Origin of the sequence: Myroides sp. C15-4 (assembly GCF_050522745.1) — a bacterium.
In the GTDB taxonomy this organism is placed as follows: Bacteria; Bacteroidota; Bacteroidia; order Flavobacteriales; family Flavobacteriaceae; genus Flavobacterium.
Genome location: NZ_JBMVQX010000001.1, coordinates 1 through 115,343, shown reverse-complemented (window position 1 = coordinate 115,343; position 115,343 = coordinate 1). Strand labels below are relative to the sequence as shown.

The 115,343-nt window shown below is 37.1% G+C and carries 112 protein-coding genes and 4 tRNA genes (1 of these 116 running past the window's edge); 103 read left to right on the top strand and 13 right to left on the bottom strand.

Features of this window, described 5'->3' with window-relative positions; translation table 11 throughout:
* The 3 genes in view from alaS to ACPDHL_RS00570 are tightly spaced (at most 60 nt apart) and all read left to right on the top strand, a layout consistent with a single transcriptional unit that may run on beyond the window.
* A protein-coding gene (gene alaS / locus ACPDHL_RS00580; protein WP_430530869.1) for an alanine--tRNA ligase crosses the window boundary here: on the top strand, positions 1–202 show its 3' portion. The gene continues 2,435 nt to the left of window position 1, outside the view; only the last 202 of its 2,637 coding nucleotides appear in the window; the start codon falls outside the window, past its left edge; its stop codon occupies positions 200–202.
* Positions 203–262: 60 nt separating this feature from the next.
* Complete coding sequence (locus ACPDHL_RS00575) at positions 263–1,219, top strand: GSCFA domain-containing protein (protein WP_430530868.1); 957 nt, start codon at positions 263–265, stop codon at positions 1,217–1,219.
* Between the two features lie 12 nt (positions 1,220–1,231).
* Positions 1,232–1,864, top strand: a complete 633-nt coding sequence (locus ACPDHL_RS00570; protein ID WP_430530867.1) for a DUF4230 domain-containing protein — start codon at positions 1,232–1,234, stop codon at positions 1,862–1,864.
* 16 nt (positions 1,865–1,880) lie between these two features.
* Here ACPDHL_RS00570 and ACPDHL_RS00565 read toward each other — a convergent pair whose 3' ends face one another.
* Positions 1,881–3,629, bottom strand: a complete 1,749-nt coding sequence (locus ACPDHL_RS00565; protein WP_430530866.1) for an aromatic amino acid hydroxylase — start codon at positions 3,627–3,629, stop codon at positions 1,881–1,883.
* A gap of 345 nt (positions 3,630–3,974) precedes the next feature.
* Here ACPDHL_RS00565 and ACPDHL_RS00560 point away from each other — a divergent pair, with 345 nt between their 5' ends.
* Positions 3,975–5,363: a hypothetical protein gene (locus ACPDHL_RS00560; RefSeq protein ID WP_430530865.1), complete on the top strand. Its 1,389-nt coding sequence runs from the start codon at positions 3,975–3,977 to the stop codon at positions 5,361–5,363.
* A gap of 313 nt (positions 5,364–5,676) precedes the next feature.
* Here ACPDHL_RS00560 and ACPDHL_RS00555 read toward each other — a convergent pair whose 3' ends face one another.
* Together ACPDHL_RS00555 and ACPDHL_RS00550 are read right to left on the bottom strand one after the other, a co-directional pair.
* On the bottom strand, positions 5,677–6,237 hold the full coding sequence (locus tag ACPDHL_RS00555) for a DUF4136 domain-containing protein (protein ID WP_430530864.1): 561 nt from the start codon (positions 6,235–6,237) through the stop codon (positions 5,677–5,679).
* A gap of 20 nt (positions 6,238–6,257) precedes the next feature.
* Entirely contained in the window at positions 6,258–8,246 is a 1,989-nt protein-coding gene (locus ACPDHL_RS00550) for a urocanate hydratase (RefSeq protein WP_430530863.1), read from the bottom strand.
* 217 nt (positions 8,247–8,463) lie between these two features.
* Here ACPDHL_RS00550 and ACPDHL_RS00545 point away from each other — a divergent pair, with 217 nt between their 5' ends.
* Genes ACPDHL_RS00545 through hemL form a run of 3 tightly spaced genes read left to right on the top strand, consistent with a single transcriptional unit; the run spans position 8,464 to position 11,554 of the window.
* Positions 8,464–9,348 (top strand): 1-aminocyclopropane-1-carboxylate deaminase/D-cysteine desulfhydrase, encoded by an 885-nt coding sequence (locus tag ACPDHL_RS00545; protein ID WP_430530862.1) that lies wholly within the window; start codon positions 8,464–8,466, stop codon positions 9,346–9,348.
* Between the two features lie 7 nt (positions 9,349–9,355).
* Positions 9,356–10,267: a glucosaminidase domain-containing protein gene (locus ACPDHL_RS00540; protein WP_430530861.1), complete on the top strand. Its 912-nt coding sequence runs from the start codon at positions 9,356–9,358 to the stop codon at positions 10,265–10,267.
* 6 nt (positions 10,268–10,273) lie between these two features.
* Positions 10,274–11,554 carry a glutamate-1-semialdehyde 2,1-aminomutase gene (hemL, locus tag ACPDHL_RS00535; protein ID WP_430530860.1) on the top strand — a complete coding sequence of 427 codons (1,281 nt, stop codon included), beginning with the start codon at positions 10,274–10,276 and terminating at the stop codon, positions 11,552–11,554.
* Positions 11,555–11,597: 43 nt separating this feature from the next.
* On the opposite strand, the gene ACPDHL_RS00530 is transcribed toward hemL, so the two are convergent.
* A complete protein-coding gene (locus ACPDHL_RS00530; RefSeq protein WP_430530859.1) occupies positions 11,598–12,197 on the bottom strand; it encodes a ribonuclease HII in 600 nt (199 codons plus the stop codon).
* Positions 12,198–12,644: 447 nt separating this feature from the next.
* Here ACPDHL_RS00530 and ACPDHL_RS00525 point away from each other — a divergent pair, with 447 nt between their 5' ends.
* The 9 genes from ACPDHL_RS00525 (at position 12,645) to ACPDHL_RS00485 (ending at position 28,505) form a co-directional block, all read left to right on the top strand.
* Positions 12,645–15,698 (top strand): SusC/RagA family TonB-linked outer membrane protein, encoded by a 3,054-nt coding sequence (locus ACPDHL_RS00525; RefSeq protein WP_430530858.1) that lies wholly within the window; start codon positions 12,645–12,647, stop codon positions 15,696–15,698.
* A gap of 6 nt (positions 15,699–15,704) precedes the next feature.
* A complete protein-coding gene (locus tag ACPDHL_RS00520; protein ID WP_430530857.1) occupies positions 15,705–17,225 on the top strand; it encodes a RagB/SusD family nutrient uptake outer membrane protein in 1,521 nt (506 codons plus the stop codon).
* A 631-nt stretch (positions 17,226–17,856) separates the two neighbouring features.
* Complete coding sequence (locus ACPDHL_RS00515; protein ID WP_430530856.1) at positions 17,857–21,090, top strand: SusC/RagA family TonB-linked outer membrane protein; 3,234 nt, start codon at positions 17,857–17,859, stop codon at positions 21,088–21,090.
* A gap of 18 nt (positions 21,091–21,108) precedes the next feature.
* Positions 21,109–22,629, top strand: a complete 1,521-nt coding sequence (locus tag ACPDHL_RS00510; RefSeq protein WP_430530855.1) for a RagB/SusD family nutrient uptake outer membrane protein — start codon at positions 21,109–21,111, stop codon at positions 22,627–22,629.
* A gap of 102 nt (positions 22,630–22,731) precedes the next feature.
* The gene (locus ACPDHL_RS00505) at positions 22,732–24,765 is read left to right on the top strand and encodes a putative porin (protein WP_430530854.1); all 2,034 of its coding nucleotides are present in this window, start codon (positions 22,732–22,734) and stop codon (positions 24,763–24,765) included.
* Positions 24,766–24,863: 98 nt separating this feature from the next.
* Positions 24,864–26,150, top strand: coding sequence for a DUF2851 family protein (locus tag ACPDHL_RS00500; RefSeq protein WP_430530853.1), 1,287 nt, complete (start codon positions 24,864–24,866; stop codon positions 26,148–26,150).
* 22 nt (positions 26,151–26,172) lie between these two features.
* Positions 26,173–26,394, top strand: coding sequence for a PspC domain-containing protein (locus ACPDHL_RS00495; RefSeq protein WP_430530852.1), 222 nt, complete (start codon positions 26,173–26,175; stop codon positions 26,392–26,394).
* A gap of 42 nt (positions 26,395–26,436) precedes the next feature.
* Positions 26,437–27,351, top strand: coding sequence for a ComEA family DNA-binding protein (locus ACPDHL_RS00490; RefSeq protein ID WP_430530851.1), 915 nt, complete (start codon positions 26,437–26,439; stop codon positions 27,349–27,351).
* Between the two features lie 11 nt (positions 27,352–27,362).
* Complete coding sequence (locus ACPDHL_RS00485) at positions 27,363–28,505, top strand: acyl-CoA dehydrogenase family protein (RefSeq protein WP_430530850.1); 1,143 nt, start codon at positions 27,363–27,365, stop codon at positions 28,503–28,505.
* Positions 28,506–28,556: 51 nt separating this feature from the next.
* Here ACPDHL_RS00485 and ACPDHL_RS00480 read toward each other — a convergent pair whose 3' ends face one another.
* Complete coding sequence (locus ACPDHL_RS00480) at positions 28,557–29,738, bottom strand: dicarboxylate/amino acid:cation symporter (RefSeq protein WP_430530849.1); 1,182 nt, start codon at positions 29,736–29,738, stop codon at positions 28,557–28,559.
* Positions 29,739–30,072: 334 nt separating this feature from the next.
* On the opposite strand from ACPDHL_RS00480, the gene ACPDHL_RS00475 reads away from it, so the two are divergent.
* The 29 genes from ACPDHL_RS00475 to ACPDHL_RS00335 all read left to right on the top strand — a co-directional run bounded on the left by ACPDHL_RS00475 (position 30,073) and on the right by ACPDHL_RS00335 (position 59,823).
* The gene (locus ACPDHL_RS00475) at positions 30,073–30,339 is read left to right on the top strand and encodes a histidine kinase (RefSeq protein WP_430530848.1); all 267 of its coding nucleotides are present in this window, start codon (positions 30,073–30,075) and stop codon (positions 30,337–30,339) included.
* A 2-nt stretch (positions 30,340–30,341) separates the two neighbouring features.
* Complete coding sequence (locus tag ACPDHL_RS00470) at positions 30,342–30,881, top strand: LytR/AlgR family response regulator transcription factor (protein WP_430530847.1); 540 nt, start codon at positions 30,342–30,344, stop codon at positions 30,879–30,881.
* Between the two features lie 143 nt (positions 30,882–31,024).
* Positions 31,025–31,219: a 30S ribosomal protein S21 gene (gene rpsU / locus ACPDHL_RS00465; RefSeq protein WP_430530846.1), complete on the top strand. Its 195-nt coding sequence runs from the start codon at positions 31,025–31,027 to the stop codon at positions 31,217–31,219.
* 68 nt (positions 31,220–31,287) lie between these two features.
* Positions 31,288–32,187, top strand: coding sequence for a tyrosine-type recombinase/integrase (locus ACPDHL_RS00460; RefSeq protein ID WP_430530845.1), 900 nt, complete (start codon positions 31,288–31,290; stop codon positions 32,185–32,187).
* A 23-nt stretch (positions 32,188–32,210) separates the two neighbouring features.
* Positions 32,211–32,510, top strand: a complete 300-nt coding sequence (gene hpf / locus ACPDHL_RS00455) for a ribosome hibernation-promoting factor, HPF/YfiA family (RefSeq protein WP_430530844.1) — start codon at positions 32,211–32,213, stop codon at positions 32,508–32,510.
* A 93-nt stretch (positions 32,511–32,603) separates the two neighbouring features.
* Positions 32,604–32,677 (top strand) — tRNA-Thr (locus ACPDHL_RS00450).
* 31 nt (positions 32,678–32,708) lie between these two features.
* Positions 32,709–32,789: transfer RNA gene (locus ACPDHL_RS00445), tRNA-Tyr, on the top strand.
* 23 nt (positions 32,790–32,812) lie between these two features.
* Positions 32,813–32,884, top strand: a tRNA-Thr gene (locus tag ACPDHL_RS00440).
* 58 nt (positions 32,885–32,942) lie between these two features.
* Positions 32,943–34,130: an elongation factor Tu gene (tuf, locus tag ACPDHL_RS00435; protein ID WP_430530843.1), complete on the top strand. Its 1,188-nt coding sequence runs from the start codon at positions 32,943–32,945 to the stop codon at positions 34,128–34,130.
* 56 nt (positions 34,131–34,186) lie between these two features.
* Positions 34,187–34,257: transfer RNA gene (locus ACPDHL_RS00430), tRNA-Trp, on the top strand.
* Between the two features lie 15 nt (positions 34,258–34,272).
* On the top strand, positions 34,273–34,470 hold the full coding sequence (secE, locus tag ACPDHL_RS00425) for a preprotein translocase subunit SecE (protein ID WP_430530842.1): 198 nt from the start codon (positions 34,273–34,275) through the stop codon (positions 34,468–34,470).
* A 13-nt stretch (positions 34,471–34,483) separates the two neighbouring features.
* Positions 34,484–35,038 (top strand): transcription termination/antitermination protein NusG, encoded by a 555-nt coding sequence (gene nusG / locus ACPDHL_RS00420; protein ID WP_002987569.1) that lies wholly within the window; start codon positions 34,484–34,486, stop codon positions 35,036–35,038.
* 54 nt (positions 35,039–35,092) lie between these two features.
* On the top strand, positions 35,093–35,530 hold the full coding sequence (gene rplK / locus ACPDHL_RS00415) for a 50S ribosomal protein L11 (protein WP_410878957.1): 438 nt from the start codon (positions 35,093–35,095) through the stop codon (positions 35,528–35,530).
* 18 nt (positions 35,531–35,548) lie between these two features.
* Positions 35,549–36,238, top strand: coding sequence for a 50S ribosomal protein L1 (gene rplA, locus ACPDHL_RS00410; protein WP_002987567.1), 690 nt, complete (start codon positions 35,549–35,551; stop codon positions 36,236–36,238).
* Between the two features lie 22 nt (positions 36,239–36,260).
* Positions 36,261–36,749 (top strand): 50S ribosomal protein L10, encoded by a 489-nt coding sequence (gene rplJ / locus ACPDHL_RS00405; RefSeq protein WP_286467107.1) that lies wholly within the window; start codon positions 36,261–36,263, stop codon positions 36,747–36,749.
* 85 nt (positions 36,750–36,834) lie between these two features.
* Positions 36,835–37,203: a 50S ribosomal protein L7/L12 gene (gene rplL, locus ACPDHL_RS00400; protein ID WP_430530841.1), complete on the top strand. Its 369-nt coding sequence runs from the start codon at positions 36,835–36,837 to the stop codon at positions 37,201–37,203.
* Positions 37,204–37,330: 127 nt separating this feature from the next.
* A complete protein-coding gene (gene rpoB / locus ACPDHL_RS00395) occupies positions 37,331–41,143 on the top strand; it encodes a DNA-directed RNA polymerase subunit beta (RefSeq protein WP_430530840.1) in 3,813 nt (1,270 codons plus the stop codon).
* A 70-nt stretch (positions 41,144–41,213) separates the two neighbouring features.
* Positions 41,214–45,509 (top strand): DNA-directed RNA polymerase subunit beta', encoded by a 4,296-nt coding sequence (rpoC, locus tag ACPDHL_RS00390; RefSeq protein WP_430530839.1) that lies wholly within the window; start codon positions 41,214–41,216, stop codon positions 45,507–45,509.
* Between the two features lie 3 nt (positions 45,510–45,512).
* Positions 45,513–45,827, top strand: a complete 315-nt coding sequence (locus ACPDHL_RS00385) for a DUF3467 domain-containing protein (RefSeq protein WP_430530838.1) — start codon at positions 45,513–45,515, stop codon at positions 45,825–45,827.
* Positions 45,828–46,267: 440 nt separating this feature from the next.
* Positions 46,268–49,501, top strand: a complete 3,234-nt coding sequence (locus tag ACPDHL_RS00380; protein ID WP_430530837.1) for a SusC/RagA family TonB-linked outer membrane protein — start codon at positions 46,268–46,270, stop codon at positions 49,499–49,501.
* A 2-nt stretch (positions 49,502–49,503) separates the two neighbouring features.
* On the top strand, positions 49,504–50,958 hold the full coding sequence (locus ACPDHL_RS00375; protein WP_430530836.1) for a SusD/RagB family nutrient-binding outer membrane lipoprotein: 1,455 nt from the start codon (positions 49,504–49,506) through the stop codon (positions 50,956–50,958).
* Positions 50,959–50,968: 10 nt separating this feature from the next.
* A complete protein-coding gene (locus tag ACPDHL_RS00370; protein WP_430530835.1) occupies positions 50,969–52,477 on the top strand; it encodes a calcineurin-like phosphoesterase C-terminal domain-containing protein in 1,509 nt (502 codons plus the stop codon).
* Positions 52,478–52,906: 429 nt separating this feature from the next.
* Positions 52,907–53,905 carry a pyruvate dehydrogenase (acetyl-transferring) E1 component subunit alpha gene (gene pdhA / locus ACPDHL_RS00365; RefSeq protein ID WP_430530834.1) on the top strand — a complete coding sequence of 333 codons (999 nt, stop codon included), beginning with the start codon at positions 52,907–52,909 and terminating at the stop codon, positions 53,903–53,905.
* A gap of 9 nt (positions 53,906–53,914) precedes the next feature.
* On the top strand, positions 53,915–55,564 hold the full coding sequence (locus ACPDHL_RS00360; protein WP_430530833.1) for a pyruvate dehydrogenase complex dihydrolipoamide acetyltransferase: 1,650 nt from the start codon (positions 53,915–53,917) through the stop codon (positions 55,562–55,564).
* A 117-nt stretch (positions 55,565–55,681) separates the two neighbouring features.
* Complete coding sequence (locus ACPDHL_RS00355) at positions 55,682–56,629, top strand: M28 family metallopeptidase (RefSeq protein WP_430530832.1); 948 nt, start codon at positions 55,682–55,684, stop codon at positions 56,627–56,629.
* Positions 56,630–56,631: 2 nt separating this feature from the next.
* Positions 56,632–57,309 carry an SDR family NAD(P)-dependent oxidoreductase gene (locus tag ACPDHL_RS00350; RefSeq protein WP_430530831.1) on the top strand — a complete coding sequence of 226 codons (678 nt, stop codon included), beginning with the start codon at positions 56,632–56,634 and terminating at the stop codon, positions 57,307–57,309.
* Between the two features lie 12 nt (positions 57,310–57,321).
* Positions 57,322–57,945 carry a SprT-like domain-containing protein gene (locus ACPDHL_RS00345; protein ID WP_430530830.1) on the top strand — a complete coding sequence of 208 codons (624 nt, stop codon included), beginning with the start codon at positions 57,322–57,324 and terminating at the stop codon, positions 57,943–57,945.
* A 10-nt stretch (positions 57,946–57,955) separates the two neighbouring features.
* Positions 57,956–59,026 carry a mannose-1-phosphate guanylyltransferase gene (locus ACPDHL_RS00340; RefSeq protein WP_430530829.1) on the top strand — a complete coding sequence of 357 codons (1,071 nt, stop codon included), beginning with the start codon at positions 57,956–57,958 and terminating at the stop codon, positions 59,024–59,026.
* 56 nt (positions 59,027–59,082) lie between these two features.
* On the top strand, positions 59,083–59,823 hold the full coding sequence (locus ACPDHL_RS00335) for a sterol desaturase family protein (protein WP_430530828.1): 741 nt from the start codon (positions 59,083–59,085) through the stop codon (positions 59,821–59,823).
* A 48-nt stretch (positions 59,824–59,871) separates the two neighbouring features.
* On the opposite strand, the gene purE is transcribed toward ACPDHL_RS00335, so the two are convergent.
* Both purE and ACPDHL_RS00325 read right to left on the bottom strand, forming a co-directional pair.
* Positions 59,872–60,354, bottom strand: a complete 483-nt coding sequence (gene purE, locus ACPDHL_RS00330; RefSeq protein WP_430530827.1) for a 5-(carboxyamino)imidazole ribonucleotide mutase — start codon at positions 60,352–60,354, stop codon at positions 59,872–59,874.
* Positions 60,355–60,357: 3 nt separating this feature from the next.
* Positions 60,358–61,512: a 5-(carboxyamino)imidazole ribonucleotide synthase gene (locus ACPDHL_RS00325; protein WP_430530826.1), complete on the bottom strand. Its 1,155-nt coding sequence runs from the start codon at positions 61,510–61,512 to the stop codon at positions 60,358–60,360.
* 553 nt (positions 61,513–62,065) lie between these two features.
* Here ACPDHL_RS00325 and hpt point away from each other — a divergent pair.
* The 11 genes from hpt (at position 62,066) to ACPDHL_RS00270 (ending at position 72,423) form a co-directional block, all read left to right on the top strand.
* Positions 62,066–62,599: a hypoxanthine phosphoribosyltransferase gene (gene hpt / locus ACPDHL_RS00320; protein WP_430530825.1), complete on the top strand. Its 534-nt coding sequence runs from the start codon at positions 62,066–62,068 to the stop codon at positions 62,597–62,599.
* A gap of 33 nt (positions 62,600–62,632) precedes the next feature.
* Positions 62,633–63,208 carry an adenylate kinase gene (locus tag ACPDHL_RS00315; RefSeq protein ID WP_430530824.1) on the top strand — a complete coding sequence of 192 codons (576 nt, stop codon included), beginning with the start codon at positions 62,633–62,635 and terminating at the stop codon, positions 63,206–63,208.
* 53 nt (positions 63,209–63,261) lie between these two features.
* Positions 63,262–64,263: a GTPase ObgE gene (gene obgE / locus ACPDHL_RS00310; protein ID WP_430530823.1), complete on the top strand. Its 1,002-nt coding sequence runs from the start codon at positions 63,262–63,264 to the stop codon at positions 64,261–64,263.
* 173 nt (positions 64,264–64,436) lie between these two features.
* A complete protein-coding gene (locus ACPDHL_RS00305) occupies positions 64,437–66,755 on the top strand; it encodes a putative monovalent cation/H+ antiporter subunit A (protein WP_430530822.1) in 2,319 nt (772 codons plus the stop codon).
* Positions 66,736–67,176, top strand: coding sequence for a Na+/H+ antiporter subunit B (locus tag ACPDHL_RS00300; protein ID WP_430530821.1), 441 nt, complete (start codon positions 66,736–66,738; stop codon positions 67,174–67,176). The genes ACPDHL_RS00305 and ACPDHL_RS00300 overlap by 20 nt, the downstream gene beginning before the upstream one ends.
* Positions 67,177–67,194: 18 nt before the next feature.
* Entirely contained in the window at positions 67,195–67,548 is a 354-nt protein-coding gene (locus ACPDHL_RS00295) for a Na+/H+ antiporter subunit C (protein WP_158962459.1), read from the top strand.
* Positions 67,545–69,056 carry a proton-conducting transporter membrane subunit gene (locus ACPDHL_RS00290; RefSeq protein ID WP_430530820.1) on the top strand — a complete coding sequence of 504 codons (1,512 nt, stop codon included), beginning with the start codon at positions 67,545–67,547 and terminating at the stop codon, positions 69,054–69,056. Before ACPDHL_RS00295 ends, ACPDHL_RS00290 begins: the two co-directional genes overlap by 4 nt.
* A gap of 7 nt (positions 69,057–69,063) precedes the next feature.
* On the top strand, positions 69,064–69,549 hold the full coding sequence (locus ACPDHL_RS00285; protein WP_430530819.1) for a Na+/H+ antiporter subunit E: 486 nt from the start codon (positions 69,064–69,066) through the stop codon (positions 69,547–69,549).
* A complete protein-coding gene (locus ACPDHL_RS00280; protein WP_182626756.1) occupies positions 69,546–69,821 on the top strand; it encodes a monovalent cation/H+ antiporter complex subunit F in 276 nt (91 codons plus the stop codon). The genes ACPDHL_RS00285 and ACPDHL_RS00280 overlap by 4 nt, the downstream gene beginning before the upstream one ends.
* The gene (gene mnhG / locus ACPDHL_RS00275) at positions 69,814–70,215 is read left to right on the top strand and encodes a monovalent cation/H(+) antiporter subunit G (RefSeq protein ID WP_430530818.1); all 402 of its coding nucleotides are present in this window, start codon (positions 69,814–69,816) and stop codon (positions 70,213–70,215) included. Before ACPDHL_RS00280 ends, mnhG begins: the two co-directional genes overlap by 8 nt.
* 54 nt (positions 70,216–70,269) lie before the next feature.
* The gene (locus ACPDHL_RS00270) at positions 70,270–72,423 is read left to right on the top strand and encodes a S46 family peptidase (RefSeq protein WP_430530817.1); all 2,154 of its coding nucleotides are present in this window, start codon (positions 70,270–70,272) and stop codon (positions 72,421–72,423) included.
* 104 nt (positions 72,424–72,527) lie between these two features.
* On the opposite strand, the gene ACPDHL_RS00265 is transcribed toward ACPDHL_RS00270, so the two are convergent.
* Both ACPDHL_RS00265 and ACPDHL_RS00260 read right to left on the bottom strand, forming a co-directional pair.
* On the bottom strand, positions 72,528–72,731 hold the full coding sequence (locus ACPDHL_RS00265) for a hypothetical protein (RefSeq protein ID WP_430530816.1): 204 nt from the start codon (positions 72,729–72,731) through the stop codon (positions 72,528–72,530).
* 170 nt (positions 72,732–72,901) lie between these two features.
* Positions 72,902–73,354 (bottom strand): DUF4190 domain-containing protein, encoded by a 453-nt coding sequence (locus ACPDHL_RS00260; protein ID WP_430530815.1) that lies wholly within the window; start codon positions 73,352–73,354, stop codon positions 72,902–72,904.
* A gap of 292 nt (positions 73,355–73,646) precedes the next feature.
* On the opposite strand from ACPDHL_RS00260, the gene ACPDHL_RS00255 reads away from it, so the two are divergent.
* The 3 genes from ACPDHL_RS00255 to ACPDHL_RS00245 all read left to right on the top strand — a co-directional run bounded on the left by ACPDHL_RS00255 (position 73,647) and on the right by ACPDHL_RS00245 (position 76,622).
* A complete protein-coding gene (locus ACPDHL_RS00255; protein ID WP_430530814.1) occupies positions 73,647–74,999 on the top strand; it encodes a UDP-N-acetylmuramate--L-alanine ligase in 1,353 nt (450 codons plus the stop codon).
* 127 nt (positions 75,000–75,126) lie between these two features.
* A complete protein-coding gene (locus ACPDHL_RS00250; RefSeq protein ID WP_430530813.1) occupies positions 75,127–75,867 on the top strand; it encodes a JAB domain-containing protein in 741 nt (246 codons plus the stop codon).
* A 56-nt stretch (positions 75,868–75,923) separates the two neighbouring features.
* A complete protein-coding gene (locus ACPDHL_RS00245; RefSeq protein ID WP_430530812.1) occupies positions 75,924–76,622 on the top strand; it encodes a YjjG family noncanonical pyrimidine nucleotidase in 699 nt (232 codons plus the stop codon).
* A 14-nt stretch (positions 76,623–76,636) separates the two neighbouring features.
* Here ACPDHL_RS00245 and ACPDHL_RS00240 read toward each other — a convergent pair whose 3' ends face one another.
* Positions 76,637–77,914: a replication-associated recombination protein A gene (locus ACPDHL_RS00240; RefSeq protein ID WP_430530811.1), complete on the bottom strand. Its 1,278-nt coding sequence runs from the start codon at positions 77,912–77,914 to the stop codon at positions 76,637–76,639.
* 152 nt (positions 77,915–78,066) lie between these two features.
* On the opposite strand from ACPDHL_RS00240, the gene ACPDHL_RS00235 reads away from it, so the two are divergent.
* Positions 78,067–78,846, top strand: a complete 780-nt coding sequence (locus ACPDHL_RS00235) for a rhomboid family intramembrane serine protease (protein WP_430530810.1) — start codon at positions 78,067–78,069, stop codon at positions 78,844–78,846.
* A 334-nt stretch (positions 78,847–79,180) separates the two neighbouring features.
* On the opposite strand, the gene rlmB is transcribed toward ACPDHL_RS00235, so the two are convergent.
* Entirely contained in the window at positions 79,181–79,915 is a 735-nt protein-coding gene (rlmB, locus tag ACPDHL_RS00230; protein ID WP_430530809.1) for a 23S rRNA (guanosine(2251)-2'-O)-methyltransferase RlmB, read from the bottom strand.
* Between the two features lie 108 nt (positions 79,916–80,023).
* Entirely contained in the window at positions 80,024–81,685 is a 1,662-nt protein-coding gene (locus tag ACPDHL_RS00225) for a hypothetical protein (protein WP_430530808.1), read from the bottom strand.
* A 183-nt stretch (positions 81,686–81,868) separates the two neighbouring features.
* Here ACPDHL_RS00225 and rpsL point away from each other — a divergent pair, with 183 nt between their 5' ends.
* The 43 genes from rpsL to ACPDHL_RS00010 all read left to right on the top strand — a co-directional run bounded on the left by rpsL (position 81,869) and on the right by ACPDHL_RS00010 (position 112,236).
* Positions 81,869–82,249: a 30S ribosomal protein S12 gene (rpsL, locus tag ACPDHL_RS00220; RefSeq protein ID WP_002987523.1), complete on the top strand. Its 381-nt coding sequence runs from the start codon at positions 81,869–81,871 to the stop codon at positions 82,247–82,249.
* A 25-nt stretch (positions 82,250–82,274) separates the two neighbouring features.
* Positions 82,275–82,751, top strand: a complete 477-nt coding sequence (rpsG, locus tag ACPDHL_RS00215; protein WP_002987522.1) for a 30S ribosomal protein S7 — start codon at positions 82,275–82,277, stop codon at positions 82,749–82,751.
* Between the two features lie 21 nt (positions 82,752–82,772).
* Positions 82,773–84,908, top strand: coding sequence for an elongation factor G (gene fusA / locus ACPDHL_RS00210; protein WP_430530807.1), 2,136 nt, complete (start codon positions 82,773–82,775; stop codon positions 84,906–84,908).
* Positions 84,909–84,919: 11 nt separating this feature from the next.
* Positions 84,920–85,225, top strand: a complete 306-nt coding sequence (gene rpsJ, locus ACPDHL_RS00205) for a 30S ribosomal protein S10 (protein WP_026710316.1) — start codon at positions 84,920–84,922, stop codon at positions 85,223–85,225.
* A 111-nt stretch (positions 85,226–85,336) separates the two neighbouring features.
* A complete protein-coding gene (rplC, locus tag ACPDHL_RS00200; protein WP_430530806.1) occupies positions 85,337–85,954 on the top strand; it encodes a 50S ribosomal protein L3 in 618 nt (205 codons plus the stop codon).
* A complete protein-coding gene (gene rplD / locus ACPDHL_RS00195; protein WP_158962476.1) occupies positions 85,954–86,583 on the top strand; it encodes a 50S ribosomal protein L4 in 630 nt (209 codons plus the stop codon). The genes rplC and rplD overlap by 1 nt, the downstream gene beginning before the upstream one ends.
* Positions 86,584–86,590: 7 nt before the next feature.
* Positions 86,591–86,881: a 50S ribosomal protein L23 gene (gene rplW / locus ACPDHL_RS00190; RefSeq protein WP_158962477.1), complete on the top strand. Its 291-nt coding sequence runs from the start codon at positions 86,591–86,593 to the stop codon at positions 86,879–86,881.
* A 6-nt stretch (positions 86,882–86,887) separates the two neighbouring features.
* Positions 86,888–87,712 carry a 50S ribosomal protein L2 gene (gene rplB, locus ACPDHL_RS00185; protein WP_002987516.1) on the top strand — a complete coding sequence of 275 codons (825 nt, stop codon included), beginning with the start codon at positions 86,888–86,890 and terminating at the stop codon, positions 87,710–87,712.
* Between the two features lie 11 nt (positions 87,713–87,723).
* A complete protein-coding gene (gene rpsS / locus ACPDHL_RS00180) occupies positions 87,724–88,002 on the top strand; it encodes a 30S ribosomal protein S19 (protein WP_002987514.1) in 279 nt (92 codons plus the stop codon).
* A 9-nt stretch (positions 88,003–88,011) separates the two neighbouring features.
* Positions 88,012–88,422 (top strand): 50S ribosomal protein L22, encoded by a 411-nt coding sequence (rplV, locus tag ACPDHL_RS00175; RefSeq protein ID WP_182626741.1) that lies wholly within the window; start codon positions 88,012–88,014, stop codon positions 88,420–88,422.
* Between the two features lie 8 nt (positions 88,423–88,430).
* A complete protein-coding gene (rpsC, locus tag ACPDHL_RS00170) occupies positions 88,431–89,150 on the top strand; it encodes a 30S ribosomal protein S3 (RefSeq protein ID WP_182626740.1) in 720 nt (239 codons plus the stop codon).
* Between the two features lie 18 nt (positions 89,151–89,168).
* On the top strand, positions 89,169–89,588 hold the full coding sequence (gene rplP / locus ACPDHL_RS00165; RefSeq protein ID WP_002987510.1) for a 50S ribosomal protein L16: 420 nt from the start codon (positions 89,169–89,171) through the stop codon (positions 89,586–89,588).
* A 12-nt stretch (positions 89,589–89,600) separates the two neighbouring features.
* Complete coding sequence (rpmC, locus tag ACPDHL_RS00160) at positions 89,601–89,792, top strand: 50S ribosomal protein L29 (protein ID WP_002987509.1); 192 nt, start codon at positions 89,601–89,603, stop codon at positions 89,790–89,792.
* A 17-nt stretch (positions 89,793–89,809) separates the two neighbouring features.
* Positions 89,810–90,067, top strand: coding sequence for a 30S ribosomal protein S17 (rpsQ, locus tag ACPDHL_RS00155; RefSeq protein WP_002987508.1), 258 nt, complete (start codon positions 89,810–89,812; stop codon positions 90,065–90,067).
* A 2-nt stretch (positions 90,068–90,069) separates the two neighbouring features.
* On the top strand, positions 90,070–90,438 hold the full coding sequence (gene rplN, locus ACPDHL_RS00150) for a 50S ribosomal protein L14 (RefSeq protein ID WP_002987507.1): 369 nt from the start codon (positions 90,070–90,072) through the stop codon (positions 90,436–90,438).
* 12 nt (positions 90,439–90,450) lie between these two features.
* Positions 90,451–90,768, top strand: a complete 318-nt coding sequence (gene rplX, locus ACPDHL_RS00145) for a 50S ribosomal protein L24 (protein WP_430530805.1) — start codon at positions 90,451–90,453, stop codon at positions 90,766–90,768.
* A 2-nt stretch (positions 90,769–90,770) separates the two neighbouring features.
* Positions 90,771–91,322, top strand: coding sequence for a 50S ribosomal protein L5 (rplE, locus tag ACPDHL_RS00140; protein WP_430530804.1), 552 nt, complete (start codon positions 90,771–90,773; stop codon positions 91,320–91,322).
* Between the two features lie 4 nt (positions 91,323–91,326).
* The gene (gene rpsN, locus ACPDHL_RS00135; RefSeq protein WP_002987503.1) at positions 91,327–91,596 is read left to right on the top strand and encodes a 30S ribosomal protein S14; all 270 of its coding nucleotides are present in this window, start codon (positions 91,327–91,329) and stop codon (positions 91,594–91,596) included.
* Positions 91,597–91,618: 22 nt separating this feature from the next.
* On the top strand, positions 91,619–92,017 hold the full coding sequence (gene rpsH / locus ACPDHL_RS00130; RefSeq protein ID WP_002987500.1) for a 30S ribosomal protein S8: 399 nt from the start codon (positions 91,619–91,621) through the stop codon (positions 92,015–92,017).
* Between the two features lie 17 nt (positions 92,018–92,034).
* Positions 92,035–92,577, top strand: coding sequence for a 50S ribosomal protein L6 (rplF, locus tag ACPDHL_RS00125; protein WP_430530803.1), 543 nt, complete (start codon positions 92,035–92,037; stop codon positions 92,575–92,577).
* A gap of 11 nt (positions 92,578–92,588) precedes the next feature.
* The gene (gene rplR / locus ACPDHL_RS00120; RefSeq protein ID WP_430530802.1) at positions 92,589–92,939 is read left to right on the top strand and encodes a 50S ribosomal protein L18; all 351 of its coding nucleotides are present in this window, start codon (positions 92,589–92,591) and stop codon (positions 92,937–92,939) included.
* A gap of 6 nt (positions 92,940–92,945) precedes the next feature.
* The gene (gene rpsE / locus ACPDHL_RS00115; protein WP_002987497.1) at positions 92,946–93,470 is read left to right on the top strand and encodes a 30S ribosomal protein S5; all 525 of its coding nucleotides are present in this window, start codon (positions 92,946–92,948) and stop codon (positions 93,468–93,470) included.
* 11 nt (positions 93,471–93,481) lie between these two features.
* On the top strand, positions 93,482–93,664 hold the full coding sequence (gene rpmD / locus ACPDHL_RS00110; RefSeq protein WP_182626735.1) for a 50S ribosomal protein L30: 183 nt from the start codon (positions 93,482–93,484) through the stop codon (positions 93,662–93,664).
* Positions 93,665–93,676: 12 nt separating this feature from the next.
* Positions 93,677–94,129 carry a 50S ribosomal protein L15 gene (gene rplO / locus ACPDHL_RS00105; protein ID WP_182626734.1) on the top strand — a complete coding sequence of 151 codons (453 nt, stop codon included), beginning with the start codon at positions 93,677–93,679 and terminating at the stop codon, positions 94,127–94,129.
* 16 nt (positions 94,130–94,145) lie between these two features.
* Complete coding sequence (gene secY / locus ACPDHL_RS00100) at positions 94,146–95,492, top strand: preprotein translocase subunit SecY (protein WP_430530801.1); 1,347 nt, start codon at positions 94,146–94,148, stop codon at positions 95,490–95,492.
* 5 nt (positions 95,493–95,497) lie between these two features.
* Positions 95,498–95,713: a translation initiation factor IF-1 gene (gene infA / locus ACPDHL_RS00095; RefSeq protein ID WP_002987492.1), complete on the top strand. Its 216-nt coding sequence runs from the start codon at positions 95,498–95,500 to the stop codon at positions 95,711–95,713.
* A 13-nt stretch (positions 95,714–95,726) separates the two neighbouring features.
* Positions 95,727–95,843, top strand: a complete 117-nt coding sequence (gene ykgO / locus ACPDHL_RS00090; RefSeq protein WP_002987490.1) for a type B 50S ribosomal protein L36 — start codon at positions 95,727–95,729, stop codon at positions 95,841–95,843.
* 2 nt (positions 95,844–95,845) lie between these two features.
* Positions 95,846–96,220 carry a 30S ribosomal protein S13 gene (gene rpsM / locus ACPDHL_RS00085; protein WP_182626733.1) on the top strand — a complete coding sequence of 125 codons (375 nt, stop codon included), beginning with the start codon at positions 95,846–95,848 and terminating at the stop codon, positions 96,218–96,220.
* Positions 96,221–96,231: 11 nt separating this feature from the next.
* Positions 96,232–96,615: a 30S ribosomal protein S11 gene (gene rpsK / locus ACPDHL_RS00080; RefSeq protein ID WP_158962485.1), complete on the top strand. Its 384-nt coding sequence runs from the start codon at positions 96,232–96,234 to the stop codon at positions 96,613–96,615.
* An 84-nt stretch (positions 96,616–96,699) separates the two neighbouring features.
* Complete coding sequence (gene rpsD / locus ACPDHL_RS00075) at positions 96,700–97,305, top strand: 30S ribosomal protein S4 (RefSeq protein WP_002987483.1); 606 nt, start codon at positions 96,700–96,702, stop codon at positions 97,303–97,305.
* Between the two features lie 25 nt (positions 97,306–97,330).
* On the top strand, positions 97,331–98,323 hold the full coding sequence (locus tag ACPDHL_RS00070; RefSeq protein WP_430530800.1) for a DNA-directed RNA polymerase subunit alpha: 993 nt from the start codon (positions 97,331–97,333) through the stop codon (positions 98,321–98,323).
* 33 nt (positions 98,324–98,356) lie between these two features.
* On the top strand, positions 98,357–98,836 hold the full coding sequence (gene rplQ / locus ACPDHL_RS00065; protein WP_286467084.1) for a 50S ribosomal protein L17: 480 nt from the start codon (positions 98,357–98,359) through the stop codon (positions 98,834–98,836).
* A 101-nt stretch (positions 98,837–98,937) separates the two neighbouring features.
* Complete coding sequence (gene carA / locus ACPDHL_RS00060; RefSeq protein ID WP_430530799.1) at positions 98,938–100,047, top strand: glutamine-hydrolyzing carbamoyl-phosphate synthase small subunit; 1,110 nt, start codon at positions 98,938–98,940, stop codon at positions 100,045–100,047.
* Between the two features lie 117 nt (positions 100,048–100,164).
* Positions 100,165–101,454 (top strand): phosphopyruvate hydratase, encoded by a 1,290-nt coding sequence (eno, locus tag ACPDHL_RS00055; protein ID WP_430530798.1) that lies wholly within the window; start codon positions 100,165–100,167, stop codon positions 101,452–101,454.
* A 288-nt stretch (positions 101,455–101,742) separates the two neighbouring features.
* Positions 101,743–103,029, top strand: coding sequence for a citrate synthase (locus ACPDHL_RS00050; protein ID WP_182626728.1), 1,287 nt, complete (start codon positions 101,743–101,745; stop codon positions 103,027–103,029).
* Positions 103,030–103,279: 250 nt separating this feature from the next.
* Positions 103,280–104,194, top strand: coding sequence for a dimethylarginine dimethylaminohydrolase family protein (locus ACPDHL_RS00045; protein WP_430530797.1), 915 nt, complete (start codon positions 103,280–103,282; stop codon positions 104,192–104,194).
* Between the two features lie 10 nt (positions 104,195–104,204).
* A complete protein-coding gene (ctlX, locus tag ACPDHL_RS00040) occupies positions 104,205–105,140 on the top strand; it encodes a citrulline utilization hydrolase CtlX (RefSeq protein WP_430530796.1) in 936 nt (311 codons plus the stop codon).
* Between the two features lie 141 nt (positions 105,141–105,281).
* The gene (locus tag ACPDHL_RS00035) at positions 105,282–107,405 is read left to right on the top strand and encodes a TonB-dependent receptor plug domain-containing protein (RefSeq protein ID WP_430530795.1); all 2,124 of its coding nucleotides are present in this window, start codon (positions 105,282–105,284) and stop codon (positions 107,403–107,405) included.
* Between the two features lie 2 nt (positions 107,406–107,407).
* Complete coding sequence (locus ACPDHL_RS00030) at positions 107,408–108,856, top strand: HmuY family protein (RefSeq protein WP_430530794.1); 1,449 nt, start codon at positions 107,408–107,410, stop codon at positions 108,854–108,856.
* A gap of 247 nt (positions 108,857–109,103) precedes the next feature.
* Positions 109,104–109,760 carry a class I SAM-dependent methyltransferase gene (locus ACPDHL_RS00025; protein ID WP_430530793.1) on the top strand — a complete coding sequence of 219 codons (657 nt, stop codon included), beginning with the start codon at positions 109,104–109,106 and terminating at the stop codon, positions 109,758–109,760.
* A gap of 153 nt (positions 109,761–109,913) precedes the next feature.
* Positions 109,914–110,480 (top strand): xanthine phosphoribosyltransferase, encoded by a 567-nt coding sequence (gene xpt, locus ACPDHL_RS00020; RefSeq protein WP_430530792.1) that lies wholly within the window; start codon positions 109,914–109,916, stop codon positions 110,478–110,480.
* Between the two features lie 156 nt (positions 110,481–110,636).
* The gene (locus tag ACPDHL_RS00015) at positions 110,637–111,644 is read left to right on the top strand and encodes an LLM class flavin-dependent oxidoreductase (protein WP_430530791.1); all 1,008 of its coding nucleotides are present in this window, start codon (positions 110,637–110,639) and stop codon (positions 111,642–111,644) included.
* Between the two features lie 37 nt (positions 111,645–111,681).
* Complete coding sequence (locus ACPDHL_RS00010; RefSeq protein WP_430530790.1) at positions 111,682–112,236, top strand: hypothetical protein; 555 nt, start codon at positions 111,682–111,684, stop codon at positions 112,234–112,236.
* Positions 112,237–112,274: 38 nt separating this feature from the next.
* Here ACPDHL_RS00010 and ACPDHL_RS00005 read toward each other — a convergent pair whose 3' ends face one another.
* Complete coding sequence (locus ACPDHL_RS00005; protein ID WP_430530789.1) at positions 112,275–114,440, bottom strand: M3 family metallopeptidase; 2,166 nt, start codon at positions 114,438–114,440, stop codon at positions 112,275–112,277.
* Between the last annotated feature and the right edge of the window lie 903 nt (positions 114,441–115,343).

Sequence of the window (115,343 nt, the reverse complement as noted above, 5' to 3'; positions counted from 1 at the left end):
TAATGACAAACCCATGTTGACTTGTTATGTGTCAAAAGAAATAGTGGAAACAAAAGGATTGAATGCTGGACAAATTGTTCGAGAATTGGGTAAATATATCCAAGGTGGTGGTGGTGGACAAGCGTTCTTCGCTACAGCAGGAGGTAAAAATCCTGAGGGCATGAAAGAGGCAATCAGCCATGCTATTGATTATTTAAACTAATAACCCTGACATAAAAGATTCCTATTCGTAGGAATCTTTTTTTCTTAATTGCTATTGCTTATGAATTTTAGTACCGTTGTTCCTTTGTCGTATACAGGTAAAAAGATCACGTATGAAGATAAAATTTTATGTTTAGGATCTTGTTTTGCCGTGAACATAGGAGAAAAATTTAAGATGTATCAGTTCCAACAAACAATTAATCCTTTTGGTATTTTATTTCATCCCAAAGCGATTGAGAAATTGATTGAATATGCTGTTAAAGGATATGTGTTTACAGCTTCAGATGTTTTTGAACACCAAGAAATATGGAGCTCTTTTGTAGCACATTCCGATCTGAATGAATTGGAACAAGAGGATATTGTTACGAAACTAAATGTCAAACTGTTTGATTTGCAAGTAGCTTTGCGAGAAAGTGCGTTTATTACCCTTACATTTGGTACGGCTTGGGTATATGAATTAAAAGAAACAGGAGAGCTTGTTGCCAATTGTCACAAAATACCCAATACCCAATTTACTAAGCGTTTACTTTCCTATGACGAGGTTGCGAAGAGTTACCACACTATATTGACATTGATTCGCAGTATCAATAATGATGCACAAGTGTTGTGCTCTATTTCGCCTGTACGTCATATCAAAGATGGTTTTGTGGAGAATCAACGCAGTAAGAGTATTTTACATGCAGCCTTACACGAGACATTAGAGGGATTAGAAGATACGAAAATGTACTATATTCCCGTTTATGAAATACTGATGGATGAATTGCGCGACTACCGTTTCTATACAGAAGATTTAATTCACCCCAATGCGATGGCAATTCAGTATATTTGGGAACGATTTGTTAATCAGTATGTTGATGAAGAAATGTATGGCGTGATGAAAAAAGTAGAGGAGGTACAGAAAGGACTCAATCACCGTCCTTTTAACCCAACAGCTGAGCAACATCTCAAGTTCTTAGATACGTTGATTGAAAAAATTGACGATTTATTAGAACGTTATCCTTTTATGAGTTTTAGATAATACAAGTAGGCTATGAGGCAAGTATTCAAGGTTGTATTTTTATTTTTTATCATGCTATTCTTCATGTTTATGGGGGTAGTGGTCTATCAGTATTTCGCTGGTAAATCAACAAGTAAGATCGAATATAATTCGGATTTGATTCAAGAGCAACTGAAGAATGTTAGTAAATTAATAGTAACGGAAGCAAATTATACCCAAGTGATGACGTATGAAGATCAACAGAAATATTTGTTGAATCTCGTTTCCTTTACTAAAAAAGCGGTTGTTATTGTCAATGCAAAGGCAACAGTTGAATACGATCTTTCTCAATTACAGTACCAAATTGACGAAGAGCACAAGGTGGTTCAATTACTGCATATTCCAGAACCCGAAGTACACATCTATCCAGATTATAAATTGTACGATGTAGAAACGAGTACATTTAATCCCTTTACAGGTTCTGATTACAATAAGATTAACGCTAAGATTAAAGAGGATTTACAGCGTAAGATTGAGCAATCGAGTTTAAAGTCAAATGCTGAAAATCGCTTGACCAGTGAATTGGGTAAATTATTGGTTGTGACCAATATGATGGGATGGCGATTGGAGTATCAAGGAAATACCATAAAAAAAGAAAGTGACTTATCAGCCACTTTCCTTCCTTAATTCTTTTTATATTTTTTTACGCTTGTTCGATAATGCTTACTCCATCAACGATTAAGTGAGCTACTTTTGGTCGTTCTACTTTTAGTTGCTCTAAGCGGTGCATGGCTTTTTGAAAAAGCGTTTGGTCCTTATTCTTTTTTGCTAGTTCTAAAATTTCAACCGTCAACAACCAATCGGTTGGGTAGGATTGAATTAAAGTTTCAAGTGTAGCATTTAAATCAATAGCTTTGTTTTCTTCGCGCATCTGGCGAACGGCCTGATAGATTCCCTCTAATTTTATGCGATTTTCATCTCTTTTCGCTTTAATTGTTTTTGATGAGGGAACGTGATTCACTAAATCGAAGCTTTTGTAATCCGCAGGTCCAGAGAAAGCAGAAATAACGTCTGCCCCTACAGCCATGTCATAAGTTCCCCATTCCGGTTGGAAGAGTACGGTATCCTTATGCTTTACTGTACAGTCTTTAAAGCTGATTAAGATAATTTTACCATGAATGTTTCGAATACCAGTGATATTCGTTCCCGAAACCGTAATATCTCCTTCAAACTCCAAGGTAACAGGTAGTCCTTCAAATAAATTGTACGCTTTTAAATCACGTGGACTCATGTCTTCAATGGCTAGGTTGATGCCTTTTAAACGACCTAGTGCTGTACCAAAACCATGTGGATGTGTTTCTGTGCCGTGTCCAACTAGTTCCTTCTCTCTGTAGCACAAAGCTGTAGCTCCTGTTGTTTGTACATACACCGGTTTTCCTTCGTGTTCAATTACATTTGTAAAGTGTCCTGAAATCTGGATGCCCGTATTGAGTTCTATTGTTCCCAGTGCTTTAGACTCGATTAATTTTTGAATTCCTTCGAGTCCGCCTTTGCGTAAAGCCATTTTGTTGGCGAAATTTTCCAATACTTCACTTAAGTAAGCAAAATCGGGTGTTACATAGAGTTGAGGTTGTGGTTTGGTAATATCAAAACCTTGTGTAGCTGCTTCAATAGTATAAGGGAGCTTTTCAACATTGTCTGTCATACACCATGCACTTTCTCCAATAGAAGAGAGTAAACCAGCACCATAGATCTTTGGATTGTCAACTGTACCAATTAATCCGTACTCGACAGTCCACCAGTGTAAATTTCGAATTAATGCCATTTCAGAAGGAGCAGTTGTAATCGCTTGTAGGCGATCTACTTCGTCTTCTGCTTTTTTGATATCCGCAGCGTCAACATCTTCTGCTTCTTTTAAAATAGAAAGTAGACGGATTGCTTCGTATATTTCGTAATCATGAGCAGAAGAAATGGCTTTACAACCAATTTCACCGAATCGTCTGAGGTATTCTGCGTATTCTGGGTTGGCAATAATAGGAGCATGTCCAGCACCTTCGTGAATAATGTCTGGTGCAGGAGTGTATTCAATATTTTCTAATTGTCTAATGTCAGAGGCGATAACAAGTACCTTGTAGGCTTGGAATTCCATAAAAGCATTGGGAGGAATAAAACCATCTACTGCCACGGCAGCCCAACCAATTTCTTTTAGAATTCGATTCATTCCGTACATACTTGGTATAGATTCAATCGAGATTCCAGTCTTGTTTAATCCTTCTAAATAGGTGTCATGTGCTACTTTCGATAAATAATCGACGTTTTTTCGCATTACATAGCGCCATACCGCTTGGTTAATTGGCGTATAGTCCTCATAGTCTTGAGGCTTAATAAACTGCTTTAAATGTGGCGGTAATCGATCTATTAATTCGTTGCTTTCGTATTCTTTTGCGTCCATAGTATTCAAATAGTAGTTTGGTTGCGGTAAATATAAGGAAAAAGATGAATGTATTAAAAGCCCTTATTTTTTAGCTAGACGCATGAAGAATAATGAAATCTAAGTTGAAGATAAGGTTTCTGAAAATGTTAAAATATCTTTTTGGTGCTTTAGTAGTTAAAGATTGTTACATATTTTATTTATTTAGTTAAATATTTTAGTCATTTAATAGGTATATTATATAAGATTTATTTTTTAGCGTAGATTCTTTAGGAACATTAAAGATAATATTAACTATTTTTTTTTTTAGTTTCAAAAATGTTTTTATATTGCAACACAATTATTAACTAATTAAAGCAAATATTTATGAAAAAATTATTTATGTTTTTGGCTGTAGCGGGCTTAGCTACATTCGGAGCTTCTTGTAGCAGTAGCGACGATAATGCACCAGAACAAAAGCAATTGACTCTTTCGTCTGATGCAAAAGACAATACAGTAGTTGAAGGAACTACAGTTAAGTTCTCTGCTAAAGTTGATGGTAAAGAAGAGGCAGGAGCTGAATTCTACGTAAACGATACTAAAGTTTCAAATCCTTACAAATTTGATACGGAAGGATCTTACAAAGTAGTAGCTAAAAAAGACAAGTTCAAGCCTAGTGCTGTTATGACAATTACAGTTACTAAAGATGGACAACCACCAGTAGAAAAAAGAACATTAGTTTTAACAGCTGATAAAGAAGCAGTATTCGTTGGAGGTAAAGTTAAATTTACTGTTAAGGATGATCTAGGTGCTGCAGTAGCTGGTTTTAAAATTAAACAAGTAGGTGGTGCTGAAATCACAGGAGACGAGTGGACAGCTACAGCTGCTGGAGATTTCAAATTCGTTGCTTCTAAAGACAATTATGAAGGAAGTAATGAAGTATCTGTTGCTGTAACAGTTGATCCAAACGCTTTAGTATTAGCTCTTGTGACTAATCCTGATGAAGTTTTTGCTGGAAGCGCAATGACTGTGTCTTTGAAAGATGCAAGTGGTGCTAAAGTTGCTGAGGCTGAGTTATTCTTAAACGGAACTGCAACTGGAATTAAATCAAATGCAGAAGGATTATACGTAATTACACCAAATATTGCTGGTGATTACGATTTACAAGCTAAAAAAGGAAGTTCTGTTAGTAACAGTCTTTTAGTAATTGTTAATGAAGCTCCACTACCTGATACTGAAATTGATGGAACTTTTGTATATAAAGGAGCTACATCTAATGTAGAAGAAGGTGCTATCCTTTTAGACGGTATATATTATACTAATGAAGCTAGAACTGAAGTAGAGGCAGTTTGGAATTTAGTTGCTGTTGGAGATGATGGTAAAGTAAGTATAGTAATATTCTCTACTCCTGCTTCAGGAAATGAGGAAGACGGATATGCTCCAGCTCTACCAACTCCTACTAATGCATCTATTGATGTAATTGCTGTTGTTGATGCACAAACTGGAGAACCATTAGATACTGCAGAAGAAGGAACATTATCTTTTGGAGCAACTCCTAACGAGAATGGTACTGTTTTCACAGGAATTGTTACTGCAGGTGCTACATTAGGAGGACAACCGTTTACTCTTAATTTAGATGGTGATTTAATCTTCGGACGTACACAAAGAAGTGAAGGATTCGCTGCATCTAAAAAATCACTTACTTCTAAAGCTTCTAAAGCTAAAGGAGTTAAAAGAGGATTTAACTTAGCTAAAATCGCTAAATCTGTTAGATAATTAAAGAAAGAGTTTATAACTTTTTAGTTAGTAAATGAATTTCATTAGTAATAGAATGAGTCTGATTTATATCAGACTCATTTTTTTTACCTGCATTCGTTTTGGATTTTAGAATTAGACCTGATTCGCTTATTGTTAGGTTTGGTTTTAGGTAAAAGTATCTAGGACAAAATAAAGATCAAGTTTTCTAAAATGCTAAGTAGTATGAATATATGTTTTTATCATAGAGAAAGAGTTATAGGTAAGTGATATAAAAAAAGACCGTAGTGAACTTCACTACGGTCTTTTTTATGCTTACGGATTGGTTTTTATCCTACTTCTTCACCTCAGGTGGATATGTACTCAATATCTTTTGAACGAAGTTTTGAATCTTAGCCTCTTTCTTTTCTGGTGTGTTGGCATTGTCAATATAGCCTGTTCCAATTCCTTGCCAGATTAAAGCTTTCTTGTTCGTATCGATGAAATCAATGTATAATTTCCCTTCAATTGACGTTGATACTGTAGTTGTAGGTGCTCCATAGTAAGGCGCATATCCCCAACCATAGTAGCCGTATCTCGAGTAGAAGTAGTCGTTATTTGTTGTAACATTTACTTGCTGTTGTGATTTAGTGAAGATGTTCACTAATAGTTGAGGGTGGCTATCCGTTTTAGTAAAACCTTTCGCAGCCATCTCTTGGTCAATTGCATTGAGAATGCGTTTCTTGTCTAAATCATTTAATTTGACGTTGTCAATCCCCTCTTTAAAAAAAGCATAGGTTTGATACGATTCAAAAGCGGTGTTTTTGTCGTAATCAGCAGAAACACGCACACTACTACAAGAGGCTGAAAATACAGTAACAGCCGCAAGAATCAGAAATTTTGATACAGTTTTCATCGCTTACTATTTTTTGTGAATTAATTCAATAAACTTTCGTCAACGATATTGGGAAGGGTAACTTTCAATAAAGGCTCCATTTCCATGGCGCGTTTAATTGCAAATGTAGCTTCTTTGTTGCGCGCCCAGTTGCGTCGTGCAATACCGTTGTTTACATCCCAGAATAACATGGATTTTAATTTGTCATCTGCTTCTTTCGTACCATCTAAAAGCATACCAAAACCACCGTTGATTACTTCTCCCCAGCCAACACCACCACCATTGTGGATGGATACCCAGGTAGCACCTCTAAAGCTATCACCAATGACATTGTGAATGGCCATATCTGCTGTAAATCTTGAGCCGTCGTATATGTTTGACGTTTCGCGGTAAGGAGAATCTGTTCCTGATACATCGTGGTGATCGCGACCCAATACTACTGGGCCTATAATTCCTTCTTTAATTGCTTGATTAAAGGCTGCTGCAATTTTAATTCTTCCTTCTGCATCAGCATATAAAATACGCGCTTGTGATCCAACGACAAGTTTGTTTTCTTGTGCACCTTTAATCCAACGGATGTTATCGGCCATTTGTTGTTGAATCTCTACAGGAGAATTTTGCATGATTTCCTCCAATACGCGACAAGCAATCGCATCTGTTTTTGCTAGATCTTCTGGTTTTCCTGATGCACATACCCAACGGAATGGGCCAAATCCATAGTCAAAACACATAGGTCCCATGATGTCTTGGACATAACTTGGGTATTTGAAGTCAATTCCATTGCTCGCCATGACATCAGCTCCTGCTCTTGATGCTTCTAATAAGAATGCATTTCCATAGTCAAAGAAGTAGGTTCCTTTGGCTGTGTGTTTATTAATCGCTGCGGCTTGTCTGCGCAGGGATTCTTGTACTTTTTCTTTAAATAATACGGGATTATTCGCCATCATGTCATTCGCTTCTTCGAAAGACAAGCCAACTGGATAATATCCGCCTGCCCATGGATTGTGTAAAGACGTTTGATCAGATCCCAAGTGAACGAAAACGTTTTCTTCAGCGAATTTTTCCCAAACTTCAACAACATTTCCTTGATAAGCAATAGAAACGATTTCTTTGTTTGCTTGGGCTTGTTGTACGCGAGTTACTAATTGATCTAGATCCGTAATCACTTCATCTACCCAGCCTTGTGAGTGTCTTGTGTGTACTGCTTTTGGGTTTACTTCCGCACAGATAGTAATGCAACCTGCGATATTTCCCGCTTTAGGCTGAGCACCACTCATTCCTCCCAAACCTGAGGTAATAAATAACTTTCCGGTTAGGTCTTCACCGTTTTTTGCAATTTTTCGACCTCCATTTAATACGGTAATGGTTGTTCCATGTACAATACCTTGTGGACCAATATACATATAACTACCTGCTGTCATCTGCCCATATTGTGTAACACCTAAAGCATTGAATTTTTCCCAATCATCTGGTTTAGAGTAGTTCGGTATCATCATTCCATTCGTCACTACAACACGGGGAGCTTTCGCATGCGAAGGGAATAATCCCATAGGGTGACCCGAATACATAACAAGGGTTTGTTCATCCGTCATTTCGCTCAAATACTTCATCGTTAGTAAGTATTGTGCCCAATTAGAAAATACAGCTCCATTGCCTCCATAAGTGATTAATTCATGTGGATGTTGTGCTACTGCATAGTCCAAATTGTTTTGGATCATCAACATAATAGCCTTCGCTTGTGTCGAATGGCCTGGATATTCTTCTATAGGTCTTGCGTACATGGTGTAGTCCGGTCTGAATCGGTACATGTAAATACGCCCATAGGTTTCTAATTCTTCTTTAAATTCTTGGATTAACTCAGGATGATGCTTAGCATCGAAATAACGTAAAGCATTTTTCAAGGCAAGTTTCTTCTCTTCTTCTGTCAGTATTTCTTTGCGTTTAGGGGCGTGATTAATTGCCGGATCATACGCTTTTTTTGCCGGTAGCTCATTTGGAATTCCTTGTGAAATTTGTTCCTTAAAAGTCATTGTATGAGTTTTTTTTGATTAATTATTATGTGTTTTTTAAGTCAAAACATAAAAACTATTGCCTAGTTTTGCCAACAAGTATAGCTTTCGTTTTTGAATTGATTTTTCCGTAGGTAAGTTACTAAAAACTCTTGTATTATTTGTTTTAATATTTATACAAATAAATGCGGAATTCGCTTAAACTATTGTGAATAAAAACCCCGAAATGTGATTTAAAATGCTACGTGTGTTTACTCAAGATAATGTGCCTACAGTTAAAGTTGAACTTCCGTTTGCCAATGGGATTGAACTCTTTATACGCAGAGAAGACCTTTTACATCCTGAAATTTCAGGTAATAAATTTAGAAAGTTAAAATACAATATAGAGGCGGCTTTGGCTGCAAATCATAAGCAGTTACTGACTTTTGGCGGGGCGTATTCCAATCATATTGCTGCAACTGCAGCAGCAGGACGATTGTTTGGTATAGAAACCATAGGAGTAATTCGCGGAGAAGAAATTGAACAAGTGTATCAAGAGAACCCTACACTTCGAAAAGCAGAAGAGGATGGAATGCGCTTTAAATTTGTCACGCGAACAGCTTATCGTACCAAAGAATCACCAGCCTTTTTAGCAGACTTACAACGAGAATTTGGCGACTTTTATTTGGTTCCCGAAGGGGGGACAAATAGAGAAGCGGTGAGAGGAACGGAGGAAATTATCCAGCACGGTGATGAACAATACGATTATATCTGTTGTGCTGTGGGAACAGGAGGAACAATTGCAGGTATTATTAATCGGTCATTCCCCCATCAGAAAGTGATTGGATTCCCAGCTCTAAAAGGGGATTTCTTAACGGAAGCCATTGCCCAACACACACAAAAAGAGAATTGGACGTTAGCTTTAGCTTATCATTTCGGAGGGTACGCGAAATATAATGCTGATTTGTTGCGTTTTATAAGTGAATTTAAACGCAATACGGGAATTCTTTTAGATCCAATTTATACAGGTAAACTACTTTTTGGTATCTTTGATTGGATTGAACTACATCAATTCACAAAAAATAGTAAGGTTCTCGCTATTCACACTGGAGGTTTACAAGGTTGGAATGAAAAAATAAAGTAGCTAGTATATGAGTAAAAAAATCCTTTTAATGTTTTGCCTGCTTACACTTGTAAGTTGTGGGGTGAAGAATAATTCGAAGCTGACGGGTAAAAAGATCAAGTCGAGAGAATTAGTCTCCAAAGAGAAGTACAGAGCACAGCAACAAACTGCTGAAGAGCAACGTCGCATGCATGATGAAGCTAAAAAAGACAAAGAAAAGAAAGCAGCGGCGAAATCTAATGAAACATTAGTGGCAACTTCCCGTATTTCTGTGACCGCAGATATGATACAGGATTATATTCTACAATATAAGGACATTGCGAAAGATAATATGGGGCAATTTGGAATTCCTGCTAGTATTACATTGGCACAAGGGGTTTTAGAATCAGGATCTGGACAAGGAACACTGAGTAAAAATGCGAATAATCACTTTGGAATAAAATGTCACAAAGAATGGGATGGTCCGTCAGTTCGTCATACAGATGATGCGCCTGATGAGTGTTTTAGAAAATATGAGGCTCCAGAAGAGTCGTATCGCGATCATTCACAATTTTTAGTTTCCCGTAGTCGTTATAGCGACCTGTTTTCTTTAGATCAGGATGATTATGAAGGCTGGGCTCATGGGTTGAAAAAAGCGGGATATGCTACGGATCCCAAGTATGCGTCAAAATTGATCAGTTTGATTGAACGCTATTCGCTTGATCAGTACGACAGAGAAGTATTAGGGGATAAACCAGCGAAAGTAAAAAAAGAAATCAAGAAGGAAGTGGAAAATAAAAAAACGGAAACGCGCGTAGCTTCGTCTAAAACGCATACCGTTCAAAAAGGAGATACACTTTATTCTATATCAAAAAAATACAATACAACTGTAGCGAAGTTACAGAAAACAAATAATCTTAATGGAACCAATCTATCGATCGGTCAACGCTTAAAATTATAAAACACTATGTTATATCAAAGAAGTAGTCAGCTTTTTGCAGAAGCTGAGAAAGTTATTCCTGGAGGAGTAAACTCTCCAGTACGCGCATTTAAGTCAGTAGGAGGAACTCCTATTTTCGTCAAAGAAGCAAAGGGAGCTTATTTGTATGATGTAGACGGGAATCGCTTAGTGGATTATATCAATTCTTGGGGACCTATGTTATTGGGACATGCGTATCCACCTGTAGTGGAAGCTGTAATTGAAAAAGCAAAGAAAGGTACTTCGTTTGGGATGCCGACGGAAATAGAAACAGAAATAGCTGAATTGGCAGTGTCTATGGTACCTCATATTGATAAAATACGCTTTGTAAATTCGGGAACAGAGGCTTGTATGAGTGCTATTCGCTTGGCTCGTGGCTATACTGGACGAGAGAAAATTATTAAGTTCAAAGGATGTTACCACGGTCATTCTGATTCCTTTCTGATTCAGGCTGGAAGTGGAGCAGTTACTTTTGGATCGCCAAATAGCCCTGGAGTAACACAGGGAACTGCAAAAGATACCTTATTGGCTACTTATAATGATTTAGTTAATGTAGCGTCGATCTTTGAAGCAAATCAAGGTGAAATTGCTGCAATTATTATTGAGCCTGTAGCGGGTAATATGGGCTGTGTTCCTCCAAAAGAGGGATTCTTAGCTGGATTGCGTCAGTTGTGTGATGACCACGGAGCACTGTTGATTTTTGACGAAGTGATGACGGGATTCCGTTTGGCACGCGGTGGAGCACAAGAATTGTTTGGCGTACGTGCAGATTTAGTTACGTTTGGAAAAGTAATCGGTGGAGGATTACCTGTTGGTGCTTTTGCAGGTGCGGCTAAAGTAATGGATTATTTAGCTCCTGTAGGACCTGTTTATCAAGCGGGAACTCTGTCAGGCAATCCATTGGCAATGGCTGCTGGATTAGCAATGTTACAAGCGATCAATAGCGATTTAGCTGTATTCAAACGCTTGGAAGAAAAAACAGCCTACTTAGAGAAAGGGATGCGCCTTGTGTTGGACGCAAAACAAATAAAATATACGATCAATCGCGTTGGATCTATGATTTCTGTGTTCTTTGACGAACGCGAAGTAGTGGATTTTGAAACAGCAGGCTATGGAAATAATGAAATGTTCAAAACATTTTTTCACGGCTTGTTAAAAGAAGGGGTGTATATCGCACCATCGTCTTATGAAACCTGGTTTATTACGGATGCTCTAACCTATGAGGATTTAGACTATACCATCCAGGCTGTCGATAAAGTATTTGAATAATAGTCAATAAAAAAAATCTCTTCTTGTACAGAAGAGATTTTTTTTATAGTTCTAATTTTAATTGATCTGGTAGAAGTTTAAACGACTTGCGGTGGTATTTACAAGGTCCGTATTCCAAAATAGCTGCTCGGTGTTCTTGCGTGGGATATCCCTTATTTTTTTTCCAATTGTACATCGGAAATTCCTCGTGTATGCGATTCATATAATCATCGCGATACGTTTTCGCCAATACAGAAGCGGCAGCTAAACTCAAGTATTTGGCATCTCCTTTTACAATGCATTGATGCGGAATAGTGGGGATAGCAGTAAATTTATTTCCATCCACAAGCAAGAAATCAGGTGTTGGATTAAGTTTATATACACTTTCTTGCATGGCTTTGATAGCTGCATGTAGAATATTTAGTTCCTCAATAACGTCTTCGTGTAGATGTGTTACGCCATAGCTCAACGCTTGTTCTTCTATCAGTGTACGCAAAGTATATCGATTCTTGGCAGACAACTGTTTGGAGTCATTCAAGATCTCATTAGAAAAATCGGGAGGAAGAATAACAGCCGCTGCAGTTACAGGTCCTGCAATACAACCTCTGCCCGCTTCATCTGTTCCTGCTTCATATAGCGCTTCTGAAAAATGATGTAGTAACATAGTTAAAAATAATAGTGAACAAAGGTAAGATTCTCCAAGTGAACTTGTATCGGTATAAGGTAATATTAACTAATAAATCCATTAAAGAAATCATAACAACGTCCATTTTAACAAGAAATAAAAACACAGGCCGTTTTTGTTAGTTTTGAAGCTATCGGTTGATCCTTAGAATGTTGTGTTTTTTCTGGTGTTTAAGCGTTTTATTTTGTGTGTTAAATGTTAGGAATTGAATAAGTCTTTGTTAAGGTTTTGGGTTATAGGGGTGGTGTTTTTTATTTGTTTTTTTAGCTGATTTTTTTATTGATTTATTATTTTTTATATAATTTACTTGATTAAATTCTTGTTTGTTAGTAATTGCTTGATTTGTTTCTAGTTAATGATGAAGAAAGTGAACTGCGTTTTAGTTTAGTTTTTTATGTTTGCGCACTAACTAATTCAATTTAAGTAATGAGATCAAAGTTAAAATGGGCAATTGGACTATTTATGGTTCTAGTTGTGCAATTTTCATTCGCTCAAGAGAAGACACTAAAGGGGGTGGTTTCTGAAGAAGGATTCCCTTTGCCTGGGGCGACAGTTGTTATTAAAGGAACAACAATGGGGACACAAACTGATTTGGATGGAAATTATTCTATCAAAGTAAAAGAAGGGGATGTTGTCTCGTTTTCTTTTATTGGTTTACAAGATGTTACATATAAAGTAGGTGTAGCTAATACACATAATGTAACGATGAAAGCAGTAGAAGATATGTTAGAAGAGGTTGTTGTTTTAGCTTATGGACAAGTTAAAACAAAGAATCAGGTAACTGGAAATGCTGTGGCTATTAAGGGGGAAGCAGTTGCTGCAACACCGATGGCTTCTGCAGATCAAGCGCTACAAGGACGTGTTGCAGGTTTGCAAATGTCAGCTTCTTCAGGTTCACCAGGAGCAAAACAAAATATCCGTATCCGCGGGCGTAACTCGATGACGGCTACCAATGAACCTTTATACGTTATTGATGGTATTCCGATGTATGATGGAGATTTCTCTGGAGGTAACCAAGGAAAAGATTCACCTTCAACATCGCTGTCTTTGTTGGCAACAATTAACCCAGCAGATATTGAATCCATGACGGTGTTGAAAGATGCAGGTGCTACAGCCGTATATGGTGCACGTGGTACGAATGGTGTAATCTTGATTACAACAAAACGCGGAAAATCTGGAGCGACTAAATTCAATTTCAGTACGCGTGTTGGTTTCCAAAATAATGCCGTTCGCGGACCGCGTTTATTATCGTCAAATCAAAAAGAAGAAATCTTTTTAGACGGGTTGTACAATACCTTTGGAGATACAGAAGGATTTACACGTGAAGAGGCTGGAAATTACGCTTTAGCTAATTATTCTAAATCTGGAAATTATGGAAATTGGGTGGCTGCAGGTCGTCCAGACAATAATTGGAGTGACTATGTGAAAAATGAAGATGCTCCTTTAACAAGCATCAACTTTTCCGCAACAGGAGGTAGTGAACGACACAACTTCTATGCGTCTATTTCACATGATAAAATTGAAAGTACTGTAATTGGTTCGGATTTTAGACGTATTGGAGCTTCTTTGAGCTTTATGCAAAAAATTACGGATAAAGTTGAATTCAATACCAGTATTAAAGTGACAAATACCAAACAAAATGGTATTTCTGAAGGAGGAGCTTACTTCTCTAATCCAAACTATACACGCTTGGTTATGAATCCTTGGAACCCTTTGTACAATGCAGATGGTTCTTACTTTTTACCGAATTCAGGGTATCACAACGTAGTGTATACAACGAAACACAATCAAACCTTAAATGATGTAACGCGTGTAATTAATTCTAATTCGATTAGTTATTCCATTACAGATGACTTGAAGTTCACTTCATCTATGGCTATTGATTATACATTAGCAGATTATTCTGAAACTAGAAATGCGGTACACGGGGATGGTAAAAACTACGGAGGTACTGCAGGAAAAGCGGTTCGTAATAATTTCAACTACGTGGCTCAAAATGGATTGGATTACAAATTTTATTTAGGCGATAGCCACCAGTTCAACGCAAAAGTGTTGATGGAGTATCAAAAATCGAAGCGCCGTTTCTTGGAGGGGTCTGGACAAATTCTTTTGGATGGATTTAATTCCTTAGCTGCGGCAGCTGCAAATAAAGATGCTAACTATGAATTTTTGGATGACGCTAACTTAGGCTATGTCGGAATTATCAACTATAACTATCAAAATAGATTCTTAGTGGATGTAACAGGAAGACGTGAAGGTTCTTCTAAGTTTACGGATCGTATTGGATTATTCTATTCAGTAGGAGGAGCTTGGAATATGCACTTAGAAAATTGGATGGCGAATCAACAAACGATTTCAACTTTGCGTTTCAGAGGATCGTATGGTACAAATGGTAACTCGCAAATTAACCCGAATCAATATGTGCGTCAAGTAGATGTTGTTTCTTATGATGGTGAGGCAGCTTTAATACCTGTTCAAATTGGTGGTCCAATTGGATGGGAAAAACAACAAAAAATGGATTTTGGTTTTATGTTGGGGATGTTGGATGACCGCTTTACTTTAGGAGCTACTTATTTTGAAAGCAAAACAAGTGATTTATTGTATAAGCGAACACTGTCTAAAATGTCTGGTTTCGAGTCTCAAATGATGAATATGGGAGCGATGAATAACCGAGGTATTGAGTTAGAAGTAAATGCAGATATTGTTCGTTCAAAAGATTTCAACATTTCTGTAGGAGCAAACTTTGGTACGGTTCGCAATAGAATTACCGAAATGCCTGTTTTGGACGGTGTTGAAATCAAAGATTTTAAATCATATACGGCTGATGTTAAAGGTCACGCAGTTTCGGAATGGTATATGCCAACTTGGGCAGGTGTTGATCCGCAAACAGGACAACCGATGTGGTATGATGCAAATAATGAGAAGACATCAAACTATTCCGATGCAGAATCGAGATTCCAAGGAGCAAGTGCATTGCCTAAGTTTACAGGAGGAGCAAATCTACACATAGACTATAAAGGATTTTATTTAGATGGAATGTTCACTTTTGCCGGTGGTCATAAAGTATATGAACAATATGCATTCAAAACAGCTGGAACAACAAGTGCATTGATTTCTTCTAATGCCTCTTCAGATGTAATGGATAGATGGCAAAAACCTGGTGATATCACCAATGTGCCGATTGTTCAATATGAAGCGACGGGAGGTAATGAAGATTATACAAGTCCATCTACGCGATTTTTATACGATGGTGATTATATCCGATTGAGAAATGTAACCTTGGGATACAACTTTAATGCTGCTATCACCAAAGCATTAAATGTAGATGGATTGACACTGTCTGTTATTGGTACAAACTTGTGGACTTGGGTAAAAGATAAAGGGTTGAATTACGATCCTGAAGTAGATGCTTTAGGTTATGTAAATCTTGCAACTCCACCAGTTAAATCAATTGTATTCTCTGTTAATGTTAAGTTTTAAAACGATATGAAAAAGATACTATTTTCAATTTTAGCTCTAGGATTGGTGTCATCTGGATTAACAAGTTGTTCCGATGATCGCTTAGACGCTACTTTAGAAGGGGCTCGCGATATTGAGGCGAGACCAATCGAAACGGCAACGGATTTACGTGCAACGGTTTCAGGTGCCTACTATAGAATGGTTGAAGCACCGTATTATGGCCGTGATATCATTATATACAGTGAAGTACGTGGAGATAATGCTTATGCAGCTGCCGGTTTTTCTAACCGTTTCCAAAATGTGTCAAGCTATAGTTTAACGCCTACACATGCGTATCCATCAGATACATGGAAGAAAATTTACGAAGTAATTAGTTCAGCTAACTTAGCGATTGGCGCTACAATCAAAACGGGAAGCGAAAAGGAAATCAACCAAGCAAAAGCAGAAGCGTTGGCTATTCGCGCTTTAGCTCATTTTGACTTGTTGCGTATTTACGGTCAACAATACGTAGATGACAGTGGATTAGATGGATTGGGAATCCCCTACATCAAGCAATTTGGTGAATTAGATGCAAAGAACTACAAGCGTTTGTCTGTACGTGAAGTGCGCGATAATATCTATAAAGATTTAGATGAAGCTTTGACGTTGGTAGATAAAAATGCAGCCAATAAAAAACGTTTCACGCAACAAGCTATTTATGGTGTAAAATCTAGAGTAGCCTTGTTCTTCGGAGCTTTTCAAGAGAGTGATTATGCCATTGCTTTGACAAGTGCTCAAAAAGCGATGGAATTAGGAGGAGGGATTATTCAACAAAGTGCTTATACTTCATCATTTAGCGCAGAAGAACCTCAAAGTAATTCTGTGTTTGAATTAGCGCAGGATAATGTCAATAATCTTGGTAACAACTCCTTATATAATATCTATGCGTATAGAGGATATGGTGATGTGGTTGGATTAGAGGAAAACTTACAAGATCTATTTGAAGATCAAACGGATATTCGCTCTTCTTTAGACATGCAAGGGTATAATAATTTGGCTCAAAATGACGAAGGAAACTACAAAAAAGTAGGGCCAAATAAATTCGTTCGATTGACTGAGAAAGAATTAGATGGTACAGTTCCTGTAGATCCAGCAATTCGTTATACGTTTGAATACTACCGAAATTTTGGTAAATACACGAAGATTAGTTCAAATATTAAAGTGATGCGTTACGAAGAATTAGCGTTTAACTTTATAGAGGCGGCAGTGCGTTCAAAAACAGAAGAAGCGGCAGCGTTAAATCTACTGAATAAAATTGCAGCAGAGCGCTATGAAGATAAACCAACAGCGAAGTATGATGCACTTACGTTAGAGGTTGTATTAAACGAAAGACGCAAGGAGCTAATTTTTGAAGGATTCCGTTTTGAAGATCAAATGAGAAACAAAGAAAACTTAGCAGGTACTCCTCAATCAAAAGCAGGAATGCTATACGGAGCAGCTAAATTAGCGTTTCCTATTCCTCGTAATGAGATCAATGCAAGTAAAATTGATCAAAATAAAGGATATTAAGCTAGGGTATAGCTAAAAGAATATAAAAAGAACACAGGTTCTTTTGAAGTAAAACCCCGTCAATTCGACGGGGTTTTTTATTGACTTCTAGCTTTCTAGTGTAAATAGCGGAAATTCACCGCGTTACTATTCTACTAGATGAGTAAGTGGGAAATGTGTTTTACTGAGTTTAATGTGTTGTTTATTAGTTGTTTACTGTGTTTGTTTGGCTGTTTTTAACTAGGTAAATACATTTGAGAATTATATTTTTTTAACAATTGTTTCGCTTGTGTAGTAAATTAGCAGGCTAGGTTGTTTTTTTGTGTTTTAAAAGGGGCTTTTATTTATTTTAAATAAAGGTTTTGGTATATATTATGATGGAAAGTGTAAGGGGAAATAGTTAATTAAAAATAGTCTCTTATGCTAAAAATATATTAAATAATTGATTAGTCTAATATTTAGAGTCTTACATATCCTATTTGTTTTATTGGAATAGACTTGAGGTAATCCTTTTAAATTAGCAATAAAACTACTGATTTTTTATATATTATCTTTTTGTGGTTGGTTTTTTATCTCGATTTAGTGAAAATGGTTTAGGAGGTGTGGGAAAAAATGTTTAGATTTGTTTAACTAACTAATCAATTTTTTAAGAATGAGATCGAAGATTAAGTGGATTTATGCGTGCATAATGATCCTACTTGTACAAGTGGGGTTTGCACAGGAAAAAACACTTTCTGGGGTGGTAATGGAAGACGGTATGCCACTACCAGGAGTAACGGTTGTGATTCAAGGGACTCAATTGGGTACACAAACCGATTTAGATGGAAAGTATTCCATGAAAGCTAAACCAGGACAAGTGCTTGTGTTTTCTTTTATCGGAATGCAAGACGTTAAGTATACTGTAGGGAATGCAGCGATACACAATGTAACGATGTCTGGCGAGGACAATGTACTTGACGAAGTTATCGTTGTAGGATACGGTACAGCTAAAAAAGAATCGTTTACAGGTTCGGCTACTCAAATTGATAGCAAAAGAATCGAAAACAAAAACGTATCCAATGCGGTTGCTGCCTTGTCAGGTGAGGCTGCTGGGGTTCGCGTAATTACAACAAGTGGTCAGCCAGGTTCTGAACCAACAGTTCGTATTCGTGGATTTGGTTCAGTAAACGGAAATAGAAATCCATTGTATATTGTGGATGGCGTTCCTTTTATGGGAAGTATCAGTTCGATTAATCCTTCTGATATTGGATCAATGACAGTATTGAAAGATGCAACTGCAACTGCAATCTACGGTTCTCGTGGAGCGAATGGAGTTGTAATCATTAATACAAAAACAGGTAAAGGATCTGATTCTTTTATCGAAGTTGAAACTAAAACAGGAGTGAACTGGAGAGCATTGCCTCGTTATAATGTAATCAAATCTCCAGAGCGTTATGCTGAGCTTTCGTATGAATCTATGAAAGGATTCGGAAGATATCATCCAAGTTTACAGTATGATGAACAAGGTGCTATTGATTGGGCTAATGAAACTTTATTTGATGCAGATTATGGAATTCACCCACGTTACAATATGTGGAATGTTGCTAATGGCGGAGAGTTAATCGACCCTGCTACAGGAAGAGTACGTCCAGGAGTAACAAGAAAGTACAATCCAGAAAACTGGGAAGATCACGCATTTAAAGCGTCTATTCGTACAGAAGCAAACTTGACAATGGGAGGATCTACTGAGAAAACATCGTATTTCTCCTCTTTAGGTTACTTGAAAGACGAAGGTTATTCAGTTAATTCAGATTATGAGCGTTTAACAGGACGTTTAAATTTACAACATAAACCAAAAGAATGGTTGGATGCGAAGATGAATTTGGGATATACGCATGCGGAAACAAATAGCCCAGGACAAACAACGGATTCAGGAAGTATTTTCTGGTTTACAGATAATATTCCTTCCATCTATCCTTTATTTACAAGAGATGCTAATGGAAATAAAATTCCAGATATCTATGGTGGAAATCAGTATGATTATGGTTCAGGACGTGGATTTGGTGCGTTAACAAATGCTATTGGTGATGCAAATTACGGAAAAGACAAGAGCACAAAAGATGAAGTTACTGCAAATGCTTCATTTACAGTTGATCTTTACGATGGATTGACATTTGAAACGAATATTGGAGGACAGTTCTACAGTAATACAAGAGATGTATTAAACAGTGTTTTCTACGGTTCAGCTGCATCTATGGGTGGTTCGATTTACAAAGTAAAATCGGAATTGTTTACCTACAACTGGACAAAAATGTTGCGTTATAAAAACGTATTTGGTGATCACGGATTAGAAGTGTTAGCTGCTCATGAAAATAGCTCATACGAGTTTAGAATGAATGAAATGAGTAAAAATGCGTTAGCTGATCCAAGTTCTACACAATTGAATAATGCTGCTATTAGTAGCCCAAGTGGAGGATGGTTAGATCAATATAATCTTGAAAGTTATTTCGCGAAAATTGATTATGATTATCAAGGGAAATACTTCCTAGGTGGTATCATTCGTCGTGATGGATCTTCTAAATTCAAAAATGACAAATGGGGAACATTTGGATCTGTTGGAGCTGCTTGGGTAGTAACAAGAGAAGAGTTTATGATGAACCAAAATGTTTTCAGTAATTTGAAATTGAAAGCGAGTTATGGTTTAACAGGAGATCAAACATCATATACAGTGATTAACGGTAGAAACGTTGAAGCCTACCACCCTGGAGATAACTTATGGCAAGTTTGGAACTACGATGGAGGTTTAGCTATTTACGAAGATAAAGTGGGTAATCCGGATTTAACTTGGGAGAAATCGAAAATGTTCCAAGTTGGACTTGAGTTTAGTTTAGGAAAATACATCGATGCGAATGTAGATTATTACTTAAAGAAAACAGATGACTTGATCTTTAACCGTAAGATAGGACCTTCTGTAGGTTACGAGGGAATTACTGTTAATGACGGGCGTTTAACTAACCAAGGTATTGAGTTCAATGTAGTAGGGCATTTATTGAAAACCAAAGATGCTTTTATCGATTTGTCAATCAATGGTGAACATTTGAAAAATAAATTGAACAATATGCCAATTGATCCAATGACAGGTAGAGAAAAACCTGTGGATATTAGTGGTGTAATGGGACGTGCTGCTGGACATTCTATCGGAGATTTCTACTTGAGAGAATGGGCTGGAGTTGATGCTCAAACTGGTCAGGCACAATGGTATTTGTATACTTATAAAGATGCAAATGGCGACAGACAAAAGATCGCATCAATGACTGATTTCATGGCCAAAAACCCTGAGTTAGCTGGAACGATTGAAAAAGAAACAACAACGAGCTATGGTGAGGCAACTCAAAAGTTTGTTGGAAAATCAGCTATTCCTAAATTAAGAGGAGGAATCAACTTAAATGCAGGATACAAAGGATGGGAATTAAGCGTTCAAGCTTTGTATAGTATTGGAGGTTATGCTTATGATGATACTTATGCAGGATTGATGGATAATAGATCGATTGGTGGAAATAACTGGCACAAAGACATTGAAAATCGTTGGCAAAAACCAGGAGACATCACTGATGTTCCTCGTTTATCAAGTGGAGTGGATCCAAACTATGCATCGCCTTCAACACGTTATTTGACGAAAGCTGATTATTTGAGTATTAACAATATTCGCTTGGGGTATACGCTTCCTAAGAATATAGTTAAAAATATGGGCTTAGCTGATTTGAGCTTCTATGTTTCAGGTGATAATTTATTCTTGTTTACAAAACGCGATGGATTTAACCCAGCTACTAACGAGTTCGGTACTTCTGACACATATAGATACTCGCCTTTAACTACTATTACAGGTGGTGTAAGAGTTAAGTTTTAATCCAAAAGAAAAAGATAAATGAAAAAAATATTGATGGTTGCTCTTGGAGCAGGATTGCTTTTGGGGGCATGTTCTAAAGATTATTTAGACATTAGTTCAACAAGATATATATCAAAAAGTGATATTGATGAAATTTCAAAAACATCACCACACTTAAAAGATGGAACGTTAAACGGTCTATATGCCTATAATATGTTAGCCTTTGGTGGTGGAACAGAAGGGCATGATGACTTTGGTCAAAAAGGGTATGATATCTATACGGATATGTTAAGTGGAGATATGAACTTGAATAGTGCAATCTACGGTTGGTATAGAGGTATAGCTGATTTTGCAGATATGAACAACTATGCTGCAAATCCAAACTTCAAACCTTGGCGTTTTTACTATTTCATGATTCGCGGTACAAATCAAATTATTACTGATCTAGCGGGTGTAGATGGAAAGGAAACTCCTAAAACGGATAAGGATAAAGCGGTTGTAGCGGAAGCAAAAGCACTTCGTGCCTATATGTATTACAATTTAGTTAATATGTATACCTTAGGTTATGATGCCAATGAAAAGGTTTTACCAATTTATACAGCACCTATTTCTTATAACACTCCTGCAAAACACACGCAAGAAGTGTATGCTTTGATGATTGATGATTTAACAGAATCATTAGCATTGTATGAAGCTGCAGGTCGCAATGTTACAGGTCAAAGAAAAACGATTGATTACAATGTAGCACAAGCAATCTTGGCTTATGTTTATGCAAGTAAAGGAACTCCAGATGCTTTAACTGAGGCAGCGCGACTATCAGCTGATGTTATGACAAAATATCCTTTGGCTTCAAAAGATGTATTATTAAAAGGTTTTAATAAAGTTAATGATAATCAAAACTGGATGTGGTCTGGGGTAATTGATCTTCAAACGAATTTAGACTTAGTTTCATGGTGGGGTCAAGTGGATATCTTTACCTATAGCTATGCTGCAGTAGGAGATTCTAAAGGAATTAATAAAGATTTATATGATGCAATTCCAGCTAACGATGTTCGTAAAGCTCAATTTAAAGAAGGTCCTAAATTTGATGATATCAATGGAGATGAAATGGATTTTGGTAAACGTGCGATTCTTCCTGTTGGAAAGTTCTTTGCTTCGGATGGAAAAATCTTAATGGGTGCTCGTATCATTCAATCTGATTACGTTTATATGCGTGTTGAAGAAATGTATTTATTAAACGCAGAAGTTAACGCGAGACTGAGTAATGAGAGTGTAGCTCAAACAACATTGAAAAAACTCATGGAAATTCGTTTGGATGATGTCGCTTATATCGATGGATTAAGTGGATCAGCATTATTGGATGAAATCCTTTTACAAACGCGAATAGAGCTATGGGGAGAAGGAAAAACTTACGCAGCTATTAAGCGTAATAAAAAAGAGTTTAAATATGGATCGAATCACTTGTATTACTCAGGTACTGTGTTCCCATATGACGATGCTAGAATTACTTTTAAAGTACCTCAAGCAGAAATCTTAAATAACCCAGTTTATAACAACTAAATATAGAAAGCCATCTTCGGATGGCTTTTTTTATTGCCTTAAATTGACTCGGTATCACCATTATAATAAAAATAAAATTAACTTTGCTTAAATTTATTTTTTATGCGAAAGTGTCTTTACTTGGTATTTTGTTTGCTGGGCTTTTGTGTGGTTGCACATGCTCAGTTACAACCAGCAAGATTAGATCGAGGTAATACAACAAATTTTGGCGATCCAAACGACCCCTATAATATCAATTATGGTGATCCCAATGGTCAACGCCCAGAAGAAGGGAATAAAGAAAAAAGAAGTTTAAGAGACAAGGTAAAGAAAGATTCAATTGCCCCAATCAAAGACTATAAAATTATCACGATTCTTCGTGATACAGTTGCTGTGGATACTGCCTTGGCACTCAAGAGTTACTACAAGTTTAATTATTTGAGAAAAGACAATTTTGGACTTTTGCCTTTTGCCAATGAAGGGCAAACTTATGCAACCTTAAAGTACAATATAAAGTCCAATGCTGTTTTACCTGATTTTGGTTTTGAAGCTAAACAGTTTAATTACCTCAAGGCAGAAGATATTACCTATCATTCAAGTCCAACGCCTCGTACCGAACTATACTATAAAACAGTAATGAAACAAGGGCAGAGTTTGGATGCTTTTATTACCCTTAATACAAGTGAGCACCTTAATCTATTCCTAGCTTATAAAGGAATGCGTTCCTTGGGGAAATACATGAGTCAGCTGTCTTCTACAGGAAACTTCCGAATGGGAGGAAGTTATTATTCACCCAATAAGCGTTATGTGCTATTCACCCACTTCGTTGCTCAAGATATCTTGAATCAAGAGAATGGAGGGATTGTCGATTTAGATTTATTTGAGTCTAGCGAGAAACCCTATAATAAACGCGAACGTCTCAATGTGTATTTCCGAGATGGCGAAACACTTTTAAAAGGGAAACGCTTGTTTTTACACCACGAATATCAGTTGAATAGTTCACTAGCCAATGGCATTTTACTAACACATGAATTTACTTATGAGGATAAGTTTTTTGAATATACCCAAAAAGACTTGAACAACAGTTATACGGACAAAGATCGTTTTGGAGCCTCTTTTCAAACGTCTATATCCAATAAGACAAGATACTATACGTTGTCAAATAAAGTAGGTGCTGCTTTTCAATCGGGATTACTCGGGAGAATCGAAGTGTATGCAGACTTTTATAAGTACAATTATAACTACAAAAGTTTTGCCAACATAAACAGTACACTGATCCCAAATGTACTTGAGAAAAACATTACGTTGATTGGTGGAAAATACACCTACAAAAAAGAGAATTGGAATGCCTTCCTTTTGGTGTATAATTCGTTAGGAAATGACAATACAAGTAATATACAAGCCAATATTGATTATTCCTTAGCAGACAACATCGGTTTGCAAGCAGGCTATCAGAAATTAAGCCGTATGGGTAATTTAAACTATTACTTATACCAAAGTGATTACTTGCATTACAATTGGAATAATAATTTTAATAACGAAAAGATTAATCAATTCGATGCGAAGTTAACAACCCCTTGGGTCACCTTGGAAGGATCGTATCAGGTGATCAAGGATAAGTTGTACTTCTCTAATGATAATCCGGAATACAATGAATTTGGTATTGCGAAACAATTGTTGATTACACCAAAGCAATATGGTAATACCATTAATTATCTATCCCTACAAGCTTCAAAAGACATCACCTTTGGAAGGTTTGGGTTAGATAATACGATTTTGTACCAAGAAGTGGACCAAGCAGATGCCATTATCAACGTGCCAAAATTATTGACGCGCAATACGTTTTATTACAAAGGAGCGATGTTTAAAAAAGCGTTGAAATTCCAAACAGGTATTACATTTACGTACTTCAGTAAGTTTTATGGTAATGATTACAATCCTGTTATTGGAGACTTTTATGTACAAGACAAAGTGAAAATAGGCGATTATCCCGTTTTTGACTTTTTTATCGATATGAAAGTGCGTACGGCTCGTATCTACTTTATTCTTGAACACTTTAATAGTAGTATGTCGGGATACAAATACTATACGGCACCTAATTACCCTTATAAGGATTTTACCTTTAGATTTGGGTTGGTTTGGAACTTCTTTAGTTAAGATATACTAGGTTAGCATTGCGCTAACCTTTTTTTGTGCATTGCGATTTTTTTGGTCAGATTTTTGTTCTGTTGACAAACAGTACTAAAACCAAGATGATGAAAGAAGCCTTTGTACAGTATGTATGGTATAAGCAATTGTTTACAACGTTGTCCTTGTATACAGCGCAACATCATACCCTTGTTGTTTTGCATCCAGGACAATGGTCTACTTTAGCAGGACCAGACTTTTTTAATGCTAAGGTTGTTATTGATGGATTGCTTTGGGTAGGAAATGTAGAGGTGCACCTACAATCTTCTGATTGGTATCGACACCACCACGAAAAAGATTCGCGCTATGACAATGTGATCTTACATGTCGTTTGGGACTATGATATCCCCGTATTCAATTCAAAAGGAGGCGAAATACCAACATTGGTCGTGGCACACTATGTGCAAAAAGAAGCCATTCAACAGAGCGAAAAACTATTTGCACCCAAGTCAACCATTAATTGTCAAACCCTCTTAAAAGATACGCTTTCTCCTATTGAATGGTATAAATGGAAAGAAGTGCTCTACATGGAGCGACTAGAAAATAAAGGGAAACAAATTAAACAGCTTTTAGATGAAACAACTTACAATTGGAATCAGGTTTTGTTTTGTTTAGTTGCCAAGAGTTTCGGAATGAATATCAATGGAGATGCTTTTTTTGAAATGGCAAAAGCGCTACCCATACCAATTTTACTGAAGGAAGGAACCGAATTGATGAATATCGAGGCTTTGTTTTTTGGCATGGCGGGCTTTCTTCAGAATGAAGAAGAAATACTAGATCGTTACTATTGGAACCTTGTTGACCGATGGAATTTTTATCAGCACAAATACCAACTCCATCCGAAGAGTAGTACTTCCATGCACTTCTTTAAACTTCGTCCACCTAATTTTCCAACGATTCGGCTAGCTCAACTCGCCTGGTGGTTCTTCAATCAACAGTATGAGTTTACTCAATTGCTGTATACCAAAGAACGGTCGAATTTACTGCTTTTACTACAAGCTGAAGTCAGTCCGTATTGGGAAACCCATTATACCTTTTACAAAGAAAGTAAACCAAGAAAAAAAGTACTTTCCCCTGTCTTTCAAGAGCTCCTTCTTGTCAATACCATTATTCCCATGCAATACGTATGGGCGTGTTCTAAAGATTTGGAAGAGGAAGTGGAGCGCATTACGGCGTTGAGTGTAGAACTAAAAGCGGAGACTAATGGGGTAGTTAGCCTATTCGAACAAGAAGGTGTGACAGTAGAGAATGCTTTCGATAGCCAAGCACTTATTCAGTTGAAAAAGACCTATTGTAATACAAATAAATGTTTGTCTTGTGCGGTTGGTCGTTCCATTTTAAATAAAAAGAACTAAATTTGTACTATAAAAAGAAAAGATGATAAACAATTTGCGCTATTTTTTGGAGAAACACGGTTTTAAAGTTTCTACCCGTTTGGGAGATCGCTTAGGTATTCGTGTATCGAATATTCGCTTGTTCTTTATCTACCTCTCCTTTTTTACTTTAGGATTAGCTTTTGCACTGTATTTGACTTTAGCCTTTTTTGTGCGCTTAAAGGATTTAGTGTATACCAAACGAAGTTCTGTTTTTGATCTGTAGTTGACCTAAAGTTTAGTCGTAGTACACAAGCATAACCTGTGTATGAAATCAAACCCCTATTTTTATCATTGGTATTACTATACCCAAGCACAAAAACGAGGATTTATTTTCGTTATATTTGGTGTCGTACTGATCCAGATAACCTTGTGTTTTGTAGTTTACTATCAACTACAAGCACAAGCCCCTGATGTGATTCCAACAAAGATTCAAGTCGCGCTCCAAGCACAATTGGATAGCCTGAGGAATGTGGACTCAAAAAAGAAGGATACCATTTATCCTTTCAATCCCAACTATATGAGCGATTATAAAGGGTATTTCTTGGAGTTGTCCACGGCAGAAATCGATCGACTGTTGGCGTTTCGAGCTAGTAAGCAAATGATCAATTCGACACAAGATTTCCAAAAGGTAACGGGCGTTTCGAATGAATGGATGCAAAAATACAGCCCGTATTTTGTATTTGATACGCGATCGAGAGCACAAGCCACCACACAACATACCCAAGGAACAACGGATAGGGCCGTTAAAAAGCACCTAGTGGACAAACAGCTTCTTCCCCTACAAGATATTAATCAGGCTACCGCAGAAAGTTTACAGTTGATTCACGGAATAGGTCCCGCGTTATCGAAACGGATTATTGAGGATCGAAACAAATGGGGCGGTTATGTTCATTTGGATCAACTGAAATTTGTATATGGCTTGTCTGAAGAAGTGATAGAAGCGCTTTTTCAACAGTTTGCCGTTCTTAGTACACCTACAATTGACCCTTTAGATCTCAATGAAGCTGGAGTAAATGAATTGAAAAATATCCCGTATTTGAACTATTATCTCGCAAGAGAGATTGTTAAATATAGAAGTTTGAATGGGGATTTTGTTAATAAAAGACAATTAAGAGAAATTGAAAAAATTCCACTTGACAGGATTCATATAATTAGTTTATATTTGAAAATTAGGAATTAAATTAAACAACCATGAATTTTGAATACAATGAAACTCAAGCAATGATTGCTGAGTCTATTAGAGATTTTGCAGAACAAAATATACGTCCATACATTATGGAGTGGGATGAAGCACAGATTTTTCCAGTTGATTTATTTAAGAAATTAGGAGAAATGGGGTATATGGGTGTACTGGTTCCAGAAGAATACGGAGGATCAGGATTAAACTATCATGAATACATTACGATTGTAGAAGAAATATCAAAAGTAGATTCATCGATTGGTTTATCTGTAGCAGCTCATAATTCATTATGTACAAATCATATTTTGACATTCGGAAATGAAGAACAAAAGAAAAAATGGTTGCCAAAATTAGCCACTGCGGAGTGGATTGGTGCTTGGGGATTAACAGAGCACAATACAGGATCTGATGCAGGTGGGATGAATACAACAGCTGTAAAAGACGGAGATCACTGGGTGTTGAACGGAGCCAAAAACTTTATCACACACGCTATTTCTGGAAACGTTGCCGTTGTAATTGCACGTACAGGTGAAAAAGGTGATTCTCGTGGAATGACTGCTTTCGTGATCGAAAAAGGAACACCAGGGTTTTCAAGTGGAAGAAAAGAAAATAAATTGGGAATGCGCGCTTCTGAAACTGCAGAATTGATTTTTGATAACTGCCGTGTATCAGATGCAAACCGTTTAGGCGAAGTAGGCGAAGGGTTTATCCAAGCGATGAAAGTTTTAGATGGTGGTCGTATTTCAATTGGAGCTTTGTCTTTGGGAATTGCAAAAGGAGCGTACGAAGCAGCCTTGAAATATTCAAAAGAAAGAGTACAGTTTGGAAAGCCAATTAGCGAGTTCCAAGCGATTGGATTTAAGTTAGCTGATATGGCAACTGAAATTGAAGCTTCTGAATTGTTATTACACAAAGCAGCGTTTTTGAAAAACAACAACAAACCAATGACTAAATTAGGAGCAATGGCAAAAATGTACGCTTCTGAAGTATGTGTGAAGGTTTCTACAGATGCAATCCAAATCCATGGAGGTTACGGATATACCAAAGATTTTCCAGTAGAAAAATTCTTCCGTGACTCTAAATTATGTACAATTGGAGAAGGAACAACAGAGATTCAAAAATTAGTAATCTCTCGTCAAATTTTAAAAGACTAAGTAAGTTTATAACTACCATAAAAAAAAGCCAACCGTACGGTTGGCTTTTTTTTATGTAATCTCAGTTGTGGTATTTTCTTTTTGTTCACTGAATTTGGTAACCATCATACTCAAAGCGCCATCTCCAGCTATGTTACAGGCTGTACCAAAGCTGTCTTGCAAAGCAAAAATCGTTAATGTCAAGGCAATTCCCGCATCATCGAAGCCCAAGACCGAGGTGATAATTCCCAAGGATGCCATAACGGTACCTCCTGGTACTCCGGGTGCTCCAATAGCAAAAATGCCCAGTAATAGAATGAAGACAACAAGCGTTCCTACCTCGGGAATAGATCCATATAATACACGGGAAACCGTCATAACAAAAAATACTTCGGTCAACACAGAACCACAGAGGTGAATATTCGAAAAGAAAGGAATTGTAAAATTGGTGATTTCGGGTTTTAATACTTTACTCTTATGTGCTGATTGAAGAGCGACTCCCAAAGTTGCTGCGGAAGACATGGTACCAACGGCTGTTAGATATGCTGGGCCATAGTGTTTGAGAACCTCCCACGGATTTTTTTTGGAGTAAATACCTGCTAGAGTAAATAAAATCGCCAACCAAACAAAATGAGCGACAAGGACAATCAAAATAACCTGAAGAAAAACAGGAAGTTGAGATTGGATGGATCCTTCATAACTCAAGATGGCAAAATTACTCATAATGTAAAAAGGCAAAATGGGAATCAGAATGCGATTGACCAGCAGTAAAACAATGTCTTTGAATTGGTCAAAGACGTTTTCTAAGGGTTTAGATTGAATCCACAAAATACCTATGCCAATCATCAAAGCAAGTGTTAGTGCGGTCATAACTCCAAATACAGGAGGGATATCTAACTTAAATAGCATCTCAGGAAGTTCTTTGAGTTCCGAGGTTGTGTCGGCAATATTCAGTCTTGGGATAAGTTCAAATCCCAATGATGCACTAAAGAAACCAGCACCTATACTCGATAGATAGGCTATGATCACAGAAAAACTAATGATTCGAAGAGAATCTCGTTGTAGTTTAGTGATGGAGGATACCACAAAGCCTAAAATAATTAAAGGGACTAGAAAGAGAATGAGCTGACCTAAAATATGCCTTGTTGATAAAATAATTTGCAAGAGCGCATCATTTAAATAACGCCCAATGAGTAGCCCGACTACTACACCCAGTAATAAGCGGAACATTGTATTGTTTCGTATTTTTTGCATGGTTGCTTTTTGAATTGAATGTAAAAGTAAAAACCAAAGGGTGTTTTTAGGGAAGAAAATAGAAAATATACCATATAGATGGTAGCAGTAATCAAGAGGGATAGTACATCTTCTTACGCTAATCAAATAATAGTTTGTGAGTGTTTTAAAAATCAAAAAAGAGTTTCCTTTAGCAAGGAAATTTTGAATTTAAAGCAGATACATCCAAGGAGATTTTATCCTTTTACACCTCTATATTTACCGTTCGCACAGCTAAATTAACCGTTCACGCACCTTGTTTTTTCGAAGCGACAGACATGCCTTAGGTTTGTGGAGTAATTTAGATCAAAGACGAATGAAAATACTGGTTTGCTTGCTGTTGTTTGTGGGATGGAGTATGTTAGTTGCTCAAGAGATACAGCTATCGCCTCATTTTTTGTTCAACAACCTCAATGTGTTGATTAGTACCATTCAGGAAGACCCTGAAAAATCTGAACAATTTGCGCGTAGCTTTTCAAAAATATACCGCTATGTCTTAGCGCGATTGGATGAATCGTCATGTGTCTTATCAGATGAGTTGGCGTTTATTCAGGATTATCTCTGGAAATTTTTGAAAAAGTAGAATTGAAAAACAGTTTTATTATTTTTGTTACCAGTTTTGATCACTATGCAATTAAGGCTTTTAAATTAAATAGCAGTGACTATTTATTAAAACCTATTGAACCTTCGGAATTGTTAGGAGCGATTAATAAGTTTAAAACGCAAGTTGTACAGGCCAAACAAAAAGTTGATGCCCTGCGACATTCCTTACTAGAACCAAGCTATCCCAAGCGATTGATGATTAAGTTTGGTATGCAGATCAAAATGATTTTGGTAGAAGATGTGGTTTGTTTTTACAGAGAAGATCGTGGGCTGTATATTGCAACGTGTGAAGGGAAGCGCTATCTGTTGGATGAACCTTCCATCGATGCAATTTTGAAAATAATTGACCCCGCCAAGTTCTTTCGCGTGAATCGCTTTCAGGTGATTGCTATTGAATATATTGAACAAATGACACAAATATCCATCTCTCGATTGAGATTAACCTTATTCAATTATCAAGGGGAAGTTATTGTCAGTCGCGAACGCGTGCAAGCGTTTAAAATGTGGTTGGGGAGTAATTGACAGTTGACGATTTACAGCTGACAGTAAATCACACAGCTTCAAAAGAACACAGGAGTAAAAACAAAATAAAAAACTTTTTTTGTTGTGTTGTATAAAAAAAGTTTTACTTTTGCATCACCAAATGAGAGGAGGTGTATGAAAACATGTTGATCATTCCAATTAAAGACGGAGAAAATATTGATAGAGCACTAAAGCGCTACAAGAGAAAATTTGACAGAACAGGTACGTTACGTCAATTAAGATCTCGTCAAGCTTTCCACAAACCGTCTGTTGTCAAAAGAGACAAAATGCAAAAAGCACAGTATATCCAACACTTAAGAGATTCAGTAGAAATCTAGACTTAAACGTAGGATTAAAGTATAAGGCCGTTGTAATAAAGTATTATCTTTGTTACAACGGTTTTTTTATGGATAAAAATTTAGCAAAATTTCTGGAGTACTTGGCGAAGGAGAAGAATTATTCCTCCCATACGATTGCGGCATATCAACGTGATATTGCTGCTTTTTTAGTCGAGGTAGGAGAACGTGAGGAGGATTATTTGACCATCAAATACGATGTGGTGCGTTTGTGGATTGTAGCGTTGATGGAAACGGGAATCAGCAAGCGATCGATCAACCGAAAGATGAGTGCGCTGAAAGCTTTTTATAAATTTTTGATGAAAATTGGCGTGGTGGAGGTAAGTCCGCTACAACAACATAAAACCTTAAAGGTTGAAAAGAAGTTGCAGTTGCCTTTTTCCGTAGCAGAAGTAGCGGAAGTTCGTGCTACATTAGAAAGCCAAGAGGGGTTTGATGCGCTTCGCGATTTAGTTATTGTGGAGATGTTGTACTGTTTGGGGTTGCGTCGAAGCGAGCTCTGTGGAGTACAGGTAGCGGATGTCGACTTTTATACGCGGATGATTCGTATTACAGGTAAGGGAAATAAGGTGCGTTATGTACCTATGATTGATAGTTTACAAGTGCTGTTAAAACGTTATCTCGTTGAGCGTGCGGATGTTTTGCGGGGGCTCCAAGAAATTAACTATTTTTTAATAGAGGAAAGGGGGACTAAAGTTGATGAAATATTTGTTTATCGGGTGATTAATTCCTATTTTAGTAAGACAACAACAAAGGAGAAAAATAGTCCGCATATGTTGAGGCATGCATTTGCTACTCATCTTTTAGAAAACGGGGCGGATATCAATTCAATCAAAGAGTTGATGGGGCATCAAAGTCTAGCATCAACGGAGGTATACGCACATGTTAATCTAAAGGAATTGAAAGATACTTATATGAAGACTCATCCTAGGTTGAGGAAAAAAAAATAGAAGAACCTTAAAAACAGAGCGTTATGAAAGTAAACATTCAAGCAGTTAATTTTAATGCGGATCGCAAGTTGGTCGATTTTATCAACGAGAGAATGCTTAAAGTGAGTAAATTTTACGATAAAGTGATTTCAGCAGACGTATTTTTAAAAGTTGAAAATACCAATGACAAAGAAAACAAAACAGTTGAGGTTAAATTATTAGTTCCCGGAGATGATATCATTGCTAAAAAAACGTGCAAAACGTTTGAGGAAGGAGTTGATCTTGGTGTAGATGCAATCGAACGCATGGTTGTGAAGTATAAAGAGAAAATGAAAGCACATTAATGTAAAAAAATCAGTAAATTGTTTTTTTTAATCAATAAAATATATACATTTGCAGTCCGTTAGAAATAGCGGACTTTTTCTATTGAGTCAAATGCCGGTGTAGCTCAGTTGGCTAGAGCAGCTGATTTGTAATCAGCAGGTCGTGGGTTCGAGTCCCTCCATCGGCTCAAAGAAAGAGATTAAAAACCAAAGGTTTGAGGGGAGATACTCAAGCGGCCAACGAGGACGGACTGTAAATCCGTTGGGAAACCTTCGCAGGTTCGAATCCTGCTCTCCCCACGACTAAATATAAAAATGCATAAGCCGGTGTAGCTCAGGGGTAGAGTGCTTCCTTGGTAAGGAAGAGGTCACGGGTTCAAATCCCGTCATTGGCTCAGGTTTTTTTATTATATTTGAACACTAATTATATAACTAAGATTAAATTATTAGATCATGGCAAAGGAAACTTTTGATCGTTCGAAACCGCACTTAAACATCGGTACTATCGGACACGTTGACCACGGTAAAACTACTACTACTGCTGCTATTACTAAAGTTTTAGCTGACGCAGGATTCTCAGAAGCTCGTTCATTTGATTCAATTGATAATGCTCCAGAAGAAAAAGAGCGTGGTATTACAATTAATACTTCTCACGTAGAGTACCAAACTAGAAACCGTCACTATGCGCACGTTGACTGTCCAGGTCACGCGGATTACGTGAAAAACATGGTTACTGGTGCTGCTCAGATGGATGGTGCTATCTTAGTAGTTGCTGCTACTGATGGACCAATGCCACAAACTCGTGAGCACATCTTATTAGGACGCCAAGTAGGTATTCCTAGAATTGTTGTTTTCTTAAACAAAGTTGACTTAGTAGATGACGCTGAGTTATTAGAGCTTGTTGAAATGGAAGTTAGAGATTTATTATCTTTCTACCAATATGACGGTGATAATGGACCAGTTGTTCAAGGATCTGCTTTAGGAGCTTTAAACGGAGAGCAAAAATGGGTTGATGCATTGTTACAATTAATGGATGAAGTTGACGCTTGGATCGAAGAGCCAGTACGTGACAACGAAAAACCATTCTTAATGCCAGTTGAAGACGTATTTACAATTACAGGACGTGGAACTGTTGCTACAGGACGTATCGAAACTGGAGTTGCTAATACTGGAGATCCAGTTGAAATCATCGGTATGGGAGCTGACAAATTAACTTCTACAATTACAGGAGTTGAGATGTTCCGTAAAATCTTAGACCGTGGAGAGGCTGGAGATAACGTAGGTTTATTATTGAGAGGTATTGACAAAACTGATATCCGTCGTGGTATGGTTATTTGTAAGCCAGGTTCAGTAAAACCACACGCTAAATTCAAAGCTGAGGTTTATATCTTGAAAAAAGAAGAAGGTGGACGTCACACTCCATTCCACAACAACTACCGTCCTCAATTCTACGTTCGTACAACTGACGTAACTGGAACAATCCAATTACCAGAAGGAACTGAGATGGTTATGCCTGGGGATAACTTAACGATCACTGTTGAGTTGTTAAGCCCAATCGCTTTATCAGTAGGTTTACGTTTCGCTATCCGTGAAGGTGGTAGAACAGTAGGTGCTGGTCAGGTAACTGAAATTATCGACTAATTATTTAGTTTAAATACATTTTAAAGTCAGCGGGAAACCGCTGACTTTTATAACAAACGGGTGTAGTTCAAGGGTAGAATAGCGGTCTCCAAAACCGTTGATGGGGGTTCGAATCCCTCCACCCGTGCAAAAACAATAGAACATGGCAAAGGTATTTAATTACATATCAGAAGCTTTTACAGAACTTAAGTCAAATGTAACTTGGTCACCTTGGGCTGAAGTGCAAAAATACACAATCGTTATTGCGATCTTCGCAATTGTGTTGTCACTTGCTACTTGGGGAGTAGATAGTTTGTTTGGAGACCTATTAGGTAAGTTTTATAATTGGATAAGATCATAAGGAGAAAAATATTATGGCTGATACAAATGTCAAAAAATGGTATGTGGTTCGTGCGGTAAGTGGACAAGAGAACAAAGTGAAGAATTATATCGAAACTGAGATTTCTCGTTTAGGATTGTCAGATTATCTTTCACAAGTTTTAGTGCCAACTGAAAAAGTGGTATCTGAAGACAAGAACGGTAAGAAGAAAACAACCGAACGCGTTTACTTTCCAGGCTATGTGATGATTGAGGCTAACTTGACAGGAGAGGTTCCGCATGCTATTAAATCAATAACTGGAGTTATTGGTTTTCTTGGAGAAACAAGAGGAGGTGATCCTGTGCCTTTAAGAGAATCAGAGGTTAATCGCATGTTAGGAAAAGTCGATGAATTAGCTGTTAAAGTTGATTCAGGTGCAATTCCATATGAAGTTGGTGAATCAGTAAAAGTAACTGATGGACCGTTTAAAGGTTTCGATGCAACCATCGAGAACATTAATGAAGATAAGCGTAAGTTAGAGGTAATGGTGAAGATTTTTGGAAGAAAGACACCTTTGGAATTAAGCTTTACACAAGTAGAAAAAATATAATGTTACATAGACGCATCTTTGCTTCCAAAAGAGATGTGCTAAATTTTTTTAGAAATGGCAAAAGAAATTAGTAAAGTAGTTAAACTACAAGTTAAGGGAGGTGCTGCGAATCCTTCGCCACCGGTTGGACCTGCTTTGGGGGCTGCTGGAGTTAATATCATGGAGTTCTGTAAGCAATTTAATGCTAGAACACAAGATAAACCCGGTAAAGTTTTACCAGTACAAATTACTGTGTACAAAGACAAATCTTTCGAGTTTGTTGTTAAAACGCCACCTGCTGCTGTTCAATTATTAGAGGCTGCAAAAGCAAAATCTGGATCTGGAGAGCCTAATAGAAAAAAAGTAGCTAGCGTAACTTGGGAACAAGTTCGTGCTATCGCAGAGGACAAAATGCCGGATTTAAACGCATTTACTGTTGAATCAGCGATGTCAATGATCGCGGGTACTGCAAGATCTATGGGTATATCAGTAACAGGAACAGCTCCTTTTTAATTGTAAAAGAAAAAAGAAATGGCAAAATTAACAAAAAAGCAAAAGGAAGCTGCTGCTAAAATTGAAAAAGGTAGATTTTATTCTTTGAAAGAAGGATCTGCTTTAATTAAAGAAGTTGCTTCTGCAAAATTTGACGAATCTGTTGATATCGCTGTGCGTTTGGGTGTAGATCCACGTAAAGCAAATCAAATGGTGCGTGGGGTAGTTACTTTACCACACGGAACTGGAAAAGATGTTAGAGTATTAGCATTAGTTACTCCGGATAAAGAAGCTGAAGCTACAGCTGCAGGAGCAGACTATGTTGGATTAGATGAGTACCTACAAAAAATCAAAGACGGTTGGACAGATGTTGATGTAATCATCACAATGCCTGCTGTTATGGGTAAATTAGGACCATTAGGACGTATTTTAGGTCCTAGAGGATTAATGCCAAACCCTAAAACTGGTACTGTAACTATGGACGTAGCGAAAGCAGTTCAAGAAGTGAAAGCTGGTAAAATCGATTTTAAAGTTGATAAAACGGGAATCGTTCACGCAGGTATTGGAAAAGTATCGTTTAGTGCTGATATGATTCAAGAAAACGCAGCTGAATTGATTCAAACATTAATCAAATTAAAACCAACAGCAGCTAAAGGTACGTATGTTAAGTCTATTCATATATCTAGTACTATGAGCCCTGCTATTGCTTTAGATCCTAAAGCAGTATAATTGGTAGAAAAAATTTTTACGTATGACTAGAGAACAAAAAGCAGTAGCGATAGAAGAAATAAAAGGTCAATTAGCAGATGCTAATATCTTTTATATTGCTGATATTTCAGGATTAAATGCAGAGGTTACTACGAACTTGAGAAGAGCTTGTAACAAAGCGGGAATCAAAGTAGAAGTAGTTAAGAATACGTTGCTTGCTAAAGCAATGGAAGCTTCTGAGAGAAATTATGAGGATTTAGCTTCAGTTTTAAAAGGAAACAGCGCTATCTTTATTTCGGACGTTGCTAACGGACCGGCTAAAATCATCAAAGACTTTAGAAAGAAAAGCGATAAACCTGCATTAAAAGGAGCTTATATTAACGAAGAAGTTTACATTGGCGATAACCAATTAGACGCGTTAGTAGCTATTAAATCTAAAGAGGAAGTTATTGGAGAAATCATCGGATTACTACAATCACCTGCTCAAAGAGTTATCTCAGCTCTACAAAATCAATTCAAAGACGAAGAATAAAAAAAGATTCTTGTGTTTGAATGTTCCATAAACGAACGCACATTAATAAATTATATTTTTACAAATCATTTAAAGGATAGAAAAAATGGCAGATTTGAAACAATTCGCAGAACAATTAGTTAACTTAACAGTTAAAGAAGTTAACGAATTAGCAACTATATTAAAAGATGAATACGGAATTGAGCCTGCAGCTGCTGCTGTAGTTGTAGCTGCTGGTGGAGACGCTGGAGCTGCTGAAGAGCAAACTGAATTCACTGTAGTATTAAAAGAAGCTGGTGCTTCTAAATTAGCAGTAGTTAAAGCAGTTAAAGAATTAACTGGTTTAGGTCTTAAAGAAGCTAAAGATATCGTTGATTCAGTTCCTGCAAACATCAAAGAAGGTGTTTCTAAAGATGAGGCTGAAGGTCTTAAAAAAGCATTGGAAGAAGCTGGAGCTGTTGTTGAGCTTAAATAAGCTTTTTAACCAAAATATTTTAGGTTTAGGTCTTGGGAGCAATCCCAAAGGCCTAAACCATTTTGCGTATAAAGTGATTTGTGCGTAAATCCTATTAAACATTATAAACAAAATTTATTGTCCATTGATGATCACAAATCAGAATGAAAGATTAAATTTTGCCTCTACAAAGAATATTCCTGCATATCCAGACTTTTTGGATATCCAGGTTAAGTCTTTTAAGGATTTCTTTCAGTTAGAAACGAAATCAGAAGAAAGAGGTAATGAAGGTTTATATAATACCTTCATGGAGAACTTCCCGATCACTGATACGAGAAATCAGTTTGTATTGGAGTTTCTTGATTACTTTGTTGATCCTCCTCGCTATTCAATTGAAGAATGTATTGATAGAGGACTAACGTATAGCGTTCCGTTAAAAGCGCGTTTAAAACTGTACTGTACTGATCCTGAACACGAGGATTTTGAAACGATCGTTCAAGATGTGTATTTAGGAACAATACCGTATATGACGCCTAGCGGTACATTCGTAATCAATGGAGCTGAGCGTGTGGTAGTGTCTCAATTACACCGTTCACCTGGTGTGTTCTTTGGACAGTCTTTCCACGCTAACGGTACTAAATTGTATTCGGCGCGAGTTATTCCTTTCAAGGGGTCATGGATTGAGTTTGCTACTGATATCAATAGCGTGATGTACGCCTATATTGATAGAAAGAAAAAATTACCTGTTACTACCTTATTCCGTGCTATTGGATTCGAAAGAGACAAGGATATCCTAGAGATTTTCGACTTAGCTGAAGAGGTAAAAGTATCAAAAACAGGGTTAAAAAAATACATCGGTCGTCGTCTTGCTGCACGTGTGTTAAATACATGGCATGAGGACTTCGTAGATGAAGATACAGGAGAAGTAGTTTCAATTGAACGAAATGAGATTATCTTAGACCGTGATACAGTCCTAGATAAAGATAATGTCGAAGAAATCATTGAGGCGAACGTTAAGAATATCCTCCTACATAAAGAAGACAATAATCAGGCAGATTATGCCATCATTCATAATACATTACAGAAGGACCCTACAAACTCTGAAAAAGAGGCTGTAGAGCACATCTACCGTCAGTTGCGTAATGCAGAACCGCCTGATGAGGAAACTGCACGTGGTATTATTGATAAATTATTCTTCTCCGATCAACGTTACAATCTAGGTGAGGTAGGTCGTTACAGAATGAATAAAAAACTTAATCTTGATACCCCAATTGACAAACAGGTATTAACAAAAGAGGATATTATCACGATTGTTAAATACTTGATTGAATTGATTAACTCAAAAGCTGAGATTGATGATATTGACCACTTATCAAACCGTCGTGTACGTACAGTAGGTGAACAATTATCTGCTCAATTTGGTGTTGGTTTAGCGCGTATGGCTAGAACAATTCGCGAGCGTATGAACGTACGTGATAACGAAGTGTTTACTCCAATCGACTTAATTAACGCGAAGACCTTATCTTCAGTTATTAATTCATTTTTCGGAACAAACCAGCTGTCTCAGTTTATGGACCAAACGAATCCATTAGCAGAGATTACACACAAACGTCGTTTATCCGCTTTAGGACCTGGAGGTTTATCTAGAGAAAGAGCAGGATTCGAGGTACGTGACGTTCACTATACACACTACGGACGTTTATGTCCAATTGAAACGCCAGAGGGACCAAACATTGGTTTGATTTCATCTCTTGCGGTGTATGCAAAAGTGAATAATATGGGATTCATCGAAACCCCTTACCGTCCAGTAGTGGAAGGAAAAGTGGATATCGTAAATGCACCTGTATATTTAAGTGCTGAAGAAGAAGAAGGAATGTTAATCGCACAAGCGAACGTTCCAATGGATAACGAAGGAAACATTACAGAAGAACGTGTAGTTGTAAAAGAAGAAGGGGATTTCCCAGTGGTTGAACCTAAAGATTTACACTATACTGACGTTTCTCCGAACCAGATCGCTTCGATTTCAGCGTCATTGATTCCATTCTTAGAGCACGATGATGCGAACCGTGCGTTGATGGGATCGAACATGATGCGTCAGGCTGTGCCTTTATTACGTGCGGATTCTCCAATCGTAGGTACAGGTTTAGAGAGACAAGTAGCTTCAGATTCACGTGTTTTAATTAATGCTGAAGGTGAAGGAGTTGTTGAGTATGTAGACGCTCAGAAAATTATTATTAAATATGATCGTACGGATGAAGAGCGTTTAATTAGCTTTGATCCAGACGAAAAAGCATATAATCTAATTAAATTTAGAAAAACCAACCAAAGTACTTGTATCAACTTGAAACCAATTGTTCGCAAAGGGGATAGAGTAACAAGAGGACAAGTATTATGTGAGGGATATGCCACACAAAAAGGAGAGTTAGCTCTTGGACGTAACTTACAAGTGGCATTTATGCCATGGAAAGGGTACAACTTCGAGGATGCTATCGTAATTTCAGAAAAAGTAGTGCGTGAAGATATCTTTACCTCTATCCATATTGATGACTACACACTAGAAGTGAGAGATACAAAATTAGGAAACGAAGAGTTGACTAATGATATCCCGAACGTAAGTGAGGAAGCAACAAAAGACTTGGATGAGAACGGTATGATCCGCATCGGTGCTGAAGTGAAACCTGGTGATATCCTTATTGGTAAAATTACACCGAAAGGTGAATCTGATCCAACACCTGAAGAGAAGTTATTACGCGCAATCTTCGGTGATAAAGCTGGAGATGTTAAAGATGCATCGTTAAAAGCTTCCCCTTCATTAAGAGGAGTTGTATTAGATAAAAAATTATTTGCAAGAGCAGTAAAAGACAAACGTAAACGTTCAAAAGATAAAGACGATTTAGCTTTACTAGAAACAAGATTCGAAGTGAAGTTTAATGAGTTGAAAGATCGTTTAGTAGAGAAATTGTTCTTCATCGTGAATGGTAAAACATCACAAGGAGTATTGAATGATTTAGGAGAGGAAATCTTGCCAAAAGGAAAGAAATTTACTCAAAAAATGCTTCATGCTGTTGATGATTTTGCTCACTTAACAAAAGGACAATGGACAGTAGATGAGGAAACAAACAGTATGATTACTGATTTGATCCACAACTACAAAATCAAATTAAACGATTTACAAGGTGCGTTGCGTAGAGAGAAATTTATGATTACCGTTGGGGATGAATTACCATCTGGAATCTTAAAGCTTGCAAAAGTATATATCGCTAAGAAACGTAAGTTAAAAGTTGGGGATAAGATGGCTGGACGTCACGGTAACAAAGGTATTGTGGCTAGAATCGTTCGCGATGAAGACATGCCATTCTTAGAAGACGGTACACCAGTTGATATCGTGTTAAACCCGCTAGGGGTACCTTCTCGTATGAACATTGGTCAGATCTATGAAACTGTTTTAGGATGGGCTGGACAAAAATTGGGTAAAAAATATGCTACTCCAATTTTTGACGGTGCGGAATTAGATCAAATCAATGCGCTTACAGATGAGGCAGGTATTCCAAGATTTGGACATACTTATTTGTACGATGGAGGAACTGGAGAGCGTTTCCACCAAAGAGCAACAGTAGGGGTTATTTACATGTTGAAATTAGGACACATGGTTGATGATAAGATGCACGCGCGTTCAATCGGACCATACTCATTAATTACGCAACAACCGTTAGGAGGTAAAGCTCAATTCGGAGGTCAGCGTTTTGGAGAGATGGAGGTTTGGGCTCTAGAAGCATACGGAGCATCAAGTACATTACGTGAGATTTTGACGGTAAAATCGGATGACGTTATTGGTAGAGCGAAAACTTACGAAGCAATCGTTAAAGGTGAAACTATGCCAGAACCAGGATTACCTGAATCATTCAATGTATTAATGCATGAATTAAAAGGTCTTGGATTAGACATCAGATTAGAAGAATAAACTATAGATTTTAGAGTAAGCAGTTTCTGCTGCTTACTCTTTATCATACACTTTAACAAGTAAGTTTACCATGAATAGAAATAAAGAGAAAAATACCGTAAAAAGGTTTAATAAAATCTCAATTGGTTTGGCTTCACCTGAATCGATTCTTGCAGAATCAAGAGGGGAAGTTTTAAAGCCAGAAACAATTAACTATCGTACGCATAAACCTGAACGTGACGGTTTATTCTGCGAGCGTATTTTTGGTCCTGTAAAAGATTACGAGTGTGCTTGTGGTAAGTATAAAAGAATTCGCTACAAAGGAATCGTTTGTGACCGTTGTGGTGTTGAAGTTACTGAAAAGAAAGTACGTAGAGATAGAGTTGGGCATATCAATTTAGTCGTGCCTATTGCACATATTTGGTATTTCCGTTCTTTACCTAATAAAATTGGTTACATCTTAGGGCTTCCTTCAAAGAAGCTTGACATGATTATTTACTACGAGCGATATGTAGTAATTCAACCAGGTATTGCTAAAAATGCCGAGGGTGATGCATTAAATCGCTTAGATTTCTTAACAGAAGAAGAGTATTTGAATATTGCAGATTCTCTTCCAATGGAAAATCAATTCTTAGATGATACAGATCCAAATAAATTCATCGCTAAAATGGGGGCTGAATGTATTATGGATTTATTAGCAACAACAGATTTAGACCAATTGTCTTATACTTTGCGTCATGCTGCTAATAACGAAACATCAAAACAAAGAAAAACAGAAGCATTAAAACGCCTTCAAGTGGTTGAGGCTTTCCGTGAATCAAATGAGAATCGCGAGAATAAACCTGAGTGGATGATCTTAAAAGTGATTCCAGTAATTCCACCTGAATTGCGTCCATTAGTGCCATTAGATGGTGGTCGTTTTGCAACGTCAGATTTGAATGACTTGTATCGTCGTGTAATTATCCGTAATAATCGTTTAAAACGATTAATGGAGATCAAAGCTCCAGAGGTAATTTTGCGTAACGAAAAACGTATGCTTCAAGAAGCGGTGGATTCACTTTTCGATAACACTAGAAAATCTTCTGCTGTTAAGACAGAGTCTAACCGTCCGTTGAAATCACTTTCTGATTCATTAAAAGGTAAACAAGGACGTTTCCGTCAAAACTTATTAGGTAAACGTGTGGATTATTCTGCTCGTTCGGTAATTGTCGTTGGACCTGAATTGAAATTATACGAATGTGGATTGCCAAAAGATATGGCAGCTGAGCTTTACAAACCGTTTGTGATCCGTAAATTGATCGAAAGAGGAATTGTAAAAACAGTTAAATCTGCGAAGAAAATTATAGATAAAAGAGAACCTGTGGTTTGGGATATCTTGGAAAATGTAATTAAAGGACACCCAGTATTACTGAACCGTGCCCCTACGTTACACCGTTTAGGTATTCAGGCCTTCCAACCAAAATTGATTGAAGGTAAAGCGATTCAGCTACACCCATTAGTGTGTACGGCGTTTAACGCGGATTTCGATGGTGACCAGATGGCAGTTCACTTGCCATTAGGGCCAGAGGCTATCTTAGAAGCTCAATTGTTAATGTTGGCTTCGCACAATATCTTGAACCCAGCGAATGGTGCACCGATTACCGTACCTTCTCAAGACATGGTACTTGGTCTTTACTATATGACCAAGTTGCGTAAGTCTACACCAGAAGAAATTGTAAAAGGAGAAGGATTGACATTCTACTCTGTAGAGGAAGTACACATTGCGATCAATGAAGGGAAACTTGATTTGAATGCTGGTGTGAAAGTTCGTGCAAAAGATTACAATGAAAAAGGTGAGTTAGCCTATAGAATCATTGAAACAACTGCTGGACGTATCTTGTTTAACGAGGTAGTACCTGAAAAAGCAGGATACATCAATGAGGTATTGACTAAAAAATCACTACGTGATATTATCGGTGGTATTTTAGCTACTACTGACGTACCTACAACAGCTGCATTCTTAGATGATATCAAAGGAATGGGGTATGGATACGCTTTCCGCGGAGGATTGTCATTCAGTTTGGGTGATATTATCGTTCCAGAGAAAAAACAAGATTTGATTGATGAAGCAAACCAACAAGTAGATCACATTACGATGAACTATAATATGGGGCTTATCACAAATAACGAGCGTTACAACCAGGTAATTGACGTTTGGACTTCAACAAACGCGATGTTAACCGAGTTGGCAATGAAGAATATTCGCGAAGATAAACAAGGATTTAACTCAGTATACATGATGTTGGATTCTGGAGCGAGGGGTTCTAAAGAGCAGATTCGTCAGTTAACAGGTATGCGTGGTTTGATGGCTAAGCCGAAAAAATCAACTGCAGGTGGTGGTGAAATTATTGAAAACCCGATTCTTTCTAACTTTAAGGAAGGTCTATCGATTTTAGAGTATTTCATTTCTACCCACGGTGCTCGTAAAGGTCTTGCGGATACGGCGTTAAAAACAGCGGATGCTGGATATTTAACTCGTCGTTTGCATGACGTTGCACAAGATGTTATTGTTAACTCTGTAGACTGTGGTACTTTAAGAGGTATTGATGTAATGCCATTAAAGAAAAACGAAGAAGTTATCGAAACATTAGGAGAAAGAGTATTAGGACGTGTTGCGTTAAACAACGTAATCAACCCATTAAACTCTGAAGTAATTGTTGGTGCTGGTGAGGAAATCACTGAAGCTATCGCTAAAGCAATCAACGCTTCTCCTATCGAATCGGTTGAAGTTCGTTCACCATTGACATGTGAGGCTAAAGTAGGTATCTGTTCAAAATGTTACGGACGTAACCTTGCTACAGCAAGAATGGTTCAAAAAGGGGAAGCTGTGGGTGTTGTTGCTGCTCAATCAATTGGGGAGCCTGGTACACAGTTAACGTTGAGAACGTTCCACGTAGGGGGTACTGCAGGAAATATTTCTGAAGTTTCTACTATCAACGCTAAGTTTAAAGGTCGTTTAGAGATCGAAGAGCTTAGAACAGTTGAAGGTGAAGATAATGAAGGTAAGAAAATCAACATCGTAATCTCTCGTTCTACAGAGGTGAAATTGTACGATCCAAATACTGGAATCTTGTTAACAACAAACAATATCCCTTATGGATCTACGATCTATGTAAATGATGGCGATGTTGTGGAAGAAGGAGCTACGATCTGTAAGTGGGACCCTTATAACGGTGTAATCGTTTCTGAATTCACTGGTAAGGTTGCTTATGAAGATATCGAACAAGGACAAACGTTCATGGTTGAAATCGATGAGCAAACAGGTTTCCAAGAAAAGGTTATTAGCGAATCAAGAAACAAAAAATTAATTCCTACTTTATTAATTTACGGTAAAGATGGTGAGTTAATTCGTTCATACAACTTACCAGTAGGTTCTCACTTAATGGTAAATGATGGAGAGAAAATTAAAGCAGGTAAAGTTTTAGTTAAGATTCCTCGTCATACCTCAAAAGCAGGGGATATTACAGGAGGTTTACCTCGTATTACAGAGCTTTTAGAAGCACGTAATCCGTCGAATCCAGCTGTAGTTTCTGAAATTGATGGGGTTGTATCTTTCGGTAAAGTGAAGAGAGGTAACAGAGAGATCGTGGTTGAATCAAGAACAGGTGATGTTAGAAAGTATTTAGTTAAACTTTCAAACCAAATCTTAGTTCAAGAGAATGACTTCGTTAGAGCTGGTTTACCCTTGTCTGATGGAGCAATTACACCAGACGATATTTTACGTATCCAAGGACCATCTGCTGTACAGCAGTACTTAGTAAACGAGATTCAAGAAGTTTACCGTTTACAAGGGGTGAAAATTAATGACAAACACTTTGAGGTTGTTATTAGACAAATGATGCGTAAAGTTCAAATTCAAGATCCAGGAGATACGCTATTCTTAGAAGATCAATTGGTTCACACAAGTGATTTCATCGTTGAAAACGACCGTTTATTCGGAATGAAAGTAGTGGTGGATGCAGGTGAATCTGAGAACTTGAAAGAAGGACAAATTGTTTCTATGCGTGAACTACGCGATGAGAACTCATTGCTAAAACGCGAGGATAAAAACGTAGTAATCTCTAGAGATGTTATGCCAGCTACTGGTACACCAATTCTACAAGGTATTACAAGAGCTTCGTTACAAACGAAGTCGTTTATCTCTGCAGCATCGTTCCAGGAAACAACAAAAGTGTTAAACGAAGCAGCAGTTGCTGGTAAGATTGACACCCTAATGGGATTAAAAGAAAACGTAATTGTTGGACATAGAATCCCTGCAGGTACAGGTATGCGTGAGTATGAAAGTATCCTTGTTTCTTCTAACGAAAATGGCGATCTCTTAACTCAAGAACAAGAATTAAATTTCTAAGACATGGCTGAAGAACAAAATAACTTCAACATTGAATTGGATGAAGTAACGGCAGAAGGAACGTATTCAAATCTGGCAATAATCAATCATTCAAACACTGAATTTGTTGTCGATTTTGTGAACATTATGCCAGGTGTACCAAAAGCAAGAGTGAAGTCGAGAATTATCTTAACTCCACAACATGCAAAACGACTTTTACAAGCACTAGAGGATAATATCGCTAGGTTTGAACAGTCAAATGGAGAAATTAAGGATTATGAATCAACTAGTAATCCAATGATGCCACCCATTAATTTTGGTCCCAAAGGAGATGCTTAATTAGCGTTATATAGTGAAAAGCCTCGTACGAAAGTACGAGGCTTTTTTTTGTATCTATCCCTTCCGAAGCGCTTTTGTTCCCTGTAGAAATTAACCATTTCTTGATGTTATCTTACTACAGAAGCTTGTTTATGTGATTTGTTAGCTTACTGTTATATTCTTCTGCTTCCAAATGAACAGAGGATTGCTGTGTTTTTTATTCTTTAGTTACAAGTAAGGTGTTTTTATAGGCTGATTTGTAGTCGTTTTAAGGTGATTTTGATAATTAATTCCCCTGGTTGATTCTTTCTTTAAGAGCATATCGTAGTCAGTTATAGGCATCGAATTTCATAACTAAAAGTTTACATCAGTTAACCATAGCTTAATTGTGTTTTATTGTGCTTGCGAGAAGAATTGATTTGTTTTGTCTGCATAAAATTAATTAATTACTCAACCTTAGTATGAAAAAAAATCAGCGCAATACAAGAAGCCTCATTTTTTTACTTAGCACCCTGCTATTCTCTTCTACTGCTACGTTGTATGCAAATGAAAATAAGGTACAAGGGCATACGCTTACTGCGTCGGATAATCAACAAAACACCATTCGAGGAAAAGTTGTAGATCAACAAAATATCGCTTTGCCTGGTGCGGTGATCCGCAATACGACTACTGGAAAAGCGGTGCAGTCCAATTTAGATGGAGAGTTTAGTATATCGTATGAGCAGTTGAAAACGACAGTTTTGGAAATATCCTTTTTGGGTTTCGAAACGCAAACAATAACCGTGGGTGATCTTACCTTTTTGACGGTACAATTAAAAGAATCTACCAGTGTGCTGAACGAAGTAGTCGTGACGGCTTTGGGGATTAAAAGAGAGGAGAAACAATTAGGATATTCACAGCAAACCCTTAATGGGGAAGAGCTCAATCACGCGCGTTCCAATAACTGGTCTGATGAATTGAAGGGAAAAGTAGCGGGGATGACGATGTTGTCTTCTAATTCAGGACCAATGAACTCCACGCAGATTAAATTGAGAGGAGATCGTTCGGTTAATTTAGGTGCAAATGGTGCCTTAATTGTTGTGGATGGTGTGATTGTTGGAGGTGATTTATGGTCCAATGGAGCAGAAACAGCTTATATTGGCGATGATGCTCCAGTTGATTATGGAAATGGAATCGCAGATCTTAATCCGGATGATATCGAGAGTATAACCGTATTAAAAGGACCTGGAGCAGCAGCTTTATACGGATCTCGAGCAGGAAATGGCGTGTTGATGATTACTACTAAATCTGGTAGTAAAAAGAATAAAGGATTGGGAATTAGTATCAACTCTAATATCAGCTTTGATGTTATCCAGCATTGGCCCGATTATCAGTACCAATATGGACAAGGAACAGGAAAGAGTTTTAATAAAGCAGGGGATCCTTTTTATTCCTATGGGGTATCAGCCGATGGGTCTAATACGGGGAGTACCAGTAGTGCATTTGGACCTAAATTTGAGGGACAATCGTATTTTCAGTACGATCCCACTACAGAGACACAAGGAGCTGAACGAACACTGTGGAGACCGTATAAAAACAACATCAAGGATTTCTGGAGAACGGGTATGACCACCACGAATACCTTAGGCCTTTCAGGAGGAAATGATAAAGGGAGTATTCGCGCGACAATTACCCACTCCAATAACGAATGGATTATGCCTAATACGGGATTTGATCGCACGACGCTTGCTACAAAAGCAAAATACGAAATTGCAAAAGGCGTAACCGTAAACTCAACAGTTAGCTACAGCAATAGAAGTAGTGATAATTTACCTGGAACTGGATACGGTAACCATACCATCGGTTATTTTATGATCTTCCAAAATCCTAATGTCGACCTAGAGTGGTACAGACCTATTTGGAAGAAAGACAAAAATCAATTGGAACAAATTCACCCTTTTAGTTCTTATATCGAAAACCCTTATTTGATAGCCTACGAAACGACCAATGCGGTAAATGCAAATACCATGGTAGGAAGTTTATCTACTGATATTGATCTAGCACCTAAACTAAAGTTAATGTTGAGAGGGGCAATTAATTCGCGAGCAGATAAACGAGAAGAACGTCGACCTTTTAATACGACGAAGTTTGGCGAGGGGTATTTTAAAACGCAACAAATTAATTTTACCGAAATAAATACAGATTTCTTATTGAGCTATACAGAGGATAAAGGCGATGTCTTTACTTATGGTTTATCTGTAGGAGGAAATATGCGCGATTCCAAGTGGCATAGTAATGCGAGTTGGGTCAAAGGATTGGTCACACCAGGGGTGTATATGATTGCCAATGGAAAAGATAAGCCCAGTACAAAAATAGCAGACGAGAATCTAAAAGTTAACTCGCTCTATGGAATGGCTTCTGTGGGGTATAAAAATATGGTGTTCTTAGATGGAACAGTGAGAAATGATTGGTCGAGTAGTTTACCTGCAGCCAACTGGTCCTTCATGTACGCATCGCTAAATGCGAGTCTAGTCTTGAGCGATATCTTCGTTTTACCAAGCACTATTGACTATTCAAAGCTGCGTTTTTCCTATGCAGATGTAGGAAATGGTACTTCACCCTACAAAACAAAATTATACTATGAAAATAGCGAATTTCCGAGTTCAGCTACTGCGCCAACAACGTTACACAATATTGACCTAAAGCCAGAAGCAACTAAGAGTTTTGAAATCGGATATGAACACAAAATGTTTAAAAACCGATTGGGCTTTGATGTAACGGTATATGAAACGAAAACAAAGAATCAATTAATTACTGTACCCCTTAATTTGGTGACAGGATATTCTAAAGCCCATGTGAATGCTGGAACTGTTCGAAATCGAGGTATTGAAGTTGTCTTACATGCAACGCCAATCAAAACCAACTCTTTTTCTTGGAATACCACGTTGAACTGGGCGAAAAACGACAATAAAATTCTATCGCTTTCTCCAGATTTAGAAGGAGGAGATCAACAAGTGTTAGCCGAATCTGGAACCGCTCAGATTATTGGTAAAGTAGGAGGAACAACTGGAGATTTGTATGGGTATAAATTTGTGCGAAATGATGAAGGACAAATTATTTATACCGATAAAGGGCTGCCTGAACAATCCAAAGAAATTGAGTATATCGGTAGTGCTTATGCCGATTGGACTGCTGGTTGGGTGAATACGTTTAAGTATAAAAACGTTACGTTGAGCTTTACTTTAGATGGTTCGTATGGTGGAAAAGTATATTCGCAAACTCACCACAAAATGTCTGAACAAGGAAAGTTAGGACATACCCTATACGGTCGTGAAGAAGGTTTTATCATTGGTGATGGGGTAGTGCGCAATGGTGATGGTACATTCTCTCCCAATACGACCAAGGTCAACCCTGCCGATTATTATGGCGAATATTACCGAAGAGCTAATTTGGAATCCAACAGTTTTGATGCGTCTTATTTGAAAGTACGCGATGTGAGTATTGAATACAACTTTCCTAAAAAAGTATTGGATAAGCTAAAAATGACGCGATTGTCTGTGTCTGTGTTTGGACGAAACCTAGCTACCTTAACGAGCTTCCCAATCTTTGACCCAGAAACGGCAGCCTTGAATGGGGGGTCGATGATGCCTGGAGTTGAGATGGGGCAATTACCCTCACCTGCTACTTACGGGTTTAACCTTAAATTAGAATTTTAATCATGCGAAAAGATAAACTAATATTCTTACTGTACTTGGGTTTCTTAGCTTGCTTTACCCTACAGTTTACCAGTTGTACTACTAATTTTGAAGAGACGAATACTGATCCCAACCGACTACAAGAAATTAGCCCGGGAACTTTATTGAATCCTTTAATTTACGAAGTAGCTACAAGTAATATGTATCGCAGTTGGTCACACAATAGTGAGTTAATGCAGGATATTGTAACTTTTCCGCAAACCTCTTATGGGATTCAACACTATAATTTAACGGATAATATTGGGGCAGCTCCATGGAACACCTATTACCGTTGGATGAAAACGGCAAAAGATATCGAACAAGCGTCTGTTCGCATTAAAGATAGCAATTACGAAGCCATAGGAATAACCTTGCGCGTGTGGATGGCTTCAAATCTCGTGGATTTATTCGGTGATGTGCCGTATTTTGATGCAGGTAAAGGAGGAGAGGGGTTAATTTATCCCGCTTTTGATGAGCAAGAAAAAATATATGACAGCCTTTTAGCCGATTTAGAACGCGCCAATACGCTGTATGATGCTAAAAGAGGGATGGTGTACTATCAAGATATTTTATTCAACAATGATTTGACAAAATGGCAAAAATTCACCAATAGTTTACACTTGCGTTTGTTGTTGCGCATATCCAATAAAACCAATAAAGAGGCCTATCCTAAAATGGTCGCTATGTTAAATGACCCAGTCAAATATCCTATTATTTCGAAGGTGGAAGAAGAGGCTACATTTGTCATTACAGGGGTAACGCCAAATGTATCTCCTTGGAGTCGTATTCAAGACTTTACGTTAAGTAGAAAAATGGCGGGTTTTTTTATTGATAATTTGAATGAATTTAAGGATCCACGTCTGCCTGTTTTTGCAACACAAGCCACGAGAATGGAAGGCGAAAAGAGAGTAAGTATCGGATATAAAGGAATTCCAAGTGCGTTTGAAGGATCGGATGGTCAATTTGATTATGAGGCTTCTACATTGAATAATACGATGGCAGCTAACCCAACCAAGACACCTATTTTGACCTATGCAGAGATTTTATTTCTACAAGCTGAATTGGCGCAAAAAGGATATTTGACAGGAGCAGAAGAGTACTATAAACACGGGGTAGAAGCTGCAATGAAATTTCACGAAATTGACGTTCCAATTGATTATTTTACTAATCCTGCAACGGAATACGATGGGACTTTAGCGCGAATTATGATGCAAAAGTACTATGCACTGTATATGAATGATTACCAGCAGTGGTTTGAATACAAGCGAACAGGTTTGCCAAAGTTACCTCAAACTAAGGCCATGATGAACAACGGTATAATGCCTTCGCGTTTTCCATATCCTTTAGATATTCGCACGAAAAATAAAACGAATTATCAGCTACAAGTACAAAAGATGGGTGGAGATGATATTAATGTAAAAATTTGGTGGCAAAATTAAACGGTAGATCATGAATTCAAGACGAAATTTTATAAAAAATGTAGCACTAACAGCTGGAGCCGCTTCTATACTTCCCTTCCAACAAACTACTGCAGGAGTCTTAGCTACATCATCAGTGGCAGGAGAAAGTACTGATGAACTTAAAAGTGTAGGTGTCACGGGAAGAGTCACAAGCCGTGGTAAGGGATTGTCTCATGTTGTAGTGTCAGACGGATATCAAGTAGTTCAAACAGATGCCACTGGAAGTTACAGCTTTCAAAGTGCCTTTCAATCCCGGTTTGTGTTTATATCGATTCCAGCAGGATATGTCATCGAACAACAAACCAATGGTTCGGCCTTGTTTTTCCAAAAAATAAACAAACACCAAAATTCCAGTAGGCATGATTTTGTGCTCGAGCCTGTAAAAGAGTCTGACCACAAGCACCATTTTATTGTATGGGCCGATCCTCAAATTCAAAAAGAAGAAGAAGCAGAACAGCTATTGAATGAAACAGTACCCGATACACTAGCTACAATCAAACAATTGAATAGTCCTCACGTGTTTGGCGTAGGGTGTGGAGATTTAATTTGGGATCAACATCAATTATCAGCCAAATACAATCAAGCTGTTCAACAAACGACAATTCCTTTCTTTCAAGTGTTTGGCAATCACGATGCAGACTTAGAACAGCGCAGTGATGAAAAATCCGCTACGACCTTTACGGAGCTTTATGGACCACAGTATTATTCATTTAACCGTGGACTTGTTCACTATGTTGTGCTTAATGATGTGTTTTTTATCGGTAAAGAGAAAGAGTATATCGGTTATATTACCGAAAATCAGTTGGCGTGGTTGGAGCAAGATTTAGCTGTTGTTCCACATGGGACAACCGTAGTGGTGTTTCAACATATCCCTTCTTTTACTAGGCATTTTGAACGTTATCCTGAGGAGAAATCACTCGGTGCCATGGTGAGTAATCGCAAGTATTTATACAAATTATTAGAACCTTATCACGCGCATTTAATGTCAGGACATACTCACTTCAACGAGAATGTTGTCCTAACTGATAATCTATATGAACACTGTCATGGTACGGTTTGTGGTGCTTGGTGGAGTGGTCCGATTTGTCAAGATGGTACACCAAGTGGTTATGGCGTATATGAAGTGAACGGAAAAGAACTCAGCTGGTACTATAAAGGAACAGGACTTTCCAAAGAAACTCAGTTTAGAGTTTACAAAAAAGGAGAACATCCAGATTTTCCTGCCAATTGGAGTGTAAATATCTGGAATTGGGATGAAGAATGGAAAGCCATTTGGCTAGAAGACGGTGTGGAAAAAGGAGCATTAGTCCAAGTAAGAGCGAAGGATCCTTTGAGTATTCAGCTACATCAAGGACCTAAGCTCCCAGTGAAGCGAAAATGGGTAGAGCCAGGATTAACAGACCATATGTTTTTATTTTGTCCATCAGACCAAGCGAAAAATATTACCATTATGGTAACCGACCGCTTTGGAAATAGCTATACCGAAGTAATTACCTAATTTATATTTTATTTTAAGCGTGAATTGAGCCCTTTGACGAGAAAATCTCCAGAAGGGCTTAATTTTTTTAAGTATTACAACAGAAGAAAGAAACGGTGCGAAAAAGGAGAGATAAAGAAGAAAATTCGAAAAAAGAGCACAGATTTTACTCCTGATACATCTTTGTTATTAAAAGTTCGAATCTACTGTGAATAATTGGTCTAACCTGAAGTTGATGGACTAAATTAATAGTATTGTTAAGAGGCGATGTTCAAGGATAATTAAATATTTTCTTAAAAAAAATAAAGAATAGTTGCCGTAATTTAAAATACTTCAAATAAATTTTTCAATCTAAAGTAGATGTGCTATTTTTGCCTATCCACAGTATGGTGGGTATTTAGCAAAGTCTGTATTTAGAGTAGGTTTTCTACTCATGAAAAGTAAAGTCATATGAAAGAAATTACAAAAGAAGTTTATCTAAAGTGGTATGAAGACATGCTATTTTGGAGAAAGTTTGAAGACAAGCTTGCAGCTTTATATATTCAACAAAAAGTAAGAGGATTCTTACATTTATATAATGGGCAAGAAGCGGTTTTGGCTGGAGCTTTACACGCAATGGATTTGTCAAAAGACAAAATGATTACAGCATACAGAAATCACGTACAACCAATTGGACTGGGTGTTGATCCACGAAGAATTATGGCGGAGTTATTAGGAAAAGGTACAGGGACATCTCAAGGTTTGGGGGGTTCAATGCACATCTTTTCTAAAGAACACAATTTCTATGGAGGACATGGTATTGTAGGTGGACAAATTCCTCTAGGAGCTGGATTGGCATTCGGAGATAAATATTTTGATAGAAAAGCAGTAACGATGTGTTACTTTGGAGACGGTGCTGCACGTCAAGGATCATTGCATGAGACTTTCAATATGGCAATGAACTGGAAGTTACCTGTAGTATTTATTATTGAAAATAATGGATATGCAATGGGGACCTCTGTTGAGCGTACAGCTAATCACTCTGAAATCTGGAAATTGGGATTGGGATATGAAATGCCTAGTGGACCAGTAGACGGAATGAATCCTGTAAAAGTAGCAGAAGCGATGTACGAAGCGATCGAAAGAGCGCGTCGTGGTGATGGACCTACTTTATTAGAGATGAAAACATACAGATATAGAGGTCACTCAATGTCTGATGCACAACACTATCGTACAAAAGAAGAGGTAGAAGAGTACAAAAAAATTGACCCAATTACACAAGTGTTAGATGTGATCAAAGCAAATGGTTACGCAACAGAAAGTGAAATTGAAGCAATGGATCAACGTGTAAAAGATCTCGTATCAGAATGTGAGAAGTTCGCAGAAGAATCTCCATTCCCAGATCTTAATGTGATGTACGACGTCGTGTACGAACAAGAAAATTACCCTTTTTTACCTCATAGATTATAATAAAATAATATGGCAGAAGTAATTACAATGCCTCGCTTAAGCGACACCATGACAGAAGGTGTTGTTGCGGCTTGGTTAAAGAAAGTTGGAGATAAGATTTCAGAAGGTGACATCCTTGCTGAGATTGAAACAGACAAAGCAACAATGGAATTTGAATCTTTTTATGAAGGTACATTGTTATACATTGGATTACAAGAAGGAGAAGCTGCTCCAGTTGACTCGCTTCTTGCTATTATTGGAAAAGAAGGTGAAGATATCACTGCATTAATTGGAGGTGGATCGGCTCCAGCTGCTGAAAAAGCAGTGGAAACAGAAGCGCCAAAAGCAGTTGACAATACGACTACACCAGCGCCAGCAGCTATTCCTGCTGGAGTAAAAGTGATTACAATGCCTCGTTTGAGTGATACCATGACGGAAGGTACGGTGGCAAGCTGGATTAAAAAAGTTGGAGATAAAGTAGAAGAAGGCGATATCTTAGCAGAAATCGAAACGGATAAAGCGACAATGGAATTTGAAGCTTTTGAAGCGGGGACACTTTTATACGTAGGAATTCAAGAAGGTGAATCAGCGCCTATCGATAGTGTTTTAGCTATCTTAGGACCTGCAGGAACTGACGTTACAGCCTTGGTAGAAGGAGCTAAAAATGGTGGAGTTGTTACAACTTCAACAGAAACAGCAATTCCTACTGAAACACCAAAAACAACGGAAGCTGCTACAGCAGTAGCAGTTGCAACAACGGCTGTGGAATCACAAAATGGAGGACGTGTATTCGTTTCTCCTTTAGCTAAAAAAATAGCAGAAGAGAAAGGAATTAACCTTGCACAAGTAAAAGGAACTGGAGAAAACGGACGTATTATTAAACGCGACGTTGAAAACTTTGTGCCAACTACTGCGCAAGCGCCTGTACAAACAGCTGCTCCAGTTGCCCAAGCAACGGCAACGGCACCAGAAGTAAAACCATTTGTTCCTGCTGGAGAAGTAAGCTTCGAAGAAGTGAAAAACTCGCAAATGCGCAAAACAATTGCACGTCGTTTAGCGGAATCTAAATTTACAGCCCCTCACTATTACCTGACGATCGAGATCGATATGGATAATGCCATGACTTCTCGTAAGTTGATCAATGAAATGCCTGATACAAAAGTGTCTTTCAACGATATGGTAGTGAAAGCTTGTGCAATGGCCTTGCGTAAACACCCACAAGTGAATACACAATGGACAGATAATGCAACGATTTTCAACAACCACATTAACGTGGGCGTAGCTGTAGCCGTAGAAGATGGATTAGTTGTACCAGTATTGCCTTTTACAGATCAAATGTCTTTAACACACATTGGAGCTAAAGTAAAAGAATTGGCTGGTAAGGCTAAAACAAAAAAACTGACACCTGCTGAAATGGACGGAAGCACATTTACAGTTTCTAACCTTGGAATGTTTGGTATTCAGTCTTTTACATCCATTATCAATCAACCAAACTCTGCGATTTTATCTGTAGGGGCTATTGTTGAAAAACCAGTAGTAAAAAATGGACAGATTGTAGTTGGAAACACAATGACTGTTACATTGGCTTGTGACCATAGAACAGTAGATGGTGCTACCGGAGCACAATTCTTACAAACACTGAAAAGTTATATTGAGAATCCAGTTACTATGCTGGCCTAGTCAATTCGTCGAGAATAAAATGAAAAAGCTTGCAATTTGCAAGCTTTTTTTTGTTTTTTAATACAAACTAATGCAAAAATGCTGTAAAATAAGAAGTGTATTTTGTATTTTTGAAGCATGTTAAAAGTGAAATATTTAGGTTTTTTAGGAGCAATTTTAGTTGCTTCTTGTACCGCGACATCGAGTATACCTGAAGCGCAACAAGATCAAGTATCTGCTTTGAATATAAGCAAGACACTAAATTATTTAGCGTCGGATGAATTGCTAGGGAGAGACTCAGGAAAAGAGGGGAATATCAAAGCAGCTGCTTATTTGACTAAGGAGTTGGAGGCGTATGGAATAGAACCGTATTACGAGCGCTATGAAGATGAATTGATCAAGTTGAAAAATACGTGGAATGTTGTGGGAGTAATTCCAGGAAAAGACCCTCAATTGAAGCATGAAATTGTTGTGCTCGGTGCTCATTATGATCATATTGGTATTCAAGAACCCGTAGCAGGTGACTCTATTGCCAATGGAGCAAATGACAATGCTTCTGGGGTAAGTATTTTACTTGAATTGGCGAGAAACCTCGCAAAGAAAGAGGTGAAACGCACCGTATTGGTGTGCTTTTTTACTGCTGAAGAATTGGGACTTTTCGGATCAGAGCATTTAGCGAGTCGCCTAAAAAAAGAAGATGCAAATGTTGTACTCATGCTTAATTTTGAAATGTTAGGTGTGCCAATGACACGAGAGTATACTACCTTTATTACGGGTTATGACCAAAGCAATTTAGCTGATAAGATTAACGAAATAGCAGGTGAAAATTTAGCGGGAAGATTTGAAGAGGCAGAAAAAATGCAATTGTTTATGCGCTCAGATAATTATCCCTTTTATTTAGCCTATAAAATACCAAGTCAGACGTTTAGTTCTTCCGATTTTGAGAACTTTACCTATTACCATCACGTCAAGGACGAAGCGCATCTAATGAATGTGCCTTTTATGACAGAACTTACAACAAAATTTGTTCCTGTGGTAGAAAAATTGATTAACTTACCTTCTGGTGAAATTAGATTGAAAAACTAAAGATGAAACATATTATTGTTACGGGAACAAGCCGTGGTATTGGATTAGAAACAGTGAAAATACTCGCTAGCAGAGGGCATAAGATTTTAGCCGTTTCCCGAAAAAAATCGACTGAATTAGCCGCGCTACCCAATGTAACTTGTTTGGAAAAAGACCTTACAGTAGAGGCGGATTTACAACAAGTAGTAGCGTATGTTGCTACGCAATGGGGGCATGTTGATATTTTAATCAACAATGCAGGTGCCTTAGTAAATAAACCCTTTGAGGAAATCACACAAGAGGAATTTGAATGGGTTTATAAAGTAAACGTATTTGGATTGGCTCGTTTAGTTCAGTTGTGTATCCCGTATTTTATGGTGAATAGCCATGTAGTGACTATCAGTAGCATGGGGGGCGTGCAAGGCACTATGAAATTTGGTGGATTAGCCGCTTATAGTTCCAGTAAAGGGGCTGTTATTATCTTGAGTGAGCTCCTAGCGGAAGAATATAAAGAGAAGGGAATTGCTTTTAATGTCATTGCTTTAGGAGCGGTTCAAACTGAAATGTTAGAAGAAGCCTTTCCAGGCTATCAAGCACCTTTGATGCCAGAAGAAATTGGTGAATACATCAGTGATTTTGCACTTACAGGGAATAAATATTTTAATGGTAAAGTACTTCAAGCATCAAGTACTACCCCTTAAAAAACAAATAGATTGATTACGATACTCAAACCCTATTTACCAGAACAAGCTTTAGAGGCGGCTTTTGAATTAATCAAACACTACCACATTCACTTGAAAATTGTCAATGAAAGGGTCACAAGACACGGAGATTATACCAAAGGATTGGATGGCAAACACTTGATTACGATCAATTCTAACCTCAATCCCTATCGGTTTTTGATGACATTGATTCACGAGATTGCGCATTTAGTAGCTTTTCAGAAGTATGGCGGAACAATAAAACCACATGGAGTCGAGTGGAAGCAAACCTTTCGCTTGCTTATGTTGCCTTTTCTACGACCAGAGGTTTTTCCAGATCGATTGTTACCTTTATTAGCCAATCATTTTAGGAATCCCTCGGCGAGTAGTGATACAGACGAACGCTTGTCTATTGCTATGCGCCTGTACGATACAGTAGAGAAGGGCAGTAACCAGTGTTTTGTGTATGAAATCCCCTTGGGAAGTCATTTCAAAACGCATAATGGTAAAGTGTTCAAACGCGGTCCTTTACGTGTAAAAAGATTTGAGTGTTTAGAAGTAGCAACAGGGCGATTGTTTGTTTTTAAAGCAAATGCCGAAGTTGAAATGATGACACATTATGTTGTAAAACAATAAGAAGAATAGTATGAATTCGAATTATTATGCTGTTGTAATGGCGGGAGGAGTTGGTTCGCGTTTTTGGCCAGTAAGTACTCCGGAGTTCCCCAAACAGTTCCACGATATGTTGGGATCAGGTGAAACCTTGATCCAGAAAACGTTTATGCGATTGTCTCAGTTAATTCCAAAAGAAAATATTTTGATCTTAACGCATGAGAATTATAAAACAATCGTTCAAGAACAATTACCGGCTGTAGCGTCTGCTAATATAATACTAGAACCTGCTATGCGTAATACAGCACCCTGTATTTTGTACGCAGCTATGAAGATAAAAAAACTCAATCCTAATGCAGTAATGGTTGTTGCACCTAGTGACCATTGGATTGAGGATGAACTTCAATTCGTATCGAATTTACAGCGTACGTTTGACGTATGTGAAAGAGATCAAGTTTTGATGACTTTGGGAATTCTACCTACTTTTCCCAATACGGGATATGGGTATATCGAATTCAATAAACTCGACTCAAGACCAATTAAGAAAGTAGTACAGTTTAGAGAAAAACCAGATTATGTCACCGCGAGAAAGTTTATTCAAAGTAGGCATTTCTTGTGGAATTCTGGAATATTCGTATGGAGTGTTAATGCAATCCTAGATGCTTTTTCTAATTTTCAACCTGAAATGACGGAGCTTTTCGATACAGGTTATGATTTGTTTAATACGGATAAAGAAAAAGCGTTTATAGACGAAAACTACTCCAAAGCGGATAATATATCCATTGATTATGCGGTGATGGAAAAAGCAAATAACGTGTACGTTTTGCCTGCTACCTTTGATTGGAATGATTTGGGTACTTGGGGATCGTTATACGAAAAGCTGCCAAAGGACATTTCTGATAATGCTGTAGTCAATGCAGAGGTATACTTTAATAATGCAACTAATAACATCGTGCGATCAGATAAAGGAAAGCGCGTCGTAATAGATGGATTAAATGATTATATTGTCGTTGATAAAGAGGATATCCTTTTGATTTATCCAAAGAAAAAGGAACAAGAAATCAAAACTGTAAGCCAGTATATTGAAGCAAAAAAAATAAAATAACCGTAGAAAAGTCCTTGTTGTTTAGCGAGGACTTTTTTGTGTAAAGAAATGATCTGATGAGTCAAACTGAGCAAATACTGAACCAAGGATACATTGCCATCACAGGGTGGGCGATGGTGCTTAATTTGGTCCTGATTATGTGTTCCTTGCTACTGTATGTGATTTGGCATCGTATGCAAAAGAACAGCGTCTGTGTAAATGATTATCAACCTATCGTACAGGCCGATATCTGGGCGGTGGGTTCAACCTGGATTTGCAACGTTGTGGTTTTTGTATTTGGTGCTTTTGTTTGGAGGGAGGGATATTTAACCGTTGATTTTACTGCACAAGGAGTAGGGATTATATCCGGTCAAGTGTTGGTGTTGATTCTGATCATTGATTTTCTAATGTACTGTTTTCACAAGCTTGCGCATGTCCAACCGTTATATCGCTTTATCCATCAAAAACATCATGAACACATAGGGGTGAATGCTTTGAGTCTTTTTGTATTGAGCCCTTTTGAGGCTCTTGGATTTGGTGTGATGCTACTAGCAGTACTTTATGTATATCCGTTTCACTATCTAGCAGTGGGAATATATTTAGTCGTTAACGTGGTTTGGGGAACGATTGGACATTTTAATAAAGTAGCGCGTTTAGGGAATACGGGATGGGTGAGTTGGTTGGGAACAGCGAGTTTTCACAATAGACATCACCTAGAACCTCAAACAAATTTTGGTTTTTATACCACGCTATGGGATCGATTGTTTCAAACCTGTAGGATTAAACCGTTTAAAGGATTCAGCGAAAAAAAGACATAAAAAAAACCAGCAGTGAAAACTACTGGTTTACTTTATCGTTGAGGTGACTTATTTTTTTAAGTTTGCTGCTGCTTGTAATACAGCTTCTTTCAATCCGTTTTTATAAGCAATCATTTTGTTTTGAACATCTTGGTTTTGACTTCCCAAAATTTGCAAAGCCAATAAACCTGCATTTTTTCCTCCATTTAAGGCAACAGTTGCAACGGGTACTCCACCCGGCATTTGTAAAATAGAGAGCACACTATCCCATCCATCAATTGAATTGCTCGACTTTACGGGTACTCCAATAACGGGAAGTGGAGACATGGAAGCAACCATACCAGGTAAGTGTGCCGCTCCTCCTGCTCCAGCAATAATCACTTGAATGCCTCTGTTATGAGCATGAGAAGAAAAATCTACTAATTTTTCAGGTGTGCGATGAGCCGAAACAATATCAACTTCTACTTCAACGCCAAATTCTTTAATAATATCGATTGCATCTTGCATGATAGGCATATCAGAGATACTACCCATTACTACAGCTATTTTCATAATTTATTGACTGATTACTTTGATGGTTTCTTTTACTTGTTGGGCAATTGCTCTCGCTTTATCCATATCGCTATTCACAATGGTCACATGTCCCATTTTACGGAAAGGTCTAGTTTCTTGTTTTCCATAAATATGAGGCGTAACACCAGCAATGGCTAAGATTTCATTCATGCCTTCGTAATACACTTGACCTGTATGTCCTTCAGCACCTACTAAATTTACCATGACACCCGCTACCTTACTATCAGTATTACCTAAAGGTAAATCTAAAATAGCGCGAATATGTTGTTCAAACTGAGAAGTATAACTTGCTTCAATAGAGTAGTGACCCGAATTATGAGGACGTGGAGCTACTTCATTTACAAGGATTTCATCGTCTTGAGTTAGGAACATCTCAACGGCTAACAAGCCAACGTGATTAAATTTCTCAGAAACGCTTAGTGCAATTGCTCTTGCCTTGTCTGCTACTTTTTCATCAATACGCGCAGGACAAATTACGTATTCTACTTGATTTGCCTCTGGGTGAAATTCCATCTCTACGACGGGAAATGTTTTGATTTCTCCAGAAGCAGAACGAGCGACAATAACCGCTAGTTCATTTTTGAAGGGAATCATCGTTTCAGCAATACACTCGCCCTCTGCTAATGCAATTACATCATCAGCTGAACGAACTACCTTTACTCCATTACCATCATAACCAAATTGCGCCGATTTCCAAACAAAGGGAAGGGCAATTAGATTTTGACTAATAGCCACTTGTAACTCTGCTTTTGTGTTAAAGCGCGTATAAGGTGCAGTAGGAATTTCATGTGTGGAATAGAAATCTTTTTGTTTTCCTTTATGTTGAATCAAGCGCAGGGTTTCAGGAGCAGGGAAAACTTTTATTCCCTCTTGTTGTAGTTGCTCTAAAGCTTCTAAATTAACTCCTTCGATTTCAATGGTCAATACATCTACTTTTTTTCCAAAGCGATAAACCGTTTCATAGTCCATTAAATCGCCTTGAAAAAATTGGTGCGCACCATATTGTGCAGGCGCTTCTTTACTTGGATCCAAGATAAAAGTAGCAATGTCAAATTTGCGGGTATCATACAAAAGCATTTTACCTAGTTGTCCACCACCTAATATTCCCAAGCGAAAATCAGTTGAATAATAATTCATTGTGTTGTTGTAATTGTGTTTGTGCAAAGATATACTAATTCAAATGGTGAACATATAAACCCTAGAAAAAAAATGCCAAAGCAAAAAAGGAAAGAATTGTAGACAGAGGGGAGGCTAAGGGATGCATTTAATAGGAGGATAGTAATAAAAATAGATTTCTATTACACTTTTTATGGTATATGAGGGTAGAATCTCTTTTACCAGAAAAACAAGAGTGTGAAAAAAAACTTAAAATAAATCTTGGTTAGTTAAAAAATTAACTTATATTTGAGACAATATAATTAAGGTATATTGTATTAAAAAATAATATATGCCCTTGATCTGGTGTATAAAAAGTAATCTTAACAATAAAACTTATTAGCTTTGGTTTTAGAGTTAGATTGAATTAGTTTGTTTTAGACGTAGCGTTTGTAGAAAGCGCTACGTTTTTTTTGTTTACAGTTTACAATATATTGAAACTATAAAGCATCAAAATGTTTGGAATTCATTACGTAAGGAATACAAATATGGTGTATCTTTTTTGTATATTTGCAAATTATCAATTCAATTGTTTATGGAAATCCAAGTTTTAGACAAGACTTTTGTTCCTTTCATTTCTGAAAAACAAATTCAAGAGAGACTCAAAGAGATTGCAAGTGATATCTTGCGTGACATGAATGGAGAAACACCCGTTTTTATTGGTGTTTTGAATGGATCTTTTATGGTTGTTTCCGATTTAGTGAAACACTATAAAGGAGAGTGTGAAATGAGTTTTGTCAAGATGGCTTCGTATATCGGAACTCAATCGACCAATCAAGTGAATCAGTTATTGGGACTGGATATTGATGTAACAGATCGCCGTGTGATTATCATTGAAGACATCGTAGATACGGGGAATACTTTGGTTGCTTTGAAGAAGCTTTTCGAGCAACAACGCCCAAAAGAATTGAAAATCTGTACCTTGTGTTTAAAGCCAGAAGCGTATACTAAAGACATTAAATTGGACTATGTCGCTTTTGAAATTGAAAATAAATTTATCGTAGGGTACGGTATGGATTATGACAAGCACGGAAGAAATATTCCAGCTATTTATCAGATAAAAGAATAATAAACAATAACAGCATAAATAAAGTATAGTAGCATGATTGCAATAGTTTTATTTGGAAAACCTGGTGCAGGTAAAGGTACACAGGCAGAATTTCTAAAAGGAAAATACAATTTAACTCATATTTCTACTGGAGATGTATTTCGTTATAACTTAAAGAACGGAACAGAATTAGGTAGACAGGCCAAGGTTTTTATGGATAGAGCAGAATTGGTCCCAGATTCTATTACAATTGATATGCTTGCAGATGAGGTAGAGAAAAACATGGATAAAGCAGGTTTTTTATTCGATGGTTTTCCACGTACCATTCAACAAGCAGAAGCTTTAGAAGCTTTATTGAAAGAAAAAAATATTCGCTTTGTAGGGACAATTGGATTAGAAGCTAATGATGATGTATTGGTACAACGTATCCTAGAGCGCGGAAAAACAAGCGGTAGAGCAGATGATCAGGATGAAAAAATCATCAGAGGACGTTATGAAGAATACAACGAAAAAACAGCGCCATTAATTGATTATTATACAGCTAAGAACTGTTATAACTCAGTAGATGGAATTGGAAGTGTTGAAGAAATTACAACAAGATTAAGCACGGTAATTGACCGCTTGATCTAATCGATCTTTTGCATACGAAAGACAAATACAACGAGAAGGTAATAAAATAAAAGATGACTGAAGGGAATTTTGTAGACTACGTAAAAATTTATGTAGCCTCAGGAAAAGGTGGAAGAGGTTCTACGCATTTGCACCGAGAAAAATTTATTGAAAAAGGAGGTCCTGACGGTGGAGATGGTGGACGAGGAGGTCATGTCTATATTGTCGGAAACGAAGGGTTATGGACATTGTACCATTTGAAATTCATGCGCCATATTAAGGCAGGACATGGAGGTGATGGAGGAAGTTCAAGAAGTACAGGTTCAGATGGAGAAGATAAAGTTATCGAAGTACCTTTGGGTACAGTAGTCAAAGACAAAGAAACTGGAGAAGTTCTCTTTGAAATTACTGCACACAACGAAAAGCGCATTTTAGGTAAAGGGGGTAAAGGAGGTCTAGGAAACTGGCACTTTAGAACTTCTACTAATCAAACGCCTCGTTATGCTCAACCTGGAATGCCAGGAGAAGAACTAGACATTATCCTAGAGCTAAAAGTATTAGCAGATGTAGGATTAGTAGGATTTCCTAATGCAGGAAAATCAACCTTGTTATCCGTTTTGACTTCGGCTAAACCAAAAATTGCAGATTATCCGTTTACCACGTTAAAACCCAATTTAGGGATCGTGGCCTACCGCGATTTTAAATCGTTCGTAATAGCTGATATTCCCGGGATTATTGAAGGAGCTGCAGAAGGAAAAGGATTAGGACACTATTTCTTGCGTCACATTGAGCGAAACTCAACCCTTCTTTTTATGGTGCCTGCAGATGCAGATGATATCCAAAAAGAATATGAGATTTTGTTGGATGAGTTGAGAAGATACAATCCCGAAATGCTCGATAAAGATCGCCTTTTGGTGATTACCAAATCCGATATGTTGGATGAGGAATTAAAAGTAGAAATGAAAGAAGAATTAGATCAATCCCTAGAAGGTGTACCGTATATGTTTATATCGGCAGTGGCAAATCAAGGTCTTCAAGAATTAAAAGATAGATTGTGGCAAATGTTAAATAACTAAGCCCTAAAGCGAGATTGAAAAATCTCGCTTTTTTTATTGAATTATCAGGTTATAAATGGTTATAGTTTTGTTAAAAGAAGACACGTTCTTTGGCTTTTTCTAGTTTTTTTTTGATTTTTTTATATATTTACCCTCAGTAGAAATATTCGGAAAAAGAGAAATAAAGCTCATTTATGCTATTAATTATTTTACTCACTTTTGTACTAGCTTTTAGTACACTTTTCCTGAAGGGTTTAGGACGTTCTAAGTTTACAGGATTATTAACTTTACTACCGTTCGGTCTTTTTATTTATTTCCTATCCTTTATACCACAAATAAAGTCTGGAAAGGAAGTATTGATGTTTAGAAACGAATGGGTACCCTCTTTGGGTATTGCTTTTGACTTCAAGCTCGATGGATTAGCTTTGTTGTTCGCCTTATTGATTACTGGAATTGGAACATTGGTCTATTGGTATGCGTCTTATTATCTAAAAGGACATGTCTATATTCATCGTTTTTTTTCGTATCTCGGGCTTTTTATGGCCGCCATGTTGGGGGTTGTATTGTCAGATAACTTAATTGCCTTATTCGTTTTTTGGGAATTGACCAGTATTACTTCCTTTTTCCTGATTGGATTCAATAACGAAGATGAAGATTCTCGTAAAAGCGCACTTTGGGCACTTGGAATTACAGGGCTAGGAGGTTTTTTTTTACTTTCTTTTGCCGCAGTAGTAGGTAGTATTGCTGGGAATTATTCGATTCACGAATTATTGACCCAATCGCAATTCTTGAAAGAACATGGCTCTTATGGCATTTTATTGTTCTTCTTATTCATGGGAGCTTTTACAAAATCAGCTCAATTTCCTTTTCATTTTTGGTTACCTGGTGCAATGAAAGCTCCAACACCTGTTTCAGCTTACCTGCATTCAGCAACAATGGTAAAAGCAGGAATTTATCTTTTAGCGCGTTTTACGCCCATTTTAGGGGATCATGTGTATTGGAATACTACATTGCAGTTAATAGGGGGGATAACCATGCTATTTGGGGCGATTCACTCCGTTTTCCGTAAGGACATGAAAGGGATCTTGGCGTATACGACTATTTCAGCACTTGGGATGATCGTTTTTTTACTTGGAGTAGGATCGGAAAAAGCAATTTATGCCGCTGCGATCTTTATTTTAGTACACGCTTTATACAAAGCAACGCTTTTCTTAGTAACTGGAACTGTAGATCATCAAACCCATACACGTGATATCAATCAATTGGGAGGATTGCGCAAAACAATGCCAGCACTTGCTGGAGCAGCTTTGATCGCTGCCTTATCGAGCGCGGGAATTCCACTGACTTTTGGCTTTATCGGAAAAGAGATCATCTATGACGCGACGTATACTTATCCCATTGATCCTTGGGCTCTAGCCTTTACTGGTGCTGCAGTATTGACGAATGTGTTCTTAACGGCTTCGGGTTTTCTTGTGGGAATTAAACCTTTCTTTGGCAAAGTGAAAGAAGCTTGTCAAGACGTACCCAAACCGTCTATACAGATGTGGATGCCTCCTGTGATACTAGCAGGATTGAGTTTGGTCTTTGGTGTATTACCTCAATTTGTCAATGTAGAGATCCTCGGGTCAGTAGCTCGTGCAATTGGAGGGAAACCCATAGCTATGGAATTAGCTTTATGGCATGGTTTTAACGAAATTGTGGCGTTAAGTGGAGCAACTATCGCATTGGGTACAGCGCTGTATTTTGGCTTTAAAGGGTATCAAAATTCGCTAGATGTTATGTCGCGTTTTTGCAATCTTTCGCCTCAACATATTTTTGGCTATACCATAGAGAAATTCAGACTTTTTGCCTATTCCTATACGCGCTTATTCCAAAGTGGATACTTGCGCTTGTACTTGATGGTCATTATCGTTTTCTTTATTGGATTAGTCGGGTATAAGCTGTTTGCTGATGTGCCACTGCGTGTTAATACAGAAGATTTATCGGAATTTAGGGTATACGAATTGGTCGTGTTTTTAATTACCGTTGCGGCTATCTTTTTTGCTATTAATACACCTTCTCGTTTATCTGCTATTGCTGCAACTGGTGTTGTTGGCTATTGTATCTGTTTGATCTTCGTTTTTTACGGAGCTCCCGATTTAGCCATGACGCAATTTGCCATTGATACACTAACTGTTGTTCTATTTGTTTTGGTTCTGTTTAAGTTACCTGGTTTCTTGAAATTGAGTAATCGCAGAATTCAAGTTAGAGATGCCATGGTCTCTATTGCATTTGGAGCATTAATATCGTTGATTACTCTGCAAGCCTTAGTATCGCCTGCTGATAAAGAAATTAGTCGATACTATGCAGAAAATGCCTATGTATTGGCTAAAGGGAAAAACGTCGTAAACGTAATCCTTGTTGATTTTAGAGGATTTGATACATTAATTGAGACTATTGTACTGTCCATTGCGGCATTAGGGGTGTATGGTCTATTAAAATACAGAACAAAAGATGAAGAAATCTCCGAATAAGAATCAAGTATTAGATTCTACGATTTTGCGAACGGCGACGAATTACTTATTGCCCTTGCTGATTCTGTTCTCTTTGTTTGTGTTATTAAGAGGACATTATCTTTCAGGTGGTGGTTTTGTAGGCGGATTAATCGCTTCTATTGCCTTTGTTTTACACTCTTTCGCCTATAGTACAAAACAAACCTTGGCGTTGTTCCAATTCTCACCTATGCGTTTGATTGGAATAGGACTGTCGCTTTCGATTATCAGCGCATTAATTCCTGTTTTTGTAGGATTACCTGTAATGACAGGAGTCTGGTTTGCTGAATCAGTAGCCGTTATCGGTGCGGTGGGAACAGCTCTCTTTTTCGATATAGGTGTGTATTTGGTTGTAATTGGTGTGGTGTTGACTATCCTCTTTACAATCGCAGAAAATGTTTAATTACTAAAGAAACCATAGATGGAATTATTACTAGTAGTTTTAGTAGGGATATTGTATTCTGCAGGCATTTATCTCATGTTTCGAAGAAGCATGGTGAAATTGCTCTTGGGATTGATGATGCTAGGAAACGGAGCAAATATCCTTATTTTTTTAATGGGTGAGCTAACCAAAGGAAAAGCCCCCATCATCGATGAAGAGCATACCCAATTTTTTGATGCGTATGCCGATCCAGTACCACAAGCACTAATCTTAACGGCCATTGTGATCAGTTTTGGTTTGACCGCTTTTGCCATTGTTTTACTCAATAAAGTGTACAGTACAACAGGAACAGATGATTTAGATTCCCTTAATATTCAAGATTTAGATATATGATTTCAAACTTCATATTAGCGCCCATATTTGCTCATATGTTTACAGCAGTTGTCTTGTTGATTTTTTGGAAAAACGTAAAAATTCAAAAAATAATAAGCATCGTTGGGAATAGCATTGCGTTTCTCCTCTGCTGGCGGTTGTTTACCGTTACTTGGGAACACAGCGCAATTACCTTACAACTCGGAAACTGGAAAGCTCCATTCGGAATAACCTTCGTCGCCGATACGCTAAGTGCAGTGATGGTTTTACTTACTGCTACTGTTGCTTTGGCGGTCGGAATCTATTCCACGTCTGCCATTAATATCAGCCGCATAAAATACGGATACTTTATCATCTTTCACTTCCTTATTATGGGATTACTCGGTGCGTTTTTAACGGGAGATATCTTCAACTTATACGTGTGGTTTGAAGTGGTAATTATCTCTTCCTTTGTTTTGCTTACGCTAGGAGGAAAGAAAAGACAGATGGAATCTGCTGTAAAATACGTAACGATGAATATGTTAGCCTCGACGATTTTTCTAACAGCTATCGGAATACTATATGGAATTACGGGAAGTTTGAATATTGCCGACCTCGCTCATCAAGTAGCTATTGTTGAAAATCGCGGGCTAGTAACCGTGACAGCTTTATTGTTCTTCGTCGGATTCGGAATCAAATCGGCTGTATTTCCCATGTATTTTTGGTTACCTTCTTCTTATCATACACCACCTTCGGCTATTGGAGCTATTTTTGGTGGACTATTGACTAAGATGGGGGTGTACTCCATGTTTCGGGTATTTACGATTGTCTTCCAACCTGATGATTTCATGTTAGGGGTGTTTGTAGTGATTGCCATTCTAACTATGATTAGTGGAGCACTAGGGGCTATTAATAAACGAAATATTCGCCGTATCCTGTCCTACTTTATCGTCTGTCATATTGGATACTTGATCGCTGGTTTTGGGTTGTATACCGAATTAGCATTTGTAGGGGTGATCTTTTATTTGATTCACGATGTGATCGTAAAGAGTAATTTGTTTATGATGAGTGGATTAATCCAAAAAATTAGGGAAACACAAGATATTAACCGCTTAGGAGGATTGTATAAAGATTATCCTAAATTGTCAATTCTATTTGCCGTTATTCTCTTCTCTTTGGTGGGGATTCCTCCTTTATCGGGATTTTGGCCCAAAATTATGCTCTTTCAAGAAGCGTTTCGATTAGAACAATATGTTTTACTGGGAACGTTGATCTTTGCGAGTTTTATCACGTTGTTTATCGTTGCTCGCATTTGGTCCGAAGTATTTTGGAAAGACTTACCGAAGCCCAATAGTGAAGAAATTGACCACTTTGCACCCTTTGTAAGTTCAGGAAAAGTGGCCCTGATCTTACCTGTTGCAGCCTTAGCAGCAGTATCTTTGTTTATTGGGTTTAATGCTCCTTTAATTTTCGAAGTTTCTGAACGTGTTGCACACGAGATGATGAACCCTTCGATATATATAGAATCAGTTTTACAAGGGATAAAATAACGAAAGCATGTTAAAATACTTTTTACTCAATATATTGTTGACGTTTGTTTGGGTGGCCCTAACAGGACAATTAAATTATGCCAACTTCTTTTTTGGAGGAGTGGCAGGTTTCTTTATCCTCTGGATGTTGACCAAAACGTCTTCAAATAAAGCCGACAAAGAATACTTTTATCGCGTACCGAAAATTATCGTGTTTATCTTTTATTTTTTCATTGATATGTTACAAGCCAACCTACAAGTGGCCGTAGATGTGGTTACACCAAATTATCACACCACACCGGGAATTATTAAATATGAAATCGACGCTAAAACAGATTTTGAAATTACTATGTTAGCCAATATTATTGCCCTAACACCAGGAACAATGGTTATCGATATTGCCGATGATAAAAGCCATATTTTTATCCATACCATGTACCTAAAAGATAAAGATAAATTCATTCAACGCATGAAAGAACGAACGGAAAAGAAACTCTTAGCTATTTTACGATGACAGTAGAAACTTATTTGATATATGTGGTAATGCCCATTATCTGTTTGTCCTTAATTTTAATCTTTATTCGATTTTTAAAAGGACCAGCAGTAGTTGATCGCGTCGTAGCTATTGATTTGCTGATTACCGTGGGCGTTGGATTTATTGGACTATTTAGTTTGATCGCCAATAATCCAATATTTTTAGATGTTGCTGTGATCATGGCGTTGATCGCCTTCTTGAGTACAGTAGCCTTTTCGTTTTACCTAGATAAAAGAGAAAGAGATGACTGATATACTTATTATGATATTGAGTACATTAGGAGCTATTTTTATCCTAATTGCCTCCATCGGTATTTTTCGAATGCCCGATTTTTATACGCGACTATCCATTACCATTAAAGCTGCAACGCTGGGTATTGGTTGTATTCTAGGGGCAGCAGCGATTCACTTTTCCGAATTTTCTATCACCACCAAAGTTTTTGCCATTGTTTTTTTCTTGTTTATCACTTCGCCAGTAGCTGCGTTTTTGATTGCAAGAACGGCCTATATGACCGGAATTAAATTGTGGAATAAATCGGTTATAGACGAATTGAAAGATCGATATGGTTTCGATGATCCCAAAGAAAATGAAGAGAAAAGTACACAAACCAAGATAAATAACAATAAAATTGAGGATAAGGATTAATTATTTTGTTTATTAAAACTATCTTCGCAAACTAAGTAACATACTAATATAATTATGAAAAAAATCGTTCTATTACTGACCGCTTTTTTACTGGTTGCGCCTATTAAGTTAAAGGCTGACGAGGGAATGTGGTTTTTAATGTTCCTTGAGCGTTTGAACCAACGCGATATGGAAAAAATGGGATTACAGCTTACAGCTGAAGAAATTTACAGTATCAACAATCACTCACTGAAAGATGCGATCGTTCAGTTTGATGGGGGATGTACAGCAGAAATAATCTCAGACCAAGGATTAGTTTTAACTAACCACCACTGTGGATACGATAAGATTGCAAACTTATCTACACCAGAAGATGATATTTTAACCAATGGGTTTTGGGCAAAAGACAAAGCAGCAGAAAGACCAGCAAAAGGATTGTCTGTGCGTTTCTTTGTTCGCATGGATGATGTAACAAAACGCATCTTAAGCGTTGTGAATGATAAAATGTCTGAAGAAGATAGAGAAAAAGCAATCAACCAAGAGATCGCTAAAATTCAAAAAGAAAACGACGGAAATGGAAAATATACCGTATCGGTTAAGTCTTTCTTTCAAGGAAATGAATTCTACTACTTCGTATATGAAGATTTTAATGACGTTCGTTTAGTAGGTACACCTCCAAACAGCATTGGTAAATTCGGTGGAGATACAGACAACTGGGAATGGCCACGTCATACAGGAGATTTCTCTATGTTCCGCGTGTATACAGATGCAAATGGAAACCCTGCAGAGTATGCTGCAACAAACGTTCCAATGAAACCAAAACACGTTTTACCTGTTTCAATTGCGGGAATCAAAGAAGGAGACTTCTCTATGATCTTAGGATACCCTGGTAGAACAAACCGTTGGATGCCTGCACAAGGAGTAGAACAAAATATTAAATATGCTTATCCAGCTTGGGTTGAAGGATCAAGATTGGGTATGGATGTAATGAAAAAACACATGGGACAAGATGACGCTGTGCGTTTGAACTATGCTTCTAAATATGCAGGTGTTGCGAACTATTGGAAAAACAGACAAGGGATGATTGATGCATTAAATCAACACCAAACAGTAGCTACAAAAACAAAGGCAGAAAAAGAGTTCCAGAATTGGGCAGATAAAAAAGAAAATAAAGTAAAATACGGTAACGTAATTGCTGATATCAATGCATTTTATCAAGCTACGAATACAAAAGCTCGTCATGATAATTACTTGATGACTTTATTGCGTACGTCTGCTTTAGCTGCTACACCTTACCGTTTATCAGGAGGATTAGAAGCTTATGCTGCAGGAGATGACAAGAAGAGAAATGAAATGCGCGAAGATTTTATCGCCTATGTGAATGATATTTACGAGGGACAAAATGAAGCATTAGAAAAAGAAATGTTAGCGAAACAACTAGAATTGTATGCTACAAAATCTGAAGGTTATGCAATCGCACCTTATATTGCTCAAATCCAAAAAGAATATAAAGGAGATTTTCAAAAATTCGTGAACGAAGCGTTTGAAACTAGCGTTTTTGTAAATCAAGCAAAAATTGAAGCGTTCTTAGCTAATCCATCAAGCACAACAATTGCTAAAGATCCACTATTGAAACTTTCTGTAGCAATTATGGAGCAATACCGTGCAAAAAGTGATGAGCTAGCTGTATTAGAAGACAAATATCAAAAAGCCTATCGCTTGTTCGTTGACGGTGTTAGAAAAAGCAATCCTGAAGGAAAATATTATCCTGATGCTAACTCTACGTTGCGTTTAACGTATGGTACAGTGAAAGATCTACCAAGAGGCGAAAAAGTAAATGATGCAAAAGAAAACTGGTATACAACATTAAAAGGAACAATCGCTAAACACGTCCCTGGAGATGAAGAGTTTGAAGTACCACAAAAATTAATTGACTTGTATAATGCAAAAGATTATGGTGTGTATGCAGATAAACAAGGTCATTTACCAGTCAACTTTTTAACTAACCATGATATTACAGGAGGTAACTCTGGTTCACCTGTATTGAATGGAAAAGGAGAATTGATCGGGTTGGCGTTCGATGGTAACATTGAAGCGATGGCTGGAGACGTAATCTACGATCCACAGTTACAACGTACAATCAACGTTGATATCCGTTACGTATTGTTCATTATCGACAAATTTGCTGATGCAAAACATATTGTTGACGAAATGAATGTTGTGAAATAATAACAGAGTAAAACAGTAGTACAAAATACTACTGTTTTTTTTGACCCTTTTTGGTCAATAGACATAAAAAAACAGCTTAAGATTCTTAAGCTGTTTTTTTATTTTTAAGCAATACCCAATAAAGGGATAAAAGCGTATAAAAAGAAGAGAGTTAATAAGGTTAGATCTACATATAAAAGTATCTTCTTATAATAGGATAACGGAAGTAAAACTAGTATGCCTCGTGTAATACCCACATAAATAAAGAAGAGAAAAATAGAATAGCTATAAGGATTAATTAAATCTTTCTTTCCTTGTAATAACGACATAAAATCTCGTGTTAGGCCTCTGCTTCTACAAAGTGTTTCAGGCAATCCTTCACAAGAGGAACGAATACTTAAGGCGGTTGAGGTAGTAGTATTGAGAAAAAAAATATAACCCAATAAACAGAGGATTAATACAAAAAATATACAGTTAATAATCTTATAGTTGTTCACCCTTATTCTGTTACTTGCTCGTCTAAATAGTATACTTCTCCTTGCTCTTGAAGAGAATCATCTTCTTCGTTATATTCATCATCAGAATAAGGGGTATAATCCTCATTACTCATGTTCTCCATTTCTTTCTGCATATCATTGATATCTTTAATTGCAGCTGTAGCAGCCGTAGCAAATAAAGCGCCCCAAGCTAGAATAATGATAAAACTGAGCGCACCAAGAACGAGTCCAGCAATTCCCATACCTTTCGATTCACTGTGTTTCTTTGCACTAGAAATAGTTAATATTCCCAATACGATGGCTACAACAGCAACGATAAGTGCAATAAGTCCAAAACAAGGAATGAATGATGATGGTAAAGCAATGATACCTGCTACTAGAGCTAAAATACCTAATACTTGGGTGTTATTCCCACTTTTTTGTGGTGGTACTGGTGGTGGAGTGTAATTTTCCATAGGGTGATTTTATAAAAATTTTAGCAAAAATACGATATATTTTGTCTCAAATGTTAATTGAAATAGAAAATAGTGTCAAGTTGCGAGGATCTAGGTGAAAAATAGAGGTGGCAGAAAGTGAGTTTCTTTGCGATTATGACTACTGTTAGCATACAACGTTTAAGCGAACTTTAGGTTATATTGCAGATGATAAGATGGATTTTCTAAGGGTATTCGCAAATGTATTCTGTTTTTTTAGTAATAAAATTGTAATTTTATCCTCCAATAAGAATCGACGTAAAAAAGATATATAATGCGCGTACATTTTATCGCAATTGGGGGAAGTGCTATGCACAATCTTGCCTTAGCCTTACATGCAAAAGGAGATGTTGTTACGGGAAGTGACGATGCTATTTTTGAACCCTCTAGAACGAGATTAGCCAAGCAAGGGCTTCTTCCTGAAGTAGAAGGTTGGTACCCAGAAAAAATTACAACAGCCCTTGATGCTGTGATTTTGGGTATGCATGCGAAAGAGGACAATCCTGAGTTGATTAAAGCAAAAGAATTAGGACTGAAGATCTATTCTTATCCCGAATTTATTTATGAACATGCCAAAAATAAAACCCGAGTAGTAATCGGTGGATCCCATGGAAAAACAACCATTACTTCGATGGTCCTTCATGTGTTAAATTATCACGGTGTGGAAGTAGATTATTTAGTAGGGGCCCAATTGGAAGGATTTGATCGCATGGTGAACCTAACGGTTGAAAATGATTTTATCCTCATTGAGGGAGATGAATACCTGTCTTCCCCTATCGATCGACGTCCGAAATTTCATTTGTATGAACCCAATATTGCCTTGTTGAGCGGTATTGCTTGGGATCACATTAATGTGTTTCCTACGTTTGATAGCTATGTAGAACAGTTCCGTATCTTCATTGATAAAATTACCAAGGGGGGAATTTTAATCTACAACGAAGAAGACGAAATCGTCAAACAAATTACAGAAGAAAGCAGTAATCCAATTCGAAAAATCCCATATACAACTTTAGAGAATGAAATTGTCGACGGGGTAGCTTATTTAGTTACGAATGAAGGACCGATGCCTTTAGAAGTATTTGGACAACACAATATCAATAATATTAGTGGAGCAAAATGGGTGTGCCAGAACATGGGAATCGACGAGGATGATTTCTTTGATGCCATCACCAGTTTTAAAGGAGCGTCTAAGCGTTTAGAAAAACTATATGACGACAACTCGACCGTAGTGTATAAAGATTTTGCACATTCACCTAGCAAGGTAAAAGCAACTATGAAAGCAGTACGTGAGCAATATCCAAACAAACAATTACTGGCGTGTTTAGAATTGCATACCTATAGTAGCCTGAATGCAGCTTTCTTGAGTGAATACAACGGAAGTTTGCTAGGTGCAGATCAAGCAGTAGTGTTTTATTCTTTAGATGCATTAAAGCTAAAGCGCATGCCTGAGATCACTTCAGATCAGATGAAAACTGCCTTTGACTTACCAGCCTTATTAACCTATACTAATGCAGAAGATTTTAAAGCCTACATTAAAAACTTAGATATTAAAAACAGTGTACTTCTTTTTATGAGCTCTGGTGATTATGGCGGATTAAATTTAAATGAATACGTACAAAATATATAGTAATTAAAATCCTTTCACTGAAAGGGTTTTTTTATGAAAGTCATTCAATTTACACGTAGAAAAGACGGAACATTTAAATAGAGGATTGGTTTTTGAAGGAGCTTAGTAGAACTTAATACCTGTTACTATGTTGAATACAAGAAAACCAATCACCGCTTGGGCAGAAGATGATCGCCCCCGAGAAAAGTTAATGCTCAAAGGAAAAAGCGCTTTGAGTGACGCCGAATTGATTGCTATTTTAATTGGGTCAGGCAATAGAAATGAGTCTGCCTTAGATCTTAGTCGAAGAATCCTAGAGACAAATGAGTTGAATTTAGCTGAACTCGCTAAGCAATCGGTATCGAGTTTACAGCGTTTTAAAGGAATTGGCGAAGCGAAAGCAATCGCTATTGTAGCAGCATTAGAATTAGGACAGAGGCGAAGAGTTGCTGATACTTTAAGACAAGCTAAAATCACCTGCAGCCGTGATGTATTTGAATTGATGCAACCCAAAATAGGAGAGCTGATCCATGAAGAATTTTGGGCTATCTTTTTAAATAATGCCAATCGCGTTCGCGGGGTTGTTGCTAATCGCAACGAACCTTTTATTGCTCATCACCTGATTGAAACCATTAATATTAGCAAAGGAGGAATTACTGGAACAGTCGTAGACCTGCGTGTGCTCTTTAAGCTAGCCCTAGAAAAGCAGGCAACAGCCGTTATTATAGCTCATAACCACCCTTCAGGTAAATTACAACCCAGTGAGGCAGACATTCAAATTACCCAAAAAATAAAAGAAGCGAGTAAGATTATGGATATTGCACTCTTGGATCATTTTATTATTACCGAATATGATTATTACAGTTTTGCCGATCATGGTCGATTATAATAGGGGCTATTTTTTCAAATTGATTACTTTTGTAGCATTAAATAGAAAAGCAACCGATGTATTCTAAAAAATTTGAACACAAAACCGATATATTCTTCGACCTTGATCACACCCTTTGGGACTTTGAAAAAAATTCCGCCTTGGCATTTGAGCAAGTGTTAGAAGAAATGAAATTACCTTTTAGTATTGAACAATTTTTACACTACTATGTTGGTATTAATGCAGATTATTGGGATCGCTATAGTCTAAACCTTGTCACGCAACAAGAGTTGCGTATTGGGAGAATACGCGATACCTTTGAATTGCTAGAATATGCCACAACAACAGAAAGTATGCTAGAAGTAGGAGATAAGTACCTGACCTATCTGCCCAACTATAATTACCTGTTTGATGGAGCTATTGAAATTTTAGAATACCTACAAGAAAAGTATAAGTTGCATATTATTACCAATGGGTTTGATCAAGTGCAAGCGCGAAAGATCAAAAACTCGGGAATGGATGGGTTCTTTCAAACGGTGACGAATTCCGAGTTAGCAGGTGTGAAAAAACCAGATGCTAAAATTTTTGCCTATGCTTTACAGTTAGCAAAAGTACAAGTTCAAGATACGGTTATGATCGGAGATAATCTTTTAGCTGATATTGAAGGAGCACAGAATGTAGGGATGGATGTGATTTATTACAATGAACACCACAAAACTGTGCCTGTCACTTTACCCCAAGTAAGTACCTTATTAGATATAAAAAGCCTACTGTAAAGTAGGCTTTTGTATTAATAGTTGTATTTAAATTGCCATCTGTTCTTTAGAAAATCTCGTGTGCTGTTCTCACGGCTATTTTGTCCAGGCTCATACAAAATTGTACCACTAAGTTCTGTAGGGAGGAATTCCTGATCCACAAAATTATTCGGGTAATCATGGGAGTATTTGTAATCTTCTCCATACCCCAATTCTTTCATCAGTTTTGTTGGGGCATTACGCAAGTGTATGGGAACGGATAAATCGCCCGTTTGTTTGACTAGTTGTTGGGCTTTGCCAATGGCCATATAGGTAGAGTTACTCTTAGGTGAAGTGGCCAAGTAAATGGCGCATTGGCTCAATAATATGCGACTTTCGGGATATCCAATAACCGAAACGGCTTGAAAGGTATTCGTCGCCATGATTAAAGCGGTCGGATTGGCATTGCCAATATCTTCAGAGGCAGCAATAACTAAGCGCCTTGCAATAAACTTAACATCCTCACCACCTTCAATCATGCGAGCCAACCAATAAACAGCCCCATTGGGATCACTACCGCGGATGGATTTGATAAAAGCAGAGACAATATCGTAATGCTGTTCACCAGTCTTGTCATATAGTACGGTGTTTTTTTGTACAATCTGCATGACATAGTCATTGGTAACCACTATATCATCCCCCGTTGTTGCGTTGATAATAAGTTCAAAGGTGTTCAATAGTTTTCGACCATCTCCACCTGATACGCGAAACAGTGCTTCGGTTTCTTTGAGGTTAATGCGCTTAGATTTTAAAAATGAATCTTTGGCAATAGCGCGATCTAAAAGTGCGCGCAAATCTTCTTTGGTAAATGCGTTTAAGGTGTACACCTGACAACGTGAAAGTAAAGCGGGAATCACCTCAAAACTTGGATTTTCAGTGGTAGCACCAATTAAGGTGATCCAGCCACGCTCTACGGCTGCTAGTAGCGAATCTTGTTGTGATTTGCTGAAACGGTGAATCTCATCAATAAACAGAATCGGATTGCGTGCCGTAAATAGACCGTGATTCGATTTGGCTTTGTCAATTACCTCTCGTACGTCTTTTACACCCGAATTGATTGCACTCAAAACGTAAAAAGGGCGTTGACTTTCTTTGGCTAAAATTTCCGCTAAAGTTGTTTTTCCCGTACCCGGAGGACCCCAAAAGAGTAATGAGGGAATAAAACCAGTTTGTAATTGCTTCGTTAAGATTCCTTTTTCACCAACTAAATGTGCCTGACTGACGTAATCAGCCAAGGTTTGCGGTCGTACTCTTTCTGCTAATGGTGCATCCATGACAATTCGATTTTGAGAAATACAAAAATACAACCTATAATCTCGAATAAAAAGAAGTCATTTAAAATTGTATGCAATCCCTGTGATTTGTGTAGTTGAATTGCAGTACTATTTTATATCTTTATGTTTTATGTAGTAATGAACAGGCTCGAATGAAAGATAAACAACTTGTTATAACCGCTGATTTAATCATCTTACCCTTCTTATTCATTATGTTAATTTGGACGGTGTATTGGTTGGATTGGAAAGACTATTTACAATTGTACCAGTATGGAGTGTATCCCCGTACACTAAAAGGATTGAGGGGAATTATTTTTAGCCCCTTTATTCACGGTGGATTAAAACATATCTATAACAACTCAGTTGCGCTATTTGTATTGCTGCTGTTGGTTCAGTTTTTTTATAAAAAACAAGTGTGGCAAATTTTAGGCTGGGGGATCCTTTTGTCTGGTTTGGGTACTTGGTTGATTGCAAGAGAAAGCTACCACATTGGTGCAAGTGGATTGATTTATGTACTTGTGAGCTATATGTTCTTTAAGGGGATACAAACCAAGTACTTTCGATTAGTGGCCCTGTCGCTACTCATTGTGATGCTTTATGGCAGTATGATTTGGTATGTATTTCCCGATATAGAAGAAGGGATTTCTTGGGAAGGACACCTCAGTGGATTTATTACAGGTATGATTTTGTCTTTTATTCTAAAATCACCAACGTATAGCGAAAAAATATATAAGTATGAATGGCAGTCTCCAACCTATGATCCTAATATAGATCCATTCATGCAGTGTTTTGATGCAGCGGGGAATTTCATCATTATCCCTAAAGAAGTAAAGGAAGCGATAGACTTAAAAAATCCCTATCGAAAGACTTTGCCTATTGTTTATGGGAAATTGGAAATGGGAGAAGGGAAATGGATAGATTCGTCTACTTAAGATGATTGCAGTAAACAATAAAAAAACACAGAACCCTTTCTTGAGGTTTACGCTGTTTATCTCACTTAGTTCATATTAATTTTGGTGTTCGATGAATCTTCGATTTTCGCTGCGTTTCGATTTGTTCGTTGCGCTGTGTACACGATTTGTATATTTTCTTCTAGTAAAAGAAAATCGTTGTTAGGAATGGTTTCTTGAGCAAAAAAACAAACAACAAATAGCGTAAATTAAAAAAGGAAAGAGTTGCAATTGCAATCCTTTCCTTTTTTATTATTGAAAGAGTTTTTATTTGAGAAGAATACGCATCTCCCATTTCCAATTTCTCTTCACTTAACTAGCGTCTCTGTCTAATAATCTCGTATAAAAAGGCTCCACAAGCAACTGATACGTTCAGTGAATCGATGCTACTGAACATAGGAAGTTTTGCCTTTTCATCAATGATTTTTAAAACGGAAGGATTGATTCCTCTATCTTCACTACCCATAATAATAGCTACGGGAACATTTAGATCTACATCGTAGATTTCTTTTTCTGCTTTTTCAGTTGCTCCCAATGTCACTACGCCAGAACCTTGCAAATAGAAAACAGCATCTTTGATGTGGTCTACCTTACAGATTGGAATATTGAAAACAGCACCAGCAGAAGTTTTAATCGTATCTCCATTTACAGGAGCGGCACCATTTTTAGAAATGATAATTCCGTCTGCTCCACAGCAAACTGCTGTACGAATGATCGCACCAAAATTACGCGCATCCGATAATTGGTCCAATACAACAAAAAGAGGCTTGTCTTTTTTCTCTAAAGTCGTTTCCACTAACTCCTCTAATGAGATAAAAGTAATAGGTGCAATCGTACCAATAGCCCCTTGGTGATTTTTCTTTGTTAAACGATTGAGTTTTTCAATAGGCACATAAGAGAAGTTAATGTTGTTTCTCTTTAATGACTTGATTAACTCATTCATTAGTTCACCTTGTGCATCCTTTTGTAAGAATACCTTATCTATATCTTTACCTGCTTCAATGGCTTCGATTATCGCACGAATACCAAAAATTTGATTCTCCTGATCCATGGCGCAAAGGTAGTTATATTTTTATTATACGTTAGATGTTTTTTCAGGTCGCGCTAAACTTTTGTTTCCTGATTAGGGGGTATACACACCCTAGAATAAAAGTAGCAATTAAAACAAGGTTTTGAATCCAATGTGAATCGTTGTGTTGTCAAATGAAAAGGGAATGCCCGGTTGTTTGCCATTGGCGAAAGAGAGATTGAAATAACTCGAGTTGGTAATAAAGCCCAATCCCATACCTATACTATATAAGGTGTTCTTTTGTTCCAGGGGTTTGTATTCTTGAATCGCATAATCAAAGATTGTATGCAAGTATAAACTAGGATGAACTAAAAAGCGATATTCCGTATTAATTAAATTCAGCTGATTGGCCAATAGGCTATTTTCCTGAAACCCACGCAGCGATTGGTTCCCTCCAAAACGATACAATTCGTTCACCAAATAATCTTTGCTGAATAGCGAGTAATAGGTCCAGTTGATATAGAGGTAATGCTTAGGGGCAAGTTCAATATTTTTGTTGGCATTAATCTGCAATATGTATTGCGATTGCTTTGTTTCCTCCGTCATTCGATTTCCAGTACCAACGAGAACATCGAGCGAATAGTTTAGAGGAAATAGGGGGAGGTAAGAGCGTTTCTTCGTTAGTGTATAGTTTAGGGTATAAAACTTGCTGTCAAAATTCTCCATGGAAGGCAGTGCACTGCTGGTTGTTGAGGAGGTGTTTTGATAGCCTAACTTGATGTTTTGGTTATATCGAATGGCATATCCCAGTTGTACCCCAAGCTTAGTATTTTGGTAAATCGTATCTTGTTTCTGAATATTGAGCTGTCCACTTATATTTAAAGGAGTATTAAAAAGGTAAACGAATGATGTTTTAAAATCGAATTGCGTTTGTTTATTTGCATCACTGCGCCAGTACAATTGTAGCGATTCTCCTTTGTTTAATACGTTGTTGAGCGCCAGGTCTAAATAACCAGCAAGGGTGAACTTATCCTGTTCGTCTGTGCTAAATCCCATAAAACCATCAAAAGTGTTCGTGTTGGCTTTGTCTACATATAAATACAAGGTAGTTGAATCATCAGTAAATAAAGTCTCAGGTGATTTGTATTGTTTTAAAAAGTCAAGTTCACTTACAGCAAGTGAAAGATTAGAAACGAGTTGATCGCTATAGGGTTTGTTGAGGTAGCGCTTGGTTAGGTGTTGAATGATGTGCTCTGGAACTTTGGTTGTGCTCTTTATGGCGATTTGATCTAGTTTGCGGCTATTCGTTAGGTCGAGTTTTACATCGCAGTATAAAATATGATTTAGAATGTTGTGATTAGCTAGTTGTAAGGTCGACATGCCTAAGCCTTGTTGATCCAATTGTAAAGTGTATTGTTGCAAGTGAGAAGGCAAGGCCTCAAAATCGAGAGTTAGACTATCTTGAGTAAAGCCAATTTGTTGTTGAATAGCTGGTGACAACAATTTATTTGATAAGATGACTTGATGAATAGGATCATCAAGGGTATAGCTATAGGTAAAGTGATTGTTTTGTTGTTCTCTCTTTTTGGTGAAGGATAGGTATCCCTTTTTATATAAGAATTGATCGATTTGGTCAACAGCTTGATTAAGAGATTGTAAATCGGGATGATTTTTCACATACCCCAAAGTTGTTAGTAGTTCGCGATCTTTTTCATGGGTGGCTGTTAATTCAAGTGTCAACAACGCATCTTGTCCATAGCTAGTAAAACCCAGCAAGCAACATAAAAAGAAAGAGAGAATTAACTTAGGCACTTCGACTATATATTTGCGTGTAAAGTAAAATAAAAAAAGTAAGAAGCTGAGGCTTAAAGAATAAAATAAATAAATTACTTGAAAATTAATAGATTGTCTTTTGAAAAAAGAAAAAAACTTTCTACATTTGCAACCCCGTATATAGTGGGGAATAATATATTGTAGAAATTATTAATAAACATTATGCCAACAATTCAACAATTAGTAAGAACAGGGAGAACCCAATTAACTAAGAAGAGTAAATCGGTTGCTTTGGATTCTTGTCCTCAAAGAAGAGGAGTTTGTACGCGTGTTTATACTACTACACCTAAAAAACCTAACTCTGCAATGCGTAAAGTTGCAAGGGTACGTTTGACAAATGGTAATGAAGTAAACGCTTACATCCCAGGAGAAGGACACAATTTACAAGAGCACTCGATAGTATTAGTTAGAGGAGGAAGGGTAAAAGATTTGCCAGGTGTTAGATACCACATCGTACGTGGAGCTTTGGATACTGCCGGAGTAAACGGTAGAACTCAAAGAAGATCGAAATATGGTGCAAAACGCCCTAAAGACAAAAAATAATCGTTTAAACGTTTAAGAAAAAGACATGAGAAAAAGACAGGCGAAAAAGAGACCTCTTTTACCAGATCCGAAATTTAATGATCAATTAGTGACGCGTTTTGTGAATAACTTAATGTGGGATGGTAAGAAGTCTACGGCTTTTAAAGTATTTTATGATGCTTTAGCAATCGTTGAAGAGAAGAAACAAGATGAGGAAAAAACTTCATTAGAAATTTGGAAAGAGGCGTTAACTAATGTTATGCCACACGTAGAAGTTCGTTCTCGTCGTGTTGGTGGGGCTACATTCCAAATTCCTATGCAAATTCGTCCAGATAGAAAAATTTCTATGGCAATGAAATGGATGATTTTGTATGCAAGAAGAAGAAATGAGAAATCTATGGCTGCAAGATTAGCTTCTGAGATTTTAGCTGCTGCTAAAGAAGAAGGTGCTGCAGTTAAAAAGAGAATGGATACGCATAAAATGGCTGAGGCTAATAAAGCGTTCTCTCACTTTAGATTTTAATCCCTACAGAAAACTTATACAATGGCAAGAGATTTAAAATATACAAGAAATATTGGTATCGCTGCTCACATCGATGCTGGTAAAACAACTACTACAGAACGTATTTTGTTCTATACAGGTAAAAACCACAAAATGGGAGAAACTCACGAAGGATCTTCTACAATGGACTGGATGGAGCAAGAAGCGGAAAGAGGTATTACCATTACTTCAGCAGCGACTACTTGTACTTGGAATTTCCCAACAAAACAAGGTGAAAAGATCGCTGAGTCTATGGAGTACCACTTCAATATTATTGATACTCCGGGACACGTTGACTTTACAGTTGAGGTAAACCGTTCTTTACGTGTATTAGATGGGTTAGTATTCTTATTTAGTGCAGTTGATGGTGTTGAGCCACAATCTGAAACTAACTGGAGATTAGCTGATAACTACAAAGTTCCTCGTATGGGATTCGTTAATAAAATGGACCGTCAAGGAGCTAACTTCTTAGCAGTATGTCAACAAGTAAAAGATATGTTGAAATCAAACGCTGTGCCAATCGTTTTACCAATTGGTGATGAAGCAGATTTCAAAGGTATCGTTGACTTGGTGAAAAACCGCGCAATCGTATGGCATGATGAAAATCACGGTTCTACGTTTGACGTTGTTGAGATCCCAGCTGACATGGTTGATGATGTTAAACAATACAGAGGTCAATTAATCGAGGAGATCGCGGCTTATGACGAAAATCTTCTTGAAAAATATATGGAAGATGAAAACTCAATCACTGAGGACGAAATCCATAGAGCATTACGTGCTGCTACATTAGATATGAGCATCATCCCAATGTCTTGTGGTTCATCTTTTAAAAATAAAGGAGTTCAGTTTATGTTGGATGCTGTTTGTCGTTACTTACCTTCTCCAATGGACAAGGAAGCGATCGAAGGAACGAATCCTGATACTGAAGAGCCAGTTGTACGTAAGCCATCAGTTACTGAGCCGTTTGCTGCATTAGCATTTAAAATTGCTACCGATCCTTTCGTGGGGCGTTTAGCTTTCTTTAGAGCTTATTCAGGACACTTAGATGCTGGTTCTTATGTGTTGAATACACGTTCAGGAAACAAAGAGCGTATTTCTCGTATCTACCAAATGCACGCAAACAAACAAAATCCAATCGAATATATTGAGGCTGGAGATATTGGAGCTGCTGTTGGATTTAAAGATATTAAAACAGGGGATACACTATGTGATGAAAAAAATCCTATCGTATTAGAAAGTATGGATTTCCCTGATCCAGTTATCGGTATCGCTATTGAACCAAAAACAAAAGCGGATATGGATAAAATGGGTACTGCTTTGGCTAAATTATCTGAAGAGGATCCTACGTTTACAGTTAAAACTGATAAAGCTTCAGGGCAAACAGTTATTTCTGGAATGGGAGAGTTACACTTAGATGTATTAATCGACCGTATGAGACGTGAGTTTAAAGTTGAAGTGAACCAAGGGGAGCCTCAAGTTGAATACAAAGAAACACTTACTCGTGAGGCACAACACAGAGAGGCTTATAAAAAGCAATCAGGTGGACGTGGTAAATTCGCGGATATCGTGTTTAAAATTGGACCTGCTGATGAGGTGGATGGAAAACCATTCGTTGGATTACAGTTCGTGAATGAGGTAAAAGGTGGTAACGTACCAAAAGAATATATTCCTTCTGTAGAAAAAGGATTCAAAGAAGCGATGAAACAAGGGCCTTTAGCAGGTTTCGAAATGGATTCGATGAAAGTAACTTTAATTGATGGTTCGTACCACGCGGTTGACTCGGATGCTTTATCGTTCGAATTAGCAGCGAAAATGGGTTACAAAGCTGCAGCTAAAGCTGCCGGTGCTGTAATTCTTGAGCCTATCATGAAGTTAGAGGTATTGACTCCTGAAGAAAACATGGGTGATATCGTTGGGGATTTGAACCGTCGTCGCGGACAAATCAACAGCATGGATGATAGAAATGGAGCAAAAGTAGTTAAAGCTTCTGTGCCATTATCAGAAATGTTCGGATATGTAACTACATTGAGAACATTATCATCAGGTAGAGCTACTTCTACAATGGAGTTCTCTCACTACGCTGAAACACCATCAAACATTTCAGAAGCTGTAATCACTAAAGCAAAAGGAAACGCTTAATTTTCGAGAAAATGAGTCAAAAAATCAGAATAAAATTAAAATCTTACGATCATATGTTGGTTGATAAATCAGCAGAGAAAATCGTAAAAACTGTAAAAAGTACAGGTGCAGTAGTAACAGGTCCAATTCCGTTACCAACTCATAAAAAAATCTTTACTGTTTTACGTTCACCACACGTAAACAAAAAAGCTAGAGAGCAATTTGAAGTTAGTTCTTACAAAAGATTGTTAGATATTTATTCTTCTTCTTCTAAAACAATTGATGCTTTAATGAAATTAGAGTTACCAAGCGGTGTAGAAGTTGAGATTAAAGTGTGATAATTCGAATACTTCAATAAAAAATAAAGAGTAGGGATTAAGTATTAGAGTTGCATAAGCTCTAATGCTTAATTCTTTTAAATAAGTTTCAAATAATTTAATTAAATATTTATGTCTGGGTTAATTGGTAAAAAAATCGGCATGACTAGTATTTTCGACGAAAATGGAAAAAACATTCCATGTACAGTAATCGAAGTTGGTCCATGTGTCGTTACCCAAGTCAGAACCAATGAGGTTGACGGGTATGAAGCGTTACAACTTGGTTTCGATGACAAGACAGAGAAACACGCTACTAAAGCTGAGTTAGGTCACTTTAAGAAAGCGGGAACATCTGCTAAAAGAAAAGTCGTTGAGATCAAAGAATTCGAAGGAGAACACAAATTAGGTGATGTTATCACTGTTGATTTGTTCATCGAAGGCGAGTATGTAGACGTTCAAGGTGTATCTAAAGGAAAAGGTTTCCAAGGGGTTGTTAAACGTCATGGATTTGGCGGAGTAGGACAAGTTACTCACGGTCAAAAAAATCGTTTAAGAGCACCAGGTTCTGTGGGAGCTTCTTCTTATCCATCAAGAGTATTCAAAGGAATGCGCATGGCAGGAAGAACTGGAGGAGAAAATGTAACAGTACAAAATCTAAGAGTTTTAAAAGTAGTTGCTGAAAAGAACTTACTTGTTGTTAAAGGAGCTATTCCAGGACACAAAAACTCTTATGTAATCATTCAGAAGTAATGGAAGTAAAAGTTTTAGATATTACAGGGAAAGATACTGGTAGAAAAGTTGAACTTTTAGATTCAGTATTCGGTATTGAACCAAACAATCATGCAGTATATCTTGATGTTAAACAATATTTAGCAAATCAAAGACAAGGTACGCATAAAGCGAAAGAAAGAGCTGAGATTTCAGGAAGTACACGCAAGATTAAAAAACAAAAAGGAACTGGAACGGCTAGAGCAGGAAGCATCAAGTCACCAGTATTCAGAGGAGGAGGAAGAATCTTCGGACCAAGACCAAGAAACTACTCGTTCAAATTGAATAAGAACTTAAAACGCTTGGCAAGAAAATCAGCGTTTTCAATTAAGGTTCGCGAAGAGAACTTAATCGTTTTAGAAAACTTCAACTTCGAAGCTCCAAGTACTAAGAATTTCATTAGTGTATTGAAAGCTTTAGGGTTAGAAAATAAAAAATCTCTATTTGTGTTGGGTGAATCAAATAAAAATGTATATTTGTCATCACGCAATTTAGAGAAGGCTGCTGTTGTAACTAACTCAGAATTAAGCACTTATGCGATTTTAAACGCGGGGAGCTTAGTCTTGACAGAGGGATCTGTGGCTGGAATTGTTGAAAATTTAAGCAAATAATAGGAACATGAGTGTTTTAATTAAGCCTATAATTACAGAAAAAGTAACAAAAGACGGTGAAGTTTTTGGCCGTTATGGTTTCGTAGTTGATAGAAAAGCGAACAAAATTGAGATCAAAAAAGCAGTAGAAGCTACTTATGGTGTTAGTGTTGTTAACGTAAATACTATGAACTATGGTGCTAAGCGTTCTGTTAAGTATACAAAAAGCGGTATGATTAACGCTAAAACTAATGCTTTCAAAAAAGCAATAGTTGAATTGAAAGAAGGAGATAATATAGACTTTTATTCAAATATCTAATAAATAATGTCAGTTAGAAAATTAAAACCTATTACCCCAGGTCAGCGTTTTAGAGTTGTAAATAGTTTTGACGCTATAACAACTGATAAGCCGGAGCGTAGTTTACTAGCACCGAAAAAAAAATCTGGAGGTAGAAATAGTCAAGGAAAAATGACCATGCGCTACACAGGTGGTGGTCATAAACAAAGATATCGTATCATCGATTTCAAAAGAACAAAAGAAGGAGTTCCTGCAATTGTTAAAACAATCGAGTATGATCCAAACCGTTCAGCATTTATTTCATTACTTGCTTATGCGGATGGAGCAAAAACATACGTTATCGCTCAAGCTGGTCTAAAAGTTGGACAAACTGTAGTTTCAGGACCAGATGCATCACCTGAAGTAGGGAATGCAATGCCTTTAAGTAAAATTCCTTTAGGAACTGTTATTTCTTGTATTGAATTACGTCCTGGTCAAGGAGCAGTAATTGCTCGTTCAGCTGGTACTTTCGCACAATTAGTAGCAAGAGATGGTAAGTATGCAACAATTAAAATGCCTTCAGGAGAAGTGCGTTTGATTTTGTTAACTTGTATGGCTACAATTGGAGCTGTATCGAACCATGATCACCAATTAATCGTTTCAGGTAAAGCTGGTAGATCAAGATGGTTAGGTAGAAGACCAAGAACTAGAGCTGTAGCTATGAACCCGGTAGATCACCCAATGGGAGGTGGAGAAGGTCGTTCTTCTGGAGGACATCCACGTTCAAGAAACGGGATGCCTGCTAAAGGTTATAGAACTCGTTCTAAAGTTAAGTCGAGTAACAAGTATATCGTTGAACGTAGAAAGAAATAAAAGAGTAAGACATGGCACGTTCGTTAAAAAAAGGACCTTATGTTCACTTTAAATTAGAGAAGAAAGTTCTTAAAAATGTAGAGTCTGGAAATAAAGCAGTGATCAAAACATGGTCAAGAGCTTCTATGATTACTCCAGATTTCGTTGGACAGACAATCGCAGTACATAATGGTCGTCAATTTGTTCCTGTTTATGTAACAGAGAATATGGTTGGACACAAGTTAGGGGAATTTTCACCAACAAGATCGTTTAGAGGTCACGCTGGTGCAAAGAATAAAGGTAAAAAATAATAAGAAGCTATGGGAGTTCGTAAAAGAGAAAGAGCTGAGCAAACGAAAGAAGCTAATAAGCAAGTTGCTTTTGCTAAGCTAAACAATTGCCCTACTTCTCCAAGAAAAATGCGCTTAGTAGCGGATTTAGTAAGAGGACAGAAAGTAGAAAAAGCTCTAAATATATTGAAATTCAGTTCAAAGCACGCTTCTCGTAATTTAGAGAAATTGCTTTTATCTGCAATTGCAAACTGGCAAGCAAAAAACAGCGAAGAAAACATGGAAGAAGCTGGACTTTTTGTAAAAGAAATTAGAGTAGATGGAGGAATGATGTTGAAAAGACTTCGTCCTGCACCTCAAGGAAGAGCACACAGAATAAGAAAACGTTCTAATCACGTTACAGTTGTATTAGGATCTAATAATAACACACAAAGCAATTAATAAACAGTATGGGACAAAAAACTAATCCGATCGGGAATCGCCTTGGTATTATTAGAGGATGGGACTCAAACTGGTATGGTGGAAATGATTACGGTGACAAAATCGCTGAGGATCACAAAATCAGAAAGTATATCCATGCTCGTTTATCAAAAGCTAGTGTATCAAAAGTAATCATTGAGAGAACTTTGAAACTTGTAACCGTTACTATCACTACTGCTAGACCTGGTATTATTATCGGGAAAGGTGGACAAGAGGTAGACAAGTTGAAAGAGGAATTGAAAAAGATTACAGATAAGGAAGTTCAAATCAATATCTTTGAAATTAAGAGACCAGAGCTTGACGCGTTTTTAGTGGCTGCTAGTATCGCTCGTCAAATCGAAAACAGAATTTCTTACCGTAGAGCAATCCGTATGGCTATTGGTGCTGCGATGAGAATGAATGCTGAAGGAATCAAAGTAATGATTTCTGGTCGTTTGAACGGGGCTGAAATGGCTCGTTCAGAATCATTCAAAGAAGGAAGAATTCCATTATCTACTTTCAGAGCTGACATCGATTATGCACTTGCTGAAGCTCATACTACTTACGGTAGAATGGGAATTAAAGTGTGGATCATGAAAGGTGAGGTTTACGGTAAAAGAGATCTTTCTCCGTTAGCTGGTATGGATAAAAAACAATCTAAATCAGCAGGATCTAGTAAAGGTAGACCTAACCAACGCAAAAGAAAGTAATTTTTAAACTGAAGAAAAATGTTACAGCCTAAAAGAACAAAATACCGTAAGGTACAGAAAGGTAAGATGAAAGGGATTTCCCAAAGAGGGCATGAACTTTCAAATGGTATGTTCGGAATTAAATCTTTAGATTCAGCATTTATCACTTCTCGTCAAATTGAGGCTGCGCGTATCGCTGCAACTCGTTTCATGAAACGTGAAGGACAATTGTGGATCAAGATTTTCCCAGACAAGCCAATCACTAAGAAGCCTCTTGAAGTGCGTATGGGTAAAGGAAAAGGTGCAGTGGAATACTGGGTTGCTGTGGTAAAACCAGGAAAAATAATGTTTGAGGTTGGTGGCGTGCCACTATCTGTTGCAAAAGAAGCTTTACGCTTAGCTGCTCAAAAACTTCCTGTGAAAACAAAATTTATAATTGCTAGAGATTTCGAAGCATAATAGAAATTTATCATGAAACAATCTGAAATAGTAAACCTATCTGTAGCTGATTTACAAGAGCAATTAAAAGAATTGACTAACGCATTAAATAGCTTAAAAGCTACTCACGCAATTTCTCCAATTGAGAACCCACTTCAAATCAGAAAGGTTAGAAGAACAATTGCAAGAGTAAATACTGAGCTAAGCAAAAGAGAGTTACAATAATTGTATTCTGCTGAAAGATGGAAAATAGAAAAGAAAGAAAAGAAAGAATAGGTGTTGTTACTAGTAACAAAATGGAGAAATCTATTGTTGTTTCTGAAGTAAAAAAGGTAAAACACCCATTATATGGAAAGTTCGTGAAGCAAACTAAAAAGTATGTAGCACACGACGAAACAAACAACTGCAACATTGGTGATACAGTTAGAATTATGGAGACTCGTCCATTGTCTAAATCAAAATGTTGGAGATTAGTTGAAATCATTGAAAGAGCGAAATAATTATGGTACAACAAGAATCTAGACTTAAAGTAGCAGATAACACGGGAGCAAAAGAGGTTTTGACTATCCGTGTGTTAGGTGGAACAAAGCGTCGTTACGCTTCAGTGGGAGATAAAATTGTAGTAAGTATCAAAGACGCAACTCCGAATGGAAGCGTTAAAAAAGGTACTGTTTCTACTGCTGTAGTTGTTCGCACTAAAAAAGAGGTTAGAAGAGCTGATGGATCATACATTAGATTCGATGATAACGCTTGTGTATTATTAAATGCTGCAGGTGAAATGAAAGGAACTCGTGTTTTTGGACCAGTAGCAAGAGAACTTCGTGAAAAACAATTCATGAAAATTGTATCATTAGCACCTGAGGTGTTGTAAATCGTTCTAAACATGATTAAGCTGAAGATAAAAACAGGAGATACAGTACGTGTTATCACTGGAGATCACAAAGGATCTGAAGGAAAAATCGTACGTGTATTACGCGAAAAGAACAAAGCTATTGTTGAGGGGGTAAACATCATTTCAAAGCATGTTAAGCCTAGCGCTACGAACCCTCAAGGTGGAATTGTTAAGAAAGAGGCTCCTATCCATATTTCTAATTTAGCGATCGTTGATCCTAAAACTAACGATACTACGAAAGTAGCTATCCAAAAGAATGAAAGTGGAAAAAATGTAAGAGTTTCTAAAAAATCAAATCAAGTATTATAGTTATGGCTTATATACCAAGACTTAAAGAAGAATATAAAAGCAGAGTAATCTCTGCTCTTAAAGAGGAGTTTGGATACAAGAACATTATGCAAGTTCCTAAACTTGAGAAAATTGTTGTTAGCCGTGGTGTTGGTGCAGCTGTATCTGATAAAAAGTTAGTTGACTACGCAGTAGAAGAATTAACTAAAATTACAGGACAAAAAGCTGTAGCTACTATTTCTAAGAAAGACGTTGCTTCTTTCAAATTGAGAAAAGGAATGCCAATCGGAGCTAAAGTTACTTTACGTGGAGAAAGAATGTATGAATTCTTAGATCGTTTAGTTACTTCTGCTTTACCACGAGTAAGAGATTTCTCTGGTATTAAATCTGAAGGATTTGACGGTAGAGGAAATTATAACTTAGGTGTAACTGAGCAAATTATTTTCCCTGAAATCAATATTGATAAAGTAAACAAAATCGCTGGTTTCGATATTACGTTTGTGACATCTGCTAATACAGATAAAGAAGCAAAATCTTTACTAGTTGAATTAGGATTACCTTTTAAAAAGAATTAGAGTTATGGCTAAAGAATCAATGAAAGCCCGTGAGGTAAAAAGACAAGCATTAGTAGCTAAATATGCTGATAAAAGAAAAGCTCTTTTGGAAGCGGGTGACTACGAAGGGTTACAAAAATTACCTAAAAATGCTTCTCCTGTGCGTTTACACAACAGATGTAAATTAACTGGAAGACCTAGAGGGTATATGCGTCAATTCGGTATTTCTCGTGTTACTTTCCGTGAGATGGCTAACCAAGGGTTAATACCAGGAGTTAAAAAGGCAAGTTGGTAATTAAGATTTAAAGGTAAAAACAATGTATACAGATCCAATAGCAGATTTCCTTACAAGAATTAGAAATGCTGTGCGTGCAAACCACAAAGTGGTAGAGATCCCAGCATCTAACTTCAAAAAAGAAATCACGAAAATTTTATTCGATCAAGGATATATCTTAAGCTACAAATTTGATGACAGTACAGTTCAAGGTACGATCAAAATAGCTTTGAAATATGACAAAGACACAAAAGAGTCTGTGATTAGAGATATCCAAAGAATTAGTAAACCAGGTTTGCGTAAATACGCTTCTGCAACTGACCTTCCAAGAATCTTAAATGGTTTAGGAATTGCAATCGTTTCTACATCAAAAGGATTGATGACTGGGAAACAAGCAAAACAACTAAATGTTGGTGGAGAAGTAGTTTGTTACGTATACTAATTTAAAAAGACTAAGAAATGTCAAGAATAGGAAAAAGTCCGATAGCAATTCCTGCTGGTGTAACAGTTGATGTTCAAGAAGGCGTTATTGTTGTTAAAGGTAAATTAGGAGAGCTTACTCAGAAATTCGATACAGTTAGTGTTAAAGTTGAAGATAATCAAGTGATTGTTGAAAGATCATCTGACGATAAAGATGAAAGATCAAAACACGGATTATTTCGTAGCTTAATTAACAATATGATTACTGGTGTTTCTGAAGGATTTACAATAACTTTAGAATTTGTAGGGGTAGGATATCGTGCTTCTAATCAAGGACAAAAGTTAGACTTAGCTTTAGGATTCTCTCACAATATCGTGATGGATATCGCTCCTGAAGTTGTAGTAGAAACTATATCAGAAAAAGGTAAAAATCCTTTAGTAAAATTAACTTCTCATGACAAACAATTAGTAGGTCAAGTAGCTGCAAAAATCCGTTCTTTCCGTAAGCCAGAGCCTTACAAAGGAAAAGGAATCAAGTTTGTAGGTGAGGAATTAAGAAGAAAAGCAGGTAAATCAGCTTAAAAATTAAGACTATGTCATTAACAAAATCTGAAAGAAGACAACGTATAAAGTTCAGAATTAGAAAGACGGTTAGCGGTACTGCTGCTAGAACTAGACTTTCTGTATTCAGAAGTAATAAAGAGATCTATGCACAAATCATAGACGACGTAAATGGAGTAACTTTAGTGTCAGCATCGTCAAGAGAAGCTGGGATAACAAGAGGAACCAATGTTGAAACTGCTGCATCGGTTGGAAAACTAATCGCAGAGAAAGCTTTAAAAGCTGGTATCGAAACTGTATCTTTTGATAGAAACGGTTACTTATACCACGGACGTGTTAAATCATTAGCAGACGGCGCTAGAGAAGCTGGATTAAAATTCTAATTAGTTATGTATCAAAATTATAAAAACGTAGAATTTGTAAAACCAAGCGGTCTTGATTTAAAAGATCGTTTGGTTAGTGTTAACCGTGTTACTAAAGTAACAAAAGGGGGAAGAGCTTTTGGTTTTTCTGCTGTTGTTGTAGTAGGTGACGAAAACGGTGTAGTGGGTCACGGTTTAGGTAAATCTAAAGATGTATCTGAGGCTATTGCTAAAGCAGTTGAAGATGCTAAGAAAAACTTAGTTAAAGTTCCTTTGAACGGTCATACGATTCCGCATGAACAAAAAGGAAAATTCAGTGGAGCTCGTGTATTGTTGATGCCTGCATCATTAGGTACGGGAGTTATTGCTGGAGGTTCTGTCAGAGCGGTAGTTGAAGCTGTAGGAATTACAGATTTATTATCTAAGTCTCAAGGTTCTTCGAATCCACATAACGTGGTGAAAGCTACTTTCGATGCTTTATTACGATTAAGAAGCGCTTCTACAGTTGCAAAACAAAGAGGAATTTCTTTAGAAAAAGTATTTAAAGGTTAATTTGAAAGATTATGTCGAAAATCAAAATAAAACAAGTAAGAAGCCAAATTAATTGTCCTCTTAACCAAAAGAGAACATTAGAGGCTTTAGGACTTCGTAAAATTGGTCAGGTGGTTGAACACGATTCTACTAGCGCAATTTTAGGAATGGTAAATAAAGTTCAACACTTAGTTTCTGTAGAAGAAATTAAATAATATTCGCAATAGATGAATTTAAGTAATTTACAACCAGCAAACGGTTCAGTACACAACCAAAACAAACGTGTTGGTCGTGGTGAAGGTTCTGGAAAAGGAGGAACTTCTACAAAAGGACATAAAGGTGCTAAATCACGTTCAGGATATTCGAAAAAGATCGGATTTGAAGGAGGGCAAATGCCACTTCAAAGACGTGTACCTAAATTCGGTTTCAAAAACATTAACAGAGTTGAGTACGCTGTAATTAACTTAGAGGCTTTACAAGGTCTTGTTGATAGCGGAAAAGTAACTGATGCTGTAGATTTTTCTCAATTAGTTGATTTAGGATTAGCTACTAAAAACAGTTTAGTTAAGGTTTTAGGACGTGGAGAGCTAAAAGCAAAATTAAAAGTTTCTGCTCATAAATTTTCAGCTTCTGCCCAAGCAGCTATCGAAGCAGCAGGAGGAGAAGTTGTAACGTTATAAAATCTTAGTGAACAGGATGAAGAAGTTTTTTGAAACATTAGCCAGTATCTGGAAAATTGAAGAGTTAAAAAATAAAATCTTAATCACATTAGGACTATTACTTGTGTACCGTTTCGGTACACAAGTAACTCTACCAGGTATTGATGCAACGAAATTGCAAGCGTTGACGGATCAAACTGATCAAGGAATTGGATGGTTAATTAACGTTTTTACAGGTGGTGCATTTGCACAAGCATCTGTTTTTGCTTTAGGTATTATGCCTTACATTTCTGCTTCCATTGTGGTGCAGCTGATGGGAATTGCGGTTCCTTATCTGCAAAAATTACAAAATGATGGAGAAAGCGGTAGAAAGAAAATGAATCAAATTACAAGATGGTTAACTATTGGTATTACCTTATTACAAGGACCAAGTTATATCTATAACTTGTATGTGCAATTGCCGTCAGATGCATTTTTGCTAGGTTTTAATTCTTTCTCATTCTTGTTTTCTTCAGTAATGATTCTAACGGCCGGGACAATCTTTGCCATGTGGTTAGGAGAAAAAATTACTGATAAAGGGATTGGAAATGGTATTTCGTTATTAATTATGGTTGGTATTATTGCAAGACTTCCAATGTCTTTCATCCAAGAATTCCAATCGCGTATTACAGAAAATAACGGAGGACCAATGTTAGTTGTTATTGAAGTAATTTTATGGTTATTGATTATCGTTGCTTGTATCTATTTGACTCTTGCAGTACGCAGAATTCCAGTGCAATACGCACGTAGAAGTGCCTCTGGAACGTATGATCAATCCATGTTAGGAGGAAACCGTCAATGGATTCCTTTAAAACTAAATGCTTCAGGAGTTATGCCAATTATCTTCGCGCAAGCGATCATGTTTGTGCCTGCTGCTGTAGCTGGTTTATCAACTTCGGATGCTGCAAAATCAATCAGCAATACATTCCATAATGTATTCGGTTGGGAGTATAATTTACTTTTTGCTTTATTAATCATTATTTTTACGTACTTTTACACCGCGATTACAGTACCTACTAATAAAATGGCAGATGACTTGAAGCGAAGTGGTGGTTTTATTCCTGGGGTTAAACCAGGTTCTGAAACTGCGGATTTCTTAGATAGAATTATGTCGTTGATTACATTCCCTGGATCTCTTTACCTTGCAATTATTGCTGTTTTCCCAGCGATTATCGTAAGTATCTTAGGGGTTCAACAAGGATGGGCGATGTTTTATGGTGGAACTTCACTATTAATTATGGTGAGCGTTGTAATTGATACAATCCAACAAGTTAATTCATATTTATTGAACAAACAGTACGATAGTATGATGACGAGTGGTAAAAATAGAAGAGCGACAGCTTAATTTTTATGGCAAAACAATCAGCAATAGAACAAGACGGAGCAATAATTGAAGCATTGTCTAATGCAATGTTCCGTGTAGAATTAGAAAATGGTCACGTTGTGATCGCACATATCTCAGGTAAAATGCGTATGCACTACATTAAGTTGTTACCTGGTGATCGCGTGAAATTGGAAATGAGTCCATATGACTTGACCAAAGCAAGAATTACTTATAGATATTAAAGAGGCTATTAAAATGAAAGTAAGAGCATCAGTTAAAAAAAGAAGTGCCGAGTGCATCATAGTACGTAGAAAAGGTAGACTTTACGTTATTAATAAAAAGAATCCTAGATTTAAACAAAGACAAGGATAATTATGGCAAGAATCGCAGGGGTAGATATACCTAAATACAAAAGAGGAGTTATTGCTTTAACTTATATCTTCGGAATTGGTTCTAGTAGAGCTAAAGAAATTTTAGCTAAAGCCAATGTAGATGAAGATAAGAAAGTACAAGATTGGAATGATGATGAGATCGGAGCAATCCGTGAAGCAGTAAGTTATTTCAAAATTGAAGGAGAGTTACGTTCAGAAATCTCTTTAAACATCAAACGTCTTATGGACATCGGATGTTACAGAGGAATTCGTCATAGAACTGGACTTCCACTTAGAGGTCAAAGAACGAAAAATAACTCGAGAACGAGAAAAGGTAAAAGAAAAACTGTTGCTAACAAGAAAAAAGCAACTAAATAATAAGTAGTAATATGGCTAAAGCGAATACAAAAAAGCGTAAAGTTGTTGTAGAAACAACAGGTGAAGCTCATATTAATGCAACATTCAACAATATCATTATTTCTTTAACAAACAAGAAAGGTGAAGTAATCTCTTGGTCGTCTGCAGGTAAAATGGGGTTCAGAGGTTCTAAAAAGAACACTCCGTACGCTGCTCAGATGGCTGCTGAAGATTGTGGTAGAGTTGCACTTGAGGCAGGATTGAAAAAAGTAAAAGTTTATGTAAAAGGTCCAGGTAACGGAAGAGAATCTGCAATCAGATCTTTACATAATGGTGGAATCGAAGTAACTGAGATTATCGATATTACTCCAATGCCACACAACGGATGTCGTCCTCCTAAGAGAAGAAGAGTTTAATTTATAGTATAACCAAAGGTAGGATAGATTATCGGAGGAAAGTGACCTGAATTCATAATCCCTACCTTTTTTTTATTTTGAAAAATGGCAAGATATACTGGTCCACAAACAAAAATCGCTCGTAAATTCGGCGAAGCTATTTTCGGAGATGATAAATCATTCGAAAAAAGAAACTACCCTCCAGGACAACACGGATTAGCAAAAAAGAGAGCAAAAAAATCTGAGTACGCTATCCAGTTAATGGAGAAACAAAAAGCAAAATACACATACGGTATCTTAGAAAAGCAATTCCGTAATATTTACAAGAAAGCTGCGGCTGCTCGTGGAGTTACTGGTGAGGTATTGATTCAATTGTGTGAATCGAGATTAGATAACGTAGTTTACAGAATGGGAATTGCTCCTTCTCGTAGAGCTGCACGTCAAGTAGTTTCTCACAGACATATCACAGTGAACGGTGAAGTAGTGAATATTCCTTCTTACCAATTAAAAGCTGGTGATAAAGTTGCTGTTCGTGAAAAATCTAAATCTTTAGAAGTTATCGAACGTTCGTTATCTAATTCTAGTTCTGTTTATGAATGGATTACTTGGAATCCTGAAACTTTAGAAGGTACTTTCGTTGCTGTACCTCAAAGACTTCAAGTTCCAGAAAACATCAAAGAACAGTTAATCGTAGAGTTGTACAACAAATAATAATTGACATTCAGTCGAAACAAATATGGCAATATTTAATTTTCAAAAGCCCGATAAAGTTATCATGATTGATTCGACCGATTTTAGAGGTAAATTCGAATTTAGACCTTTAGAACCGGGATATGGATTGACTATTGGTAATGCATTGAGAAGAGTACTTCTGTCTTCGTTAGAGGGGTATGCTATTACTTCAGTACGTATCGAAGGAGTTGATCACGAATTTTCTACCATCGCTGGTGTTGTTGAGGATGTTACTGAAATTATCCTTAACCTTAAGCAGGTACGTTTTAAACGTCAGGTGGAAGATATAGATAATGAATCTGTAAGTATCACTTTTTCAGGGAAAGAACAAATGACGGCTGGAGATTTCCAGAAGTTTATTTCTAATTTCCAAGTATTAAATCCAGAGTTAGTTTTATTCAACTGTGAAAGCAGTGTGTCAATTACAATGGATTTGACAATCGAAAAAGGAAGAGGGTACGTGGCAGCAGAGGAGAACAGAAAACCCAATGCACCAATCGGAACTATTTTCACAGATTCGATTTATACTCCCATTAAGAACGTTAAGTATGCTATAGAAAATTACCGTGTGGAACAAAAAACTGACTACGAAAAGTTAGTTTTTGATATCATTACAGACGGTTCTATTCATCCAAAAGACGCCTTAACAGAAGCAGCTAAAACATTGATTCATCATTTTATGCTGTTCTCAGACGAGAGAATTACTTTAGAGGCTGATGAAATTGCTCAAACTGAATCATACGATGAAGAATCATTGCATATGAGACAGCTTCTAAAAACTAAATTGGTAGATTTAGATCTTTCAGTTCGAGCGTTAAATTGTTTAAAGGCGGCTGAAGTAGATACATTAGGAGATTTAGTATCTTTCAACAAAAACGATTTGATGAAATTCAGAAACTTCGGTAAGAAGTCCTTGTCTGAATTAGAAGAATTAGTTGCTGTGAAAGGATTAAATTTTGGTATGGATCTATCAAAATACAAATTAGATAAAGAATAATCTAGACCGCTAAAGTCTAAATTCGATAACGCAATGAGACACGGAAAAAAAATAAATCACTTAGGTAGAAAAGCTGGACATAGAAATTCTATGTTAGCTAATATGGCTTGTTCTTTGATTGAGCACAAGCGTATCAATACTACTGTAGCTAAAGCAAAAGCATTAAAACAATATATTGAGCCATTAGTAACTAAAGCTAAAACAGACGATACTCATAATCGTCGTGTTGTTTTCTCTTACTTGAGAAGCAAAGAAGCTGTTACTGAATTGTTCAGAGAGGTTGCTCAAAAAGTTGGTGATCGTCCAGGTGGATACACTCGTATCATCAAGTTAGGTAACCGTTTAGGAGATAACGCAGATATGGCTATGATTGAATTCGTTGACTTCAACGAAATCTACAATGTAGCGAAAAAAGAAGCGAAGAAAACGACTCGTAGAGGGAAGAAGAAAGCTGAAACTGTTGAAGCTCCTCAAGCTGAAGCTACTACAACTGAAACAGAAACAAATGAATAATAATTCATTACATATGTTTTCATTATAAAATTAAAAGGACATTCTTTTTAGAATGTCCTTTTTTTTGCTTTATTTTTGCATCACTACAATACAACTTACACATGGAATATAAAAGAAAAGAAGACGGTATCATTGTTTTAGCTGATGGCACCGTTTTTTATGGTAAATCAATTGGTATTAAAGGAACGGCTTTTGGCGAAATTTGCTTTAATACGGGAATGACAGGGTATCAAGAAGTCTTTACTGATCCGTCGTATTATGGACAAATCATGTTGGCAACGAATCCACACATCGGAAACTATGGTGTTAATGCAGACGAAGTAGATTCAGATGGAATTAAAATCGCAGGTTTAGTATGTAAGAACTTTAGCTACGAATATTCACGTCCTGATGCAGATGGAAGTCTTTATGATTATTTTGAGGCACATCAATTAGTGGCTATCTCTGATGTGGATACTCGTGCGTTAACTGCTTATATCCGCGATAATGGCGCAATGAATGCTGTATTAAGTACAGATGGTAAAACCGTAGAAGAATTAAAAGCCTTGTTGAACGCAGTGCCTTCGATGGAAGGATTAGAACTTTCTTCTGTGGTTTCTACGAAAGAACCTTATTTTTTCGGTAACCCTGACAGTACGTACCGCGTGGCTGTACTAGACTTGGGAATTAAAACAAATATTCTGCGCTGCTTGGCTGAACGCGATTGCTATATCAAAGTGTTCCCTTATAATAGCACGTATAAAGATTTGCTTTCTTTTGAACCAAACGGGATCTTCTTGTCTAATGGACCTGGTGATCCACAAGCTTTAGCTGATAAAGGCGTTTTAGCTGTAGTAAAAGAAGTCGTAGAAGGAAGTTTACCTGTTTTTGGTATTTGTTTAGGACATCAATTGATTTGTCTATCTCAAGGTGTAGGTACATACAAAATGTTTAGTGGACACAGAGGAGTGAATCATCCTGTGATGAATGTATTTACAGGTAAAGGGGAGATCACGTCTCAAAACCATGGATTTGCTGTAAGCAAAGAAGCATTGACTGACCATCCTACACTTGAAATCTCACATTTACATTTGAATGATGGAACTGTAGCTGGCGTTCGCATGAAAAACAAAGCTGTTTTCTCAGTGCAATATCACCCAGAATCTAGTCCAGGTCCACACGATTCAAGATACTTATTCGACGACTTCGTTGCGAATATGGCTAAAAAATAAGAAAACTCCGGTATAGGATAAAAATAACTTTGAAAAAGTAAAAATTACACAACACAAAGGTCAGCAACTAAATGCAAGATGCGGTTAACGACCGAATTCTAATACACAACTTTGATTATGAGTACAATTTTAAGCGTTCACGCACGTCAAATTTTAGATTCTAGAGGTAATCCAACTGTTGAAGTGGATGTAATTACTAGTAACGGTAGTTTAGGTAGAGCAGCAGTTCCATCTGGAGCATCTACAGGAGAACACGAAGCTGTCGAATTGAGAGACGGTGGGCAAGCTTTTATGGGTAAAGGCGTTTTAAAAGCGGTTGAAAACGTAAACACAATTATTGCTGAGCACATTGTTGGTTTAAGCGTATTTGAGCAAAACTATATCGATCAATTGATGATTGATCTAGATGGTACCCCAAATAAAGGGAATTTAGGAGCCAATGCTATTCTAGGTGTTTCTTTAGCTTTGGCTAAAGCAGCAGCTGAAGAACTTGGAATGCCTTTATACCGTTATGTAGGAGGCGTATCAGCGAATACACTACCCGTACCAATGATGAATATTATCAATGGGGGATCACATTCTGATGCGCCTATTGCATTTCAAGAGTTTATGATCATGCCAGTGAAGGCAATTACTTTTTCTCATGCCATGCAAATGGGAACAGAAATTTTTCACCACTTGAAAAAAGTATTACACGACAGACAATTAAGTACGGCTGTTGGGGATGAAGGAGGATTTGCTCCTACATTAAAAGGAACGGAAGACGCATTGGATTCGATTAAAATGGCTGTTGAGAATGCTGGATACCGCTTCGGTGATGAAATCATGTTAGCTTTAGATTGTGCTGCATCAGAATTTTATGTAAACGGATCTTATGATTACACTAAATTCGAAGGAGACTTAGGGAAAGTTCGCACATCGAAAGAACAAGCGGATTATTTAGCAGAATTAGCTGCAAAATACCCTATTATCTCAATAGAGGACGGAATGCAAGAGGATGATTGGGAAGGATGGAAATACTTAACAGAAAAAATTGGAGATAAAGTACAATTAGTTGGAGATGATTTATTCGTTACAAATGTGACGCGTTTAGAAAGAGGAATCAATGAAGGAATTGGAAACTCTATTTTGATTAAAGTAAATCAAATCGGAACATTAACTGAAACTATTGCAGCAGTTAATATGGCAAAAAATGCAGGCTATACTTCAGTGATGTCTCACCGTTCTGGAGAAACAGAAGATAGTACGATTGCAGATTTAGCTGTAGCCTTAAACTGTGGGCAAATTAAAACAGGTTCTGCTTCGCGTTCAGATCGTATGGCAAAATACAACCAATTACTTCGTATTGAGGAAGAATTAGGTGATGTAGCGTATTATCCACAAGAAAAAGCATTTAAAATCAAATAATTTTATCAAATTAATAAAAAACCCCCAACTTGACAAGTTGGGGGTTTTTTTGTAAAAAAAATGATTATTTATTATTTTTTTAATAGTATATTGTAGATTGAAATACAATTGTTTGTAACAATATACCTTTATAGAAATTGTATCGAAAATGTTGTGAATCAATGATTATTATTAGCTTTTATCTGTTGTATGTAAGCATAATATTTCCTATCTTTCCAACTGCAAAAAAACATTTTAGGTGTTTTTGATTATGTAAATAAAAAGTAAAGAAAAATAAAAAATAACAATATGTCTAAAACAGCTTTTATAGAAGTTGATGGTCAAAGACACGAACTACCAGTATTAGTTGGTACTGAAAACGAAGTAGCAATTGATATCTTAAAATTACGTGCATTAACAGGGGCTATCACTTTAGATCCAGGATACAAGAATTCTGGTTCATGCCAAAGTGCAATTACTTTCTTAGATGGGGAACAAGGAATTTTAAGATATAGAGGCTATTCAATCGAGGACCTTGCTGCTAAATCTAACTTTTTAGAAGTTTCTTATTTGATTATTTTCGGAGAGTTACCTACACAAGAGCAATTAACTCAGTTTGAAAAAGATATTCGCAAATACTCTTTGGTAAACGAAGAAATGAAGAATATCATTGACGGTTTCCCGAAAACAGCTCACCCAATGGGAGTTTTAGCTTCTTTGACAAGTGCTTTAACTGCTTTTAATCCAAAAGTAGTCGATGCGGATTGTGAAAAGAGTTTATATGAAGCTGTTTGTAAAACAATGAGTAAGTTCTTAGTTATTGCAACTTGGACGTATAGAAAAGCAAAAGGATATCCATTAAATTACTACAATAACACAAAAAGTTATGTAGATAACTTCATGAATTTGATGTTTGCCTTACCAACAGAACCGTATGAAATCGACCCAATTATTAAAAATGCGGTTGATAAATTATTCATCTTACACGCAGATCACGAACAAAACTGTTCGACTGCTACAGTGAGAATGGTAGGTTCTTCACATGCAGGTTTATTCGCTTCAATTTCAGCGGGTGTTTCTGCACTATGGGGACCACTTCACGGTGGTGCTAACCAAGCCGTACTTGAAATGTTAGAAGCGATTCAAAATGACGGTGGAGATGTTGAAAAATACATCAACAAAGCAAAAGACAAAGATGATCCATTTAGATTAATGGGATTCGGTCACCGCGTATACAAAAATTTCGATCCAAGAGCGCGTATCATTAAAAAAGCAGCTGATGAAGTGTTAGCTAAATTGGGAGTAGATGATCCTGTTTTAGATATTGCTAAGCAATTAGAAGCAGCAGCTTTAAAAGATCCTTACTTTGTAGATCGTCACTTATATCCAAACGTAGATTTCTACTCTGGAATTATCTATAGAGCATTAGGTATCCCTACAGAAATGTTTACTGTAATGTTTGCTATCGGTCGTTTACCAGGTTGGATCGCACAATGGAAAGAAATGCGTATCAATAAAGAACCAATCGGACGTCCACGTCAATTGTATGTGGGTGAACCTTTAAGAGATTTCGTTCCAATGAACGAAAGAAAATAACAAAAAAGGAGATGAATATTCATCTCCTTTTTTGTTTACGAATTAGTGAATAGTGATCAGTTGAAATCTCAATTTTACAATGAATAAACTTCGCAAAGAGCAAACCGAGCAAAGTGCAACGTACAAATTGAAGATTCATCGAACACTAAAACCAATACAATCTAGGTGAGATAAACCGTACAACACACAAAGCGCACAAAAAAACAAAACACATAAAAGGTTTTATTATATTTGTACAAAATGACAGTTTATGTTACAATTAAATGTAAAAAATGAAACCTCTCGTTTGCGGGCTGTGGTCCTAGGCACTGCCGTTAGTAATGGACCCACACCTACAATAGAAGAAGCCTACGATCCCAAATCGCTTGAGCATATCAAAGCAGGGACGTATCCTGTAGAAGAAGACATGGTTCGCGAAATGGAAGCGTTTAATCAAGTTTTTAAAAAATACGACGTACAGGTTTTTCGACCTGAAATTATCGAAGATTACAATCAAATTTTTACTCGAGACATTGGATTCGTAATTGATAATAAATTTATCAAGGCCAATATACTTCCCGATCGAGATAGAGAATTAGCTGCTATAAACTACGTTTTAGACCAAATAAATCCCAACGATATTATATCCGCACCAGAGGAAATGCATTTCGAAGGCGGGGATGTAATGTTGTGGAACGATCATATATTTATCGGATCCTATAAACGACCAGATTACAGCAACTATATTACTGCTCGTACGAATGAATTAGGCGTTGAATTTATTCGCGAATTGTTTCCAAATAAAATAATCAAGAGTTTTGATTTGGTAAAATCTAAAGTAGAACCTCGTGATAATGCCTTACACCTCGACTGTTGTTTTCAACCAGTCGGATTAGATAAAGCCATTATCTACAAAGGGGGATTCTATGACGAAAGCGAATACAATTATTTAGTGGATATCTTTGGAGAAGCTAACTTATTTCAAGTGACCAGAGAAGAAATGTATCATATGAACTCCAATGTATTCTCTATAGCTCCTGACGTGGTGGTTTCTGAAAAGAATTTTACGCGTTTGAATAATTGGTTGAGAAGTCACAATATAACAGTGGAAGAGATCCCTTATGCCGAAATTGCCAAGCAAGAAGGTTTATTGCGTTGCTCTACACTACCTTTAATAAGAGATTAATTCGAATAGTATGAAACAAATAACAAATAATATTCTGATGATTCGCCCGGTTGCTTTTCGTATGAATGAGCAAACAGCTGTGAATAATTATTACCAAAAGGTACTAGATAATTTAACACCTGCAACAGTGAATGCAAAAGCGCAACAAGAATTTGATGCTTTTGTAGAAAAATTACGTGCAGTAGGGGTGAATGTTACGGTTGTGGATGATACAGTAGATCCAGATACACCGGATAGTATTTTTCCAAATAACTGGATTTCTTTCCACGAATCAGGCGAAGTTGTTTTATATCCGATGTTTGCAGAAAACAGAAGGTTAGAAAGACGCGAAGATATCTTGGATATATTAGAAGAACAAGGCTTTGTAATCAACGATATATGGGATTATACCGCTGCAGAAGAAGATGATTTATTCCTAGAAGGAACAGGAAATTTATTATTGGATAGAACCAATGAAATCGCTTATTGTGCTTTGTCTCCACGTGCAGATGAAGGGTTAGTTATTGAGTTTTGTGAAGACTTTGAAATGAATCCTGTGATTTTCGAAGCATTCCAAACTGTAGATGGAGAACGTAAAAACATTTATCACACCAATGTGATGATGTGTTTAGGTGATACATTTGCTGTTATTTGTGCCGATACAATTGACGATAAACAAGAACGCAAAATTGTTTTAAATCACTTGAAGCAATCTGGAAAAGAAGTGGTACTCATCACGGAAGATCAAGTGAATAATTTTGCAGGAAATATGTTGCAAATCTTAGGTGCAAACGATCAAAAGTATTTAATCATGTCTACACAGGCGTATAATAGCTTAACTGACGCACAGATTAAAACGCTCGAAAAGCACGCAACAATACTCCACAGTAGCTTGGATACCATCGAAGCTTGTGGTGGAGGAAGCGCACGCTGCATGATGGCAGAGGTGTTTTTACCTAGAAACTAGTAGTTATACGTATAGATCAAAAAGCGAAGTGGTTAACTTCGCTTTTTTTATGAAAAATATATTATTTAAAATCAATTTAAATAATATATTTTGTTATCTTTGCAATTAAGAATCTATCTAAATAAAAGACTTTACATATAAATGAAACGTTCACTACTGCTTGCAACAGGTACGTTACTTACTTTAAGTTCGACTGTAGTTGCTCAAACAAATGATACGATCAAAGAACCGGAGCGAAAATTGGAAGAAATTGTGATTTCTGGTCAATATAACCCGCAGTCGATCAATAAAGCCGTTAACAACGTAACTATTCTCAATAGACAGCGAATTGAAAATTTAGGAGCAGTTACCTTGGCAGATGCTTTGAATCAAGTAATGAATATTTCAATCCTTCCTAATGCAGGGACTGGGCGTTCAACAGTAAAAATGTTTGGTCTTGACGCACAGTACTTCACTATTCTGATCGATAATGTACCCATGATTTCAGATGAAGGTTTTGGGAATAATACCGATCTAACTCAAATTAACTTAGACGATATCGAGCAAATTGAAATTGTCGAAGGAGCTATGGGAGTTGATTATGGAGCAAATGCTGTAACAGGTATTATTAATATCATCACAAAGAAGAATAATATCCATGATTGGAACGTTAACTTTTTTGTACAAGAGGAAACCGTAGGGAGCGAATACGATTGGAAGAACAAAGGAAAACACATCCAAGGGATTACGATGGGACATAATATCAATGATAATTTGTATGCCAGTCTTTCCTATATTCACACAGATTTTAAAGGTTGGTATGACGACCGTGAAGGGTTTACCTACTATGGAGACGAAAATAAAAGAGGACATGAGTGGTTGCCTAAAAACCAAAATAATGTCAAAGGTTTTTTAAACTACCACAAGAATTCCTATCGCGTATATTATAAATTCGAATTTTTTGATGAGCGCATGAAAGATTATGCTAAGCTTTTCAACATAAACGAAGATCCTGTTTTTGAAACAATTAATCCCGTGGCAAATGATCGAATTCTAAATACGAAACGTTGGTCTAACGTGTTAAATACATCAGGGAAATTAGAAGATTTATTCCGTTTTGATTTGTCTTTTTCTTATCAAAAGCAAGAACGCGAAACAGATAAGTACAGATATCGCATCATGTACGATGAAAAATTCGATAGAAGTTCTTTTAAAAGTGAGAGTAGAGAGGTGTTTTTCTCTAGAGGTACGTTCAGTGACTTTGTACAGCTAGAAACGGCTAAGTTCCAAGTTGGGTACGAAGTGGCTTATACGAAAGGATTCTCAGCTATGTCTGAACAATTAGCGGAAAGCCCACAGAAAAAGTCTTTGGGAAGTTATGATTTTTATGCTTCTTCTGAGATTAATGTGTTGCCGAGATTAATGGTACGCCCAGGGTATCGCTTGATGACATCGAATACCTTCAACAGTCAACATGCTTTGAGTTTAGTTTTGAAATATGTGCTTCCAGGTGATTATGAAATTAGAGGTACTATTGGTACATCTCCTCGTTTGCCTAATTACGAAGAATTATATACGTATTTCGTCGATGTGAATCACGATTTACAAGGAAATGAAAGTTTAAATCCTGAAAAAGGTAAAACAGCATTTTTAAATGCAAAAAAGAGTTTTAAGCTAGGAAACAACATGGAGTTGAGCAATAGTTTAACAGGACGTTATTTAGAAGTATCCGATAAGATTGATTTAATTGAATTGGTTAACCCAGAAGGATTAAAGTATGTATATGAAAATACAGATTTATACCGCAATATTGGAGTAACTTTTTTGAGCCAGTTGAGTTGGGATGCATTTGATTTTGGTGTTGGATTCACCATGTCAGGGGTCTCACAAGAAATTTATGAGGCGCCAAAGGGAACAGATAAGTTTTTGTATACGCCAGAGGTAACAGCTAATATCAATTATCGTTTAGCAAAAACGGGAACTAACTTTTCACTGTATTATAAATTTAATGGAGAGGAAGAGCGATTCAAAAAAGGATCGGATGAATTTGGAGAGTATTATGTAAAAGGGAAGCAAGAGAGCTATTCTTGGTTAGATTTTAGCGTGAGACAACCATTTTTTAAAAATATGTTGTATGCAACAGTGGGAGTGAGGAACTTATTTGACATCAAAGATGTTCGCTCAACGACTAGTGGAGCAACAGCACATGCAGGAGGAGCTACAGCAATACCCGTTGGATATGGAACGAGTTTCTTTTTTAAATTACAATATAAATTAGGATTTTAATTATGAAGAATTTTAGATTAGGAAAACTTGTTATTGCAATTGTAGCACTTGTTTTTTTCAGCTCATGTGAGAAAGATTCTAATAATGGAAATAGTGATGTACGCGATTTTATTGTGGCTTTTGGAGATCCCTCTATTCCGTATAGGGAAATAGAAACGACAAAAGACGTTGAATTAGTATTTTCTGAGATTGCACAAGGAGATGGATCGATTGAAATTCAACTGATACCAAGTAAAGCAGTATATGGAGTAGATTTTGCTACTCAACCTGCGGCAGTGGAGCATAAATTAATGGTTCCCATTGTAAAAGGAACGAAGAGTACTACGTTTACTTTTGAAAATTTAATTTTCCCTTACGATCGAATGGATAAAACCATTCAGTTTAATATTGTCAAAGTAAATTATGACGTAAAAGCACCAAAGATTCAAGGGTATAATGTCATGATGATTAGTTTTGATACATCATTGGGAGGAATTTTGGCACCAAACGTTGGAGGACCAACTCAACCCAACCAAGTGTATGTAGATTTAGGTGGAAAAGCAATGTATGAAGTAAAGCGTACCTCTTGGGATTTAGCTTTTGACAGTGGAAGTGAATTCAGAGTACGTCTAAATGGATCTGTTTATATGGCTGCTGGAATTATCAAAGGAGCAAAATCTATTGACGATGTTCGCGAAGATGCAACCATTCAAGGCATGAAAGGGCTTGTTAAAATCGGTACTTTTGATCCAGCTAACTTAGAATATATTGATGATCCATCTGGAGATCCTGATATAACAGCAATTGACCGTGTATCTGATGTCGATGCAGAGAACAATGTATATCTAGTGAATCTGGGATTTGAACCTGGAACAGGAAATGTAGAAGCAGGTTCAGTAGAAGTAACAGGAAAAGAACGCGGTTGGAAAAAAGTGCGTATCCTAAAACGTCAAGGAGGCTATTTATTGCAATATGCTGATTTGAATGACAGTACACACAAAGAAGTCTTACTTGCTAAAACACCAGGATTTAACTTTACTTTCTTTAGTTTCGATAGCAATGGAGTAGTGACTGTTGAACCAAGTAAAACAAAATGGGACCTTAACTTTACCGTATTTACAAATAAAGTAGATCAAGCAGGTGACCCGAAAGGATCTTATGGATACTCAGATTTTATCTTGCAAAATAGATATGGTGGAGTAAAAGCCTATAAAGTTGAAATCCCGAAAGGAGATAAAAACTTTTTCAAAGAGTATAATTTACAAAGTGTAGACGAAAGTAAATTGTCCGAAGATTTTACTACTATAGGAGGAACATGGAGAGAGGTGGCTAATGCGAAAGTGTTATATAAAAATGTATTCTATGTGATCAAAGATGCCAAAGGGCATTATTATAAAATGAGAATGTTAGATTTCTTCAACGAGAAAGGAGATCGTGGATATCCGAAGTTTGAATACGCCTTGTTGAGATAAAAAATATAGAAGAGTATATAGGGGTTAGTTGTCGCACTCTATATGTTGAATTCAATCGAATGGCAAATAGCTTTTTGTATTTGTTCTTTATTGAGTTGTTAGTTTATTTTTGTTAGGAAAACCCCGAAATCGCATTTCGGGGTTTTTCGTTTATCAGCCATTTTTTTGTATTGAGAAGAGAAAATAAAGTGATAGAATATTATGTGGACTCATTCTAAATAGTTATCTTTGAGCAAAATTAAAAGGAATGAGTAATTTAGATTTAAATGAGGTTGCAAATCAACTGCGATGTCCGTCAGGAGAGGCAGGAGAGGAGTTGGCGGAAGTAATGTTTAAATCAAATAGCAATATGATTTACAAAACAGTAGATCGGTTGCAACTTTATCAAAAGGACGCTGTTTTAGAAATTGGATTCGGAAGCGGGAAACACTTACCTTATATTTTTTCAAGTGCTCCAGACATTCAGTATTCAGGAATTGAAATATCCGCACTGATGTTGGAAATGGCAGTTAAGGTAAAAGATTCTTTGCCACAAGAACAAATTGATTTGACATTGGCACAAGAATTAAATATCCTTCCCTATGCTGATAAAGTCTTTAATCATTGTTTTTCAGTAAATACCGTTTATTTTTGGAATGATCCAGTGAAGTATTTTACCGAGATTTATCGCGTACTAAAACCAGGAGGGAGCATAGCATTGTCTTATATTCGAGAGGATTTTGCTCAACAGCAACCGTTTGCTAAGGAAGATGTTTTTCACTTTTACAGGACAGAATGGTTAATTCGAATCATGACCAATATCGGTTACAGCCATGTTGAACGTTGGCAATACATCGAAAATACCCTAGATAAATTAGGGAATAAAGTTATTCGACCATTTGTCGTACTAAGGGGCAAGAAATAGGAAGGCCTAAACGATCCCATGCTCTTGTTTTGAAAGAATGCGTTTGTGAATTTTGTAAACGTATGGATATTATTATAACTTCGCATTTATATTTACCAAAAGGAGATTTAATACAATCTCCTTTATTTATTCATAGACAACAACACACAAAAAATGGAATTATTACGTCAGCGTATTCTTCAAGATGGACGATGTTTTGAAGGAGGAATTTTAAAAGTAGATAGTTTTATCAATCATCAAATGGATCCTGTTTTAATGAAATCTATTGGTGTGGAATTTGTCCGTCGATTTGCTGCTACCAATGTCAACAAGATTATGACTATTGAAGCAAGTGGAATTGCACCGGCAATTATGACAGGATATTTACTCAATCTACCTGTTGTGTTCGCAAAGAAAAAGAAGCCCAGTACAATGGAGAATATGTTGCACACACAAATTCATTCGTTTACCAAAGACAGAACCTATGACGTAGTGATCAGCAATGATTTCCTTACACCAGAAGACAATGTTCTTTTTGTAGATGATTTTTTAGCCTATGGTAATGCAGCAGTGGGAGTGTTAGATCTCATTGAACAATCTGGTGCAAATTTAGTGGGTATGGGATTCATCATCGAAAAAGCCTTTCAACAGGGGCGTACGTTGTTAGAAGAAAAAGGCGTTCGCGTAGAATCTTTAGCGATCATCGACGATTTGTCAAATTGTACCATTACAATCAGATAAGATAAAAAGGCCCATTCCAGAGTGAATGGGCCTTTTTATTTTCATGCACTGAAGAGACTAGTTGTATATGTTAAACTATTTCTATCGCATTAGTGTTTTATTTTTTTATTGATTACTTTAATAGCTTGCAATAATTATTTCACAAGTTTAAGTATTATGATCAAAAATATACCGTTCTCTTTCTTGGATTTAGCTGTCATTGGGGCAGAGAAATCAACGAAAGAGACATTAAATAATGTATTAGCTACTGCGCAGCATGCAGAAGAGCTGGAGTATAAACGCTTTTGGCTAGCCGAACACCACAATATGCCGCATATTGCAAGTTCAGCTACAGCCGTTTTGATCGGTTATGTCGCTGGAGGAACAGCAAAAATAAGAGTAGGCTCTGGGGGAATAATGTTGCCCAATCACCCTCCATTAGTTATTGCGGAACAATTCGGAACTTTAGAATCACTATATCCCAATCGAATTGATTTGGGATTGGGAAGAGCGCCAGGGACAGATCAGGTAACTGCTATGGCCTTGAGAAGAAATGATACGATGAGTGCGAACTTCTTTCCACAGCAAATACAAGAGTTGAAAACCTTTTTTAGTGCAACCAATGCAGAAGCGAAAGTAAGAGCTTTTCCCGGAGAAGGATTGGATGTTCCATTTTGGATTTTGGGCTCGAGTACAGATAGTGCGTATTTGGCCGCAGAATTGGGATTGCCCTATGCTTTTGCTAGTCATTTTGCCCCTGATCAAATTCAAATGGCAGGAAAAATCTATCGAAATAATTTCAAGCCTTCTGCTCAATTAGAGAAACCTTACTTCATGCCTTGTGTCAATGCAATCCTAGCTGATTCAACCCATGAAGCAGAGCAATTGGCCACTTCGTTTTATCGTATGTTTTTGGGAATTATTCGAAATGATAGAAAACCACTTCAACCGCCGATCGAATCCATGCAAGGAGTTTGGACCGTACAAGAAGAAGCAGCAGTTTACAATATGACAGCTTGTTCATTTATTGGAACAAAAGAAGAGATGTTACCAGAACTCAATCGCTTTTGTGAAGTGTTGGAAGTAGACGAATTAATGATTACCACACCAATTTATGATTATGAAAAGCGAAAATATAGTATAAAATTATTCGCTGAAGTGATGCAAGATTTGGCACGTATTTAATTTTGTGTGTATTTTTGTTTCTTAAAATCAAAAGACTATGATAAAGAGAATTGGAAGTATGATGCTTTTTTTTATTCTGCTAACGGCTTGTAACAAAAAAGAGGCGTATACTGAAATGGGATACCCTGGCAAATTCACTATTGAAGCGCCTTCAACGATGCAAAAAACGAAGCACCTGAATAGCGAAGCAAGTTTTCAATTGCAAAGTGTCGAAGAAGAATTGTATTTTATCGTACTCAACGAAAACAAAGAAGCGATTAAAACGATGTTTCAACGATCAGGAGCATTTGTAGAAGGAGAAGATGTTTTGACTTTGTTTGCTCATGGGACTTTGGAGCTTTTATCGTCAACACTAGAGTCTATCGAACCGAGTGAACTCGAATTAGAAGATATGACAAGTAATGGGCTAAAAGGAAAAAGAGTTAACTTCACAGCAACTATTTCTGGATTAGATGTGTACTATAGTTTTGCGGCTTTTGATGGGAAAGAAGATTACTATCAAGTGTTGACTTGGACATTGAAGAAAAAGAAAGAGGAAAATAAAGAAAAAATGGAGCGAATGATTCATAGCTTCAAAGAAGTGAATAAATAAGAAAAGGTCAGCGCATCCGCTGACCTTTTTTATTGGAATTAGATTTTAGTATCTATTTTATCGTTCTTTTTAAACGTGTTTATTTGATCAAATCCTTTCATTTTTAAATAAGCATCTATCGTTGCATCTTTTCCTCTGAATTCGCGATACATTTCATCCGATGGTTTTGAATTTCCTTGGGATAAAATTTTAGCTCTAAAGATGGCACCATTTTCACGTGTCATTCCTCCATTGTCTAGTAACCATTGGAATGCATCATTGTCTAGTGTTTCTGCCCAAGTATACGAATAGTAGCCTGCTGCGTAGCCGCCTCCAAATACGTGATTGAAGAAAGAAGAACGATATCTTGGCGGAACAGTAGCTAAATCAATGCCATATTTGGCTAAGGCTTGTTGTTCAAATGTGGCGACATCTTTGATTTCAGTCGTTGATGAAATCGTATGCCATTCCATATCTAATAACGACGCACTTAAGATTTCAGTTAAACCATAACCAATAGTAAAGTTTTGCGCAGCTTTCATTTTTTCGATTAAACTAACAGGGATTACTTCACCTGTTTCATGGTGTTTAGCATAGTTAGTCAAAACTTCGGGTAAAAAAGCAAAATGTTCGTGAAACTGGGAAGGGAGCTCTACAAAATCACGAGAAACGCTTGTCCCTGCAACAGTAGGGTAGGTAACATCCGATAAGAAACCATGTAATCCATGTCCAAATTCGTGAAACATGGTAATTACTTCATCTGGAGATAAAAGTGTTGGTTGACCCGTCGCAGGTTTTTGGTAGTTGCATACATTATATACTACAGGCGCTTGATTTAATAATTTAGATTGTGTCACAAGATTACCCATCCAAGCGCCTCCGCGTTTTGATTCTCGTGCATAAAAGTCAACATAAAATAAGCCTATTGGACTTTTATCTTCGTCGAATATTTCAAAAACGCGAACATCTTCCTGCCATACAGGAATGTCTTTGCGTTCATGAAAGGTGATGCCATATAGTTTTTCGGCCATGTAAAACACACCTTTCTCCAATACGGCATTCATTTCAAAATACGGCTTTACCTCATTTAGGTTCAAAGCGTATTTTTGAGCTCTGATTTTTTCTGCATAGTAATCCCAATCAGCAGCTGTTAAAGTAAAAGGATCTGCTTCTTTATTAATAAGGTCTTGAATTTCTTTTGCTTCTTGTGTCGCTGCACCAACAGCATATGGACTCAATTGATCCATTAATTTTTTTGCTTGATCAGGTTTATTAGCCATGCTGCCTTGTAAACTCCATTCAGCATAGTTTTTAAAGCCCAATAATTCTGCTTTTTCAGCTCTTTTCTTAGCTATGGCCACTAAAGTTGCTCTTGTATCATTGTCATCTCCTTTTTCTGTGCGACTCCAACCTGCATCAAATAATTTTTGTCGAGCTTCTTTTTTGTTCAAAGAGGCAGCGATTGGTTGTTGTGTCGTATTATTTAAAGGGATAGCATAGGTTCCATCCGCTTGTTTGAAGGCTTCCATTTCAGTAGAAGAAAGTCCATCCAATTCTTCTTTTGTGAAAGTTACACTTCCTGCTTTTGTTGCTGCCAATAGCTGATCGCCAAATTGTGTTGTTAAGGAAGCTAATTCTTGATTGATTGCTTTCAGTGTTTTTTTCTGTTCAGGTTTTAAATTGGCACCTGAACGAACGAATTCTTGATAATATACGTCTAATAGACGCGCTTGTTCACTTGTTAAACCTAAAGAAGCTTGCTGGTCATGTAGTTGTTTTACTTTTTGAAATAATGCCTCATTTAGGTAGATCCCATCGCGGTGTGCAGCGAATTTAGGAGATAACTCTTGATTAATAGCTTTTATTTCATCATTGGTATGCGCGCCAACCAATAAATGGAAGACAGCACTGACGCGATTGAATAAAGCACTTGATTTTTCTAACGCTACAAGGGTATTCTCAAAAGTATGTGCCTCTGTGTTGGCTGTGATTTGATCAATGGCTTCCACCTGACGGCGCATACCTTCTAAAATAGCAGGCTTAAAATCTTTGTTTTTGATCTTTTCAAAGTCTGCCGTTTGATAAGATAATGTACTTTCCATATAAAAAGAATTACTCTCATCCCAATTTGCTGTTGCTTCCGCTTGATCTGGATTTTGCTTACACGAGACACTGAATAAAGAGATACCCGTTAAGGTTCCAACAATAGCTTTTTTCACGTACATAATAATTAAGGTTTAAAATAAATGAAACTCAAAGATAGTATTATATTGTGAGGTTGGTCTTTTTTGTTGATTGGCTTTTATCTCCCCTAATTTATATTTTGGTTTGGTGTTTGATGAACCTTCACTGCGTTTCGGTTCGTTTTTGTGCGGTTCGTTTTTTGTGCGGTTCGCGCGGTTCGTTTTAGATTGTCGTTAGTAAGTAAATTTCTCCTTATATTATATATAAGGAAGAATTGTTGTGTATATAAGCATGAACCTTTCTTGTTATTGAATCACGAAATTAAACCGAGCGAACCTCACGACGAGCAAACCGCGCCTTCAAGAACCGCGCAACAAACAAACCGCGCCCCAACAAAAAAGCCAAACGCCAAAAAAACTTTCTATGATAAAACGCGTTATACTAGCGAGTTGTGAACTAATCGAAAAATACTTTAAAAAAAAGGTTGTATAAAGTTTGGAAGTGGAGAAAAAGGTACTACTTTTGCATCCGCATTAAACAAGCAGACGTTCATAGAAAAGCAGTAGAAAAGACTTGCGATTAGGTTGAAAATATTTTTTAAAAATAAATTTGGATAATCGGAATAAAGAGTCTTATCTTTGCAGTCCGCTTCAGTAAATACTGAGGATTGGCAAAAACTAGAGAAAAATATTTTTTCAAAAAAGTTTTGCTAATTCGAATAAAGTTTTTACTTTTGCACTCGCTTTAGTAAACGAGTGATTTGATAAAAAAGGGAAGAAAAATTTTTTCAAATTTTTTTTGTCAAATTGAAAAAGAAGTTTTACTTTTGCACTCGCTTCGAAATTTAAGTAGAAGAGGGATTGAAATACGATCATAGACATATTGGACAACAGCATACGAAAAAAGAGAGTAAGGTGATTTTAGGATCACGAAATAAACTAGCT

Bases quoted from the DNA above. Each gene is read 5' to 3' on its own strand.
- ACPDHL_RS00575 (WP_430530868.1), top strand. From the start codon at position 263: ATGAATTTTAGTACCGTTGTTCCTTTGTCGTATACAGGTAAAAAGATC.
- ACPDHL_RS00570 (WP_430530867.1), top strand. From the start codon at position 1,232: ATGAGGCAAGTATTCAAGGTTGTATTTTTATTTTTTATCATGCTATTC.
- ACPDHL_RS00565 (WP_430530866.1), bottom strand. From the start codon at position 3,629: ATGGACGCAAAAGAATACGAAAGCAACGAATTAATAGATCGATTACCG.
- ACPDHL_RS00560 (WP_430530865.1), top strand. From the start codon at position 3,975: ATGAAAAAATTATTTATGTTTTTGGCTGTAGCGGGCTTAGCTACATTC.
- ACPDHL_RS00555 (WP_430530864.1), bottom strand. From the start codon at position 6,237: ATGAAAACTGTATCAAAATTTCTGATTCTTGCGGCTGTTACTGTATTT.
- ACPDHL_RS00550 (WP_430530863.1), bottom strand. From the start codon at position 8,246: ATGACTTTTAAGGAACAAATTTCACAAGGAATTCCAAATGAGCTACCG.
- ACPDHL_RS00545 (WP_430530862.1), top strand. From the start codon at position 8,464: ATGCTACGTGTGTTTACTCAAGATAATGTGCCTACAGTTAAAGTTGAA.
- ACPDHL_RS00540 (WP_430530861.1), top strand. From the start codon at position 9,356: ATGAGTAAAAAAATCCTTTTAATGTTTTGCCTGCTTACACTTGTAAGT.
- hemL (WP_430530860.1), top strand. From the start codon at position 10,274: ATGTTATATCAAAGAAGTAGTCAGCTTTTTGCAGAAGCTGAGAAAGTT.
- ACPDHL_RS00530 (WP_430530859.1), bottom strand. From the start codon at position 12,197: ATGTTACTACATCATTTTTCAGAAGCGCTATATGAAGCAGGAACAGAT.
- ACPDHL_RS00525 (WP_430530858.1), top strand. From the start codon at position 12,645: ATGAGATCAAAGTTAAAATGGGCAATTGGACTATTTATGGTTCTAGTT.
- ACPDHL_RS00520 (WP_430530857.1), top strand. From the start codon at position 15,705: ATGAAAAAGATACTATTTTCAATTTTAGCTCTAGGATTGGTGTCATCT.
- ACPDHL_RS00515 (WP_430530856.1), top strand. From the start codon at position 17,857: ATGAGATCGAAGATTAAGTGGATTTATGCGTGCATAATGATCCTACTT.
- ACPDHL_RS00510 (WP_430530855.1), top strand. From the start codon at position 21,109: ATGAAAAAAATATTGATGGTTGCTCTTGGAGCAGGATTGCTTTTGGGG.
- ACPDHL_RS00505 (WP_430530854.1), top strand. From the start codon at position 22,732: ATGCGAAAGTGTCTTTACTTGGTATTTTGTTTGCTGGGCTTTTGTGTG.
- ACPDHL_RS00500 (WP_430530853.1), top strand. From the start codon at position 24,864: ATGAAAGAAGCCTTTGTACAGTATGTATGGTATAAGCAATTGTTTACA.
- ACPDHL_RS00495 (WP_430530852.1), top strand. From the start codon at position 26,173: ATGATAAACAATTTGCGCTATTTTTTGGAGAAACACGGTTTTAAAGTT.
- ACPDHL_RS00490 (WP_430530851.1), top strand. From the start codon at position 26,437: ATGAAATCAAACCCCTATTTTTATCATTGGTATTACTATACCCAAGCA.
- ACPDHL_RS00485 (WP_430530850.1), top strand. From the start codon at position 27,363: ATGAATTTTGAATACAATGAAACTCAAGCAATGATTGCTGAGTCTATT.
- ACPDHL_RS00480 (WP_430530849.1), bottom strand. From the start codon at position 29,738: ATGCAAAAAATACGAAACAATACAATGTTCCGCTTATTACTGGGTGTA.
- ACPDHL_RS00475 (WP_430530848.1), top strand. From the start codon at position 30,073: ATGAAAATACTGGTTTGCTTGCTGTTGTTTGTGGGATGGAGTATGTTA.
- rpsU (WP_430530846.1), top strand. From the start codon at position 31,025: ATGTTGATCATTCCAATTAAAGACGGAGAAAATATTGATAGAGCACTA.
- ACPDHL_RS00460 (WP_430530845.1), top strand. From the start codon at position 31,288: ATGGATAAAAATTTAGCAAAATTTCTGGAGTACTTGGCGAAGGAGAAG.
- hpf (WP_430530844.1), top strand. From the start codon at position 32,211: ATGAAAGTAAACATTCAAGCAGTTAATTTTAATGCGGATCGCAAGTTG.
- tuf (WP_430530843.1), top strand. From the start codon at position 32,943: ATGGCAAAGGAAACTTTTGATCGTTCGAAACCGCACTTAAACATCGGT.
- secE (WP_430530842.1), top strand. From the start codon at position 34,273: ATGGCAAAGGTATTTAATTACATATCAGAAGCTTTTACAGAACTTAAG.
- nusG (WP_002987569.1), top strand. From the start codon at position 34,484: ATGGCTGATACAAATGTCAAAAAATGGTATGTGGTTCGTGCGGTAAGT.
- rplK (WP_410878957.1), top strand. From the start codon at position 35,093: ATGGCAAAAGAAATTAGTAAAGTAGTTAAACTACAAGTTAAGGGAGGT.
- rplA (WP_002987567.1), top strand. From the start codon at position 35,549: ATGGCAAAATTAACAAAAAAGCAAAAGGAAGCTGCTGCTAAAATTGAA.
- rplJ (WP_286467107.1), top strand. From the start codon at position 36,261: ATGACTAGAGAACAAAAAGCAGTAGCGATAGAAGAAATAAAAGGTCAA.
- rplL (WP_430530841.1), top strand. From the start codon at position 36,835: ATGGCAGATTTGAAACAATTCGCAGAACAATTAGTTAACTTAACAGTT.
- rpoB (WP_430530840.1), top strand. From the start codon at position 37,331: ATGATCACAAATCAGAATGAAAGATTAAATTTTGCCTCTACAAAGAAT.
- rpoC (WP_430530839.1), top strand. From the start codon at position 41,214: ATGAATAGAAATAAAGAGAAAAATACCGTAAAAAGGTTTAATAAAATC.
- ACPDHL_RS00385 (WP_430530838.1), top strand. From the start codon at position 45,513: ATGGCTGAAGAACAAAATAACTTCAACATTGAATTGGATGAAGTAACG.
- ACPDHL_RS00380 (WP_430530837.1), top strand. From the start codon at position 46,268: ATGAAAAAAAATCAGCGCAATACAAGAAGCCTCATTTTTTTACTTAGC.
- ACPDHL_RS00375 (WP_430530836.1), top strand. From the start codon at position 49,504: ATGCGAAAAGATAAACTAATATTCTTACTGTACTTGGGTTTCTTAGCT.
- ACPDHL_RS00370 (WP_430530835.1), top strand. From the start codon at position 50,969: ATGAATTCAAGACGAAATTTTATAAAAAATGTAGCACTAACAGCTGGA.
- pdhA (WP_430530834.1), top strand. From the start codon at position 52,907: ATGAAAGAAATTACAAAAGAAGTTTATCTAAAGTGGTATGAAGACATG.
- ACPDHL_RS00360 (WP_430530833.1), top strand. From the start codon at position 53,915: ATGGCAGAAGTAATTACAATGCCTCGCTTAAGCGACACCATGACAGAA.
- ACPDHL_RS00355 (WP_430530832.1), top strand. From the start codon at position 55,682: ATGTTAAAAGTGAAATATTTAGGTTTTTTAGGAGCAATTTTAGTTGCT.
- ACPDHL_RS00350 (WP_430530831.1), top strand. From the start codon at position 56,632: ATGAAACATATTATTGTTACGGGAACAAGCCGTGGTATTGGATTAGAA.
- ACPDHL_RS00340 (WP_430530829.1), top strand. From the start codon at position 57,956: ATGAATTCGAATTATTATGCTGTTGTAATGGCGGGAGGAGTTGGTTCG.
- ACPDHL_RS00335 (WP_430530828.1), top strand. From the start codon at position 59,083: ATGAGTCAAACTGAGCAAATACTGAACCAAGGATACATTGCCATCACA.
- purE (WP_430530827.1), bottom strand. From the start codon at position 60,354: ATGAAAATAGCTGTAGTAATGGGTAGTATCTCTGATATGCCTATCATG.
- ACPDHL_RS00325 (WP_430530826.1), bottom strand. From the start codon at position 61,512: ATGAATTATTATTCAACTGATTTTCGCTTGGGAATATTAGGTGGTGGA.
- hpt (WP_430530825.1), top strand. From the start codon at position 62,066: ATGGAAATCCAAGTTTTAGACAAGACTTTTGTTCCTTTCATTTCTGAA.
- ACPDHL_RS00315 (WP_430530824.1), top strand. From the start codon at position 62,633: ATGATTGCAATAGTTTTATTTGGAAAACCTGGTGCAGGTAAAGGTACA.
- obgE (WP_430530823.1), top strand. From the start codon at position 63,262: ATGACTGAAGGGAATTTTGTAGACTACGTAAAAATTTATGTAGCCTCA.
- ACPDHL_RS00305 (WP_430530822.1), top strand. From the start codon at position 64,437: ATGCTATTAATTATTTTACTCACTTTTGTACTAGCTTTTAGTACACTT.
- ACPDHL_RS00300 (WP_430530821.1), top strand. From the start codon at position 66,736: ATGAAGAAATCTCCGAATAAGAATCAAGTATTAGATTCTACGATTTTG.
- ACPDHL_RS00295 (WP_158962459.1), top strand. From the start codon at position 67,195: ATGGAATTATTACTAGTAGTTTTAGTAGGGATATTGTATTCTGCAGGC.
- ACPDHL_RS00290 (WP_430530820.1), top strand. From the start codon at position 67,545: ATGATTTCAAACTTCATATTAGCGCCCATATTTGCTCATATGTTTACA.
- ACPDHL_RS00285 (WP_430530819.1), top strand. From the start codon at position 69,064: ATGTTAAAATACTTTTTACTCAATATATTGTTGACGTTTGTTTGGGTG.
- ACPDHL_RS00280 (WP_182626756.1), top strand. From the start codon at position 69,546: ATGACAGTAGAAACTTATTTGATATATGTGGTAATGCCCATTATCTGT.
- mnhG (WP_430530818.1), top strand. From the start codon at position 69,814: ATGACTGATATACTTATTATGATATTGAGTACATTAGGAGCTATTTTT.
- ACPDHL_RS00270 (WP_430530817.1), top strand. From the start codon at position 70,270: ATGAAAAAAATCGTTCTATTACTGACCGCTTTTTTACTGGTTGCGCCT.
- ACPDHL_RS00265 (WP_430530816.1), bottom strand. From the start codon at position 72,731: ATGTCGTTATTACAAGGAAAGAAAGATTTAATTAATCCTTATAGCTAT.
- ACPDHL_RS00260 (WP_430530815.1), bottom strand. From the start codon at position 73,354: ATGGAAAATTACACTCCACCACCAGTACCACCACAAAAAAGTGGGAAT.
- ACPDHL_RS00255 (WP_430530814.1), top strand. From the start codon at position 73,647: ATGCGCGTACATTTTATCGCAATTGGGGGAAGTGCTATGCACAATCTT.
- ACPDHL_RS00250 (WP_430530813.1), top strand. From the start codon at position 75,127: ATGTTGAATACAAGAAAACCAATCACCGCTTGGGCAGAAGATGATCGC.
- ACPDHL_RS00245 (WP_430530812.1), top strand. From the start codon at position 75,924: ATGTATTCTAAAAAATTTGAACACAAAACCGATATATTCTTCGACCTT.
- ACPDHL_RS00240 (WP_430530811.1), bottom strand. From the start codon at position 77,914: ATGGATGCACCATTAGCAGAAAGAGTACGACCGCAAACCTTGGCTGAT.
- ACPDHL_RS00235 (WP_430530810.1), top strand. From the start codon at position 78,067: ATGAAAGATAAACAACTTGTTATAACCGCTGATTTAATCATCTTACCC.
- rlmB (WP_430530809.1), bottom strand. From the start codon at position 79,915: ATGGATCAGGAGAATCAAATTTTTGGTATTCGTGCGATAATCGAAGCC.
- rpsL (WP_002987523.1), top strand. From the start codon at position 81,869: ATGCCAACAATTCAACAATTAGTAAGAACAGGGAGAACCCAATTAACT.
- rpsG (WP_002987522.1), top strand. From the start codon at position 82,275: ATGAGAAAAAGACAGGCGAAAAAGAGACCTCTTTTACCAGATCCGAAA.
- fusA (WP_430530807.1), top strand. From the start codon at position 82,773: ATGGCAAGAGATTTAAAATATACAAGAAATATTGGTATCGCTGCTCAC.
- rpsJ (WP_026710316.1), top strand. From the start codon at position 84,920: ATGAGTCAAAAAATCAGAATAAAATTAAAATCTTACGATCATATGTTG.
- rplC (WP_430530806.1), top strand. From the start codon at position 85,337: ATGTCTGGGTTAATTGGTAAAAAAATCGGCATGACTAGTATTTTCGAC.
- rplD (WP_158962476.1), top strand. From the start codon at position 85,954: ATGGAAGTAAAAGTTTTAGATATTACAGGGAAAGATACTGGTAGAAAA.
- rplW (WP_158962477.1), top strand. From the start codon at position 86,591: ATGAGTGTTTTAATTAAGCCTATAATTACAGAAAAAGTAACAAAAGAC.
- rplB (WP_002987516.1), top strand. From the start codon at position 86,888: ATGTCAGTTAGAAAATTAAAACCTATTACCCCAGGTCAGCGTTTTAGA.
- rpsS (WP_002987514.1), top strand. From the start codon at position 87,724: ATGGCACGTTCGTTAAAAAAAGGACCTTATGTTCACTTTAAATTAGAG.
- rplV (WP_182626741.1), top strand. From the start codon at position 88,012: ATGGGAGTTCGTAAAAGAGAAAGAGCTGAGCAAACGAAAGAAGCTAAT.
- rpsC (WP_182626740.1), top strand. From the start codon at position 88,431: ATGGGACAAAAAACTAATCCGATCGGGAATCGCCTTGGTATTATTAGA.
- rplP (WP_002987510.1), top strand. From the start codon at position 89,169: ATGTTACAGCCTAAAAGAACAAAATACCGTAAGGTACAGAAAGGTAAG.
- rpmC (WP_002987509.1), top strand. From the start codon at position 89,601: ATGAAACAATCTGAAATAGTAAACCTATCTGTAGCTGATTTACAAGAG.
- rpsQ (WP_002987508.1), top strand. From the start codon at position 89,810: ATGGAAAATAGAAAAGAAAGAAAAGAAAGAATAGGTGTTGTTACTAGT.
- rplN (WP_002987507.1), top strand. From the start codon at position 90,070: ATGGTACAACAAGAATCTAGACTTAAAGTAGCAGATAACACGGGAGCA.
- rplX (WP_430530805.1), top strand. From the start codon at position 90,451: ATGATTAAGCTGAAGATAAAAACAGGAGATACAGTACGTGTTATCACT.
- rplE (WP_430530804.1), top strand. From the start codon at position 90,771: ATGGCTTATATACCAAGACTTAAAGAAGAATATAAAAGCAGAGTAATC.
- rpsN (WP_002987503.1), top strand. From the start codon at position 91,327: ATGGCTAAAGAATCAATGAAAGCCCGTGAGGTAAAAAGACAAGCATTA.
- rpsH (WP_002987500.1), top strand. From the start codon at position 91,619: ATGTATACAGATCCAATAGCAGATTTCCTTACAAGAATTAGAAATGCT.
- rplF (WP_430530803.1), top strand. From the start codon at position 92,035: ATGTCAAGAATAGGAAAAAGTCCGATAGCAATTCCTGCTGGTGTAACA.
- rplR (WP_430530802.1), top strand. From the start codon at position 92,589: ATGTCATTAACAAAATCTGAAAGAAGACAACGTATAAAGTTCAGAATT.
- rpsE (WP_002987497.1), top strand. From the start codon at position 92,946: ATGTATCAAAATTATAAAAACGTAGAATTTGTAAAACCAAGCGGTCTT.
- rpmD (WP_182626735.1), top strand. From the start codon at position 93,482: ATGTCGAAAATCAAAATAAAACAAGTAAGAAGCCAAATTAATTGTCCT.
- rplO (WP_182626734.1), top strand. From the start codon at position 93,677: ATGAATTTAAGTAATTTACAACCAGCAAACGGTTCAGTACACAACCAA.
- secY (WP_430530801.1), top strand. From the start codon at position 94,146: ATGAAGAAGTTTTTTGAAACATTAGCCAGTATCTGGAAAATTGAAGAG.
- infA (WP_002987492.1), top strand. From the start codon at position 95,498: ATGGCAAAACAATCAGCAATAGAACAAGACGGAGCAATAATTGAAGCA.
- ykgO (WP_002987490.1), top strand. From the start codon at position 95,727: ATGAAAGTAAGAGCATCAGTTAAAAAAAGAAGTGCCGAGTGCATCATA.
- rpsM (WP_182626733.1), top strand. From the start codon at position 95,846: ATGGCAAGAATCGCAGGGGTAGATATACCTAAATACAAAAGAGGAGTT.
- rpsK (WP_158962485.1), top strand. From the start codon at position 96,232: ATGGCTAAAGCGAATACAAAAAAGCGTAAAGTTGTTGTAGAAACAACA.
- rpsD (WP_002987483.1), top strand. From the start codon at position 96,700: ATGGCAAGATATACTGGTCCACAAACAAAAATCGCTCGTAAATTCGGC.
- ACPDHL_RS00070 (WP_430530800.1), top strand. From the start codon at position 97,331: ATGGCAATATTTAATTTTCAAAAGCCCGATAAAGTTATCATGATTGAT.
- rplQ (WP_286467084.1), top strand. From the start codon at position 98,357: ATGAGACACGGAAAAAAAATAAATCACTTAGGTAGAAAAGCTGGACAT.
- carA (WP_430530799.1), top strand. From the start codon at position 98,938: ATGGAATATAAAAGAAAAGAAGACGGTATCATTGTTTTAGCTGATGGC.
- eno (WP_430530798.1), top strand. From the start codon at position 100,165: ATGAGTACAATTTTAAGCGTTCACGCACGTCAAATTTTAGATTCTAGA.
- ACPDHL_RS00050 (WP_182626728.1), top strand. From the start codon at position 101,743: ATGTCTAAAACAGCTTTTATAGAAGTTGATGGTCAAAGACACGAACTA.
- ACPDHL_RS00045 (WP_430530797.1), top strand. From the start codon at position 103,280: ATGTTACAATTAAATGTAAAAAATGAAACCTCTCGTTTGCGGGCTGTG.
- ctlX (WP_430530796.1), top strand. From the start codon at position 104,205: ATGAAACAAATAACAAATAATATTCTGATGATTCGCCCGGTTGCTTTT.
- ACPDHL_RS00035 (WP_430530795.1), top strand. From the start codon at position 105,282: ATGAAACGTTCACTACTGCTTGCAACAGGTACGTTACTTACTTTAAGT.
- ACPDHL_RS00030 (WP_430530794.1), top strand. From the start codon at position 107,408: ATGAAGAATTTTAGATTAGGAAAACTTGTTATTGCAATTGTAGCACTT.
- ACPDHL_RS00025 (WP_430530793.1), top strand. From the start codon at position 109,104: ATGAGTAATTTAGATTTAAATGAGGTTGCAAATCAACTGCGATGTCCG.
- xpt (WP_430530792.1), top strand. From the start codon at position 109,914: ATGGAATTATTACGTCAGCGTATTCTTCAAGATGGACGATGTTTTGAA.
- ACPDHL_RS00015 (WP_430530791.1), top strand. From the start codon at position 110,637: ATGATCAAAAATATACCGTTCTCTTTCTTGGATTTAGCTGTCATTGGG.
- ACPDHL_RS00010 (WP_430530790.1), top strand. From the start codon at position 111,682: ATGATAAAGAGAATTGGAAGTATGATGCTTTTTTTTATTCTGCTAACG.
- ACPDHL_RS00005 (WP_430530789.1), bottom strand. From the start codon at position 114,440: ATGTACGTGAAAAAAGCTATTGTTGGAACCTTAACGGGTATCTCTTTA.